Annotated in this window: 86 protein-coding genes, 1 tRNA gene and 2 rRNA genes (1 of these 89 only partly in view); 48 read left to right on the plus strand and 41 right to left on the minus strand. The window is 62.7% G+C overall.

Annotated features, from left to right (window positions below; all coding sequences use genetic code 11):
- The 3 genes from C793_RS0112055 to C793_RS0112065 form a co-directional block, all read right to left on the minus strand.
- Nucleotides 1-825 carry the 5' portion of a vWA domain-containing protein gene (locus C793_RS0112055; RefSeq protein WP_017431204.1) on the minus strand. It extends 447 nt beyond the left edge of the window, so only the first 825 of its 1272 coding nucleotides appear in the window; it begins with the start codon at nucleotides 823-825; its stop codon lies off the left edge, out of view.
- On the minus strand, nucleotides 818-1996 hold the full coding sequence (locus C793_RS13930) for an AAA family ATPase (RefSeq protein ID WP_017431205.1): 1179 nt from the start codon (nucleotides 1994-1996) through the stop codon (nucleotides 818-820). Before C793_RS13930 ends, C793_RS0112055 begins: the two co-directional genes overlap by 8 nt.
- Nucleotides 1997-2175: 179 nt before the next feature.
- Nucleotides 2176-3927: a hypothetical protein gene (locus C793_RS0112065; protein ID WP_017431206.1), complete on the minus strand. Its 1752-nt coding sequence runs from the start codon at nucleotides 3925-3927 to the stop codon at nucleotides 2176-2178.
- Nucleotides 3928-4037: 110 nt separating this feature from the next.
- Here C793_RS0112065 and C793_RS0112070 point away from each other — a divergent pair, with 110 nt between their 5' ends.
- Complete coding sequence (locus tag C793_RS0112070; RefSeq protein ID WP_017431207.1) at nucleotides 4038-6164, plus strand: AAA family ATPase; 2127 nt, start codon at nucleotides 4038-4040, stop codon at nucleotides 6162-6164.
- 10 nt (nucleotides 6165-6174) lie between these two features.
- On the opposite strand, the gene C793_RS14525 is transcribed toward C793_RS0112070, so the two are convergent.
- The 5 genes from C793_RS14525 to C793_RS14635 are packed head-to-tail and all read right to left on the minus strand — an operon-like array spanning nucleotide 6175 to nucleotide 8729.
- Nucleotides 6175-6324 (minus strand): hypothetical protein, encoded by a 150-nt coding sequence (locus C793_RS14525; protein WP_017431208.1) that lies wholly within the window; start codon nucleotides 6322-6324, stop codon nucleotides 6175-6177.
- A 24-nt stretch (nucleotides 6325-6348) separates the two neighbouring features.
- A complete protein-coding gene (locus C793_RS14620) occupies nucleotides 6349-7116 on the minus strand; it encodes a Fic family protein (RefSeq protein WP_217994475.1) in 768 nt (255 codons plus the stop codon).
- 31 nt (nucleotides 7117-7147) lie between these two features.
- Nucleotides 7148-7918 (minus strand): AlbA family DNA-binding domain-containing protein, encoded by a 771-nt coding sequence (locus C793_RS14625; RefSeq protein WP_217994476.1) that lies wholly within the window; start codon nucleotides 7916-7918, stop codon nucleotides 7148-7150.
- Nucleotides 7911-8276 carry a DEAD/DEAH box helicase family protein gene (locus C793_RS14630; protein WP_026106271.1) on the minus strand — a complete coding sequence of 122 codons (366 nt, stop codon included), beginning with the start codon at nucleotides 8274-8276 and terminating at the stop codon, nucleotides 7911-7913. Before C793_RS14630 ends, C793_RS14625 begins: the two co-directional genes overlap by 8 nt.
- 39 nt (nucleotides 8277-8315) lie before the next feature.
- Nucleotides 8316-8729 carry a type I restriction endonuclease gene (locus C793_RS14635; protein ID WP_017431210.1) on the minus strand — a complete coding sequence of 138 codons (414 nt, stop codon included), beginning with the start codon at nucleotides 8727-8729 and terminating at the stop codon, nucleotides 8316-8318.
- A 285-nt stretch (nucleotides 8730-9014) separates the two neighbouring features.
- On the opposite strand from C793_RS14635, the gene C793_RS14125 reads away from it, so the two are divergent.
- Genes C793_RS14125 through C793_RS0112120 form a run of 6 tightly spaced genes read left to right on the plus strand, consistent with a single transcriptional unit; the run spans nucleotide 9015 to nucleotide 14716 of the window.
- Complete coding sequence (locus C793_RS14125; protein ID WP_017431211.1) at nucleotides 9015-9461, plus strand: OmpA family protein; 447 nt, start codon at nucleotides 9015-9017, stop codon at nucleotides 9459-9461.
- Nucleotides 9462-9503: 42 nt separating this feature from the next.
- Complete coding sequence (locus tag C793_RS13945) at nucleotides 9504-11252, plus strand: OmpA family protein (protein ID WP_017431212.1); 1749 nt, start codon at nucleotides 9504-9506, stop codon at nucleotides 11250-11252.
- A 15-nt stretch (nucleotides 11253-11267) separates the two neighbouring features.
- Nucleotides 11268-12041 (plus strand): vWA domain-containing protein, encoded by a 774-nt coding sequence (locus C793_RS13950; RefSeq protein WP_017431213.1) that lies wholly within the window; start codon nucleotides 11268-11270, stop codon nucleotides 12039-12041.
- Entirely contained in the window at nucleotides 12031-12930 is a 900-nt protein-coding gene (locus C793_RS0112110) for a glycine betaine ABC transporter substrate-binding protein (protein ID WP_017431214.1), read from the plus strand. Before C793_RS13950 ends, C793_RS0112110 begins: the two co-directional genes overlap by 11 nt.
- On the plus strand, nucleotides 12927-13577 hold the full coding sequence (locus C793_RS0112115) for a 5-bromo-4-chloroindolyl phosphate hydrolysis family protein (RefSeq protein ID WP_017431215.1): 651 nt from the start codon (nucleotides 12927-12929) through the stop codon (nucleotides 13575-13577). Before C793_RS0112110 ends, C793_RS0112115 begins: the two co-directional genes overlap by 4 nt.
- Nucleotides 13574-14716, plus strand: coding sequence for a toxic anion resistance protein (locus tag C793_RS0112120; RefSeq protein ID WP_017431216.1), 1143 nt, complete (start codon nucleotides 13574-13576; stop codon nucleotides 14714-14716). The genes C793_RS0112115 and C793_RS0112120 overlap by 4 nt, the downstream gene beginning before the upstream one ends.
- Before the next feature lie 95 nt (nucleotides 14717-14811).
- On the opposite strand, the gene C793_RS0112125 is transcribed toward C793_RS0112120, so the two are convergent.
- Together C793_RS0112125 and C793_RS0112130 are read right to left on the minus strand one after the other, a co-directional pair.
- The gene (locus tag C793_RS0112125) at nucleotides 14812-15048 is read right to left on the minus strand and encodes a hypothetical protein (protein ID WP_017431217.1); all 237 of its coding nucleotides are present in this window, start codon (nucleotides 15046-15048) and stop codon (nucleotides 14812-14814) included.
- A 98-nt stretch (nucleotides 15049-15146) separates the two neighbouring features.
- Nucleotides 15147-16025: a hypothetical protein gene (locus C793_RS0112130; protein WP_017431218.1), complete on the minus strand. Its 879-nt coding sequence runs from the start codon at nucleotides 16023-16025 to the stop codon at nucleotides 15147-15149.
- Nucleotides 16026-16353: 328 nt separating this feature from the next.
- Between C793_RS0112130 and C793_RS0112135 the strand changes: the two genes are divergently transcribed.
- On the plus strand, nucleotides 16354-17373 hold the full coding sequence (locus C793_RS0112135) for a helix-turn-helix transcriptional regulator (protein WP_017431219.1): 1020 nt from the start codon (nucleotides 16354-16356) through the stop codon (nucleotides 17371-17373).
- Here C793_RS0112135 and C793_RS13955 read toward each other — a convergent pair.
- Nucleotides 17370-18710: an AMP-binding enzyme gene (locus C793_RS13955; RefSeq protein WP_156805060.1), complete on the minus strand. Its 1341-nt coding sequence runs from the start codon at nucleotides 18708-18710 to the stop codon at nucleotides 17370-17372. The genes C793_RS0112135 and C793_RS13955 overlap by 4 nt on opposite strands.
- Nucleotides 18710-19087 carry a photoactive yellow protein gene (gene pyp / locus C793_RS0112145; protein ID WP_017431221.1) on the minus strand — a complete coding sequence of 126 codons (378 nt, stop codon included), beginning with the start codon at nucleotides 19085-19087 and terminating at the stop codon, nucleotides 18710-18712. The genes C793_RS13955 and pyp overlap by 1 nt, the downstream gene beginning before the upstream one ends.
- 543 nt (nucleotides 19088-19630) lie before the next feature.
- On the opposite strand from pyp, the gene C793_RS14530 reads away from it, so the two are divergent.
- The 15 genes from C793_RS14530 (at nucleotide 19631) to C793_RS0112220 (ending at nucleotide 38591) form a co-directional block, all read left to right on the plus strand.
- Nucleotides 19631-21109, plus strand: a complete 1479-nt coding sequence (locus C793_RS14530; RefSeq protein ID WP_156805061.1) for an SrfA family protein — start codon at nucleotides 19631-19633, stop codon at nucleotides 21107-21109.
- A 19-nt stretch (nucleotides 21110-21128) separates the two neighbouring features.
- Nucleotides 21129-24179 (plus strand): virulence factor SrfB, encoded by a 3051-nt coding sequence (locus C793_RS0112155; RefSeq protein WP_017431223.1) that lies wholly within the window; start codon nucleotides 21129-21131, stop codon nucleotides 24177-24179.
- Nucleotides 24176-26875, plus strand: coding sequence for a putative virulence factor (locus C793_RS0112160; protein WP_017431224.1), 2700 nt, complete (start codon nucleotides 24176-24178; stop codon nucleotides 26873-26875). The genes C793_RS0112155 and C793_RS0112160 overlap by 4 nt, the downstream gene beginning before the upstream one ends.
- Complete coding sequence (locus C793_RS0112165; protein WP_017431225.1) at nucleotides 26868-27983, plus strand: hypothetical protein; 1116 nt, start codon at nucleotides 26868-26870, stop codon at nucleotides 27981-27983. The genes C793_RS0112160 and C793_RS0112165 overlap by 8 nt, the downstream gene beginning before the upstream one ends.
- Nucleotides 27980-30016 carry a vWA domain-containing protein gene (locus tag C793_RS0112170; protein WP_017431226.1) on the plus strand — a complete coding sequence of 679 codons (2037 nt, stop codon included), beginning with the start codon at nucleotides 27980-27982 and terminating at the stop codon, nucleotides 30014-30016. The genes C793_RS0112165 and C793_RS0112170 overlap by 4 nt, the downstream gene beginning before the upstream one ends.
- A gap of 5 nt (nucleotides 30017-30021) precedes the next feature.
- Entirely contained in the window at nucleotides 30022-30720 is a 699-nt protein-coding gene (locus C793_RS0112175; protein WP_017431227.1) for an ABC transporter ATP-binding protein, read from the plus strand.
- Nucleotides 30704-31927, plus strand: a complete 1224-nt coding sequence (locus C793_RS0112180) for an ABC transporter permease (protein ID WP_017431228.1) — start codon at nucleotides 30704-30706, stop codon at nucleotides 31925-31927. The genes C793_RS0112175 and C793_RS0112180 overlap by 17 nt, the downstream gene beginning before the upstream one ends.
- Nucleotides 31917-33521, plus strand: coding sequence for a formylglycine-generating enzyme family protein (locus C793_RS0112185; RefSeq protein WP_245550225.1), 1605 nt, complete (start codon nucleotides 31917-31919; stop codon nucleotides 33519-33521). The genes C793_RS0112180 and C793_RS0112185 overlap by 11 nt, the downstream gene beginning before the upstream one ends.
- Before the next feature lie 78 nt (nucleotides 33522-33599).
- Nucleotides 33600-34307: a hypothetical protein gene (locus C793_RS0112190; RefSeq protein ID WP_245550226.1), complete on the plus strand. Its 708-nt coding sequence runs from the start codon at nucleotides 33600-33602 to the stop codon at nucleotides 34305-34307.
- Nucleotides 34308-34316: 9 nt separating this feature from the next.
- The gene (locus tag C793_RS0112195) at nucleotides 34317-34793 is read left to right on the plus strand and encodes a hypothetical protein (RefSeq protein WP_017431231.1); all 477 of its coding nucleotides are present in this window, start codon (nucleotides 34317-34319) and stop codon (nucleotides 34791-34793) included.
- Between the two features lie 147 nt (nucleotides 34794-34940).
- Nucleotides 34941-35435, plus strand: a complete 495-nt coding sequence (locus C793_RS0112200) for a hypothetical protein (RefSeq protein WP_017431232.1) — start codon at nucleotides 34941-34943, stop codon at nucleotides 35433-35435.
- Nucleotides 35436-35557: 122 nt separating this feature from the next.
- A complete protein-coding gene (locus tag C793_RS14535) occupies nucleotides 35558-35719 on the plus strand; it encodes a hypothetical protein (protein ID WP_156805063.1) in 162 nt (53 codons plus the stop codon).
- A gap of 294 nt (nucleotides 35720-36013) precedes the next feature.
- Nucleotides 36014-37912: a methyl-accepting chemotaxis protein gene (locus C793_RS13960; RefSeq protein WP_017431234.1), complete on the plus strand. Its 1899-nt coding sequence runs from the start codon at nucleotides 36014-36016 to the stop codon at nucleotides 37910-37912.
- A gap of 12 nt (nucleotides 37913-37924) precedes the next feature.
- The gene (locus C793_RS0112215; RefSeq protein ID WP_017431235.1) at nucleotides 37925-38131 is read left to right on the plus strand and encodes a DUF3565 domain-containing protein; all 207 of its coding nucleotides are present in this window, start codon (nucleotides 37925-37927) and stop codon (nucleotides 38129-38131) included.
- A 172-nt stretch (nucleotides 38132-38303) separates the two neighbouring features.
- Complete coding sequence (locus C793_RS0112220) at nucleotides 38304-38591, plus strand: hypothetical protein (RefSeq protein WP_017431236.1); 288 nt, start codon at nucleotides 38304-38306, stop codon at nucleotides 38589-38591.
- A 144-nt stretch (nucleotides 38592-38735) separates the two neighbouring features.
- Here C793_RS0112220 and C793_RS0112225 read toward each other — a convergent pair whose 3' ends face one another.
- Nucleotides 38736-39761 (minus strand): zinc-binding alcohol dehydrogenase family protein, encoded by a 1026-nt coding sequence (locus C793_RS0112225; protein WP_017431237.1) that lies wholly within the window; start codon nucleotides 39759-39761, stop codon nucleotides 38736-38738.
- A 429-nt stretch (nucleotides 39762-40190) separates the two neighbouring features.
- On the opposite strand from C793_RS0112225, the gene C793_RS14805 reads away from it, so the two are divergent.
- The 4 genes from C793_RS14805 (at nucleotide 40191) to C793_RS0112245 (ending at nucleotide 41953) form a co-directional block, all read left to right on the plus strand.
- Nucleotides 40191-40325: a hypothetical protein gene (locus C793_RS14805; RefSeq protein WP_017431238.1), complete on the plus strand. Its 135-nt coding sequence runs from the start codon at nucleotides 40191-40193 to the stop codon at nucleotides 40323-40325.
- 216 nt (nucleotides 40326-40541) lie between these two features.
- On the plus strand, nucleotides 40542-41021 hold the full coding sequence (locus C793_RS0112235; protein ID WP_017431239.1) for a DUF4870 family protein: 480 nt from the start codon (nucleotides 40542-40544) through the stop codon (nucleotides 41019-41021).
- A complete protein-coding gene (locus C793_RS0112240) occupies nucleotides 41018-41608 on the plus strand; it encodes a cytochrome c oxidase subunit 3 family protein (protein WP_017431240.1) in 591 nt (196 codons plus the stop codon). The genes C793_RS0112235 and C793_RS0112240 overlap by 4 nt, the downstream gene beginning before the upstream one ends.
- Before the next feature lie 54 nt (nucleotides 41609-41662).
- Nucleotides 41663-41953 carry a cytochrome C oxidase subunit IV family protein gene (locus tag C793_RS0112245; protein ID WP_017431241.1) on the plus strand — a complete coding sequence of 97 codons (291 nt, stop codon included), beginning with the start codon at nucleotides 41663-41665 and terminating at the stop codon, nucleotides 41951-41953.
- Nucleotides 41954-42053: 100 nt separating this feature from the next.
- Here the strand turns inward: C793_RS0112245 and C793_RS0112250 are convergent, their stop codons facing one another.
- The 7 genes from C793_RS0112250 to C793_RS0112280 form a co-directional block, all read right to left on the minus strand.
- Nucleotides 42054-42278, minus strand: coding sequence for a hypothetical protein (locus C793_RS0112250; protein WP_017431242.1), 225 nt, complete (start codon nucleotides 42276-42278; stop codon nucleotides 42054-42056).
- 25 nt (nucleotides 42279-42303) lie between these two features.
- Nucleotides 42304-44247: a nitric oxide reductase activation protein NorD gene (locus C793_RS0112255; protein WP_017431243.1), complete on the minus strand. Its 1944-nt coding sequence runs from the start codon at nucleotides 44245-44247 to the stop codon at nucleotides 42304-42306.
- A 54-nt stretch (nucleotides 44248-44301) separates the two neighbouring features.
- Complete coding sequence (locus C793_RS0112260) at nucleotides 44302-45114, minus strand: CbbQ/NirQ/NorQ/GpvN family protein (RefSeq protein WP_017431244.1); 813 nt, start codon at nucleotides 45112-45114, stop codon at nucleotides 44302-44304.
- Nucleotides 45115-45235: 121 nt separating this feature from the next.
- The gene (locus C793_RS0112265; protein WP_017431245.1) at nucleotides 45236-46591 is read right to left on the minus strand and encodes a cbb3-type cytochrome c oxidase subunit I; all 1356 of its coding nucleotides are present in this window, start codon (nucleotides 46589-46591) and stop codon (nucleotides 45236-45238) included.
- Nucleotides 46592-46609: 18 nt separating this feature from the next.
- A complete protein-coding gene (locus tag C793_RS0112270) occupies nucleotides 46610-47062 on the minus strand; it encodes a c-type cytochrome (protein WP_017431246.1) in 453 nt (150 codons plus the stop codon).
- A 217-nt stretch (nucleotides 47063-47279) separates the two neighbouring features.
- Complete coding sequence (locus tag C793_RS0112275) at nucleotides 47280-48434, minus strand: cytochrome P450 (RefSeq protein ID WP_017431247.1); 1155 nt, start codon at nucleotides 48432-48434, stop codon at nucleotides 47280-47282.
- A 136-nt stretch (nucleotides 48435-48570) separates the two neighbouring features.
- Nucleotides 48571-48996, minus strand: a complete 426-nt coding sequence (locus C793_RS0112280) for a MarR family transcriptional regulator (RefSeq protein ID WP_017431248.1) — start codon at nucleotides 48994-48996, stop codon at nucleotides 48571-48573.
- A 235-nt stretch (nucleotides 48997-49231) separates the two neighbouring features.
- Here C793_RS0112280 and C793_RS0112285 point away from each other — a divergent pair, with 235 nt between their 5' ends.
- On the plus strand, nucleotides 49232-49798 hold the full coding sequence (locus tag C793_RS0112285; RefSeq protein ID WP_017431249.1) for a YIP1 family protein: 567 nt from the start codon (nucleotides 49232-49234) through the stop codon (nucleotides 49796-49798).
- 63 nt (nucleotides 49799-49861) lie between these two features.
- The gene (locus C793_RS14810; RefSeq protein WP_017431250.1) at nucleotides 49862-50992 is read left to right on the plus strand and encodes a methyl-accepting chemotaxis protein; all 1131 of its coding nucleotides are present in this window, start codon (nucleotides 49862-49864) and stop codon (nucleotides 50990-50992) included.
- Here the strand turns inward: C793_RS14810 and C793_RS0112295 are convergent.
- Nucleotides 50981-52102, minus strand: coding sequence for an NnrS family protein (locus C793_RS0112295; protein WP_245550227.1), 1122 nt, complete (start codon nucleotides 52100-52102; stop codon nucleotides 50981-50983). The genes C793_RS14810 and C793_RS0112295 overlap by 12 nt on opposite strands.
- Nucleotides 52103-52332: 230 nt before the next feature.
- On the opposite strand from C793_RS0112295, the gene modD reads away from it, so the two are divergent.
- The 6 genes from modD (at nucleotide 52333) to C793_RS0112325 (ending at nucleotide 56660) form a co-directional block, all read left to right on the plus strand.
- Entirely contained in the window at nucleotides 52333-53196 is an 864-nt protein-coding gene (modD, locus tag C793_RS0112300) for a ModD protein (RefSeq protein WP_017431252.1), read from the plus strand.
- 226 nt (nucleotides 53197-53422) lie between these two features.
- Complete coding sequence (locus C793_RS0112305; protein WP_017431253.1) at nucleotides 53423-54220, plus strand: class I SAM-dependent methyltransferase; 798 nt, start codon at nucleotides 53423-53425, stop codon at nucleotides 54218-54220.
- A gap of 59 nt (nucleotides 54221-54279) precedes the next feature.
- On the plus strand, nucleotides 54280-55023 hold the full coding sequence (gene modA, locus C793_RS13970; RefSeq protein WP_017431254.1) for a molybdate ABC transporter substrate-binding protein: 744 nt from the start codon (nucleotides 54280-54282) through the stop codon (nucleotides 55021-55023).
- 21 nt (nucleotides 55024-55044) lie between these two features.
- Nucleotides 55045-55728, plus strand: a complete 684-nt coding sequence (locus C793_RS0112315; protein ID WP_040475456.1) for a molybdate ABC transporter permease subunit — start codon at nucleotides 55045-55047, stop codon at nucleotides 55726-55728.
- An 87-nt stretch (nucleotides 55729-55815) separates the two neighbouring features.
- Nucleotides 55816-56196 (plus strand): DsrE family protein, encoded by a 381-nt coding sequence (locus tag C793_RS0112320; protein ID WP_017431256.1) that lies wholly within the window; start codon nucleotides 55816-55818, stop codon nucleotides 56194-56196.
- Nucleotides 56193-56660 (plus strand): glycine cleavage system protein H, encoded by a 468-nt coding sequence (locus tag C793_RS0112325; protein ID WP_017431257.1) that lies wholly within the window; start codon nucleotides 56193-56195, stop codon nucleotides 56658-56660. Before C793_RS0112320 ends, C793_RS0112325 begins: the two co-directional genes overlap by 4 nt.
- A gap of 97 nt (nucleotides 56661-56757) precedes the next feature.
- Here the strand turns inward: C793_RS0112325 and C793_RS0112330 are convergent.
- From C793_RS0112330 to C793_RS14910, 8 genes are all read right to left on the minus strand, one after another.
- A tRNA-Sec gene (locus tag C793_RS0112330) sits at nucleotides 56758-56853 on the minus strand.
- Between the two features lie 27 nt (nucleotides 56854-56880).
- A complete protein-coding gene (gene selB, locus C793_RS0112335) occupies nucleotides 56881-58806 on the minus strand; it encodes a selenocysteine-specific translation elongation factor (protein WP_017431258.1) in 1926 nt (641 codons plus the stop codon).
- Nucleotides 58803-60242 (minus strand): L-seryl-tRNA(Sec) selenium transferase, encoded by a 1440-nt coding sequence (gene selA / locus C793_RS0112340; protein WP_017431259.1) that lies wholly within the window; start codon nucleotides 60240-60242, stop codon nucleotides 58803-58805. The genes selB and selA overlap by 4 nt, the downstream gene beginning before the upstream one ends.
- 2 nt (nucleotides 60243-60244) lie before the next feature.
- Nucleotides 60245-61180: a formate dehydrogenase accessory protein FdhE gene (gene fdhE, locus C793_RS0112345; RefSeq protein WP_017431260.1), complete on the minus strand. Its 936-nt coding sequence runs from the start codon at nucleotides 61178-61180 to the stop codon at nucleotides 60245-60247.
- A 121-nt stretch (nucleotides 61181-61301) separates the two neighbouring features.
- Nucleotides 61302-61925, minus strand: coding sequence for a formate dehydrogenase subunit gamma (locus C793_RS0112350; RefSeq protein WP_017431261.1), 624 nt, complete (start codon nucleotides 61923-61925; stop codon nucleotides 61302-61304).
- 1 nt (nucleotide 61926) lies between these two features.
- The gene (gene fdxH, locus C793_RS0112355) at nucleotides 61927-62856 is read right to left on the minus strand and encodes a formate dehydrogenase subunit beta (RefSeq protein WP_017431262.1); all 930 of its coding nucleotides are present in this window, start codon (nucleotides 62854-62856) and stop codon (nucleotides 61927-61929) included.
- Between the two features lies 1 nt (nucleotide 62857).
- On the minus strand, nucleotides 62858-65293 hold the full coding sequence (fdnG, locus tag C793_RS0112360) for a formate dehydrogenase-N subunit alpha (protein WP_017431263.1): 2436 nt from the start codon (nucleotides 65291-65293) through the stop codon (nucleotides 62858-62860).
- A 48-nt stretch (nucleotides 65294-65341) separates the two neighbouring features.
- Entirely contained in the window at nucleotides 65342-65932 is a 591-nt protein-coding gene (locus tag C793_RS14910; protein ID WP_017431264.1) for a molybdopterin-binding domain-containing protein, read from the minus strand.
- Nucleotides 65933-66203: 271 nt separating this feature from the next.
- Here C793_RS14910 and modA (C793_RS0112370) point away from each other — a divergent pair, with 271 nt between their 5' ends.
- The 4 genes from modA (C793_RS0112370) to C793_RS0112385 are packed head-to-tail and all read left to right on the plus strand — an operon-like array spanning nucleotide 66204 to nucleotide 69694.
- Nucleotides 66204-67004: a molybdate ABC transporter substrate-binding protein gene (gene modA, locus C793_RS0112370; RefSeq protein ID WP_017431265.1), complete on the plus strand. Its 801-nt coding sequence runs from the start codon at nucleotides 66204-66206 to the stop codon at nucleotides 67002-67004.
- Between the two features lie 11 nt (nucleotides 67005-67015).
- Entirely contained in the window at nucleotides 67016-67711 is a 696-nt protein-coding gene (modB, locus tag C793_RS0112375; protein WP_017431266.1) for a molybdate ABC transporter permease subunit, read from the plus strand.
- A complete protein-coding gene (gene modC / locus C793_RS0112380; protein ID WP_017431267.1) occupies nucleotides 67704-68846 on the plus strand; it encodes a molybdenum ABC transporter ATP-binding protein in 1143 nt (380 codons plus the stop codon). Before modB ends, modC begins: the two co-directional genes overlap by 8 nt.
- A 35-nt stretch (nucleotides 68847-68881) precedes the next feature.
- Entirely contained in the window at nucleotides 68882-69694 is an 813-nt protein-coding gene (locus C793_RS0112385; RefSeq protein WP_017431268.1) for a TOBE domain-containing protein, read from the plus strand.
- A 28-nt stretch (nucleotides 69695-69722) separates the two neighbouring features.
- Here C793_RS0112385 and C793_RS0112390 read toward each other — a convergent pair whose 3' ends face one another.
- Nucleotides 69723-70592, minus strand: coding sequence for a LysR substrate-binding domain-containing protein (locus C793_RS0112390; protein WP_017431269.1), 870 nt, complete (start codon nucleotides 70590-70592; stop codon nucleotides 69723-69725).
- 141 nt (nucleotides 70593-70733) lie between these two features.
- Between C793_RS0112390 and C793_RS0112395 the strand changes: the two genes are divergently transcribed.
- Entirely contained in the window at nucleotides 70734-71609 is an 876-nt protein-coding gene (locus C793_RS0112395) for a DMT family transporter (protein ID WP_017431270.1), read from the plus strand.
- A 30-nt stretch (nucleotides 71610-71639) separates the two neighbouring features.
- Here the strand turns inward: C793_RS0112395 and C793_RS0112400 are convergent, their stop codons facing one another.
- Nucleotides 71640-72308, minus strand: coding sequence for a TVP38/TMEM64 family protein (locus tag C793_RS0112400; RefSeq protein WP_026106276.1), 669 nt, complete (start codon nucleotides 72306-72308; stop codon nucleotides 71640-71642).
- Nucleotides 72309-72559: 251 nt separating this feature from the next.
- Between C793_RS0112400 and C793_RS0112405 the strand changes: the two genes are divergently transcribed.
- A complete protein-coding gene (locus C793_RS0112405) occupies nucleotides 72560-74803 on the plus strand; it encodes a glycosyltransferase (RefSeq protein ID WP_017431272.1) in 2244 nt (747 codons plus the stop codon).
- A gap of 13 nt (nucleotides 74804-74816) precedes the next feature.
- Here the strand turns inward: C793_RS0112405 and C793_RS0112410 are convergent, their stop codons facing one another.
- The 3 genes from C793_RS0112410 to C793_RS0112420 all read right to left on the minus strand — a co-directional run bounded on the left by C793_RS0112410 (nucleotide 74817) and on the right by C793_RS0112420 (nucleotide 79974).
- The gene (locus tag C793_RS0112410) at nucleotides 74817-77867 is read right to left on the minus strand and encodes an efflux RND transporter permease subunit (protein ID WP_017431273.1); all 3051 of its coding nucleotides are present in this window, start codon (nucleotides 77865-77867) and stop codon (nucleotides 74817-74819) included.
- Nucleotides 77864-78967 (minus strand): efflux RND transporter periplasmic adaptor subunit, encoded by a 1104-nt coding sequence (locus C793_RS13975; protein WP_017431274.1) that lies wholly within the window; start codon nucleotides 78965-78967, stop codon nucleotides 77864-77866. Before C793_RS13975 ends, C793_RS0112410 begins: the two co-directional genes overlap by 4 nt.
- A gap of 83 nt (nucleotides 78968-79050) precedes the next feature.
- On the minus strand, nucleotides 79051-79974 hold the full coding sequence (locus C793_RS0112420) for a GNAT family N-acetyltransferase (RefSeq protein ID WP_017431275.1): 924 nt from the start codon (nucleotides 79972-79974) through the stop codon (nucleotides 79051-79053).
- 157 nt (nucleotides 79975-80131) lie between these two features.
- Between C793_RS0112420 and C793_RS0112425 the strand changes: the two genes are divergently transcribed.
- A complete protein-coding gene (locus tag C793_RS0112425) occupies nucleotides 80132-81115 on the plus strand; it encodes a tetratricopeptide repeat protein (RefSeq protein WP_017431276.1) in 984 nt (327 codons plus the stop codon).
- A gap of 25 nt (nucleotides 81116-81140) precedes the next feature.
- Here the strand turns inward: C793_RS0112425 and C793_RS0112430 are convergent, their stop codons facing one another.
- Complete coding sequence (locus C793_RS0112430) at nucleotides 81141-82304, minus strand: MalY/PatB family protein (RefSeq protein ID WP_026106277.1); 1164 nt, start codon at nucleotides 82302-82304, stop codon at nucleotides 81141-81143.
- Nucleotides 82305-82413: 109 nt separating this feature from the next.
- On the opposite strand from C793_RS0112430, the gene C793_RS0112435 reads away from it, so the two are divergent.
- The 4 genes from C793_RS0112435 to C793_RS0112450 are packed head-to-tail and all read left to right on the plus strand — an operon-like array spanning nucleotide 82414 to nucleotide 84875.
- A complete protein-coding gene (locus C793_RS0112435) occupies nucleotides 82414-82719 on the plus strand; it encodes a hypothetical protein (protein WP_017431278.1) in 306 nt (101 codons plus the stop codon).
- Nucleotides 82720-82765: 46 nt separating this feature from the next.
- On the plus strand, nucleotides 82766-83287 hold the full coding sequence (locus C793_RS0112440) for a DUF501 domain-containing protein (protein WP_017431279.1): 522 nt from the start codon (nucleotides 82766-82768) through the stop codon (nucleotides 83285-83287).
- A gap of 39 nt (nucleotides 83288-83326) precedes the next feature.
- Complete coding sequence (locus C793_RS0112445; protein ID WP_017431280.1) at nucleotides 83327-83875, plus strand: LOG family protein; 549 nt, start codon at nucleotides 83327-83329, stop codon at nucleotides 83873-83875.
- 28 nt (nucleotides 83876-83903) lie between these two features.
- Entirely contained in the window at nucleotides 83904-84875 is a 972-nt protein-coding gene (locus C793_RS0112450; protein WP_017431281.1) for an NAD(P)H-quinone oxidoreductase, read from the plus strand.
- On the opposite strand, the gene C793_RS0112455 is transcribed toward C793_RS0112450, so the two are convergent.
- Entirely contained in the window at nucleotides 84859-85365 is a 507-nt protein-coding gene (locus C793_RS0112455; RefSeq protein WP_017431282.1) for a hypothetical protein, read from the minus strand. The genes C793_RS0112450 and C793_RS0112455 overlap by 17 nt on opposite strands.
- 89 nt (nucleotides 85366-85454) lie before the next feature.
- Complete coding sequence (locus C793_RS0112460; RefSeq protein ID WP_017431283.1) at nucleotides 85455-85946, minus strand: tetratricopeptide repeat protein; 492 nt, start codon at nucleotides 85944-85946, stop codon at nucleotides 85455-85457.
- 241 nt (nucleotides 85947-86187) lie between these two features.
- Between C793_RS0112460 and C793_RS0112465 the strand changes: the two genes are divergently transcribed.
- Together C793_RS0112465 and yaaA are read left to right on the plus strand one after the other, a co-directional pair.
- Nucleotides 86188-87219, plus strand: coding sequence for an NADP(H)-dependent aldo-keto reductase (locus C793_RS0112465; protein WP_017431284.1), 1032 nt, complete (start codon nucleotides 86188-86190; stop codon nucleotides 87217-87219).
- 152 nt (nucleotides 87220-87371) lie between these two features.
- Entirely contained in the window at nucleotides 87372-88154 is a 783-nt protein-coding gene (gene yaaA, locus C793_RS0112470; protein WP_017431285.1) for a peroxide stress protein YaaA, read from the plus strand.
- Nucleotides 88155-88168: 14 nt separating this feature from the next.
- Here the strand turns inward: yaaA and C793_RS0112475 are convergent, their stop codons facing one another.
- From C793_RS0112475 to C793_RS0112490, 4 genes are all read right to left on the minus strand, one after another.
- Nucleotides 88169-88744, minus strand: a complete 576-nt coding sequence (locus C793_RS0112475; RefSeq protein ID WP_017431286.1) for an isochorismatase family protein — start codon at nucleotides 88742-88744, stop codon at nucleotides 88169-88171.
- 144 nt (nucleotides 88745-88888) lie between these two features.
- Entirely contained in the window at nucleotides 88889-89086 is a 198-nt protein-coding gene (locus C793_RS0112480) for a hypothetical protein (protein WP_017431287.1), read from the minus strand.
- A gap of 279 nt (nucleotides 89087-89365) precedes the next feature.
- Nucleotides 89366-89481 (minus strand): 5S ribosomal RNA (gene rrf / locus C793_RS0112485).
- 96 nt (nucleotides 89482-89577) lie between these two features.
- A 23S ribosomal RNA gene (locus C793_RS0112490) occupies nucleotides 89578-91923 on the minus strand; the annotation flags it as partial.

The following is a 91923-nucleotide window of genomic DNA, read 5'->3' on the forward strand; positions in this document are numbered from 1 at the left end:
CCACTGGCGGCTGCCGCTCAGCGTGGTTTGTATGAAAGTGGCCAGCACCTGCTGCCAGGCGACGACCGGCCGGCGCAGGCGTTCGATCAGGGTGCGAAGTTGTGCCGGCAGGCTGCCCTGCCCGTGCTGACGCTCGACCTGCTGGGCGGTGGCCACCAATCGCTGCTGCCAGCGCCGGGCGTTATCCGCCGTCACCGGGCGCGGACTGAAAACCGGATCGTTGACGCTGCCGCCGTCGCCCAGCACGCCGGTCAGGTCGTGCACGTCCAGCTGTCGGCGGCGTGACCCCGAGCGGGTGCGCCGTCGGGGCGGCGTGCGAGCCGCCAGCCGAGGATAAATCTGCTCGGCGGATTGCCCCACAAAGCCGGCTTTATACAGCGCCTCCGCGGGGCAGTGGCCCAGCATGCCTTTCAGCAGCGCGTTGACCTCGTAGTCGCAGGCGTGGTTCCAGCGCTCCGGCTCTCGGCTCAACTGGCGGCGATGGTGGCCCAATGCGCAGTGCCAGACCTCGTGGGCGAGGATAAAGCGCCGATCGGCGTCGCTGCGCAAGGCCATGAAGTCCGCGTTGAGAAAGACGGCATCGCCGTCGGTGCCCGCCGTGGGCAGGCGGTCGTCGACTACCGCCACCAGGTTGAGCTGCATCATCAGCCGGGCGGTAAACGGCTGGCGGGTCATCAGCCAGGCGCGGTCATCTTCGCAAAGCTGCTGCACGCGGCGCTTGCGCTGCTGTTCGTCGGCGTTGGGTGCTCGCGGTGATAACGCACCGCGAGACGCATCAGAGTCGGAAACGGAGCCGGAAGCGGAAAGCGGGGTCGGGTTAGCCATTCAACAAGCCCTCCTGGCGGCTAGCGGCGGGCACGGCATCGCCGGCCGCGCCCATCCGGGCGCTCAGGTGCTGGTAGAACACCTCGCCGTGCTGCTGACTCCAGGCGGTGAAGTCGGCATGCCCCAGCAACGCCAGGGTGCGCCGCTGGGTGGCGGCCTCGTCCGGGCCCTGCAACGCGTCCAGCAGGCAGAGAGTGGCGAAGTCGGCGGTCAGCTCGCGGCTGATGGCAAAAAAGCGTCCCAGCCGCTTTTGCGTCATGGCGTCTTCGGTCCGGGCATCGTCCAGGCCTTTCCACAGCGCATGGGCCAACCCGGCGCAGAAAGCGTAGCGCTGGTCGGCGCGCTCGGGGATGTCGACAGGCGCCTGACCGGCGAGCATGGCGGGAATATCCGGCAGCTGGCGCGCCCATTCACGAAACGCCAGAAACTCGGTGCCCGCACCCTCGCCCACCAGGCCGTGAACGATCAGCGCCTGCACCTCGGCGGGCAGCGCGGCGCCGTGCGCCAGCGATTGCGCCACCCGGGTCCAGCTGCGGGGGCTGGGCCAGCCCTGCTCGACCGTGCCTTCCATGTCGAAAAAGCACTCCGGGCGAAAACGCAAAAAGGCGATGACATCCGGATGCAGCCCTTGAGCGCTGGCCCAGCGCGTCCAGGCGTCCGCATCCGGAGCCAAATCGAGGTGGCAAAAACGGTTGGCGAGCGCGCTGGAAAACGTCTGAGCCACGGCGCGATCCGCCTGACGGTTGCCCGCGGCGACCACCAGCCAGCCCGGCGGCAGGCAGTACAGATCGCCCAGGCGGCGATCGAGAATCAGCTCGTAGGCGGCAACCTGAAGGCTGCGGTCGGCGGCAGTCAACTCGTCAAAGAGGATAATGCCGCGGCTGTCGGGGTCCCGGGGCCACTCGCCGGCAAGCAGCCAGTCGACGACGCCGCGTTCACGGTCCGGTACCGGCAGGCCGCGCAGGTCCACCGGCTCGCGCTGGGCCAGGCGAATGTCGATAAAGCCGATACCTTCCTGCTCGGCCACCTGGCGCACTATCGAGCTTTTACCCACCCCGGGCGCGCCCCAGAGCATCACCGGCGGCAGTTCGGCGGCGAGCTCGGGGTGGTCGTGAAGCTGGCGCAGCTGGTGGGTCAGCAGGGTGTTGACGTTATCCGGCGTGGCGTACATGGGCGGGCCTCCTGGCACAGGATTCGAGAAGCGAGCAGTTCAATGAACGCTCGAACAGCATGGGAGCAGGTTACGCGGCTACTGCGACATTTCGTGTCGCCAAGCGCCTGGTTGCCAAGTGTCTGGTTACAAAGTCCTAGTCACAAAGCTCCCGGTCGCACAGCAACGGGCAAACGGGTTCACGAAACGGGCATCAGCGCCATCTGCACCCATTGCTGCCGAGCGGCCTGGCGCTGCTCATCGGTGGGATATGTTTCCGGCAGGCGCCAGCTCAGCCAGTCATCCGGCTGGCGGGAAAGGCTCATCAGCAGCGCCCGGGTTTGGCCCGGTGCCAGCCGCAGCAGGGTCGTCAACTGGCGCTGCCACTGCGCCCAGGGGGTCAGCTCCGCAATGGCGCACAGCACCGCCTGATACTCCGCCACGGTGATGGGTGCAGCGGAAAGCAGGCGCGGCAGATACCCGGTCAGCCCCTGGTGGGCGCGGTCGAACGATGCCCGGGGCCAGGCATCGCTGCCGTAGAGCGAGCTCAACACCTCAAGTGTCAGGCGGATCAACACCGGCTGCGCCGCGTCGGCCGTGGCGGCACGCAGCACATACGCCAGGCGATCGTTCCGGCCACGCTGGCAGGTCGCGTCGCGCAGCGTGGCCGTGTAAGACTTGGCGGCGGCGCTGGACTCAACGCACAGCGCCCACAGCCGCAAATCAGCCAGCATGCCTTCGTCCTGGCGGTCAGCGGGCAGCTCCCACTGCCACCGGGTATCGGCGCGGTGGTAGTGGACATCCTGCAGTTCGGCCGGCTGGCGCTTGCGGCGGCTGCGGCAGTGCCAGGCGCTCAGCGTGCGGCGGCACTCCCAGAGATCCGCCGGTGCGATGCCGCTTTCGGCCAGGCGCACCAGCGCGGTCAGGCCATGAAACGCGGCCTGGGCGGTGTAGCGACGGGACAGCACCTTGAGCACGCCGCCCAGCAGATCGGTTTCGCCGGCCTCGATGCGGCTCAGGGTTTCGCTGAGGGTGGCTTCATCCATGAAAAAGCGCGCCTGATGCAATAGCGGCGCGGGCACGCTGCCGTAGCAGTCCACGGCCTGGCCATTGGGCAAGGCTACTTCGTCCAGATAGCGGCAGTGGTGCAGCACCAGCTGGCGCGCCCGGTCCAGTGCCAGGCGTCGTAGCTGCGGCGTATGCAGCTGAACGTCATCCCAGCCGCCGGTCAGCGTCAGCGAAGCCGTGTTGCCGCGCAGCGTCACCTGGTAGCCGGCCTCTTCATCCTCGGCGGCCGATGAGCCAACGCTGAACAGTGCGCCGGCTCCCTGGACGTCGACCGCGCTCGGCGCCTTCAGTGCCAGCGATGCCAGCGCGCCGGTGTTATCCAGCCGGACTCGTGGCGGGCCATGAACCACGCAGCGCTCAAGTGGGCCGGCATCGGCCAGCAGCCACTCTTCCGTCCCTGTCAGTTCCAGAGCGACGGGCAAAACGGTCGGATTCATCACCACCGCCAGGGAGCATTCGGCCTCTTGCCGCGACGCCAGGTCCGCCGTGTTGGCGTTCCGGCCCAGCAGTCGCGCACCGTGCCACGCTCGGTGGCGCGCCGCCAGGCGCAGCGTGCCCGCCTGCCAGTCGGCGTCCAGCTCGGCGATGGCGCCGTGAATCTTTAGCGTCGGCGGCAGCTCAAGGTGAAACAGATGAATCACGGCGCCCTCCGCCAGCTCGGGCAGATAAATCTCACGCAGGGCCGGCAGCTGGCTGAGCTGTAAATGCAGAGCGTCCTGCGGGCCGCAGTCGCGCAGGTCGAGCACTTCCAGCCGTGAGTCTTCGTGAACATCCAGCGCGTGCAGTCCGGGCTCGGCAAGCGTTAGCCGACGGCCCGCATCGGCATGGCCGCAGGGGCCAAAAAGTGCCGTGCCGCCGTTGCTGTCCAGGTTCAGTGTGCCCATATAGCCTCCCGTTGCTGATATCCTCGGCGTCCAGTCTGGGGCCGCTATGCGACACATTGCGTCGCACGATGGCGATATCATGGGCTTATACCGCAATACAGGAGACGGCCATGCAGTGGGGACAGATCATCGATATCAACACGGCGCCTGACAGCGAAGAGCCGCATAGTGCCGAGGAGCGCCTGTTTGCCCAGCTGACCTGTGTGCGCCTGGTGATATTTCTGGGCAGGAACAGCACGCTCGACGATGACGACTGGCACAACCTCCTGGCCTGGCTGGACATGCCCGTGCCCGAGGAAATCGCCGGCAGCCGCCGCCACGAGGACTACGCACCGCTGCTGAAACGCTGGTGGCGCGAGACGACCGCCGAGCTGTCGCCCGCCGAACCGATACGCTGCACCCTGGTCACTTTCTGCGAGCATCTGTCTGACCTGCTGCGGCTCGGCCCGCTGGAGCAATACCTGCTGACGCTGGCCTGGCTATGGCTGCGCCACCCGCAGATGAACCCGATTCTGGCCTGCGTGGAAGAAACCCGCGCCAAAAAACTCCTGGCGCAGATGACCGGCTACGGCAACGACGAGCTCGAACACTGCCTGCACGAACGCAGCCGCCTGAAGCTGCTCGGCCTGCTGCGTGGCCAGCGCAGCAACAACACCTTCACGCTGCTGGACATGGACGACGTGCTCTCCGCCGGCCCGCTGCTGCGCGGCCTGGCGCCGCTGATCAATCACGATGCCGCGACGCTGTCTTCCCGGGGGCTGCGCGAACACCTGGCCCGGCACCTGATGAGCCTCTGCCCCCGGGAGCCTGTTGCCCACTTTGGCCTGGCCGATTTTGATGCGGTCCCCCTGCGTCAGCTGGCGGTGGATTACCTGCAAAAGGCGCTGAACCACCGCCAGCAAGGCGCCAATGTGCTGATTCACGGCGCGCCCGGTGTGGGCAAGACCGAGCTGGTCAAGGCGCTGGCCGCCCAGCTGAACGTCCCGCTTTACGGCGTGCCGGTGGTGGACAAGGACAACGAGGTGCTGACCCCGAGCAAACGCCTGAGCCGCTTTCAGGTCGTCCAGCAACTCATCGACCACCAGGCCGCGCTGGTGCTGTTTGACGAGATCGAAGACGTCATGCACGACGAAGACGCCCTGCCCAAGGGCTGGATGAACCAGCTGCTGGAACAGAACACGGCGCCGGGCATCTGGGTCAGCAATAGCGTGGACTGGCTCGACCCGGCCTATCTGCGCCGCTTTGACCTGATTATTGAAGTGCAGGCCCAGACCGGCCAGCAGGCCCGGGCGCACTATCGCCACCTGCTGCAAACGCTGCCGGTGACGCCCGACGGACGCCGCCAGCTGGCCGCCCAGCCGTGGATGACCCCGGCGACGGCTCAGCAGCTGTGCCGCCTGGGCACGCTGTTCAATCCGCGCACGCCCCAGCGCAACGAACAGCACATCGATACCTTGATGAGCCACCGCCTGAATGCCCTGGGCGAAACCCACAGCGACGCCATCGCCGCGCCTTCCGCGCCCGGCGGGCCCGCCATGCCCGACTATCGGCTTGAATGGCTGCATACCCGCCCGGGGCTGGAGAGCATTGTCGCGCGGCTTACCCGCCGCCAGCGCGGGCGCCTCTGCCTACACGGTCTGCCCGGCAGCGGCAAGACGGCGCTGGCCCAACACCTGGCCGAACGCCTCGACCGCGAGCTGGTCACCGCCCACGCCAGCAGCCTGATGGATAAATACGTCGGCGGCACCGAGGAAAAACTGGCGGCGCTGTTCCAGCAGGCCCGCCAACAAAACGCCGTGCTTCTGCTCGACGAGGTGGATACGCTACTGATGCAGCGCGACAACGGCATGCAAAGCTGGGAAATTTCCCACACCAACGAGCTGCTAGTGCAGATCGAAAACTTCGACGGCATTCTGCTGGCCACCACCAACCGCGTGGATAGCCTCGACCGCGCGGTGATGCGCCGCTTTGACCTCAAGGTCGAGTTCCTGCCGCTGCCCCCGGCGCCGCTGCGCGACCTACTCAAGGCCGTGCTGCCCGAACGCGATCACTCTCGCCTGGCGGCCCTGCCGGATGCCCAACTGGACCGCCGCCGCGTCACCCCGGGCAACGTCCGCACCGCGCTGGACCAGCTCGACCTGCGCGGCCTGCCCGTGCGCCTGAGTTCCCTGCTCGACGCGCTCATCCACGAAGAACGCGAACAGCACGGCAACCAGCGGCCCATAGGGTTTGTTTAACCCTCATAACTCAAGCTTTTAACTGCTCGACCACCTGGCGGAAGCTGTTGAGCCCGGCCTCCAGGTTTTCGACGATATCGCTGGCCAGCTCATCCGGCTCCGGCAAATTGTCCAGATCGGTCAGGCTTTTGTCTTTCAGCCAAAAAATAGCTCCAGACACGGGAGATAATCGCGGAAGTGCTCATTAATCGGTTTCCTTGAGGGCAAGCAGCTGCCTGCCCAGCGGGGTTAAGCGGTATTTTTGCGTAGGGCTGCGGGGAGAGTCCGGCTGGGTCATGGCGACCAGCTCGAGCGCCTGCGCAGGCAAGAGATAATTGCGGGTAAACGTCGGCCGGTGGCTTAACCGCAGCGCGTTCATCAGCGCTTTAGCCCCGAGTTCTTCCGTCTGCAAGACACGCAACAGCCGCATTACTTGATCGGTTACTTGGTCGGTTACTTGATCGGTTACTGGATCGCCGGATTGTGGAACCGCAGCGGCAGCGCTTGATGGCTTCTCCATGAACCCCGCATGCAGCGGCAGCCGTACCAGCATATAGCTGTGCTCGTCGTCCGCCTCAAATACCGGTGCGGGCGAGCCGTTGGCGCGCATGGCCCTCAGTATTTTGGGAATGCCGGTGGAGCGGCCTTCGGTCAGCTCCAGCTCCTTGAGAAACTCGCCGATACGGCGGTTGCGATAGCGGCGGCTGACCGCCCGGCCCGCCTGCAAGTCCTGCAGCCGAATGGAGCGATCCGGCCCGGGGAAGCTCAGCACCACCAGCTCTTCCGGCGTAATGCGTACCTCAATGGGTTCGCGGATCTCGTAGGAACGGTGATACACCGCATTCACCACGGCCTCTTCAATCGCCGCCAGCGGATAATTCCAGAAGCGCTCGGCCTCCGGCCGGTCAGGATGTTTTACCACCGCTTCCTGCACATGATGGGCGGCAATGTAGCTGAGCGATTCCCGGGTCATCCGGCCCAGCGGGCCGCGAAAAATCTTCTCTTCAAAGCGGTCGCCGCCGGCCCCGTCGGGGAAATAGACTACGTCGATTTGGGTTACCGGAAAAAAACCGCTCGGGGTGTTCGTTGAAAAACAGCAGCCCGACGTTTTTGGGCAACGCCATCTCGGCGGGGCCGCCCACCACGTTCATGCGCCGCCCAAGGGCTTCTCTGTCCAGCTCCCGCGATTCGCTCGCCAGGCCGCTTTTGACCTGCTCGAGAAACTCACGCATCAGGTACGGCGAAAGATCCTCCAGGGTTGCCGTCTGCCGGTAGCGGTCGTCAAAGGGCACGGTGGCGGCCAGGCTCATCAGCTCGCGTTCGTTATCGCCTGCGGCCTTCACCGTGCTGGTGTGTTTGCGCAGGTAATAGGCCCATTCGGCCTTTTTATCGCTGAGGCTGGTTTTGGCCTTGTAGGGCCGGGTTTCACCGCCGGGGGCCCAAAGCACCAGAATCGTTTTGCCCTGAATATCGTAGGTGGCCGTCAAGGGGTGGAACGGCGGCGCAATGGCCGAGTGCCCCAGGTTCATCAGCTCTTTTTGTATGGCGTCGATCTGCTCGGGGGCAAGCCCTGCCGGCGGTAGCCGGGGCTGGCCATTTTGTTCCGCGACACCGATCACCACATAGCCGCCGCCAAGGTTATGAAAGTCGTTGGCGAAGGCGCAGAGCGTGCGCAAAATAGTCTCGGGGTTCCACCCGGCCTTGTACTCGATGCGCTCGTCTTCCACCGTGCGGCGGTGCAGCAGGTCATCAATGTTGATGGGCAGCTTAGGCATGGCGGGCGACACTCGTGCGCGACGCCTTGGCGCTGCATGTGGCGGCGGGCTTTTTATTCGCTGCTTTTTTGGCGGCTTGCTCTGCGGCCTGGCGTTCGGCCTTTTCCTGCTTGATGCGGGCCAGCAGCTCGCTAGCGGGCTTGTCGTTGGCATTTTTTGCCACAAGAAACAGGATATGCCGGGCACTTACCGGCTCCTTGAGCAGTCGATAGCTGGCGGTAATGGCGGTAAAAGTCTTGCCGGCGCCGGTGGCCATTTGCACCAAGGCACGGGGCCTGTCCTGCTTTAGCGATTCATCCAGGTGGGTAATGGCGTCGATCTGGCACTGGCGCAGGCCGTCGGTATTCAGCGGCGGCATGGCCTGCAAACGGCCGCGCAGGCTTTGCCTTTGCGCTCTTCATTTGGCAAGCGTTGCGGGCTGATGGAAATTGAACGCTTCGCGCGAGCGCGGGAAAGGGTCAAGCCCGTCGGTAAAGCGTGTGATTACCCCCGTGCTTTCATACACAAAGCGCAGTGGCTGACGGTTTGTTATCCACTTGAGAGCGGCATTGGCGTAACCCGACGATTGATCTTCCACGGTGGTGATTTTTTCACCCCAGGTGTCGGGCTTGGCCTCAATCACGCCAACGGGCTGCTTGTTAACAAAGAGAACGTAATCGGCCGGGCCAACTTCCGTCTGGTATTCGCGCACCGCCACGCCCAGACCGGCAGAAAAATCGATGCGTTTCTTGTCCTGCACCACCCAGCCTGCTTTTTCCAGCTGGGCATCGATGGCATCGCGGGATGTCTGCTCCGGCGTCTGGTTGGCCATGGTCATTCTTCCCTGAAGCAAAACGTGTACACGGTGCGACTATCGCGCAGGTTATCTTCCCCGCTTTATATACCAAAATAAAGCCACGGGCGGGATAAAAGCCGCTCCCACTTGCATACAGCCGTTTCGGTGCAGAATCAGGGTTGTGCCAGGCAGTTCTCCACCGGGTTGAACCCCTCTGGCGGATACGTCACCCTTTCTGCATCATGTCGGCGTTTTGTGTATGAATCGGCTGAATGGCCATCGCCGAGAAAACGCCATCCTTCATTCGACAAGAGCAGCGTAATGCAAAAACCGATGCGTGGCTGGGGCAAACGCCTGTCAGGGCTATTGATTCTGGCAGTGACCGCGGGCGCCTCACTGCTGTTCAACAGCATGGGGCAGGCGGAGCAACCAGCGGTTTATCACCTGGATTTTCGCCGTGGCGTCCAGCCGGGTGAGGGTGCCGACACCGAGCTGGCCCGGATCGTGCGCGACGCGGTAGCGCGTGACCAGGCGGCGATTATTGTCACCGGCCATACCGGCACTCTGGGCGATACCCAGGCCAACCAGGCGCTGTCGGCGCGGCGTGCCCAGGTGATCGAGCAGCGCCTGACCGACGAAGGCGTGGACGCCGACCGCATTACCACCGGGGGTGTGGCCGGCGCCGAGCCGCTGGAGCGCCGCGATGACGAGAGCGACCGGGCCTATCAGCGCCGGCTTGCGCGGGTAGACGTGACGGTTCGCCCCTGACCGATGCCCTTCCCCCAACGACCAACGACGAGGATGCGAGCCATGTTCGCCACACGACCCCTGACGGTGCTGGTCAACCTGCTGGTGGCAGGCACCGCCCTGGTTGCCGGCCCGGCGGCGGCAGCCGATGATGCCAAAGCCAACAACAAGCCTCTGGCGGACAGCCTGTCGCCGCGGGTGGAAGCCTGCCGCAGTGAAGACTCGCTTACCGTGCCGCTGCGGACATCGGGCGTTGATGTCGTGCCGCTGGCGGCAAACGGCTATGCCCTTGAGACTCAGGACGACAGTCCCTTTGCCGACGCGGGGCTGGACGTCACCCTGGTGCCGGAAAACGACATCGCCCGCCAGGTGCAGGATTACCTCTCATGCGACATGCCGATCATGCGCGGCACCCAGGGCATGATCAACGCCGTGGCCGATCTCACCGAGAACGACGAACGCACCCGGGTGGTGGGGCTTTACCAGCACGGCTTTTCCAACGGCGGCGATGCCCTGGTCGTGCGCCCCGGGATTGATAACCCGGCAGATCTGTCCGGCGCCACCCTCGTCACCCAGGCGCAGGGGCCGCATCTGTCGTACATGAACCGTATTCTGGCCGATGCCCGCAAAACGCTTGAAGACGACGGCGGCACCTGGCAGGCACCGGATATCCGCTACACCGAGGACCTTCGCGGGCTGGGCGGCGATACCCCGGCCAGCGCCTTTCTCGACGATGCCGATATCGACGCGGCCTTCGTCATCGCGCCCGATGCCCGGGTGCTGACCAGCGACGGCACCACCGGCACCGGCGCAGAGGGCTCGGTCAAGGGGGCGCAAACCCTGCTCTCCACCCGGTCAGCCAACCGCGTGATCTCCGAGGTCTACGTGGTGCGCGCGGACTACCTTGAAGCCAATCCCGACCAGGTGCGGCGTTTCGTCGATACTCTGTTCAGCACCGAGGAAAGCGTACGCGAGGACGTGGTCAAGCAAATCATCGACTGGGGCGCCGTGGGTCAATATCTGCTCGACGACGCCGGCGCGACCCAGGCCGCCGAGCAGATGTGGGGCGACGTGGAAACCGCCGGCCTCCAGGGCAACATCGACTGGGCCAACCCTGACAAGCCGCGTTCGTGGAAGTCGATCAACGACGAGATTCAGAGCGGTCTGGTACGCCGCAACCTGATGCAAAGCGCCTACTCGCTCAAGCTGGCCGACCTGGACTACGCCAGCCTCGGCGATGACCTTTTCGACCAGCGCCGTGCCAGCCTGCCCGGCTTTGACAGCGACAAGACCACCCAGGTGGTCGAGGATCTGAACGAGTCCGGCGATCTGGATCAAAAAGCATTGATCGACTTCGACATCCACTTCAAGCCCAACCAGACCGCCTTCCCGCCGGCTGAATACCGCCAGCAGTTCGAGCGCGTGGCCGAGCTGGCCTCAACCTACGGCGGCGCGGTAATCAGCGTGGAGGGGCACTCCGACCCGCTCAACTACCTGCGGCAAAAGCACGACGGCGCCAGCCAGAGCAAACTGCGCTCGATCCGCCAGGCCACGCGCAACCTGTCGATGAACCGCGCGATTGCCGTGCGCGATGCGGTCATGGCGTTTGCCGACGACCAGGGCGAGGCGATGGATGAAAGCCAGTTCGTGACCCTGGGGCACGGCATCTCCGAACCCAAAACCGGCATGTGCGGCGGCGATCCCTGCCCGCCGGACACCGAGGCGGAATGGCTGTCCAACATGCGCGTCACCTTCCGCATGGTGAACGTCGAAGCCGAGGCCTCGTCGTTCACGCCGGCCAATTCCTGGTAAGCGGGAGAGTCTGCAATGTATTACCTGATTGCCAGTGCGCTGATCGCGCTCCCGCTGGCGCTGGCCGGCTGTAGCGACAGCGACGACACCAACAATCCGACAACCGCCGAGCCGGCGACCGTGAGCGAGGCCGGCCAGGCCGTCTGGCCGCCCGACAACGGCGACGCGCCGGAAACGCTCGACACTCATCTCACCCGCACCAACTACATGGTGGTGCTGGACATGAGCGGCTCGATGTCCCGGGATAACTGCTCCGGGAGCTACCCCAACAAGGCCGTGGCCGCGCGTACCGCGCTGGGTGCCTGGCTCGACGGCGTTGGCCGGGAAGACAACCTGGGGCTGGTGGTGTTCGATAATCGCGGCGTCAACGTCACCGTGCCGCTGGGCCGCCACAACCGCGACCACTTCCGCCAGGCCGTTGACGAGGCCTACCCCAACGGCGGCACGCCGCTTTACGATGCCGTGGAGATGGCGCGCGGGCAGCTGGCCACCCAGGCCGAAGCCCAGCAGGGCTACGGCACCTACCGCCTGGTGGTGATTACCGACGGTCAGCACAGCGAAGGCCAGAACCCGACGCCACAGATCAACGCGATTCTGGAAAACCCGGCCAACCCGGTGGAGATCCACACCATCGGCTTCTGCATCGAACGCTCGGCGCTCAACCAGCCCGGCCGTACGGCGTATCAGAGCGCCAAAAACCCTGAAGAGCTGGCCGACGGGCTGAACAGTGTGCTGGCCGAATCACAAAGCTTTGACCCGATCAAGGAGTTCCAGGCCGATGACGACTGATACCCATCGCCGCCTCAACGGCGGCTGTAAAACGGCGCTGGGCACCGGCCTGCTGGCGCTGGCGCTGACTGCCCCCACCGCCGGTGCCCGTTCGGCCGATCCTGACCTGACCATCGGCTGGACCGCCTGGGACGATGCCGAAGTGGTGTCCAAACTTGCCACCCTCATCCTCGGCCAGGGCATGGGCTACGATGTCGAGCTCACCCTGGCGGATATCTCCGTGCAGTATCGCGGCGTCGCCGACGGCGATCTCGACGCCATGCTGATGTCCTGGCAGCCACTCACCCATGAATCGTATCTGGAGCGCTACGGCGACCGCACGGTGGATCTGGGGCCGATTTACGAAGGCGCCAACCTAGGGCTGGTGGTGCCGGATTACATTCCCGAGTCCGAGGTTTCCGAGATTGGCGACCTGGCCAACCCCGACGTGCGCGACAAACTGGACGGCAGGATTCAGGGCATCGAGCCCAACGCCGGCATCATGTCGCTTACCAACAAGGCCATGACGGCGTATGACCTGGACTACGAACTGCTGACCGGCACCGGGCCGAAAATGACGCAGCAGATCGGCCAGGCCACCGAGGACGACAGCTGGTTTGTGGCCACGGGCTGGCGCCCGCACTGGATGTTTGCCACCTATGGCCTGCGCTACCTGGATGATCCCGATAACGTCTACGGCGACGCCGAATCCGTGCACGCCGTGGTACGCCAGGGGCTGGAAGACGACTACCCCGATGCCGTGGCATTCCTGCGCCGCATGCAGTTTTCCATCGACGAGCTGGAGTCGCTGATGGCCCGGGCGCGCGAAACCTCCAACCGCCAGGCCGCCTATGAGTGGATCGAAGCTCACCACGACACCATTGCCCGGTGGATGGGGCAGGCGCAATGAGCCAGGCACGCTCGGCTTTGGGTATCAGCGAGACCGCACGCTCGCTGCTGGCCGGCGCCGTGGCGTCGGCCACCTACCTGGCGGCGCTCCATGGGCTGACCATGCCCGCCTGGCAGCCGGCGTACGCGCTGACGCTGGCGCTGGGCAGCTTTGTTGGCGTCAGCCTGCTGCTGCCGCGACGGGCATCGCTGACCGAACAGCTGTCGACCCTGAACGACGACTGGGATGGCGATGCCTCCGGCGCGGCCGACGTGATCGCTACCTGCCGGGCGCGTATCGAGCGCCTCAGAGCCGCCGGCGAGTCCCTCGATGGCACGCTGCGCGAACGCACCGACGGCGTGATCAGCGGGGCGGAGCGTATCGTTGATGGCTTTGTCGAGGACCCGCGCGACATCCGCCACTCCGCCACCTTCGAGCGCTACCTGGGCGCTGCCGCCGATATCGCCGAAAAATGCGCCGGTCTCGACGACAAGACCGACAGCGACGCCGTCCAGGCGGTGCTGACCCGCAGCGACAACGCCCTGAGCGATATCGAAACGGCCTTCGGGCGCCAGTACGAGCGCAACCTGAGCAACGACATTCTGGACCTGGACGTCGACCTGGACGTCCTGACCCAAACCATCAAAAGCGAGGAACCACGCCCATGAACGCAACAACACAGAACGTGGAAGATCCCGCCGGCACCGTGCTCAAGGACGTCAGCGAAGCGGGCGCCGGGGTGCTGGCCGAATCCGGTGACGGCAAGCAGCTGGCCGACCTCCCCGACGCCGAGCGCCAGCAGGTAGAAACGCTGATGGCCGAGATCGAAGTGGGCAACAGCCAGTCGATCATCGGCTTTGGTGCCGCCGCCCAGCGCGAGGTGACTCAGGTATCGGAAAACATGCTCGAAGGCGTGCGCAACAAGGACACCGGCAAGGCCGGCGAAGCACTCAACGACATGACCGCCGGACTCCGCGGGCTGGATACCCAGGAGCTCAAGGACGGCAAATCACCGGGCTGGTTCAAGCGACTGTTCGGCGCCGTGGCGCCCATCACCAAATTCATCCAGCAGTATGAAAGCGTCAAATCGCAGATCGAGTCCATCGTCCGCCAGCTGGAAGAGCACAAGCACGCGCTGCTCAAGGACGTCACCATGCTCGACCGGCTGTACAACACCACCCTGGACTACTTCCGCGATCTGGAGTTTTACATCGAGGCCGGCGAGCTGAAAATCGCTGATATCGACGCCCACGCGATTCCCGACGCCAGGGCTGAAGCCGAGCAAAGCGACGATGCCATCAAGGCCCAGCAGCTACGCGACATGCAGACCACGCGCGAAGACCTGGAGCGCCGGGTACACGACCTCAAGCTCACGCGGCAGGTCGTCATGCAGTCGCTGCCCTCCATCCGCATGACCCAGGAGCTGGACAAGAGCCTGGTCAACAAGATCCAGAGCGCCGTGATCAACACCGTGCCGCTGTGGAAAAACCAGCTCGCCCAGGCCATCACCGTCTACCGCACCCGGGAAGCCGCCTCGACGCTTAAAGACGTCTCCGACCTCAACAACGAGATGCTCGAAGCCAACGCCGAAAACCTCCAGAACGCCAACGCCGAAGTCCGCCAGGAAGTCGAACGCGGCGTCTTTGCCATTGAATCCATCGAAAAGGCCAACCAGAGCCTGATCGACACCATCAACGAATCCATCGACATCGCCGAACAGGGCCGCAGCAAACGCAGCGAAGCCGAAGGCCGCCTGACCGAATGCGAAAACCAGCTCAAGCAAACCCTCCGGCAGGCAGCGGAGTAAGACCCGGTTGCCGGCGGCGGGCACCAGGCCATGCCGGTACAGCACCTGTAACGCTCAAAAAAGGCCGGGGCAACTTACGTTACCTCGGCCTTTTTTTATTCTTCTATTTTTCGCAGACTGGCATATTCATCCTTCACCCATTTTCTGGGATCAACACCCCATATATATTTAAACCCCTTCAGGAACAGCATCAGGAAAACCAACGGCATAATCAGCGTCTTGAACATAAAGGCTGCCATCAGCCTCAAGAGCGATGGAATAATATCATCCAGGGTGCTGGTAACACGCTCCCATTTTGCCATATCCCGAAATTCGGATATCTTATTCTTCATCCCTGTTATCCACCCCTCATCTACATTCTTGCCTGCCAAAACATCATTGGTGTTCTCAATATCATTTTTTATTTCCTGACTCCTTTCTTCCAGATCGCCTATTTTTCTTTAAAACCATCAATTTTCGCCTGTGCCAGGTCCAGGTTTTCTTTTGCTTCATTATATTCATCCTTGCGCGAAAAAACGTTGAGCTTTTGTATCGTACCCATTTCGTCTTTCATGCTATCCACCCGGCTTCGGATCGGCTGAATCGCTTCTTTTGATGCCTCCAGCGATTGCTGGTTGTCTACTATATCCTCTTTTACCTGCATACGCTTTTCGGTGAGGTCATCGCGCATCTCGATCAACCCCTGCCTTTTATCCTCGCTCAGCTCATTATCTGACGCTGTTTCCTCGGATAATTCATCAGAAGCTGCCTTAACCTCTTCCATATGAGGTGTGATGGCCTTGTCCACAAAAGCCTGATCCACTACCCCATTCATCATTATGACCATGATCAGCAAAAAACGAATCAAGGCAAAAAAAGCAAAAAGGCGGAAAACAAAAAATGAATATGCGCCATCCTTGAAATAAATAGAGGCGACAAAAACAGCGCCCAAAACAGTCAGAATAACCTTGAAGAAAATAGTAGAAACCGCTTCCACTATTATTTTCTGGATTACCAGGGATGAGATAGCAACTTTCATTGCTGAGCTATAATCTTCCACCAGATCACTGATGGGCTCCAGGATCTTAAAGGGATGAACATCAAACCCAATGCCCAAGGATGCACTTATGTTAACGGATGATGCCAGTGAAACCGCTGCATTAAAAACTCGCGCGGTTCCATAAGCCGCAAATGCTTGCAGCGTTGAAGCGTCAACATACTCCCTGGAGAGTAAATCTATGATACCTGTCCACGACAAAAGTACAACAAAAGCTGCAGCAACGGAAATCGCCAGCCTTCTTTTGTGGCTCATCTCCTTGAGGTCCATCATACCCTTTTCTCCATTGATACATTGCCATCATTTTTTTCTCTTTCGAAATGCTTGAAGCATCTCTTTGTCAGCTTGAAAAAATATGAGTAAAGAAGCAAGTGATATCATACCAATAAAATGCGACAATTAGTGTCGCATTATGCTGTCAGATATTGAGTCTCATTCGATTGCCCAGCTTATCAATCCGCGGTTTTATAAGGGGTAGCATGGGTATCCGTTGCAGCGGAGACACTTCACGTTACAGCCCATGCCAAGCCAGGGTCGTCGTCTTTTACGCTTCGCGCTAGAGTGAGCACACGTCTACCTACCGGCCCAACAAGGTGCTTGCATGTCTGAACTGCGCGACACGCTTTTTCGCTATTTGACCCTGCTGCAGCTGATTCCACGCTATCCCGGGCGTATTGCCACGCCAGTATTAAAGGAGAAGCTTGCCGAGCGTGGTTTTCGGATTGACACCCGCTCGCTGCAGCGCGACCTGCGCGATCGCCTTTCGGTGCATTTTCCGCTGATCTGCGATGATAGCAGCCGGCCTTATCGCTGGTATTTTGACCGCGATTTTCACTGCAATCTGCCGGCGCTTGACGTACCCAGCGCGCTGACGCTGGTGTTGGCGGAAGAGTATCTGAAGGGGTTGCTGCCGCCGGTGGTGATCGACCAGCTGGCACCGCAATTCCGCGATGCCCGGGGGCTACTGGATGATCTCGCGCAGAACGGGCTGAGCCGCTGGGCGCGCAAAGTCCGCGCGATCCCCAACGGCAAGGCACTGCTGCCGGCACCGCTGAGCGAGGCGACCTGGCAGACGGTGTCCGAGGCGCTGCTGGCGCAAGAGGCTATCCGTGTAACGTACCTGTCGCGCAGTGCGGAGAAGCACAGACGTTATACGCTGCATCCGCAGGGGCTGGTCAGTCGCCATAGCGTGACCTACCTACTGGCAACGGTGAACGATTACAACGACATTCGTCAGTTTGCCATGCACCGCATTGTGGACGTTGAGGGCAGCGATGCCCCTTGGCGGGAGACCGTCGGATTTGACCTGGATGATTATATTGCTCGGGGTGCCTTTGGCTATCTGCAAAGCCGCGAGCCGGTTCATCTGGTGGCCAACATCTCGCCACAGACCGCCTGGCTGCTCAGCGAGACGCCGCTTTCCCGGCGGCAAACGCTGACGGCGCTCCCTGACAGCGACTGGCAGAGGCTGGAAGCCGACATCCCCGACGACCAGCAAACGCTGTGGTGGTTGATGGGCATGGGCGCCAACGTCGACGTACAGGCGCCGGCAAGCTGGCGCCGCGAAATTTACGCCGCTGCCAGCACTATTGTGGCGCGCGGGCAAGCACCGGACGGTTAGCTTGGGTCGTCCGGCGAGGCGGGCGCGAACGCTGGCCAGTCGGTATCCTTGCCCATGGCATTGACGGGTAACGCCGTGCCGAACGTCAATGCCGCCGGGGTTTGTGCCGCGCTGAGATGCTGGCGGCACCACTGCCAAAGCGACGCTTCCAGTGCCGAGCGATCGTTTTGCGCGTCGGACGCCGGCACGATAAATGCCTTGAGCCTGTCACCTTCGCGCGGGTGCATCAGCCGCACTTTGGCCTGAGCGACTTCCGCCAGGGCTTCCAGCTGCTCGGCAATGGCGGCGGGATAGACGTTGGTCCCGGCAACCGAGACGGCCTTGTCGTGACGACCGCCCGGATAAAACGTCCGCTCACTGACCCAGTCAAGACTGTCGGGCGCTTCCACGGTGTCGGTCGAATCGTCGGCTGGCCTCAGCGCCTCGGGGTGCTGACCGCGCTGCCAGCGAGGAAACAGGGTAAAAGGCGCGTCGTGATGATCGCGCCAGCCGATACCCGAGGTATCGCTTGACCCGTAAATCTCGATCAACCCCGCTATACCGCTCTGCTCGATGCGCCGAGCCGTTGCCGACGGCAGCGGCCCCGTGGAGGACAGCGCCACGCAGCCATCAGGCAAATTGACGCCGGCCTCGACCCAACGCTGCCAGAACCACGGGAATCCCACTACCACGTCACCGTGCTGAAGGCGGCCACTCTGGGCTCTCATCATCGCAGCGCTGCCGGACAGCGTTGGCACCTGGCAGAGCTGCGGCAACAGCACGCCGAACAAAAAGCCGTAAATATGATGCGAAGGCACGCAGGTGACCACACGCTGCACCGCTCCGCCCGTGCGCGTCTGACCCAGCCTGGCCTGACACAGATCGGCCACAAACCGGACTTCCTCGTATAGCGCTGACCATTCATGCCGGTGGATGACCGGCTGCCCGGTGCTTCCCGAGCTGGCAAAGGCCAGGGCCCGCGCGCCTTCCTGCCGCGACCCGGCAATCACCTCAACCCAGTCACCCAGCGTCCGCGCGCGCAGCAGGTAATCTTCCAGACCGCTATCGGGCACCTGGAAAAACCGGCTAATCGTCATGGATAGCTGCAGCGTTTCCAGCGAGTCAATATCCAGGCACACCCCGTCCATCGATGGACGGACAGCGGCAGCTGCATTGTCGGATACATTGTGGCCGCCCGACCGTAAGCGCGTATCAGGCCGCCAGGAGTCGGACGCCAGATCCTGCGGGTCGCAACCGCGCATCTGCGCCAGCTCGGCGCTTACCAGCGAGACCATGCAACGGAAAAGCGCTCCATGATCCAGCGGATCATGGAGCGTGCAGGAGTGGAAGTGAGTCATTACAAACGCTTGACGAAGATCCAGTAGGTATCGCCGGAGATGGCTTTCTTCATGTGGACGCGCACTTTGGTAGGGGTCATGCGGTAATCGAAGACGTATTCAAACATCGTGCTCAGGTTGTCCTGACGCACCCCTTCCTCGAAGCGACCCCGGAACTCCGGGCGATCCGTACAGGGAGCCACTTCGCGGAAGAAGTTTTTGCCGATCACGTCGCTGGAAGCGCGGCCGGTGATATCACTTTCGGCAGCGTTATAACGCAGGATCTTGCCCTGGGCATCCACCTCGATGGCACCGAAGGCCAAATCATCGAGCTGGTTTTCCGACATGCTGGACAGCGTGTTTTCAACGTCGTCCGAACCGAATTTTACCATTTCCATATCTTGTACCTTTTATTGGACATGCGTTGTACAAAATGACGGATCAATGCGCGCGATGCAACCCCCGCCAACGTTTGGTGGCTATCCGGCACAACGCCCGGCCTTCTACGCACGCATGCAGCAGATTCAGACCTGGCGAGAAACCGGTAGTTGTCAAGAAACCACGCCTTGCATGAATAGGTGCTAAATCGTGGATTGGAAAAATACCGGGTTGCAGGTTATAACTTTTACGTACTCCGGTATCGACACCGGGAGATACGCCAGTAACGACAGAATACAAAATCTCACTTCCGGATACTCGAATAGCAAATTGTTGTTGTTTATCGCCATGATTGATAAAATCAACTGCTAATATTTTCATAATTCCAAACAGTTTTGTAACGCCGCCTCCATTGGCTTTTTCCGGTTTGCCGATTCAGGGAAGATCGTTTTGCAAGGACACCCCAATACTTCGCCGGGGCAATCATTACCCGTGCTTCAGGCTCTGCATGCCCAAATGCCGACTCCCCTCTGCCGCACCTCCGGTATGTGCGGGGAGCTTTCATGAGCACACCATTACTTCGCAGTGGCAGAATCGAGGATTTTCGTGCCCTGGGTGATACCGGGCAGCCTGCCTATCAGTCGGCCGATCAGCTACGCATGGTTATTGCCCGCCGGCTGCGCGGAAAAGAGCGGCATCTGGCACGCCCCCAGCGTGACCAGCAAGGCACCCATATTGACTGGTACAGCCCGGTGGATGGCGATATTACGCCCTGGGAAGAAGCCACCGAGGAACAGCGTGACGCCGGCCGTTCTCAGCTAGCGGCGTTTCAGCAGGAACTGGCAACACTGGCGCCAGGCGATAACACGGCGTCCGGAGACCATGAAGTGTTTTCGCGTCTGGCCCAATGGGTCTGCCATTTTCCCGATGAAAACCACGTTTATCTGGTAGGCGATACGCCGGTACTGACGTTCTGGAGCTTTATTCATGCGGGAGCGAGCCGCCGGACCGACCCGCTTCGCTGCCTGTACCCCGCTGAAACACCCCGGCCCGAGCCGGTTTCGCCGCCGCCCACGCCTCCGTCGGCAGCCGCCAGCCCCGTTGCACAACAAACCTCATGGTGGCGACGCTGGTGGTGGCTTCCGCTACTTCTGCTGCTGGCTCTGCTTGCTCTGCTGTTCGGTCTACGCTCGTGCACGGGGCCCGGCGTGCCGTTGCCCGGCACAGATACTTCCAATACCGGCACCCCCGAGCATGATGCCGGTAGCAAGGACACATCCAACAACACTTCACCCGACACCGCTGGTTCGGGCGGGGGGCTGGACATACCCTCAACGGGCCAATGGGCGCTGCTTTCCGGTAGTGGGACTATCGGAGGGCTGGCCTGGCCGGCTATTGGCGGTTTGCCCGATATGGCGGGGATGGGCAAGGCGCCCTCATTGCCTGATATGCCCGGTGCGCCCGACATGAGTGGCGCAGGCGTTGGCATGGCCGATAGCGGAATGGATAGTGGCGGTGGAGGCGCCGGTGGCGGGGATGGTCCTGGTAGTGAAGCTAGTGGTGGTGGCGATGGCGGCGCCGGCAAGGGCGCGGCCCCTGCCGATAGTAACGCTACGGCTGCTCCCCCGGCGCCACCTGAAGGCCCGGCATTGCCTGAAATGGAGCCACTCACCATTCCGGAAGACGCCGAAGAAGGCAAGGCGACCTTTCTGAACGGTGACTGGGCTGCCGCCGGCATCATGGATACACGAGACAGCCGGCCGCTGAAAGTTTCCTATACCTTTGAAAAGGGCGATGGCGACATGCATATCCGGCGTGGCGGGAAGGACGGGGTTACTTGCAGTGGCCCGGTCCAGGCTGTCTTCGAGCAGGAGTCGCTGAACATTGATGCGCATCAACAGGCCAACTGCAGCGACGATAGCCACTATGAAATGCCCAGCGTGACGTGCCAACGCCAACAAGCCGACGAGGAAAAAATGGCCAACTGTACGGCACGCTACGACGATGCGCCCTTCCCCATGGAATTATGGCAGGTCAAATAAACAGGACGAGCGTTGTATTATGCTACCCGACATCACCCCGTTTGAAGACGTTGTCACTCTTGTCAGCCATTCCGGCGTTCAGTTTCTGGATTTTGGCCTGACGCTGGACCCGGCCAACGAAGCTGCCGGGGAGTTCGTGTATCTTGACGACGCCAAAAAGACGCTGGCCCGCCTCAAGGTGGACAGCAAGGACGATTCGCTGTTTTACGATACCGGTGATGGTGAGGTCGAATACGTCAAAACCCCCCGGTTCGAAATGGGTATGGATAAAAGCTTGAGCCAGCTGGACCGTACCTGGCTGCCCTTGCCGGTGTTTCGCTTTCGCCCGCCGCAGCGTTTTGATGAGGGGCCGGGTAACTGGGCGCGCATGCGCATTGCCGCTCTGGACAAGCCCGACCTGCACGGCCACACACACCGCCTGACGTTGGCTTTTGATACCCGCACCATGCCGCGCCACGGCAACACCGCGTACCTGGCGCCGGTCGACGAGGACGTACGTTCGGGAGCCAGTTTCCGTATCGCCAACCAGGCGCCTCAAACCGGCTGGTTTACCGATCAGGCCTGGGTACGGGCCTGGCTGACCGAGCTGTATCATGACGCCAACCCGCAGATGGATAGCCGGGACCGCGATGCGGCGCTGGATCAGAGCGAACACCTGGCCCACTACCTCAACCTGCTGAGCCTGATGCACACCGACACCACCGGTGACGCCGGTGCCTCGCGGGTCACCTTGCCCGAGTTCCGCGTTATCGCACAGTCGGATGCCCCCATTCCCGTCGACTTTGTGCTCGACGTGGGCAACTCGCGTACCTGCGGCATCATGATTGAGGACCACGGCAAGTCCGGCGCCGGACTGCAAAACAATTACACCCTTGAGCTGCGCGACATGCTCGACCCCGAGCGCCTCTACCGTCAGCCGTTCGAAAGCCGGATAGAGTTTTCACAAACCTTTTTCGGCAAGGATCACCTGTCGATCAAAAGCGGCCGCCACGATGCCTTTCTATGGCCAACCATAGCCCGCGTAGGCATTGAGGCCGGGCGCCTGGCAAGCCGCCGCAGCGGCACCGAGGGTTCCACCGGGCTGTCCAGTCCCAAACGCTATCTCTGGGATGAAACCCGCTATGATCATGGCTGGCGCTTCAATAGCGCTTACGTCCACACCGAAACCGAGCCGCTGGCAACGGCGGCGCCCTTCTCCAACCTGATCAACGAGCTGGGAAATGCGCTCTATACGTTGGAGGAAGACGACCAGATGCCGGTCTTCAAGCCCCACTATTCGCGCAGCTCGCTGATGACTTTCATGCTTTCCGAGGTGTTGGCCCAGACGTTGATGCAGATCAACAGCCCGGCACAGCGAGTGCTACAGGGCCACACGCACCGCCCGCGCCAATTGCGCTCGATTACGCTGACCGTCCCACCGGCCATGCCGCAGGCAGAACGCAGCCTGCTGGAATCGCGCATGCGCCAGGCTATCGCACTTATCTGGAAGAGCCTTGGCTGGCATGACGGCGAAGAAGAGGCCGACCCGTTCAGCGAAGCAGAGACCCACGCCCTGACGGTGCCTACTCCTCAACTGCGCATCGAGTGGGACGAGGCCTCTTGCGGGCAGCTGGTGTATCTGTATACGGAAGTGCAGGAAAAGTTTGCCAGTCATCCCGAGGAATTTTTTCGCACCCTGGCACGCCCCAACCGCTCATCCAGCGAGCTGGTTCGCCTGGCCACCGTGGATATCGGCGGCGGCACTACCGACCTGGTGATCAATGACTATTCGCTTGACCGCAGCAATGCCAGCAGCAGCGGCAGTAACGTCGTTATCGAGCCCAGCCAGCGCTTTCGCGACGGTTTTCGAGTGGCCGGCGACGATATTCTGCTTGATGTCATCCAGCAATTTATCCTGCCCAGCTTCAAGGCAGCGCTCAAGCAGGCGGGCGTGGCCAACCCCGATGCCATGATGTCACAGCTTTGCGGGCAGGACGGCGCAAATGCCCAGCAACGAGTGCTGCGACAACAGCTCAACCTCCAGGTATTCACCCCGCTGGGGCTTGCACTGCTGAGTGACTATGAAGACTTTGATCCCGAAGCGCCCACGCCTCCTGAAACGCTGACCTACGGCGAAAGGCTCGGCGACCATGCCGTCACCCATGCGGTAGTGCGCTATGTAGAAAATGCCGTGCGCAAGGAAGTCGGACATGGCGCCCATTTCGACTTACGTGATATTTCGCTGAGTATAAACCTGTGGAACATCCACCAGGCGCTGCTCAGTGGGCAGTTCAACATCTGCAAAACGCTGGATGCCCTCGCCGAAGTCACCTTTCAATACCATTGCGACATGCTACTGCTTACCGGGCGCCCTTCGCGCCTGCCCGGTATTCAGGCCTACATCCGCCAGTTGTTGCCGGTGCCGCCCGGACGCATCCTGTCCATGCACGGCTATCAGACCGGCAGCTGGTATCCTTTCCATCGCAACGGCAGGATTCAGGACCCCAAAAGCACGGCATCGGTGGGGGCCATGCTCTGTTTGATGGCTGCCAAAACCAGCCTGCCACGCTTTTTCTTCCGCGCCGGCCGGCTGCATCCCTACTCCACCATTCGCCATATCGGGCTGATTGACGGTAATAACACCATCCCCGCTGACGACGTGATTTATTGCAATATCCAGACCAACGAAGCCGGCGATGCGATTGAGCTTCCCGCCGTGAATGACGACGGCACGGTACCCAGCTTCAAAATGCCCGGCCCGCTTAACCTGGGCTTTCGCCAGCTGTCATCCGAGCGCTGGGCAGCCTCACCGCTGTATACCCTTGGATACAGCGAAAGCGGCCGCCGGAAACTGGCGGAGGAAGAAGCCAGGGGCCGCCATACGCCGGTGCTGACCGTTACCCTTGCGGTTGATACACGCGCGGGAAAAGGCAGCCTGATCAGCGACCAGCTGAAAGTTGACAAGGTCGAAAGCGACACCGAGAAATCATTCAGCCCTCGCGATCTGTTTTTACAGCTCAATACCCTTAACGACGCCGGGCTGGGCGATACCAGCTACTGGCTGGACAGCGGGAGTGTAAAACGCACATGAGTCAACTGACCCCTGAACAGACACACCTCCAGCAACGCTGGCTCGCCCTGCACCAGGGCGCAGGCGAAGCGATCAGCTGGATTGACGATGTTCGCCATCTTTCTCCGCGTATTGATAGCGAGGCGGACTCGCTCAAGATGGATCTGTACCGCAAGCGAAACCTGGCCACCAGCCTCTCGCATGTCGCGACAACACCGATGACGGTCGGCTTTTTTGGTTTGTCCCAGGCGGGCAAATCCTACCTGGTATCAGCATTGGCTGCCGGTGACAACGGCGCACTGGAAACCCGTTACAGCGGCCAACATCTGGATTTTCTTGAAGACATCAACCCGGTAGGCGGTGGCAAGGAAGCCACCGGCCTGGTAACGCGCTTCAGCCGTGCCGTGCCGTCCGGCGAGGGCGACTTCCCCGTGACGCTCAAGCTGTTCAGCGAGGTCGATATCGTCAAGGTACTGGCCAATGCCTGGTTTGAAGATTTTGACCATAAGCGCGGCACGCCAGCAGATATCAGGACTCAGGATATTGAGCAGCACCTGAACGCTTTCGCCCGGACTTCCGGCGAGCGTCAATCGGGCATGACGCCGGAAGATATCGTCGATCTTCAGGATTATCTGAACGATAGCTTTCCCAAACCGGTCGCCGCGCTGGCCGCGCATTACTGGCCGCGTGTTATCGAGTTGGCTCCCGGTCTCGACGTCCGGCAACGCGGTGAATTGCTGTCGATTCTCTGGGGCAAACAGCCCGAATTCACGCGGCTCTATGTCTCCCTCGCCAGCACGCTGGGCCAGCTGGGTCACACCACCGACGTACAGGCACCGCTCACCAGCCTGGTTGCCGGCGAGCATAGCCAACAGCCGCATCGCAGCATTATCAACGTCGATACCCTGGAACATCTGGAACAGCCGGACGATACATGCCTGACGGTCTGCCCGGTGCACCAACAGGGTCCGGGGGAGCCGGTGGAGATGATGCTCGCACAGCTAACGGCGCTAACCGCTGAACTGGTGGTGCCGCTGACCGAGGCCGCGCGCAATCACCAGGTCGAGGACATCGACTTTCTCGACTTCCCCGGCTATCGCGGCCGTTTGAACCTGACCGAAATTGGCGAGCCCGGCAGTCAAAACGGTATTGCTCAGCTGTTTTTACGCGGCAAGGTTGCCTACCTGTTCGAGCGCTACACTGATACCCAGCAAATGAACGGGCTGGTGGTATGTACCAGCTCGGAAAAACAAAGCGACGTGTCAAGCGTGGGGCCGGTGCTCAATCGCTGGATCAGGAAAACCCAGGGCGCCACGGCCGAAGAGCGCGGAGCCCGTACCCCCGGACTTATCTGGGCACTCACCATGCTCGACAAGCGCATCAGCACCTCGCTTGATCATACGCCGGCCCAGCTGGAAGAAGGCTTTGAAGGCATGATCAAGATGACGCTGCTGGAGCGCTTTGAGAGCTATGACTGGCTGCAACAGTGGGCACCCGACCAGGCGTTCAACAATACTTTCCTGGTACGCAAACCCCATATGAAAGCTCCCTTTCTGGATATTCGGGAAGGCCGCGAACACGCCTTTGCCTCCGAGGCTGCCGACTCGCTTGATGCAATGAAACGTGCCTTTATCGATAGTCCAGGCGTCGGTCGTCATGTCCATCGGCCCGCGGATGCCTGGGATGCCATGCTCACTCTGGGCGACGGCGGCATGGCACGTATCAGCGCGCACCTCGAACGTATTGCCGGCCTTGACTACAAGCTGGCGCGCATAAACGACCAGCTGGAACATAGCCTTGCCACCCTGGTCACTCACGGTCTGGGCCGTTGGTACCATGAAGACGGCGATGGTGAACAGGAAGCCAAACGCCGTCTTGCCGAAGACTTCATACAGCGCTTGCAAACCCCCGCGCTCAGCGAGCTTTTGCATTATATGGCGCTGCCCGAAACCACAGTGCGCGAACTGTATTTAAGCGATAACGAAAGCGCGGACCACAGCACTCCGGAAGAAGAGTCGGCACCTGCCACTCAAGCCCCGCAAAACCTGTACGGCTCTGGCATGTCAGGCGGTTTTTTCTCCGGTCAGCCGGGTGGTCAGAACAGCCGGCCTGCGCCAACACCCGGAGCGAAAACAGCAGTGCAGGAAGGCGCCGACCATCGCTTTGCCCGAGCGGTTTTCCATCGCTGGGTTGACCACATGCGCACACTGCCGCGTCGTGAGGCGCTGCTGGCCATGCTGGGGCTGGATCAGCATACGGTAGAAAACCTCTGCGACGAGCTCATTACCGGCGCAAACCGTCTGAAAATTGATGAAAAACTACAGCAGGCCCTGCTGCAACGGGTACAAAGTGGTGCCCGGCGTGAACGCCTGGTCGATCGCCAGGTCCTCACCGCTCAGCTGATCCTGAATGACTTTATCGCCTGGCTGGATCTTCAGGAGCGCTCCATGGACCAGCGGCCTCACAATACTGCCAACGGTGGCCAGCCCCTGTTTGGCTATGAGCAGGACGGCATTGCACCGGGAGCCGAACCCCAACTTCCCCAACACCCAACCAACCAGGCCATTCGATACCTGGGCGACTGGCTGCTGGGCATTTGCGACATGACGCGAGAAAACGCCGGTCATAGCGGCGGGCGCGAGCTGAGCGTGGCGCAAAACGCCCGCCTGGGGGGCATTCTCGATACGCTGACCGCCAAGGAGTTAATCAATGGCTAAAGTCACACTTCGCCCGCTGGATAATAACGCGCCCGGATTCGGCAATCTGACCCTTACCGGGGTCCGGGACGGCGCAACGGTGGCAAGCCTGGCCATTCAGCGCAATCAGGACGAGCTGTTTTTACAAAAGGATGGGCAATGGGAAAGCCAGCCATTCCCCTTCGGATTGCCGGCCACAACCCGCGATGACGACAGGACTCAAGCTGCCGAAATAGGCCCCGAGCTTGTTGACCCGCTGCTGGAAAATCCGCACACCACCTATCGTGCCGTGCTTTACAGCGCCGATGAGGCCGGATTGGGTGAAGCATCGCTGAAGATAAAGGACGGCCTCATGGCATCCAGCGCCAGCGGCCATACCCCAACCACAGCGGCGGAAGAAACGACGTTGTCGCCGGCGGCAATGCCACCCGACCCGGCGGAAGAGGAAATAGAAGAAAAGAAAGAAGAGCAGGAGCGTGAACCGGCGCAAGAACAGCCGGCAGCGCCCTCGGAAGACACCACGCCACCTGCCGACACTTCCTCCGAGCCGGGGCCGCGCAAAAAGCGTAAAGTCTGGCCTTTTGTTCTGGTGGGTATCCTGCTCTTGCTGGGCCTGCTTTTTGGCGGTGCCATGCTGCTGGGCTCGGGTGCATTGGACTCGTGGAAGCCCGGCTTTGGCGGCGATGACACCGCCCGTACGACATCCGATCAAAAGGACTCGGCATCCGAGCCCGGGACGGCAACCGAGATGCCGGAGGCTCCCTCCTCCAGTTCCCCGGCACAAACAGGCGCTCCCTGTTCGCTGAGCAGTATGGAAAGCGCCGACGAGCTGGCTTTTGTACAAAGCTGCACGTCAAGCGATAGCAACGACATGATGGCGGTCATCAACCAGGCCATGAAAAGCGAACACTGCAACATAGCCCGGCGCCTGTATGCCCACGAAGCGCTGGATGGCAATGCGTCAGTCGCCATGGCATACGCTCGCGAGTTTGATCCACAGACCCACACCGACAGCGCCTGCTTTCCCCAGGCCGATGCTGAAACCGCCGTGTTCTGGTACGAGACTGCTCTGGAAACCGACCCGGACCAGGCCGATGCCGGCAACCGTATAGAGGAGCTCAAGCCATGATAGGGACCATCACGCTGTGGCGCCATTCACGGGCAACGTGGATACCTTGCCTGGCCGCTGCCGGTATCGCCTGCGCCGGCCTTGCCCAGGCCAGCGATACCGCTCCGCTGACCATGGCCGGCAAGGAAAACCTCCAGCAGCGCGTGCTTACTACGCCTGGCTGCCGATTGACGCCTCAGCCGGGCGGAAAACCCGGTGAGGCACTGCCGGCTTTCAGCCGCTTTTATGTTTATCAGCGCAGCGAGCAGGACGGTGATAAATGGCTCAAGGTAGGGCCGGACAGCTACGGCAACGTGACCGGCTGGCTGCCCGAAGACTGCACGGTAGATTGGAAAATGCAGATGACGTTGGCCTTTACCAACCCGGCCAACCGTGACCGCCTGATGTTTTTTCGCCAGCGCGATGATCTCACCTCGATCCTGGACGAATTCGAACCGTCCAGCGAAGTGGCACCGCTACGCGGGCAGCTGGAAAAGGACGGCCAGGCCCCGAGCGTCGTCGCCAGGGAGCCGGAATATTACGTCGATCTGCAGGAGCAATTTTATCTTCTGCCTATCCTGGAAGGCGAAGAAATCATGACCGAAGCCGGCTTTCGCACGCGCCTGCTCAAGGTCGCCTCGGTCAGCGCCGATGAGGATGTACTCGACGAGGCCGAGGACGACGCCGACTCGTCGTCCAACGGCTCATCGCAGCTGCGCGAATTCAACGCCGGCGTCGTCTTCGTGGTTGATTCGACCATTTCCATGGGGCCCTATATCGAGCGCACTCGCGAAGCCGTCAGGCGCGTTTATGGCCGGCTCGAGGAAGAAAACCTGACCGACAAGGTGCGCTTTGGCATGGTGTCGTTTCGGGATAGTGTCGAGGCAGCACCCGACGTTGAATACACCACGCGTCTGTTTGCCGATCCCAACGAAACGCAAAACCGTGAAGACTTCATGTCAAAAGTCGCCTCGCTTGAAGAAGCCACGGCTTCCACCCAAGGCTGGGAAGAAGACGCCTACGCCGGAGTAATGCAGGCAGTTGATGACATCAACTGGGGCAACTTCGGCGCGCGCTATGTGGTGATGATTACCGATGCCAGCGCCGTAGAGGGCGATAACCCGCGCAGCGCAACCGGCTTTGATGCCGACCAGGTACGTCTGGAAGCTGCACGACAAGGCATCGCGGTTTACACCCTTTATCTGCAAACGCCGGAAGGCAAGGAACGCGGCGACAACGTGACCGCCGACACCCAATACGGCAACCTTTCCACCTTCACTGGCACCAACACGTCGCTTTATTATCCGGTCGATGCCAGCAACCTTGAAATGTTTGGCCAACGTGTCGACGCCCTGGCCAATGCCATTACCGGCCAGGTACACAGCGCCTACATGGGCGATGAAGCTATTGGCAGCACGCTGAATGCCGAACCGTCAGCAGATACCCAGGCCGGGAACACCGGTACGGAAGACAGCAAAGCGCAAAAAATGCGCGAAGACACCGAGCTTGTGGGTCATGCCATGCAGCTGGCCTATCTGGGCCAGCGCAACAAAACGCAGGCACCACCGGTATTCAACGCCTGGATCAGTGACCGCGATCTGATCAAGCAGAACGTGCCCACGACCGAGGTCCGTGTACTCCTGACCAAGGGACAACTCAGCGACTTGAGCGACGTGGTCAGTGAGATTCTGCACGCCGCCAACACGGGGCTGATTTCTCCTGCCGACATGTTCGAGCAGCTACGCTCCGTCGCCGCTGCTACGGGCACCGACCCCAACCAGGTCAGCGAAGACAGCGGCCGACAGCTGGGCGAGATGGGGTTGATGGGCGAATACCTCAAAGATCTGCCGTATCAAAGCGAGGTGCTCAACCTGGATGAAGCCACCTGGAGCAGCTGGAACGGGCTCCAGCAGGAGCGTTTCATTCGCGGCCTGACGACCAAGCTGCGCCATTACCAGCGCTATAACGAAGACGTTGACCGTTGGATTTCGCTGGCGCCGGACGCCGACGCGCGCGACAACGTCTATCCGGTACCGCTGGAAATGCTGCCCTGACGGCCATGCTCTCGCTTCGTGATCTGTACATCACACGCGGCCGGGGCCATGAGCGCTACGCGGTTCATTTACCCGAGCTCAGGCTTGACGCCGGTGAGGTGGTGGCCGTGGTGGGTCCCAGCGGCTGTGGCAAAAGCACACTGCTGGAAGCGATTGGCCTGCTGCTGGAGCCCGACAGGCCAGGGCATTTTACCCTGGGCCGGCAAAAGCAGGATTTGGCCAGACTTTGGCAACAGGATGACGCCGCTGCGCTTGCCACCGTTCGCTCCCGCGATATGGGCTTTATGCTGCAAAACGGCGGGCTACTGCCGTACCTTAGTGTGCGCGACAATATCGCCCTGCCCCGTCAGCTGCTGGGCCTTACGGCAAAAAGCGCCCGGGTAGATCACGCCTGCGAGACGCTGGGGCTAACGCCGCTGCTGGATAAGCGCCCGGCGGCCCTTTCCATTGGTGAGCGTCAGCGCAGTGCCTTTGTGCGCGCGATTGCCCATGAGCCCGCCCTGCTGCTGGCCGATGAACCTACCGCCGCCCTTGACCCACACGCCGGAGCCCGACTGTTTGGCGTGATGACGGCGCTGGTCCAGGAGCTGGAGATGGCCGCGCTCGTGGTATCTCACGACCGTGAACTGGTGGCAGAGTTTGCGCTACGCCGGATGGTGGCGTCATTGACCACGGAGGGATGCCGTTTTGACGCTGCTCCCTAAGCGCGCGGCGCTGATATTACGTCTGGCCGTACAGGACCTCTGGCACGAACGCAAAATGTCGCTTTGCATTACCGCCTCGCTGGTGGCCGTCATTGCACCATTATTGCTGTTGTTCGGGCTCAAGCACGGCGTCGTCACGCAACTGCAAAACGAGCTGCTCAACGATCCGCGCAACATGGAGGTACGTATGCTGACCACCGCCAGTTACGATGCCGACTGGATTCATGCTCTGCAAAATCGCCCCGACGTTGGCTTTGCGGTGGGTAAAACCCGCTCGCTGAACGCCCAGGCCGACCTGTACAACGATGAGCGCCGATTTCTCGACAACGCCGAGTTGATTCCGTCAGCGAGCGGTGATCCGCTGCTGCAGGATCTGACGGTTTTTCCTCAGGGCAATGGCGTGGTTCTGAGCGCTTCGGCGGCCAGGCAACTGAAAGCCGAAGCCGGAGATAGCCTCACACTGGCGGTTAACCGTCGACTGAACGGCGAACGCGAACGCGGCACGATGAAGGTTCAGGTGCTGCAGCGCCTGGCGCCTTCCCGCTTTCCGCGTCCCGCCGCATTGATTGACGTCGACACCCTGATCGAGCTTGAACGTTTCCGCGACGGCGATGCCAGCCGCCTGCTGGGTGTCACCACCGGCGCCGAGCGCGATGACCATCCGGTGCACTACTCACGCGCACGCCTCTACGCCAGCGATATGGATGCCGTTGAAGGGCTGGTCAAAGCGCTGGAAGCGCAGCACATCAATACCGACAGCCGCCTGGCCGATATTCAAAACGTCAAGGCAATCAGCCGCATGCTGGGGCTGATTTTTCGCCTTATTGCGCTGACCGCTCTTATCGGCTGCCTGGCCTCAATGGCGGGGGCCTTTCTGGCCAACATCGACCGTAAGCGCCAGCAATATGCCGTGCTTCGCCTGCTGGGACTGCACCGGGCCGGCATTGCCCTGCACGTGGTCGCTCAGGCGAGTCTGATGGCCATAACGGCGTTTATTGCGGCCCTCGGGCTTTATGCACTGAGTGCGACCCTGTTCAACCCGCTGCTGCGCGCCAGTGACATGACGACCCACATCGCCACCCACATGACGCCCCTTCAACTGCTGGTCGCGTTCGCTCTCACATTGAGCGTGGCCCTGCTGGTGGCCCTGCTGGGCGTGGCGCGTGCTTTCAGGATTCAACCCGCGGAGAGCCTACGTGAAATCTAGCCGCATCCCCGTTTATCCACGTCTTTTACCCAGGCGCTCAAACGCTGCCGCCTGCGTGCTGGCCACGCTGATGATACTGCCTCTGGTATCACAGGGTGGCGAAGCCGAAAGCGAGTGGCCCGAGCGTCTCTATAATCCAAAGCCGGCAGACGACGACATTATCATGCCGCTGCCCTGTGGCGGGGCCATGGCCTTTCAACGGGTCTACGTACCCGCGACCCAGCCACTGGACGACTACGCCATTCAGGTCGGCCAGGACGGCACCGGCTGGGAATACACCGAGCATAGCCGCCCGGCCTTTGTGGCAGGCAGCTTTGCCGCACCGGACAGCGACGCATCGCGCTATTACCTGATGGCCAAATACGAGCTGACCGAACTACAGTACGCCGCGCTGACCGATGACGAGTGCCCCGAGCTTTCCACCCGCAAGCGCCTGCCTCAAACCTCGGTGAGCTGGTTTGATGCCATGGATATCAGCAACACCTACAACCTCTGGCTCCGACAGGAGGCCCGGGGGACGCTGCCGGAAGAAGACGGAACGCCGGGCTTTATGCGCCTGCCCACCGAGGTGGAATGGGAATATGCCGCACGCGGCGGGCTGGAAGTCGACACCTCGGCGTATCGCGCGACCCGCTACCCGATGCCGGATGGCCTCAAGGACCACGAATGGTACGCCGGTGCTCAGTCATCCAACGGCAACCTGCAACTGACCGGCCTGTTGGCACCCAACCCGCTGGGCCTGCACGACATGCTGGGTAACGCCTCGGAAATGATGTTTGAGCCGTTCCGCCTTAACAAGCTCGACCGCCAGCATGGTCAGGCGGGTGGCCTTGTCGTCAGGGGCGGCAACTTTCTGAGCCCGGCCGGGGATATTCGCACCTCGTTACGTCGTGAGGCTTCCTACTACGCTGATACCGCCCCGCATACCGAACGGACAACCGGTATGCGCCTGGCCATGGTGGCGCCGTCGCTCACTTCGCGCGAGCGCGTCCAGCAGTTGGAAAAGGCATGGCAGGCACTGGGTCGTGACGACGCTCAGCCGCCGGACAACCAGGACGCGGATACCACCGTCGAGCTGGCCGACCTGGCATCAAAGGTCGACGACAGCGAGCTTGAGGACGAGCTTAATGACCTGGAACAGAAGCTTCGCGCCAGTAATCAGCGTCAGGAAGAAGCCCGCAACCAGGCCATTCGCTCCAGCCTTAATCTCGGCGCTTTTTTATGCACCAAAATGCAGGACGACGGGGTTTTCTTTGACTTTCTGCAAGAGAATTACCAGACCAACTGCGAAGGCGATTCTCCCGATGCCAGCTGCGGCATGCGCAAGAAAAAACTCCAGGCACAACGCCAGCGCCTGAATGGTTTGAGCAACTACTACGCCAGCAGCCTGATCAAGTCCGCTACGCTTTACGGCCAATCACGCATCGCCGATCAGGTCGATGTGTTCGCCGAAATGCTCTCGCATAACGATAAACTCAGCGAGCTGGAGCCCTATCTTCATACCTACTGGCAGCATCAGAGTCAGTATCTTGAAGACCAGCGCATCACTGCCGATGCCTGGCTGGAAAGCTGTAAAAAAATGGCAGACCAATAACAGAAAATCTCAAGCGATTATCACCGAAAAGGGAAGCAACCAATGTCTCAAATGGCGACTATCCGGAAAAACCTGTTCATGACTTCACTGGTGGCAGCCGCGCTGACACTGGCCGGCTGCGCCAGCACCGGAAGCAGCATGCTACCCGGCGGGAGCGGAGGCAATAACAACGCCGACACCCGCCTGACCCAGGGCAACGATGCCGAATTTTTCAGTAAAAGCGGCTTTCAGGCCTGTGCCGGCGGCGCCGCCACCGGGGTGCTGGGCTGTATGGTCAGCGGTTCGAGCAACAAGACGGCCTGCGCCGTGGCCGCCGGTATTGCCGCCTGCGGTGTAGCCATGGGCGCGAACTATTATCTGGACCAACGTCGCAGCGAATATGCCTCAACCGAGGAGCGCCTGACGGTCATGAGCGAGGATATTCAGGCAGACACCGCCAAGGTCATCGAGCGTACGCAAACCGCACGCCAGGTCATTGCCGACGACCGCGAAAGCATTCAGGCACTCCAGGACAAAATGCAGGCGCAATCGCTTGACCGGGAAAAAGCCAAGCGTCAGCTGGCCGGCATTGACAGCAATATCGAAATACTCAAGAAAGACGTTGCCAACATGCAGAAATCGGTCCACGAATACCGCGAAGTAGCCGACAAGGAACGTCAGCAGGCGTCGCCGCAGGAAATGCAACAGGTCGAAGAGAAAATCGACACCATGAACGAGCGCGTTGTTGCCCTTCAGGGTGAAGTGGATGACCTCTACGAAATGCGCTCTGCCGTGACGCTGGGCTAGGAGATGGCAATGCTTATCCGATTGATTGCCCTGGCCGCCAGCCTTGCGATTCTCGGCGGCTGTGCGACTACCGCCGAGCAGTGTAATGCCGCAAACAGCGATGCCAGCATGTTGACCAAGCTGTCCTGCGACGCCGGAGGTGGCTATCGCAAAAGCATCAACGAGGGTGAACAGCAGGTACGCCTTGACCGGCAGGAAAATGCCCTTTTCCGCGAGATTTATGCGCAAATCAAACAGCAGCAACGCGCAACGCGCAACCGGCTTGACGTCACACGCGATGAACAACAGCGGCTACAGCGTTCGGTCGATAAACTGGTAAGTCGGCTACAAAAGCACACCGACCAAAAGCTTGGCCTACAGCAAAAGCTGAACGCGCTGGAAGACGAAGCCGAGAAAAACGACAAGGCCACCATGGAAGACAAGCAGGAACACCTGGAGGAGTTGCAGGGCCAGGTTAAGCGCCTGCAGGAAAGCCTGGGATATTAACGCAGCCTTGATGGGATAAACGTGCAGCCGGCCAGGCCGCATACCACGACAGCCATACACGAAAACCTTTTATCCCGGCCGTATTGCCGGGTTTATCACCGCGTCTTACATCGGACGTGATTATTGACCTACGCCAGGGAGCGCACCATGTCGACAGACCAAACGCCGGACAACAACACGCCTCACACCGAAAATGATATTGGCCAGGCGATTGCACCTGCCATTATCAGCGCACTGCTTATTTGCGTCGTACGCTTTTTCACCATTCCGTGGTCAATCTGGAAAGGAGCGGCACTGCGCCTTGCTGATATGCGCCGCAAGAAACAGGAGACAGAGGATAACGCCATGCGCTCCGAATTTCCGGTACTCGACTGGTTCCGCGCCTCCTGGGATGGCCTGATCTTCCTTTCCTGGTTTTTCGGAGTGCTTGCCAGCGTCCTGGGCATGGCTTTCATGGCTTTCACCCTGGCCGGCAATCCCTACGGTCCGGGGGCGGGAAGCGCTATCTGGGTGCTGATTTCAGGCCTGATCTACACCTACTTTTCCGTGATTGCCATGTCACTCGCCAAGGAAGGCTTGATCCTCATCCTGTCCATTGCGCTGAACGTGGAAAAACTGGCCAACGCCAGGACCTCTCGCTAAGCACATATAATGTTCACCTACCCCTGGCCCCCGGCCTGAATCACCTGACAGCAGGTATCCAGACCGGGGCCCTTGCTTTGCTCACCGCCTTCGATCTTATTCCCCGGCTATCCCGTCGCATAATGCGGTTCTATACGTATCAACCAACATCAGGGAGATGCGCCGACTGGAGCAAAACCATCCGCGACGGCCATCTGCCCGAGGAGAATCTGGAAAATGTCCGCACGCTCAACGCCATCGCCGAGCGTCGCGGCCAGAGCCTGGCGCAAGCTACCCCGCTTTAATAGCTTTAGCCAATCACACCCTTTAATGGACCCGGGTACGTCGTCTGATACAATAAGCGCGCTTAATATATCCATTGCTGGATGTTATATACTTGGACACCTAATTCTCTCCCCGCGCCTGTCCGGGGATGATTTTATCCCTGCCAAGGGCAAGCGCCCTACCGCGTTGAAAAGCTACCATCCGGCACAGCGCTCGAGCTTTTTCATGCTCCGTGCGCCAGGGCGGCTTGTGCTGTGTTTCATCGCCAACCCGCGCTCTACCCTCCTCTGAACCCGACACAGATTTACCGGATCATGAAGCTAAAAAATTATTCGATTGGTTTTCGCGTAGCCTGCGGCTTTGCGCTTGTTATCGCCCTGGTGGTTGCCATCATTGTTCCGCTTTTGCTCAAGCGAATTAACCACGTTATTGCGGAAGCCGAACAGCGCGAGCTATCCGCCCTGCAAGGCAGCCTGATGGCAAAACTCGAGAGCGAAACCGACCTTGCCGGCACGCTCAGCCATCTTGTTGCCGGCCTGCCTCCGGTGCAAGAGGCGCTGGCAGAGCGTGACCGCGACACGCTGCAACGCTGGTTCCTGCCGGGTTTTGACAGCCTGCAGCAGGAATACGGCGTTAAACAGTTCCAGTTTCACCTGGCGCCCGCTACGTCGTTTTTACGCATTCACAAGCCGGAAAAGCATGGCGATGACCTGTCATCCCTGCGCCCGACCATTGTTGATACCAACCGCCGCCAAACGGCCATTTCCGGCGTGGATGTCGGGGTTGCCGGCCTGGGCATTCGCGGCCTTGAGCCGGTTTTCGCCCAGGGCCAGCACGTAGGCTCGCTGGAATTCGGCATGAGTTTTGGCGACAGCTTTTTCCAGCAGTTTCACGACGAATACGGTGCTGAAGCGGGTTTGGTGCTGGAAGATAATGGCAACGCCCAGCTGTTTGCCTCAACCACCGGTGAAACCCTGCTGCCCGATACCGCTCGGGAAAAAGTGCTTGCCGGTGAAACCGTTGTGCACCATACCCAACATGATGGCACGCCGTTGGCGGTAACAGGCCGCCCGCTGACCGACTATGCCGGCAAATCGATCGGCGTTATGGAAGTCGCGCTGGACAGCAGTAGCTACGAAAGCGCTATGGCATCGGCACGCAATACATCCCTGGTGGTGGCGGCACTGGCGATTGTGATCGGCATGGGCCTTGCGCTCTGGCTGGCACGCAGCATTACCCGCCCGTTACGCAACACCGCCACTGCAATGCAGGATATCGCCGCCGGCGAAGGCGATCTGACACGCCGCCTGGACGACAGCGGCAGGGACGAGCTCAGCGAGCTGGCCCGGCAGTTCAACGCCTTTGTGACCCGGATGCAGCAAACAATGCGTGACGTACGGCATAGTGCGCATAGCGTAGGAAATGCCGCCGGGGAACTTACCCGGAGCAGTCAGGAGCTGGCGACGCGTACCGACCAGGCCGCCGCCAACCTGCATGAAACATCATCTTCCATGGATGAAATTACGTCCACGGTCAGCGCCAGCGCCGATTCGGCCCGGGAAGCCCATTCGCTGGTAGCGTCCACATCCGACCTGGCGGGGCAGGGGCAATCCGCCATGGAGCAGGTTGCCGACGCCATGAAATCCATCAACACGTCCTCGGAAAAAATCACCGCCATTGTGACAACAATGGACGCCATCGCCTTTCAGACCAATCTGCTGGCGTTGAATGCCTCGGTCGAAGCGGCTCGCGCCGGCGAACACGGCCGTGGCTTTGCGGTAGTAGCCCAGGAAGTGCGCACCCTGGCCAGTCGCTCGAGCGATGCTTCCCACGAGATTCGTGACCTCGTCACAACGTCTTCCGCGCATACCCGCTCGGGCGTTGGTCTGGTGGAGGAAGCCGAGCAGCGCATGAGCGATATTACCCAGGGCATCGACACCATTCGCGGTGTGATTGACGACATCAGCGCCGGTGCCACCGAACAAAGCGCGGGTATTACGCAGGTCAACACGGCGGTTTCCCAGATGGACTCCGTGACCCAGCAGAACGCGACCATGGTGCAGAGCAGCGCGTCTTCGGCGTCAGCCATGCAGGAGCACGCCGAACGCCTCAACCATCTGATCGATTCCTTTATACTGGAAGGCCATCAGACAACCGGGAAAGAGCTGGCGACACCGTCGTCGTCATCGTTACCCGGCCCGGGCAAATCATGACGGGAGGCCGCAATGCAGCAACCGATCGTCGGCTATCACAAGGATGAGGAAGACCACTGGGTAGCCAAACTGGCGTGCGGGCACAATCAGCACGTACGCCATCAGCCGCCCTGGACCGAGCGGCCCTGGGTGACCACCGAAGCGGGTCGGCGTTCGCGGCTGGGCCTTGAGCTTGGCTGCGTGAAGTGCGACCGCGACGAGCCGCGCGACTGGCACTGATGCCGATCACTTACTCGCAGGGTTTATCGCCGGGGCAATATCTTTAGCAAACTAATTAGCGTGATAAACATTTTCAATTCGTCATGCCCTGAAGGCAGGCGCATCATGGTGTTGTTCTTTCGGGGCGGCAGCCGTCAAGGCCATGCCCCTATTATTGTCACGGAGTCACGCCATGAAAAAGTCACTGCTTGTTTCCTTTATTATTGCCGCCGTACTGCCCGCTGCCGCCAGCGCCAGCATGGCGATCCAGCAGGCCAACCAGAACATCCAGGAGCCGCTTGCAGACGCCACGCCGGCATCGCAAACGGTCAAGGCCGATGTCGATGCCGACAACGTCCTGGGTCACAGCGCGGCGATGACCGAAACCGCGTTCGCTCTAATGGCGCACAGCGAGCAGACAACCCGGCTGCCGTCCACCGAGCATCATCTGGATGACCTCGGAAAACCCTCGAGCTGGTAAATCGGCCGGCTGTATCGAAGCCGAGACAACAAGCCCCGTTCCTGCCTGGCAGGAACGGGGCTTTGTCATTACGCCTTCATACGATTAAGCCGTCTTCTGCGGTAGCACTATCTACCGTGTTAACCGGGCAGCTGCCATCAGCGCTTAGTCAAAGCCTTCGAGCACGACCTTGCCTCTGGCCGTTCCGGTCTCGATCAGAGCGTGGGCCTGGCGCATATTATCGGCGTTGATCGCCCCCATGACGGTATTGAGCGTGGTGCGAATGCGGCCGGCATCGACTTCGGCGGCCACATACGTCAGCAGCCGATGCTGCTCGATCATGTCGGGCGTATGAAACATCGGCCGGGCAAACATGAACTCCCAGTGGAAGCTGGCCGCCTTGTTTTTCATGCCGGCCATGGGCATGGGCTGGTCGGTGGCGTCGATGCTGACAATGCCGCCCTGGGGCCGGATCAGCTCGACGGCGGCGTCCCAGTGGCGCATGTCATTGAAGATGGCGATGTGGTCAACGTGCTCGAATCCCAGCGCGCGTACCTGATCTACCAGCGGTTCGCGGTGATTGACCACGTGCTGCGCGCCCAGCTCACGGACCCAGCGGGTCGTCTCATCCCGTGAGGCGGTGGCGATGACGTCCAGTCCGGCGGCCCGCGCCAGCTGGATGCCAATGGAGCCCACGCCGCCGGCTGCGCCGATAATCAGCAGGCTCTGCCCGGCATTCGCGCCGTCGCGATCAATGCCCAAACGCTCGAAAAAGGCCTCATAGGCAGTGATGGTGGTCAGCGGCAACGCGGCGGCCTGGGCAAAGCTCAGGCTGGCCGGCTTATGCCCGACAATGCGCTCGTCCACGCACTGATATTCAGCGTTCGAGCCGGAACGAGTGACATCGCCGGCGTAATACACCTCATCGCCCGGTTTGAACTGCGTCACCTCCGGGCCCACAGCCTCGACCACGCCGCTGGCATCAAACCCCAGGACCCGCGGTGCGCTTTCTTCCCGGTCAGTCTCGTCGCCTTTGGGCGCCCGCAGCTTGGTATCAATGGGATTGGCCGATACCGCCTTGACCGCTACCAGTAGATCACGCGCCAGCGGCTCGGGGTCGGGCAGCGCCAGGTCCTGCAGCGCTCGGGGGTCGTCCACGGGCAGATTTTGCGTTAACGCAACCGCTTTCATACGTTTCACTCCTTCCTGAATTCATGGAATAACCACAGCACGGCCATCGTTGAAACGACATCAGCACCGTCAACAATCGGTACCGTCAACGTGGCCACCGGCCTGAAGTTGGCGGCTGTTATAACCGGCCACCCTACCAATGGACCAGTGTGCCCATAACGCCTCGGAAAGTTAATCCCCGGGCCGAGTCCGGCCTTTTAATACCGCCCGCCGAAGGCGCCACGACGGGGTTTTCAGGGTGTTGCCGCCGCGCATTTGCGTTCCCTTTGCAAAGTTGGTAGATTCACGCGCGAAACACGCTAGATGGCTTTTCTCAAGGCGGTCGTTTTATACCAACGCCCACTCCGCACAAGCAAAGCCACTCCCAAATAGCTACGTCTCAAAGCTACGTTTTCATTGATTTTATACGTCGACGTCAGGAGCCATCTCATGCTACGTACTGCCCTTCTCACACTGTTTTTTGCTGCCGCCCTTGCCTTTGCCGGGTTTGCCCAGGCGCATACGCCATCCACGGCCATGCAGCAGGCGCAATCGATGCAGCCAGTGTTGATCGCGGTACGTTAACCCTGCCGTTCCGACGCTTTCACGTCACTATTGATCTTTTCTCAACTTTATCGCTTCTCCTTTCCTCTTCGGCCGGCGCTTCAGCGTCGGCCTTTCTTTTGGCCGGATGCCGCCGGGTTCGCGAACCGCTTCCCCGATATAGTAGTATTCAGGATAGTAGCATTCGGAATACATCATTATACCGGCGGTGCCGGCTGCTGACTCCCGAGGTGACTCATGTCCGCCGCTGACGATACTCATGACGCTTCTACCGCGCCTGGCGCGCCCCCACCCTCCGATGACCACCCTACACTGGACAAGCAAGCTCCCGGCCGCGCGGCAGCCGTGGTGGTCTACTGGCTGCTGCTGGGGAGCATCATGATCGTATTCACCGCGCCTGTCGGGGCGCTGGTGGCGCACCTGCGGCTGCGCCGCGCCGCGCCCTGGGTACAAAGCCACCTGCAGTTTCAGCTGCGCACCTTCTGGCTGGGCATAATCGCCGGCCTGGTGTTTACGCTGGTCTGGCAACTGCTGGGTCTGACGGGCATCTCGCCCATGGCGCCCTGGGCGCTGGGCTATGTGTTTTTTACCGTTTGCATGATCTGGCTGGTCGGCCGCTGCGGCATCGGCGTAGCCCGGCTGATGGCCAATCGCCCGATCCCCCGCCCACGAAGCCTGGCGTTTGGCGGTACACGCGCTCGGCGGGCCGAACCATGACCCGGCACGACCCGGCGCCGGCGGCCCGCCCGCTGCCCAACCCCGGCTGGGGGCCGCTGTCGGCGCTGCCCGGCAACCCGCTGATGTGGGTGCTGATCCTCAGCGAGCTGGCCGTTTTCATGGCGTTTTTCGTGCTCTATATCACCGAGCGCGCCGCCCAACAGGCTCTGTTTGATACCTCTCAGCAGCAGCTGGACCCGCTCATGGGCGGGCTCAATACCATGGTGCTGCTGACCAGCGGGCTGCTGGTCGCGTTCGCCGTGGAAGCCGTGGCAGCGAGGCGGATTCGCCGCACCCGCCAATGGCTGGCCGGCGCGGCGGGACTCGGGGTGGTCTTCGGTGCGATCAAGGGGGTGGAATACGCCGGCAAGTTTGCCGCGGGTATTACGCCGGAAACCAATACCTTCTTCGGTTTTTATTTCGGGCTCACGGCCTTTCACTTTGCCCATGTCCTTTTCGGGCTGGTGCTGCTGGCGCTGGTGAGCTGGCGCACCAACCGGGAGAACGTCGAGACCGCCGCCGCCTTCTGGCACATGGTGGATCTGATCTGGATTCTGCTCTACCCGCTGCTGTATCTGCTGCGCTAAGCCCTGCTACTCGACACGCCTGCTACACGACAGACGACAGGAGAGAATCAACCCATGACGATCATGCCCGGCACACGCCGCTTGCTGACCACCTGGGCGACGCTGATGGCGCTGACGATCGTGTCGATGGTGTCGGCGCGGCTGGATCAGGACGGCTGGCAGGCGCTGCCGCTGTGGTCGGCGGCACTGGTAGTGCTGGTCACCGGGTTCAAGGCCCGGCAGATTCTGCTGGTGTATTTGAATCTGCGCCAGTCTACCGGCGCCTGGCGAGGCGCTTTTATCGGCATGATTACGCTGACGCTGTTGCTCATCAGCGCGGGCTATCTCTACGCCCGCCTGATGTAGCGCCACCGGCCGGCGTGCCGACTCTCTTGACCAGCGTTCTCAAGAGCGCTTTCACCGACCTTCTTCAAGAGCGCTTTCAAGCCCTTCCCTGACATCTTTTTCACGTCTTGCCTGACGCCCTTTTTGCCCAGCTTTCGAGCCTGCGGGCCAGGCGCATCAGGGCGTACACCACCACGGGCATGATGAGCATCAGCGCCACGCCCCAGTCGCGGTTGTTGATCAGCCACACCAGCGGCAGCACGATGGCGACGGCGCAGGCCAGCCAGGCGACCAGCGCCAGGCACAAACGCACGCGGTTGAAGCGTTGCAGCGAGGAAGCCGACATGGCGAGTCTCCTTGGGCTCCGGCGTTCAGGTGGCGATAATCTGGCGATAAATGCCCGGCAGCGCCACCGCCAGATGCTCGGGGCGCTGGACGATGGCATAGCCGCCGCGCCCGAACAGGCGCGGAATATACTGCCCGGCCTGGCGGTCGATGGTCACGCCAAACACGCGCACCTCATCCCGGCGGGCTTCGAGTACCGCCTTGCGGGTATCTTCAATGCCGTAGCGGCCTTCGTAGTAGTCGTTGTCGTTGGGCTTGCCGTCGGTGATCATCAATAGCAGCCGGTGACGCTGAGGGCGTTTGGCCAGCCCGGCGGCCAGGTGGCGAATCGCCGGCCCCATGCGGGTATAGCTGCCGGGTTTGAGCGCCGCGATGCGCCGGGTTACCCGATCGTTCATGGGCTCATCAAAGTCCTTGAGCGTATTGACGAAGACCTTATGCCGGCGCTGGGAGGTAAAGCTGTGGATGGAATAGTCGTCGCCGCAGCCGTCCAGGCCGTGACCCAGCACCAGCAGCGCCTCCTTGGCCACGTCCAGCACCCGGCGATCATCCAGCCAGGCCTCGGTCGACAGCGAAACGTCGACCAGAATCGATACCGCCAGATCCCGCGCCTGGGTGCGGCTGTCGAGATACAGCCGGTCGCTGGACTCGCCGGTAGCGGCCAGATCGCAGCGCGCGCGGATCACCGCGTCCATATCCAGTTCGCTGCCGTCGAGTTGACCGCGCAACAGCTCGCGCCGGGGGCGTAGCGCCTCGAACTCGCGGCGCACCCGGCGAATACGCCGGCGGGTGAGCTCGTCAGGCGTCCAGTCCTCGCCCTCCTCGCTGTGCTCTTCGCTGAACACCAGGCAGTGATCGGGCAGGTAGCGCTGCTTGCGGTGGTTCCATTCGGGGTAGACATGGCGGCCGCTCAGCCGCCCGCCGCTGGCCTCGTCGGGCGCCAGATCGAGGTCGAGCTTGAGCTTCGACGCCGCCTTCTTGCGGTTGGGCGAGAGCACGATTTCATCCATCTGGTCGGCCGCCTGGCGGGCATCCTCGTCGTCGTCATCCACATCGCGGTTGAGGTTGACCATCTCCGCCCAGGAGAGCATTTTTTCCGAGGCGTTGAGCATAAACGGATCGTCGCGGTCGGCCTGGTCCTGCTCGCGGCGATCGGCCTGGCGCTTGCCCTGGTCGTCTTCGTCCTCGTCGCGGGTCTTGAGCTCGGCGCCGTCGTCGTCTGCCATGCTGTCCTCGAGCGGCTCCCGGGTCCCCACGTAAACCGCGCTGCCCCAGAGCGGCACCGGCAGCGGCGGACGATAGCCTCGGGGGGCGTCAAACGCCTCCAGCGAGGCATGGCTATCGCGTACCGCGCGCTGCAGCGCCAGCGCCGTTTCGTCAGCCGGCGCCGGCCCGCCCAGCTCGGCACGCAGCACGGTTTCCAGCGCGGCCTCTACCGGCGGCAGGCGCCGGCGGTACGGGCGAATGGCCAGCAGAGCATCGCAAAGCGCGGTATAGCGCGCTTGCAGACCGGGAAAGCGTGTCAGCGCCGCCCGGCATCGGCGTCGTGCTTCCTGAAGCCGGCGGATATCCGCCTGCAGCGGGTCGTCGGGCAGCGAGATCGGCTGCACCTCGGCCAGGTAGGCCGTCAACCAGAGATACAGATCACGGTTGAGACGCGCATCGTCAAACAGCGCCAGCCGGGGCGGCAGCAGCAGATGGTCCTCGTCCCGGCGAGCCTGGTCCAGCGCTTCTTCGTCCAGCCCCAGCCGCTGACGCAGGCTGAGCCGGTGGCGGGACGCCCGGCGCTGGATCGGCGCGACTTCGACCCCGGCATCGCCGCCGGCAGCGCGGAAAAATACGCCGAGCACCGGCAGCACGTCGTCGAGCATCACCGCTGCCTCGGGGTAGTCCGGGTAGCTTTCCGCGCGAGACGCCCAGCGGTGCCAGTGGCGGCCGACAAACTCCTCGACCTCAAGAAAATCCAGCATGGCGGCCTCCTGCAAGCCCATGAAAGCGTGAATGAAACCGAATCAGCCAGGCGTTCAGTCGAAGGTCGCGCGAACCGCCTCCATCAGCCCCTCCTGCACATCGGCGTCGTCGGAAAGCGGCTCGACCAGCGTGGCCCGGGCCGCCTCGACGATGGGCATGCCGGCGCGGATCAGCGTGGCGCAGTAGACCAGCAGGCGGGTGGAAATCCCTTCTTCCAGATCCTGTCCTTTCATCCCCCGCAGGCTGGCCGCCAGGTTGACCAGCGCGGCACAGCGCTCGGCGGACAGGCCGCTTTCCCGGGCGACGATGTCGCGCTCCACCGACGGCGGCGGGAAGTCGAACGACATGGCGACAAAGCGCTGGCGGGTGCTGGGTTTGAGCGACTTGAGGATATGCTGATAGCCCGGGTTGTACGAGGCCACCAGCATGAAGTCGTCCGGCGCTTCGAGCAGCTCGCCGGTACGTTCCAGCGGCAGCACCCGGCGGTCATCGGTGAGCGGGTGCAGCACCACGGTAACGTCCTTGCGCGCTTCCACCACTTCGTCGAGGTAGCAGATGCCGCCTTCGCGCACGGCGCGGGTCAGCGGACCGTCGACCCAGCGGGTTTCGCCGCCTTGCAACAGGTAGCGCCCGGTAAGGTCGGCCGCGGTCAGGTCATCGTGGCAGGACACGGTATATAGCGGCTTGCCCAGCCGAGCCGCCATGTGGCTGATAAAACGCGTCTTGCCGCAGCCCGTAGGGCCCTTGAGCAATAGCGGAAGATGCTGGTCAAAGGCCTGCTCGAACAGGCGGCATTCGTGCCCCACGCTCTGGTAGTAGGGCACTTCCATCTCGTCAGGCACGCAGGACGGGGTCGTTTCAGGCATGGAAAACTCCCGGCTTTGAAAAAAGCGATTGTCGATACACAGGGCGGTTACCCGGCGGTTTGCCGGCAACCGCCACAATCACAGGAAGGCAAAAGGGCCCCGTGCGGGGCCCTTGTCAAAATCAGGCGCTGTTTTGGCCTGCTGTCATTTGGGTACCGCCATCGGGCAGCTGTACTCGCCGCGGCCCGAAGAACGAATAGATCAGCAGCCCGGCGCCAAGCGCGACGGCGACACCGGTCCCCAGACGCATGGCGTAGAACAGCCCCAGCTGGTCCTGCACCTCCATGTAGTTCATGCCCAGCACGCGCTGCAGGTGGGTTTGCACCACGCCGGCAAAGGTCAGGGTAAAGGTCATGAAGCACATGGCGCCGGTCATGATCCAGAAGCCCCACATATTGACCACCTGATTATACGGCTGGCTGCGGCGCAGCGCCGGCATGGCGAAGGTGATCACGCCGAGGATGATCATCACGTAGGCGCCGTAGAACGCCAGATGGCCGTGGGCGGCGGTGACCTGGGTGCCGTGGCTGTAGTAGTTGACCCAGTGCAGGGTGTGCATGAAGCCCCAGACGCCGGCACCAAAGAACGCCACCGTGGGGCAGCCCAGCGTCCACAGCATGGCGGCCTTGTTGGGGTGGTTGCGCGTGCCTTTCCAGAACATGGTGAACGCAAACATCACCATGGTGAAAAACGGCGCCACTTCCAGGGTCGAGAAGATACTGCCGATGGGTTGCCAGTAGCTCGGTGCACCGATCCAGTAATAGTGGTGGCCGGTGCCCAGCAGGCCGGAAAACAACGCCAGCCCGACGATGACATAGAGCCACTTTTCGATCACCTCGCGGTCCACGCCGGTCATCTTGATCACCAGATAGCCCAGCAGCGCGGCCAGAATCAGCTCCCAGACGCCTTCGACCCAGAGGTGGACAACCCACCACCAGTAGAGCTTGTCCACCGACAGGTTGGTCGGGTTGTAAAAGGCAAACAGCCAGAAAATCGCCGCGAGCCACAGCCCCAGCATCAGCACCATGTTGATCGCCGTTTTACGCCCTTTTGCCAGGGTAGCGCTGGTGTTGAACAGAAAGATCAAAAACGAAATGGTGATCAGCACCTTGACCCAGAACGGCTGCTCGAGAAACTCGCGGCCTTCGTGAATGCCCATCTGGTAGCCCACCAGCGCCGCCGCGCCGGCAAAGGCAAAAATGCCCAGCTGCAGATAGGCCAGCCAGGGACTGGCAATCTCGTGCTCGGCCTCTTCGGGCATCAGGTAGTAGGTGCAACCCATGAAGCCGATCAGCAGCCAAACGATCAGCAGGTTGGTATGGCTGACGCGCATGATGTTGAACGGCATGGCGCTGGACATGAAATCCGGCCAGACATACACCGTGGCGGCCAGCATGCCGAACACGATCTGCAGGGCAAACAGCGCCATGGCGACCATGAAGAACGGCAGCGCCACCTTTTGCGTTTCATATTTCATTGGTGTGGTCTCCTTGCGTTACCCGGCAGCGTTCGGCGGCCAGTCCTGGGCATCAATGCCGTCGGTCCATTCGAAGAAATCAATCAGCGACTGCATTTCCTCTTCGCTCAGGTCGAAATGCGGCATTTTGCGGCGCCCGGGCACCTGCAGCGGCTGGGCGCGAATCCAGGCGGCAATGCCGTTACGCGCCGACTCGGGCTTCTCACGCCCGCCGTAGCGCGACCAGACGTTGGACAGCTCCGGGGCAAAGTAGGCGCCCTCTCCCATGATGGTGTGGCAGTTGATGCACATGTTTTCTTCCCACACTTCCTTGCCGTGCTTGACCGACTCGGTCAACTCGGCACTGTCGGTGGATTCCGTCACCATGTACCAGTGGCTGTGTGCGGTCAGCGCCGCAAACAGCAGAAAGAAGAACAGCGACCCGCCGTAGAAGATATTGCGGGCCGCTGACCTGGTGAGACCTTCGGCCATGAGTCATTCCCCCTTTTTCCCATTTTTTACTTGCCCGTTTTTTACTTGCCGGTTTTGTTGCTGGCCCGTCTGCCTGCCCGGTCGGCGGACAACGGAAACGGATACAGCGAATAAAGGTGCTAATGCTATGCATCTTTAAGGATAAAGCATATTCCATGATAAAAGGTTGATAAAGGTCAAAAAGCCCTGTTGAAAACGCTCGGGCCGCGTCTGCGACTTATCGGCGCACGTACAGCGGAACGCGGTCATAGCCGCCGGCGGGATAGCGCGCCCGCACTGCCGGATCCTCCTCGATCAGGGCAAGGTCCTGTGTCGCAGCCATCAACGCCTGCATGAAGGATAAAAGCTCCATACGCGCCAGCGGCGCCCCGGGGCAAACGTGCACGCCCGCGCCGTAAAGCAGATTGCGGCCGGACGTCCGGTCCAGGCGTACGTGATCGGGATCGGGAAAGACAGCCGGGTCGCGGTTGACCGCGCCCCACAGAATCGTCAGGCGTTCGCCCTGCTCCATCTGCCGGTCGCCAACGCTCACCGGGCAGGTGGCGATCCGCCGGTTGGACATCAGCGGCGCGTCCAGCCGCAGCACTTCATCAATAACGTCGGGAAGGATCTCCGGCTCGTCGCGCAGGCGCTGCTGCCAGTCGGGGTGGGCCGCCACAAAGCGCATGAGTATGCCGATGCTCGCGGAAATGGTCCCCAGCTCGCCTACCGTCCAGTTGCGCATCAGGCTGACCAGCTCTGCGTCGGTCAGCGGCCGGCCGTCCACGGTTTCGTGCATCAACCGGGTGGTGACGTCGTCCGGCGGCGTATCCATACCGCGACGCACGGCCAGACGCTCGCGGATCACGCCGTCAAACTCCAGCGCCAGCTTGCCCAGCGCCTCGCGGTCACCGGCCAGAGTGGCCGCCTGCTGGCGCTTGACCCAATCGCGCAGCGGCTCGTGCAGGCTGGCCGGCCAGCCCATGAAGGCACACTGAATCTCCAGCGCGAAGTCCTGCCCCATGGCCGCCATGGCTTCCACTTCACCGTCGCGCGGTAGCCGGTCGACCACGCCTTCGGCAATCGCCCGGCAGCGAGGGGCAAACTCGGCCATCGCGGCATCGTTGAAGTACGGCTCGATAATCCGGCGAAAACGGGTGTGATCGGGCGGATCCATGGCGTTGGGCACGGACAGATGACGGCTGGCGGCGTTGCTGAAGGTAGTGTGGTCCTCGAGCACGCGCATCACGTCATCGTGGCGCATGAGCGACCATTGCAGATAGTCGCTGAACGCGACGGGACAGCGTTCGCGCATCGCGTCATAGGCTTCAATCTGGTCGCTCTGCACCGCATCGCTGCGCGGGTCCCAGTCGTTGTGGCGGGTTGTCTTCATAGATGGCCCCCCGAGCCGATAAAAAAGCAGATGGGAAAGCGGGTTAACAGGCCAGGCCAGCGCCTGAAGCGTCTGCCTGCCAACCTCAGGGAAGCATGCGCCAGCCGGTTCGCGTATTGACGCACATCAGCCTTTATCAGCCGAACGTCGACAGCAGACCGGACTTGTCGATCCGCGAAAACCGGTCCTTGAACTGACGCAGCTCGGGCTGGTGTTCGGTGGCAATCAGGCGCGCCAGCTCGGCACCGCGCGGCAGCAGATGCACTTCGCTGCGGCGGCGGTCTTCACGCCCCGGGGCGCGCTTGACCAGACCCGACTGCTCGCAGCGGTCCACCAGCATGACGGTGCCGTGGTGTTTGGCCTGCAGCCGTTCGGCCAGCTCGCCAATGCTGGCCCACTGACGCTCCCTGCCCCCCAGCAGGTGTAACAACAGCTGATACTGCAGCGGCGTTACGCCGTGCTGACGGCAAACATCCTCGCTGTGACGCAGAAAACAGCGCAGCTGGTAACGAAACGACGACAGTTGCTGAAAGTCCTGGAGGGAAAGAGAGTCGTCACACATCGGCATTTTCCACTATTGAGGGTTATTCACGATAACCGCCAGAGATCTCGACGATCCACCTGGCGGGCTACGGCTTGACCAGCACGGTTTGACAAACACAGTTTGAAAAACACGTCTTGACAAACCACCGGGTCGAGCCTAAAGGTTGAACATAATACATCATAGTATGATATTTTTATCCAACTGACGAATAGCGGGCCCTACCGGCCCGTTGCGACCCCGAGAGGTGACCGCCATGAATCCCGCCAACGTCATCCAGCTCCCCTTCACCCGCCAGGCGGGCTGGAAAGAGCTGCAACGCCGCCGGCCCTCCATCGCCCGGCTGGCCTTTTCCCTGGTGCTGCCCATGTCGCTGATCCCGCCGGTGCTGCTGTATTACGCCGGCACCCACTACGGCGATGCCCTGACGGCCGGTTTCGGCGACCGCCAATGGCGCTTTATCACGACCATCCTGTTTCTCTCCGAACTGCTGACGTTTTTCGTCATGGGCTGGCTGATCCATACCGTGGTCAACATCGCCGACGAGCTGAGTATCGACTACCCGGATGCCTACCTGCTGGCCGCGCTTGCTCCGCTGCCGCTGTGGTCATCGGCCATCGCGCTGCTGGTTCCCAGCCTGGTGTTCAACGTGCTGGTCGTGCTGGTGGCGTTGGGGGTGTCGTGCAGTCTGGTCTACCAGGGATTGGGCGCGCTCTGCGAACGCCGTGGCCAGGACATGACCACGATGTCGGCCACCTACACGGTAATGGCCGCCGGCGTGCTGGCCTGGGGGCTGCTGATGGCCATTGTCTGGTCGTATTGACGCCGGGCAACACCGACTTTCTCGAGCCAGGACTCGAGCCAAGACGCAAGAAAAGGACGTATCATGCCTTTCTGGAAACGATCACGCCGGCTTCCGGCGTCTTCCCGCACTGATGACACCGACGCCCTGCGCGCCGAGCGCGACCGCCTGCAGGCGCGTGTGACCGAGCTGGAATCCGAGCAGCGCCTGCATCAGCACCTGTTTACCAACCTGACCGGCTTCGGCGACTCGGTCATCGCGCTGCGCGAATCCTTTACCGACCTCTCGTCGCTGCTGCTCGGCAACCGCCAGGCCACCGCACATACCACCCACGAATCGCAGCAGAGCCAGCAGGCGCTGAACGCCATGCTGGAAGATCTTCAGGCGCTGAATCAGCGTATCGGCCACGCGGCCGAGCAGGTCTCGGTGCTGCGCGGCGATGCCGACCACATCAACAATTTCGTTCAGGCCATCGACCAGATTTCCCTGCAGTCAACGCTGCTGGCCTTCAATGCGAGTATCGAAGCGGCGCGCGCCGGGGAGGCCGGACGCGGGTTTGCGGTGGTGGCCACCGAAGTGCGCCAGCTGGCCACCCGAACCCATAGCGCCACCGGCGAAATCAGCGAGCTCAACGGCAGCATTCTGCGCCAGTCGGACCAGGTCGACGGCGCCATGGACGACAACGCGCAAAAGGCCGAAGCCCTGAGCCACGAAGCCAACCGCGTCATGCAGCGCACCGGGCAGCTGCTCGACCTCACCCGGGAAAGCAGCAGAGCGCTGTCGTTTTCCGCCATGCTCAGCGAAGTCGAACTGGCCAATCTGGAAGAGCTGGAAATCAAGCTGGACGTCTACCGCATCTTCATGGGGGTGTCCGACAAGACCGCCGCCGACCTGCCCGACGAGACCCAGTGCGCGCTGGGCCAGTGGTATTATCAGGGCACCGGCAGCCAGCAGTTTTACGATGACCAGGATTTTCGCGCCCTAGAAGCGCCCCACCGCGACGTCCACCAGGAAGCCATCGCCGCCGTCAGCCACCGCCAGGCCGGCGATGTCGACGCCGCCATGGCGGCGCTGGCGCGCATGGAATCGGCCAACCTCAATGTCATGGAGCGGCTGCGCTACATCATGCGCAAATATCGCCCCGATATCCGCTCGGCGCCGGAAACGCCGGAGGCCCCGACCTCCAACGACGCCACCGCCGCGCTACCGGCCTGACGCCCGCTTCCGCGCCGCGATAATCCAGTACCTCAGCCGCCAGGCCACCCCGAGCCAGGCGGCACTCCAGCACAGCGCCGCGGCCCAGAGCGCGGCCGAGCTACCGGGGCTCCAGACCATCAGCCGCAGCACAGTGGCCCCGGCAAACAGCAGCACCAGCGGCAAAAACACGCGCTCGCTGTCAGGCCGTACCTTCGCCCGGGATACCGCCTGGCGCAGCATCACCGAACTGGACAGCGTTCCCAGGGCGCCAACGGTCACCCCGTGCAGCGCCGTGCTGACCGGCATGGGCCCAACCACCGCGACGGCGTACAGCCAAAGCCCTGCGGCCAGCCAGGCGTAGCCCGCCATCGGCGCCAGCAGGTCGGGGCGCTTGCGACACTGCCAGGGCGCAAAACCACGTATGCGGTAGGCCACCAGCACGCCCGCCACCAGCGCCAGCAGCGCGGCGATAAAGCGCCCATACGGCAGCCACAGCGTCAGCGGCAGAACGCCCAGCAGAAAGATCAGCGCCGCTTCCAGCCGGGGCTGCACCCCCGCACCGCTTTTGTGGAAGTAGCGCTTGAAATAGCCGTTGACCGCCGGCGCAATCAGCCGCCCGCCCATGAACGTCATCAACAGCACCAGCCAGAACACGCCCTGCTGCAGAAGCGAAAACGTCGGCCAGCCGGCTATGTAACGCATGCCCAGAGTCACCACCGCCACCAGGCAAATCACGCCGATCAGCGGCCCCAGAACGCGATTTCGCCACTTCTTCGCGGCAGCAAAGCGCGGCACAATCCACCACGCCACGATCGCCGCAAACAGCGCATCGGCCAGGCTGGCGATTCCCAGCCAGCCGCCCCCGGCCATGCCCAATCGGCCCAGGGCCCAAAGCGCCACCAGCCCCCACAGCTGCCGGCGACCGAGCGGGCCCAACAGGTAGCCGGCGATCACCGCCAGCGCAAAACCGGACAGCAGCTCGCGCGCATGTCCCGCGGGCGTCACCAACGGCGTAAGCCAGGGCAACATCCCATACATCGCCCCCAGCGATAGCGGCACCGCAACAGCGGCATGCAAGGCCGCCAGCGGAAACAACACCTGCCAGGCCGGAATACGTTCAGCTTTCAACCCATTAAACATATAGACAAATTACGCCTTTACAGGCTCCGATGCGATAGCGCTTCCGCCTGACTGCCGTCATTGCCTTTCCCGCTCGTCCAGGATAGCGTTATATATTTTAATATACACCGAAAAATGTAACGCAACATGGAAGCACAGTGGACTCAGGGGAACAGGCGCTGTTCTCCACTCTTTCAGACGGCGCCATTCCACTAGGAGTCGATTATAAGGAACCGCTCATGACACCATCCGTGTTTTTTTCCACAGCGGACATTGACGCCTGGATCGCGGAAGATGCTCCGCTGCTTGATCTGACCAGCCATGCTCTGGAACTTGATACCCAGCCAACACGGCTCAGCATCACCTGCCGCGATGACGTTACCGCCGCCTGCACCGAAGAAGCAGCCAGAATTCTGACGCATTGTGGTGGTCACACACTGAATTTTGTGGCCAGCGGTACAGCCATAACTGCAGATCACTGCCTGATACGTGCTGAAGGCCCCGCTCATGCCCTGCTACGCGCCTGGAAAGTCATGCAAAACCTGCTGGAATATGCCTGCGGCGTCGCCACTGCTACTGCCACCATGGTGACAAGCGTGCACCAGGCAGCGCCGGACTGTGCCGTGCTGACAACGCGTAAACACCCGCCCGGGATCAAGCGTATTGCACTCAAGTCGGCGTTATCGGGCGGTGCCCTTCCGCATCGTCTGGGGCTGGGGGAAACACTGCTGGTATTTCCCCAGCACCAGGCTCTGATCTGCGAGCAGACTACATTGCGGGAACGCCTGGCCGCACAGGGCAACCGCCTTTGCGAGAAAAAGCTCATCATCGAAGCGGAAACGCTGGACACGGCCCGTACCGCCATTGCAGCCGGAGCCGACGGTATCCAGTTTGACAAGGTAGCACCCGAAAAGCTTGATAGCTGGTGTCAACGGCTGCGCGATGATTATCCCGGCCTGACGCTTCTTGCCGCCGGCGGCATTCACTCGGGCAACGCTGCCCGTTACGCCCGCTGTGGCGTCGATGCGCTGGTGACCAGCAGCCTGTATCAGACACCGCCAGCGGATCTTTCGGTGCAGCTCACACCTGCGGCCGAGAGCTGACATGGCGCGACCTGATGGAATTTTCGGATGGATTCGGCAGGAGACGATCCGATGGGGCTGACCACCTGATACTGTTCAAACATGGTCGGGGCAGATTAGGAGCCGACATCCCTCTCGGCCAACTTGCCGAGCTTTGTGATCTCAGTGAAGACCATTTGCTGACGCACATGACCATAACCCTTTCAGCGGCTTCGGCCGCGCAGGCTACCCGTCCGGAGAATACGCCGTGACCCTTGATGATATCGACATCGCCGAGCTCTACCGCCAGCACCTGGCCCAATGCGGGCGCCCACCCAAAACGCCTGCCGACTGGGACAAACGTGCGCAGAGGATGAGCAGCAAGCAACCTGGTGGCTACTACGCCAATACCCTGGCCTCGCGCATGAATCTTGAAGACTGCCACAGCGTACTCGACGTTGGCTGCGGCCCCGGCAGCATCGGGCTATTGCTGGCGCCCCGCCTGCAGCATGTCACCGGGTTGGACTACAGCCCCAAAATGCTGGAACAGATGATGGCCAGTGCGCATCGGCTGGGCCTGAATAATGTCACCCCGCTGCTGCGCGCCTGGGAAGACGACTGGCATGACGTGCCGGTGTGCGACATCGCCGTGGCCTCGCGCTCCGGTATGGTGCCCGACCTTGCCGATGCGCTGGATAGGCTTAACGCCCACGCCCGCCAGCGGGTGTACATGACACAGCTCGTCGGCGGCCACTTTATTGACCCCGAGCTGGTCACCGCTCTGGGACGCACACCGCGTTCGCTGCCCGACCACCTGTACACCCTGGCGCTGCTTCATCAGCAGGGTATTGATGCCGAGCTGAGCTACATCGATGTCCCCGGCCGTCTGGCGGGGAGTGAGGATTTTGACGATTTCGCCCGGCGAGTGGCCGGGTCACTCGGTGAGCTTGACGCCGATGAAACCGAGCGGCTGCGCCGCTGGTACAACGCCGACCACGAACGCGCCACCCGAGGTGGCGCTCCCATGCGCTGGGCGGTGGTCAGCTGGGTACCACCGTCTTCCTGACACCCATTGATCTCTACGGGAGCTCCACCATGTGTTGTAAAACCACGTGCTGCAAAGCCATGCGCCGCAAAGCAGTCTATCGCAAAACGATCTGCAGCTTCATTTTCACCGGCATCCTGTTCAGCATGCCGGCCTTTGCCGACGACCTGCTGATTGCTGCCGGCGCAGGATACCGCCAGTTTGTCGAAGCGCTGACAAAAGACTTCAAGGACCAAAACGACGTCAACGTCGAACGCACTTACGGCAACATGGGCCAGGTCGCGGCTCAGGTGAAGATGGGGACCGGCATTCAGCTTGTGGTCGGTGATCATCGCTATCTAAGCACCTCCGGCGTCAACTATATGGACTACCATACCGTGGGCGAAGGCAAGCTGGTGTTGGCATGGCGCGAAGGGTTGAAGCTGGCGTCACCCGACGCACTGCGCGACGCCGAGCGATTTGCCCGGATTGCCCTGCCGGATACCGAAAAGGCCGTTTATGGCCGTGCCGGAAGCGAGTATCTACAGCGCAGTGGTCTCGATACGGCAATCGACGATGAGCGTTTATTGAAAGTCGGCACGGTGCCCCAGGCCACCACCTATGTGGCATCCGGCGATGTCGATGCCGGATTTATCAACCTCACCGACGCCAAAGCCAACGCCGAACGCCTGGGCGGCTATATGGTGCTGGACGATCACCATGAACCGATCCGCATTGTCGCTGCCACCACAGCCACACATAGCGAGGATAATGTGGTCAGGCGCTTTATTACCTATACGAAAAGCGACAAGGCACACGACATCGCGACAGCCCATGGCTTGTAACAGCCCGAGAGTGCCAACACCATGAGCGAGCTTTTGTTGTCATCGGATGTTCTCTTCACACTTGGCCTGACGCTACGTACCTCCGCCATCGCCGTTGTATTACATCTGACGCTGGGCAGCGCCATTGCCTTCTATCTAGCGCGCCCGGGATGCCGGATGCGCTGGCTGGCCGACACATTGGTAACGCTGCCATTGATTTTCCCGCCTATCGCCACCGGCTTTTTACTGCTGTTGTTGTTGGGTCGGTTTTCCCCCATTGGCCATCAGCTGTCCGAGATGCTGGGTTTACACCTGGTATTCAGCGAAACGGGCATTGTGCTGGCCGCTTTTGTGGCTGGCCTGCCATTGATGGTCAAGCCTCTTCAATCGGCGCTTTCCAGCCAGCGCCTGGCCGAGCTAAAAGCGGCTTCCGCCACTCTGGGCGTAGGCCCGGGCATGACGCTGATACGTATAACCCTGCCGCTGGTCAAGGGGCCGCTACTGGTTGGAACCATGCTGGCCCTGGGGCGCAGTTTGGGTGAAGTCGGCATTACGCTGATGCTGGGCGGCAATATTACAGGGCGTACCAATACACTGTCGCTGGAAATCTACAATGCCGTTTTCAACAGCGATTATCAGCGCGCCATGTTGCTCTGTGCGGTGTTGGCTGTCATTTCACTGACACTTTTTACCGGCGTGCGTCGCTTTGGAGGTGCGACGCTATAGCTTTTCTCGAGCTTGCCCGGCTCTCTCGAGTCGTCGACAATGTGTTCGGTCCATCATTCAGATGCCGACCCCGTGGGAGGGCCAAGCATGACCACCGCAAGGCAAGTGTTAATCCTGGTCGTCAGCGGACCGTCCACTCCGGCCCGCTGCGCCGCCCCCTTTCACATCGCTACGCTGCTGGCCTGCATGGATGCGGAGGTGACGCTCTATCTGACCGGCGAAGCTACCCGGCTGGCCCACCCCGGCGTAGCCGAGACGCTTTACGCAGAGCCCGACGGGGCGCCGGTCATCCATTTCATGCGCCAGGCCAAACAGGCCGGTGCCGGGCTATACCTATGCCGCAAGCCGCCGGCGCCTGGCAAAGCACCAGCGACGCCCGAGGCGCTGATCGGCGAAGTTGACGACTACGGCAGCGGCGGCGAGCTGGCGGCCATGATTCTGGAATACGATAAGGTGCTTTCCCTGTGAAACTGGATGGTTTGACGTTTCCCGACGATCGCCTTTACGCCCCCGAGCATAAACTTTGGCTGCGCGAAGAGCCCGACGGCCTGATCACCCTGGGCCTGAGCGCCTACGGCGTGGCGCTTTACGGCGATATTTTTGCCTTTACACCCAAGCGAATAGGCCTGCGCATTGAGGCCGACCGAAGCTTTGGCGTGGTGGAATTTGCCAAGGCAGCGGCGGCGGCCAAAAGCCCACTGGCGGGCACCGTGAGCGCGCACAATCCGCTGCTGGAGCAGCGCCCGGCGCTGATTCACCTCGATCCCTACGGCGAGGGCTGGATGATCCGCCTGACGCCGGAAGACTGGCCCGCCGCCCGCGCTCAACTGCTGCGCAGCGACCCCGCCATATCCGCCTTCGAGCGGGAAGCCGAGCTCGACGGCTTTGATCCCGACGACACCAGCGTGCAGGCATTCCGACGCCGGAACTGAGGTACTGCGACATACCGCTAGCGCTCACGCCGGGCGGCCGGTCCACCTAACGGGCAAACACAGGGACAAGAAAGGAAAAAATAGAACACACGGGAAGTGGCGGAAGGCAGTGGGAGTCGAACCCACCCGGGAGCGGCTGCCGCCCCCAACCGGATTTGAAGTCCGGCCGCACCACCGGATGCGATTGCCTTCCACAAAAGGTTGGATATCAAAGGATATTTTAACGCGTCCCGAGACGATGCACCATGCTGCTTTCCTCGCGAACGCGCCGCAGGTTACCAAACCGGCGTGTCACGCCGACATGATCGAGGTATTCCAGCAGCTGCACGCAGCGTTTACGGCCCAACCCGAGCTGATCGCGGAACGCCACTACGCTCAAGCCCGCCTCGCTATCGGCCAGTGCCAAGGCTTCAGATGCCAGCGTTTCGACGGCAGCGGCGGGATAAAACAGGTCACGCACTACCTGGTGCAGCTCGCCCATACGCGCCAGCTTGCACAACAGCGCGCGCACCCAAGCTTCGTCGATGTTCTCATCGCGCGCCAGATCGCGCACCCAGGGCGGATTGCTGCCGCCCGCCTCGAGCCGTGGCCACAGCCGCGCCTTGAGCGCTTCCTCTTCGGCGCTCAAGCGTATCCGATGGCCTGGCAGGTGCAGCCAGGGGCCGGACGCTTGAATCGTGCCGCCCGCCAGCGCTTCCTCCACCAGCGCGGTGTACACCGCTGGCTCCAGATAGGCCAGACCAAAGCGGCGTAGCCGCGCCCGGTCCGCCCCCGGCTCGTCAGGCTGCTGCTGATGAAACGCTGCCAGCGCCTCGATCAACGCCACGCCCAGCGCCAGCCAGCACGCCTCGGAAAATAGCCGTTCGCCACGGCGAGTCGCCACCGAGCGGACTTCGTCGGGCAGCTCCCGGAGGGCTCCGGGGCGGTTGTACTGGCGCACCAGCGCATCAGGGTCAAGGCCGTTGCGGGCGGTTTTCAGCCGCTCAAGCAGCGTTCCTTCCAGACCGCCACTGGCCAACAGTTCAAGCTCGGTCAGCCGGGCCGAGGTGCGGCGACCTCGAGCGGGCGCCTGGGGGTCAAGCACGCGCCCGCCGCCCAGGGTAAACCAGGCCGACTGGTCGCGCAGCACCACGGCGTCGCCGTGCACCGCGTGGGTATGGCCTTCCAGCACCAGCTGAGCCGGCCCCTCCTCGCCCGGCGCCAGCGCCTTTCCCGCCAGCAGCGCCACCCGCCCCATCAGCCGCTGGGCGCCGAGGTGAACGTGCACCGGCGTCCAATGGGTAAGCGCTCGGGGCGCGTCGTCGAGCACGCGCAGCTGGATATCCAGCCGTTGGCTGGGGCCCTTCAACGCCTCGCCCACCAGCCAGCTGCCCCGGGGCACGTGTTCGGGCCGCAGGCGTTCGCCGGCAAGGTTGAGCGCGACGCGCTGTCCCGCCGTGGCCGTTTCCGCCGGGCGGTTCTGGGCGTGCAGGCCGCGCACTCGGAGCCTGCGTGCGCGGCCGTTTTCGTCTTCGCTCCAGAGGCTATCGCCGACGCTGGCGCGCCCGGCCAGCGCCGTGCCGGTAACGACCACGCCGGCGCCGGCTACGCTGAAAGAACGGTCCACGGAAAGCCGGAACTCGCCTTCATCACTGCGCGCGGCAATCTCTCGGGCCTGCCGGGAAAGCGCCTCGCGCAGCGCGTCAACGCCGTCGCCGGTATGGCTCGACAAGGCAAAGCACGGCGCTTCGGGGTGGCCGGTGGCGGCCAGCAGCCGGCGAACGTCGGTTTCGACGGCCTCGCTGCGGTCGGCGTCGACGCGATCGGTCTTGGTTAGCACGACCCACAGCCGCGCAATGCCCAGCAGCCCGAGAATGGCCAGGTGCTCGCGGGTTTGCGGCATCACGCCGTCGTCGGCGGCTATCACCAGCAGGGCGATATCCACACCTCCGGCGCCGGCCAGCATGTTGTGGACAAACTTTTCGTGCCCCGGCACGTCGATGAAGCCAAGCGTCGTGTCGGCGTCCAGGGTGGCGTAGCGGTAGCCGAGATCAATAGTCATGCCGCGCTCGCGCTCTTCCCGGCGGTGGTCGCCGTCGGCTCCGGTCAGCGCGGCAAGCAGCGCCGTCTTGCCGTGGTCAATGTGTCCGGCGGTGGCCACGATCATGAAGGTTCGACTCCCTGCCCGGCGGATTCACTGGTCGGCGGCGCGTCCAGCTGGCGAATCAACGCAGCTTCGTCATCCAGCTGGCGCAGATCCAGCCACAGCGCCCCGCTTTCGATGCGGCCGATGACCGGAATCGGCAGGCCGCGCAGCGACGTTGCCAGCGTCGCCAGCTTCCCGCCGACGTCGCGCCGAGGGCAGACAGGGGTCAGGCACAGCGCGGCGCCGGACAGCCGGGCTACCGGCTGAGCGCCGCTGCCGATCATGCCCCTGGCGTCGGTGACGTCGACCCGCCAGGCTTCCCCCAGCCAGCCAGCCAGCCGGGGCGCCAGGCGTTCGGCCTGGGCGCGGATCGTTTCCGCCGGTCGGGCGAGCAGCGCCAGCGTTGTCAGACGCTCGGCCAGCCGGTCGGGGTCGCGGTAAAGCCCGAGCACGGCTTCCAGAGCGGCGAGGGTCAGCTTGTCCACCCGCAGCGCGCGCTTGAGCGGGTGGCGTTTGAGGCGTTCGATCAAGTCGCGCCGTCCCACAATCACCCCGGCCTGGGGGCCGCCGAGCAACTTGTCGCCGCTGAAGGTCACCACGTCAGCGCCGGCAGTCAACGACTCCTGCACCAGCGGCTCCCGTGGCAGACCGTAATGCGACAGGTCGACCAGGCTGCCGCTGCCCAGATCTTCCACCAGCGGCACGCCGTGGGTCTGAGCCAGCTGCGCCAGCTCCTCGGTGGGGACGCTGCGAGTAAAGCCTTCGATGCGGTAGTTGCTGGGATGAACCCGGGCGATCAGCCCGGTCTGCTCACTCAGAGCATCGGCATAGTCCCGGGGATGGGTACGGTTGGTGGTGCCCACCTCGCACAGCGTGACGCCGGCCTGCGCCATGATATCGGGAATGCGGAAAGAGCCGCCGATTTCGACCAGCTCACCCCGGGAAATCACGCCTTCACGCCCGGCACCCAGCGCGCTGAGCGCGAGCAGCACCGCTGCGGCGTTGTTATTGACGACAGTGGCCGCTTCGGCGCCGGTAAGCTCGCATAAGAGCGGCTCGACCAGGCTGTCGCGGTCGCCGCGTTCACCGTCGGCGAGATCAAATTCGAGATTGGTCGGGTAACGTGCCGCCTGCACCACCGCCTCGACGGCGGCGTCGGGAAGCAGCGCGCGACCCAGGTTGGTATGCAACACGGTACCGGTCAAATTGAACAGACGCTGTACCCGAGGCCGATGCTCCGCCTCAAGACGTGCCGCCAGGGCAGTCAACAGGGCCTCCGGCTCAACGGCCGACGCCTCAAGCCGCGCCCGGCGATACGTTTCGCTCAGCGCGGCAAGTTCGGCGCGTACGGCGGCGAGAAGAGCCCGCCGCCCATAGCACGCCTCCAGCGCGTCGGCCCCCGGCATGCTCAATACGCGCTCGACCGAAGGCGGGCGCATGGCGGAGTCATCGCCCATGCCTACGCCTCCTGACCATCGCCGCCCGGGGCCAGCTGCAGGTTGGGCGCGATGCGATGATACCCCTGCGCATCCAGACGCATATCCAGATCCAGGGTGGCCAAATCGGCGGTAAACGCCTCGCCAGCGGGCTCCTGTTCGAGATACAGCTGCTTGAGATAGGTCTCACACTCCGGGCAGGCTTCGGCCCTGACGCCTTGCGGGGTATCTTCAAAGTGCAGGTAGTCAAGCTCGCGGGTGCTCAGGCAATGGCTGCATTTCAGACGCACATAGTGCCACTCCGTCGAACACAGCGAGCACAGCAGATAGCGCACGCCGTCGATGGGCTGGCGGTGGCGGATAACCCCGGCCACCGGCAGCGAACCACAGCAGGGGCACAGCGTCTGATCTTCGCGCTCGCGGATACCACTGGCATCCACCTGGTCGAGCCAGACACGCCAGGCCAGCTGCAGCGCTGCGCCCAGAAATGGCGCCACTGCCGCCGGCAAATGATCAAAATGCCCACCCAAAAGTGCCCGGGCCCAATGCTGACGCGTCTCGCCGTCGGCATCGCACAGCGCAGCAAGCGCCTCGCTTACCGCACCGGTGGGTGCCGACAGCTCGGCATCAAAGGCATCGAGCCAGGCATCCAGCAGTCTTTGCCAACCGTCCTGTTGTAACAGGCTATCTACCGCCAGCGGCGGCATGTCATGGCGGTACGCGGCGTTCAGGTCGCCCGCCGCGAGTGCTGGCATGTCAGGCGGGTTGTCCAGCACGCGCTGCTGGGCCCGGGCACTTATGGCCATCAGCGTTAAATAGCTGCCCATAACGTGGCCCTCGGCCAGGGCATCAAGACGTTCAGCGCGTTGGCGAAACAGGTCCGCCGGAGGCAGTTGAACAAACGGCGGCGTCGTCGCCGAGGCTTCAATCTGCCCCGGCTCCAGAATGGGGGAAGACACGGACGCACTCCTCCTTCAGTCAGGAACGGAAAAGGCGCCAAGGGCCCTGAAAACGGGCCACTGGCGCCTGTGTTGGATGCCGGAATGCGCGCACAGGACGCTCGATGCCGGCATTGATGGCTCAGTGCTCCTTTTCGCGTACTTCGTCATGCCAAAGCGGATGATGCTTGCGCGCCCAGGCGTGGCTGACCTTACCGTAAAGCATTGCCCCGACCGAGCCCTTGACCCAGATCGCCGCGTAGATATGCACGATAATACTGGAGATCAGCACAAAGGCAGCAAAAGCGTGCAGCAGGCTGGCAAAACGGATAATGCCCACGGCAAAGGCACCGCTGAAGTATTCGCGCCAGATCACCAGACCGGTCAGCAGCAGTACCGCCATGCTGACTATCAGCGTCCAGAACAGAAGCTTCTGGCCGGCGTTGTATTTACCCACACGGGGCAGGTTGTCTTCCTGGTTGGTAACCACATCGCGCCATTGCGACAGCCACTGTCGGTCGTGCGTCTTGATTCGGTTACGCCCGGCAAAGCGCCAAGCCATCAGGGCAAACAGCACACCCATCGCCACACCGATAAAGGGGTGGAGAATCCGCGTCCAGGGCCCTCCGCCAAAAAGGTGGGAAAGCCAGAACAGCGCCGGGTGAAACAGCGCCAGCCCGGACAGCGCGGCAAGCACGAAAAGCAGGGCCACTGCCCAGTGATTCGAGCGCTCGCTGGCATTGTACCGCTGAATATCACCTTTCATCTCAGAGCCCTCCTCGGTCGGCGTCGTGACGCTCGGAAGCCGGCGGCATATCTCCGGCATCCGGGTTCACTTCACCGTCATCTTCTTCCGCCGTGCGGTTGGGCCCCACACGCACATAGTGGAAGAATCCGGCCAATGCCGTCGCGCCCATGGCCAGCATGGCCAGCGGCTTGGTCAGCCCCTTCCAGGCACCCACCATCGGGCTGATACTCGGATCCTCGGGCAGACCGCTATACATCCCCGGCTTATCGGCGTGGTGCAGCACGTACATCACGTGGGTGCCGCCCACGCCGGCCGGATCATACAGGCCGGCGTTGTCGAACCCACGCGACTGCAGGTCGGTAATGCGACCGTCGGCATGCTCCTTCATGTCGTCCTTGGTACCAAAGACGATGGCACCAGTCGGACAGGTTTTTACACAGGCGGGCTCCAGCCCCACGCTTACCCGGTCGGAACAGAGGGTACATTTGTACGCCTTGTTATCCTTCTCGGAAATGCGCGGCACGTCGAACGGGCAGCCGGTGATGCAGTAACCGCAGCCGATGCAGTTATCCTGGTTGAAATCGACAATGCCGTTGGCGTACTGGATGATCGCGCCGGGGCTCGGGCATGCCTCCAGGCAACCCGGCTCGGCGCAGTGCATGCAGCCGTCCTTGCGGATCAGCCACTCCAGATCGCCCTCGTCGGTTTCATGCTCGGCAAAGCGCATCACCGTCCATGAGTTGGCCGACAGGTCGTCGGGGTTGTCGTACACCCCGACGGTGCTGCCGATCTCGTCGCGGACTTCGTTCCACTCCATACACGCGACCTGGCAAGCCTTGCAGCCGATGCACAGCGAGGTATCGATGAGCTTGGCAACATCCTGCTGGTCGCGTACCGAGGGGCTGGGCGTGGTCGTGGCCGAGCGTGCGATTACGTCTTGAGTCGCCATATCAAACCCTCTCCACGTTCACCAGGAACGATTTGAACTCCGGCGTCTGGGTATTCCCGTCACCCACGAAGGGCGTCAGCGTATTGGTGACATAGCCGTTTTTGGCCAGCCCCACATACCCCCAGTGCAGCGGAATGCCCACGTGATGAACAGTCTTGCCGTCCACGTCCAGCGGCTTGATGCGCTTGGTCACCACAGCTACCGCTTCAATATAGCCACGGTTGGACGACACCCGAACCCGATCGCCGGCCTTGATACCCAGCTCGTTGCCCATGGCCTCGCCAATTTCCACAAACTGCTGGGGCTGCAGAACAGCGTTGATCCGGCAGTGCTTGGTCCAGAAGTGAAAGTGCTCGGTCAGCCGGTAGGTTGTGGCCGCATGGGGAAACTCCTCGGCATTGCCGAACAGCTCCATGTCGTTGCGGAATACCCGGGCCGCCGGGTTGCTGGTGACGTCCGGATTGTCCGGATTCAGCGGGTTGCGGCCGATAGGCGTTTCGAACGGCTCATAGTGCTCGGGAAAAGGACCTTCAGCCATGTTGTCCCGGGCAAAGAAACGCGCCACGCCTTCGGGGTTCATGATGAACGGGCTCATGCCCTCTTCCGGCGCCGAGTCGGCGGCGAAATCAGGCACGTCGGTGCCGGTCCACTGGTTGCCGTCCCACCAGACAAGGCGCTTGTCCTTGCTGTCCCAGGGCTTTCCGTGGGTATCGGCCGAGGCGCGGTTATAGAGGATCCGGCGGTTGGCCGGCCACGACCAGGCCCAGCCCAGCGTCTGCCCCATGTTGTAGGGGTCGGCATTGTCGCGCCGGGCCATCTGGTTGCCGTCTTCGGTCCAGGAGCCACAGAACAGCCAGCAGCCGCTGGCCGTTGAGCCATCCGCGCGCAGCTGTCCGAAGCCCGAGAGCTGCTCGCCGGCGCGTACTCGAACCTCGCCGGTGGACTCATCATGCAGGTCCTTCATCGCGCGGCCGTTGGCCTCTTTGGCCACTTCGTCCGGCGTGGGCTCATCCGGGCGCTGATACGACCAGTCCAGATTCAGGATGGGATCGGGGAAGGCCCCGCCCTCGCGCTGGTACAGATCGCGCAGATGGTGGAACAGTCCACCCATGATGGCGATATCCGGACGAGCTTCACCCGGCGGTTCACCGCCTTTCCAGTGCCACTGCAGCCAACGACCGCTATTGACCAGCGAGCCGTCCTCTTCGGCAAAGCAGGTGGTGGGCAGGCGAAACACCGTGGTATCGATGCTGGCAGTGTCGACATCGTTATACTCGTCGACGTTCTTCCAGAACTCGGAAGTTTCGGTCATCAGCGGATCCATCACCACCAGGTAGTTCAACCGCGACAGTGCCGCGCTGATCTTGGCCTTGTTGGGGAAGGAACCGATAGGGTTGAAGCCCTGGCAGAAATAGCCGTTGACCTTGCCCTCGTACATCATGTCGAAGAACTTGAGCACGTCGTAAAGCGGCACATCAAGCTTGGGCAGCCAGTCATAGCCCCAGTTGTTGTCCTCATTGACGGCGTCGCCATACCAGGACTTCATCAGGCTGACGTGGAAGCTCTCATAATTTTGCCAGTACGACATCTGCCCCGGGCGTAACGCTTCAGGAGCGCGCTCGGCGATGTAGTCGCTGTAGCTCTGCTCTTCATCCCGGGGTAGCGTCAGATAGCCGGGCAGCAGATTCGACAGCAGCCCCAGGTCGGTCAGCCCCTGTATGTTGGAGTGACCGCGTAGCGCGTTGACCCCGCCACCGGGCATACCGATATTGCCCAGCAACAGCTGGAGCATGGCACCGGCACGAATCATCTGCGATCCCACCGAGTGCTGCGTCCAGCCCAGCGCATAGAGAATGGTCATGGACTGCCCGGGCGCCGAGGTTTCGGCAATCGTGTCCCAGACTTCCTTCATCCGCTTTTCGGGCGTACCACAGATGCGGCTGACCATCTCCGGCGTGTAGCGGCTGTAGTGCTCTTTCATCAGCTGATACACGCAGCGCGGGTGCTCGAGGGACATGTCCACCCGGGCGTAACCATCCTCGCCGAGCTCGTAGTCCCAGGCACTTTTATCCGGATAGCCGCGCTCGTCGGCGTCGTAGCCGTTGAACAGACCGTCTTCAAAGGCATAGCCGCTTTTCACGATAAACGGCATATCGGTGTAGTTCCGCACATATTCGTGCTGGATTCGATCGTTTTCCAGCAAATAGCGGATCAAACCGCCGATAAAGGCAATGTCCGTTCCAGTGCGAATCGGGGCGTAGGTATCCGCCACCGAGGCAGTCCGAGTAAAACGCGGATCCACCACCAGCAATTTAGCCTGGTTGTGCGCCTTGGCTTCGGTTACCCACTTGAATCCGCAGGGGTGCGCTTCAGCGGCATTGCCGCCCATTACCAACACCAGGTTGGCGTTCTTGATATCGCACCAGTGGTTTGTCATGGCACCACGGCCAAACGTCGGGGCAAGACCTGCCACCGTCGGGCCGTGTCAAACGCGCGCCTGGTTGTCGAAACCGAGAATCCCCAGCGACCGGACCACCTTGTGGGTCATGTAGCCGGCCTCGTTGGACGAGGCGGAAGCTGCCAGAAAGCCGGTGGAAAGCCAGCGATTGACGGTGTCGCCGCTATCATTCCTTTCGATGAAGTTGGCGTCGCGGTCGTCCTTGACCAGCCGCGCGATGCGCTTGAAGGCGTCATCCCAGCTGATGCGCTTCCACTCATTGCTACCCGGCTCGCGTACCTGTGGGTACTGAAGTCTGCTGGGGCTCTGAATGAAATCCACCAATCCTGCGCCCTTGGGGCAAAGCGTGCCGCGGTTGACCGGGTGGTCGGCATCGCCTTCGATGTGAAAGATATTCTGGCTGACGTTCTTGCCGCCGCTGCCGCGGCTGTACAGAATCACGCCACAGCCGACCGAACAATACGGGCAGGTATTGCGCGCCTCCCGGGTATTGGCCAGCTTGAAATGGCGGATGGAATCGGCATAAGCCGGCTCCGGCGCCACTCCCAGCGCGGCAAGGCTTGAGGCCCCGATACCCGCGCCGCAAATCTTGAAAAACTGCCGACGGTTGACTTCCATCTGGCTTCTCCTCTCGCGGCTTGCACCTGTTCATGTGCAGCCGTCTTGTCGTTTACTTGCCTTACACGACTACTTTAGCACGCGTTAACACTTCCAGGCGCCTTATATAAGATAGACAACCTACCACCTTGGTCGACAAGCCATGTCGACTTCGATCCCTTGCTTGCCCGCCACCCGCGGGAAAACCACCTGATGTGGCGGTCGTTTGCATCCCCGGGGCCAGCGATATAGGATCGCTATATACATTCATATATAACGACATCGGTGCCCCATGCATTACGTTTCTTCAGCCACCTCTTTCTTCAAACCGCTGCGTCTGGCCGTGGCGCTGACGGCGCTTGGTACCGCGGGCCTCGCCCAGGCGGGCACGCTCAACGTCGCCGCCGCCGCTTCCATGACCGACGCCATGAACGAAGCCGTGGAAACCTACATGGCCGAACACGACGATGTGGAGATCGTGCCCGTCTACGCGTCTTCCTCGACGCTGGCTCGCCAGATCGCCAACGGCTCCCCGGCGCAGGTATACGTCTCCGCCAACCAGAAATGGATGGACTGGCTGGAAGACGAAGGCGTGGCCGTGCAGCAGCGCATTGACCTGCTGCAAAATCGCCTGGCGCTGGTGGCTCCCGCGGATGAAGCCGGCGACGACTTCACTCCGGGCGACACCGGCAAGTTGGCAAGCCTGCTGGCGGAAGGCGAACGCCTGGCCGTGGGCGATCCGGATCACGTTCCCGCGGGCATTTACGCCAAGCAGGCGCTGAAGTCGCTGGACGAGTGGGATGCGCTGGCGCCGCGCCTGGCCCGCGCCAGCGACGTGCGCAGTGCGCTGGCACTGGTCGAGCGCGGCGAAACCCCGGCCGGCGTGGTTTATCAGACCGATGCCGAGGCCAGCGACGGCGTGGCGACGCTGGGGCTTTTCCCCCTCGCCACCCACGAGGCCATTGTCTACCCGGCGGCCATTATTGACGACGAGGACAACGACGATGCCGCGGCCTTCCGCGCCTGGCTGGAAGGCGACGAGGCGATTGGCATCTTCGAGGACTACGGTTTTGCCTCGGCCCTTGACCAGTAAGGACCAACGGCATGCTTTCAGCGGCGGAATGGGAGGCCATCCAGCTCAGCCTGCGCATTGCCTTGAGCGCGGTCGGCTGGATTCTGGTACCGGGCATTGCCATGGCCTGGCTGCTGGCGCGGCGGGAGTTTCGCGGCAAGGCGCTGCTTGACGGCCTGGTGCATCTGCCGCTGGTCCTGCCGCCGGTGGTTATCGGCTACCTGCTGCTGGTGTCCATGGGCCGGCGCGGCGTTATCGGCCAGTGGCTCCACGAACTGGCCGGCATTTCGCTGCCGTTTACCTGGCAGGGCGCAGCGGTCGCCAGCGGCGTGATGGCCTTCCCGCTGTTTGTTCGCGCCGTGCGCCTGTCTCTCGAAGCGGTGGATCCCAAGCTGGAAGCCGCCGCCCACACCCTGGGCGCGGGGCACTGGCGGATCTTCTGCACCGTTACCCTGCCGCTGGCGCTTCCCGGGCTGGTCACCGGCACCATGCTGGCCTTTGCCCGGGCGCTGTCCGAGTTCGGCGCCACCATTACCTTTGCCTCGAACATTCCGGGCGAAACCCGCACTCTGCCGCTGGCGCTGTACAGCCTGATTCAGACGCCCGGGCAGGAAGCCGCGGCCGCCAGGCTGTGCGTGATTGCGGTGGTGATTGCGATGATTTCGCTGGTGGCGTCCGAATGGCTGGCGCGCAACGCCCGTCAACGAATGAGCGAACGCGATGGCTGACTTTCCCGACACTGCCATGAAACCCGACGCCGTCAGCCGTAAGGCGGCGGATACCGGCCTGCGACTCGCCGTCACCCGGCAGCAGGGACATTTTTCCCTGAACGCCGACCTCACCCTGCCGGCCCGGGGCGTCAGCGCGCTGTTCGGCGCCTCGGGCAGCGGCAAGACCAGCTTGCTGCGCCTGATTGCCGGTCTCGACAAACCCGACGACGGCCACGTCTATCTGGGCGAGCGAGCCCTTGTGGATACCCGGCGCGGGGTTTGCCTGCCCCCCAACCGCCGACGCATCGGCGTGGTGTTTCAGGAACCGCGGCTGTTTCCGCATTACCGGGTGCGCGGCAACCTGACCTACGGCATGCCGGCATCGGCGCGGCCACGCTTTGACGCCGTCGTCGAGCTACTCGGCATCGGCCACCTGCTGGAGCGCATGCCGGGCACGCTTTCCGGCGGCGAAGCCCAGCGCGTGTCCATCGGCCGAGCCCTGCTGACCGACCCCGAGCTGCTGCTGATGGACGAGCCGCTCTCGGGGCTTGACGGGGCGCGCAAGCAGGAGCTGCTGAACTTCATCCTCACCCTGGTACAGGACGTCAATATCCCCGTGGTGTACATCAGCCACGACCCCCAGGAACTCACCGCCATTGCCGATCAGATGGTCGTGCTCGAAAACGGCAGCGTACTGGCAAGCGACAGCCTGGAAAACGTGCTGCTGCGCGTGGATCTCACCCGCCAGCTGGGCGGCTTTGATGCGGCTTCCTCGCTCAATGCCCGGGTGGCCGGCCACGATCACCACTATGGCCTGACCCATCTGGCGCTGGACGAAACCCGGCAGCTGACCGTGCCCTACCACGACGCCCCGGTGGGAACCGCGCTGCGCCTGCGCCTTCCCGCTCGGGACGTCGCACTGGCGCAGTCCGCGCCGACCGGCATCAGCTATCGCAACCGGCTGGCCGCTCGAGTGGAAACGATCACCCCGCTGCCCGATGACGCCACGGCCGTCGAAGTGGTCCTGCGCCTCGGCCAGCAGCGCCTGCGCGCGCGGCTGACCCGCAAGTCCCGGGACGAAATGGCGCTGGCGGCGGGCCAGACGATCATCGCCTTGATCCGCAGCGTGGCCTTTGACATGCGCCAGCGATAAACTATAAAGCGTTTGCTTGCCGCCCGGAGACGCTCATGCCCGCTAACGACTCGCCCATCACCCTCGACGGCCAGCTGTGGTTCAACGCCGGCGAGCGCCGCTTCGGCGGCCACGGCCGCATGCGCCTTTTGGCCAGTATCGCCGAGACCGGCTCGATATCCGCCGCCGCCCGGGCCATTAAAATGAGCTACAAGGCCGCCTGGGACGCCGTGGACCAGATGAACAACCTCGCCGGCGAGCCGCTGGTCGAACGCAGCGTCGGCGGCAAGGGCGGTGGGGCCACCCGTCTAACGCCGGCCGGCAGCAGGCTGATTGAACATTTCAACACCCTGGAAACGCTGCACCAGGATTTCGTCAAACGGCTTAACCAGCAGGCTGATGACCTGACGGAAAGCCTGCCACTATTAAGGAAACTCAGCATGAAAAGCAGCGCACGCAACCAGTTCAGCGGCACCGTCTCTGCCATCCGCCAGGGCGCGGTCAACGACGAAGTCGAGCTGACCCTGGGCGGCGGGCAGCGGCTTGCCGCCGTGATCACCCGGGAAAGCGCCGAGTCTCTTGAGCTTGCCGAGGGCAGCGAAGCGTTCGCGCTGATCAAGGCCTCATCGGTGATCATTGCGGTGGATACCGACGGCGCCAAAACCTCGGCGCGCAACTGCCTGGCCGGCACTGTGGAGCGCCTGGTGCCCGGCGCGGTCAACAGCGAAGTCGTGCTGAAACTCGCCGGCGGCGAGCGCCTGGCGGCGATTATCACCAACGCCAGCGCCGAGCACCTGGGCCTGGCCAAAGGCGCCTCGGCCAGCGCGCTGTTCAAGGCTTCGAGCGTCATTGTCGGCACCGCCGATTAACGTCCCCGGCGAGCATCAACGGCACTGATCAGTCCGGAGCCGGCGCGGCCAGCTGCTGGCGAATCAAGTCTCCCAGCCTGCGCGCCGGCTCCGACGGCCGGTGCGGCGCCCAGTGCAGCGCCAGCTCGATACTCGGCAGCGCCGGCAGGCCGCTGGCCTCATCCAGCGGCTTGAGCATCGGCGAGAGCATGCTCCGGGTAATCACCACAATCGCCAGCCCCGCAATCACCACCGGCGTCAGCCCGCTCATGGACTGGCTGGTATACGCCACCTGCCACTGCCGACCGGCGGCTTCCAGCGCCTGCTCGGCTACCTCCCTGAAAACGTCGGCCCCCCGCGAATACAGCGCCAGCGGCAGCGGGTCGCGCAACAGCGGCTGATGCTGCAACCCCACCGCCCATAGCAGCGGCTCGCGGCGGATCACCTCGCCGCCCGGCGAGCGCCGCTGGCGGGTCACCAGCGCCAGATCGAGCTCGTCGGTCTTGACCCGCTCGGCCAGGTCCGCGCTGGTGCCGCAGATCACCTCCAGCGCCACGGCGGGATACAGCTGATGAAAGTAGGTGAACACCGCCGGCAGCAGCAGCGCATAGTCTTCGGGAATGCCCAGCCGCAGATCCCCGCTGACCTGGCGGGCCTGCATGTCCTGCCAGGCCTCATCGTTCACCGCCAGCAGACGCCGCGCATGCGTCAGCAGACGGTCGCCGTCGGCGGTGACCTTGAGCCGGCGCCCAATGCGCTCGTGCAGTTCGACATCCAGCTGCTCTTCGAGACGCTTCAACTGCATGCTGACCGTGGACTGGGTATATGCCAGCCGCCTGGCGGCCGCCGTTACGCTGCCGGTATCGGCTACCGCCACCAGAGTACGCAACAGGGTGAGATCAAATGTCGGGGCGCGCATGGAACTCCTTGTGCCTTTCGGGCACCGGCAGTTGGGCTAAACATCACAAACCATGATACATACTATCAAAAACCATCGTTTTTATGATGAATGGCATCTGGTTATGCTTCGACAGTCACATTCAAGGCAAGGAGCTATCGTATGCATCGGATTCATCTTCTATCCCCCGGCCGTTTCAGCATTGCCGCTGCGTTAGTTGCCGTTGTGCTCTGGAGCGCTGCGCCGCTCCTTGCCGAACAGGCGCGCGGCCTTGCGCCCCTGCCGCTGGCCGCCCTGACCCTGCTGGCCGGCTCGTTGGCCACCATGCCGCTGAGCCGGCGTCAGCCTACCGGTGGCCTGGCGCTGCGCTGGCAGCTGGCCATCTGGGTGGGGCTGCCGCTGTTAACCATGGGGGCAGTCAGCAGCTACTTCATCGGCATGCGCCTGGCGCCGGCGTCGGACGCCGCATTGATCACTTATACCTGGCCTGTGCTGTTCATCCTGCTCAGCCAGTGGCTGACCTTTGGCCGGGTGCGTTTCTCCAGCGTGCTGGGCGCTATGATCGCCTTTGCCGGCGCAGCGCTACTGATGGCGCCCGAAGGCGGCAACAGCAGCCAGGGATCGCTCGCCGGCTATGGCTTTGCCATGCTGGCCGCGGTGTGCTGGGCGCTGTATTCGTGGCTCTGCCAGGCCACGCCGGTAACGCTGACGCCGCTGATGCCCCGCATCCTGCTGATCGCCAGCGCTCTTACTGCAGCCATCTTTCTGCCCTTTGCCCAGGGCGGTATCACCCTGCCCGATACCGGCACGCTGCTGGCCGGGCTGGCGATTGGCCTGGGGCCGTTCGGCATTGCCATGGTGGCCTGGGACAAGGCCCTGCGGTTCGGCAAGGCCAGCCTGATCGGCAGCCTCGCCTACGGCGTGCCGGTTCTCGCCGCGGCGTTTCTGGTGCTGGCCGGCATGAGCGTACTCGACTGGCGTCTGCCGATTGCCGGCGCGCTGGTAGTCGGCGGCTGCCTGCAGGCCGGTCGCCGCTGATCCCGCAGCCCGGCGCCGCTCGCTCCTTGCTCAGCGGCGCCGGGAATGGCGGCGGAGTGCATAAAGCAGGACCAGCCCCGCCGCCAGACCGGCCAGCGCCCACAGCACTTCCTTGTGGCCGCTGGCGGTCGCCAGCGCTCCCAGCTGGCTACCCAGCAGCGTTACCCCTGCCAGCCCGGGCACGATGCCCAGCGTCGACCCCAGCATGTAGTCGCGAAAGCGCAGACGAAACGCACCGGCCAGCATATTGGTGAGCGTAAACGGCGCCAGCGGTAAAAGGTTGACAATAACCATGGCGCGAACGGCGCGTCCGGAGAGATAACCCGCCAGGCCGTTCAGCCGCCGGCCGCCGTACTCCATCAGCGCCTCGCGCCCCAGGCGCCTGCCGATGGCATACGACACCATCGACGAGCAGAGCGTGCCCAGGGTCGCGTAGACAAAGCCCCAGACCGGGCCGAATATCAGCCCGGTGACGGCCACCAGAAGGCTCAGCGGAAACATCACCAGCAGCGCTATGACATACGCCACTGCTACCGCCGCAAACGCCCAGCGCGCCTCCCGCCATTGCGGCCAGCGGGCAACCCAGCCGCGCACATGCTCGACGGTGATAACATCGTGCACCGTCAGCCACTGCCAGAGCCCGCCCAGCGCCAGCAGGAGCACCAACGCGCCCAGTCCCATCGCCAGCGATCGTGTCATCTGCCTGTTTTGCATATATCCGTGGCCTCCATGTTTTAGCCTCCATCACCCGGGCGAGCCGTCAACAGGTCGGCGAGGGGCGCTATCAATCCCTCCCCGGACGCTATCCACGCCGGCCCTGGCGTAGAACTACTCTTCGACCTGCCCCGGCTCTTCGAACACAGGTCCGCGATACCGGAAGCGAAACGGCCGCGTTTCATGCTATGTTCAGCGGCGCGATTCCCTGACCCCGCCCGAGGAGATTCAAGCGCGTGCCACGCCGGCGACTCATCACCTGGATTTTTTATCTGACCCTGGCGCTGATCGCGGCGCTGCTGGGCTACAAGGTTTACCTGAACTTTTTCGAGCAGGATTTTGCCGCTACCCATGCCGTTCAGGTCAAACGGATCGAAACCCTGCTGGATAACCGGGAGCACTATCGCTTTGCGGTGTTGGGCAACATCAATAACTCGGTAGGTATCTTTGAACGCAAGATTATCCCGCGGCTTAACCAGGGCGACTACGACTTTGTTATCTCGGCGGGCAATGCCGTGTCCAGCGGCGGCGAAGACAAGTACCGCGCGCTGTTCGGTACGCTGTCGCACCTGGCGATTCCCTATCTGCTGACCTTCGGCACCCACGAGGAAAGCCGCATCGGCGGGTTTCGTTTTTACGATCACTTCGGCCCCTACCATTTCAGCTTCAAGGCCGGGGATACCCGCTTCACGTTCCTCGACAGCACCGGCACCACCGACTACGGCTGGCAGCGCCGCTGGCTGGGGGAGCTATTGACCCCCTCCTCGCCCCGCAACCACTTTGTGTTCAGCGCTGCGCCGCTGTATCCGGTCGACGATACCGGCCCCGGGCAGCTGGACAGCGATGCGCGCCTGCCCGACGAGCTGCGCCGGTCCCTGACCCGACTGCTGGAAGACGCCGGGGTGGACGCGGTGTTTTCCAGCGAGCTGTCGCTGTTTGATCGTCAGACTCACGGCGATACCGACTACGTGGTCACCGGCGGTGCCGGCGGTCTGGTACTGGGTCGCGGGCGCAGCCGCTACCACTTTGTTGCCGTGGACGTCGACGGCGATAGCGTAACCATCGAAGAAAAGCCGCTGGATATCGGCCAGCACCCGTTCTGGCGCACCGCCGAGAGCCTGTGGTTTTTTATCTATTCGCTGTTTTACGTGGGCTATCTCAACTTCATTCTGCTGGTGGCCATCCTGGTGGCGCTGGCGATCTGGCTGAAGCGCAAGTTGTTCACCGAGCCGGACTACTACCCGGACTTTGATATCGACCCCGACGCCGACGACGGGACACCGCTGCGCACGGCGCTGTTCACCAACAACTACCTGCCGTTTATCGGCGGCGTGCCGATTTCCATCGAGCGGCTCAAGCGCGGACTCCAGCAGCTCGGGCATCCACTGTTGATTGTTGCCCCGCGTTACGGCCAGCCCTCCGCGGCGGATGAAGCCGACGTACTGCGCCTGCGCTCGCTGCTGCCGCTGGGCAAGCATCAGGAGTTCCGCCTGGCGAATGTCTTCAGCCGGCGGCTGGTGACCCGGGTGCGCCGCTTTGCCCCGGATATCATCCACGTTCATCACCCCTTCTGGATCGGCCGCGCCGGTCAGCTGCTGGGGCGCCTGCTGCGCGTGCCGGTGGTGTATACCTACCATACCCGCCTGGAACACTACGCCCATTATGTACCGCTGCCGGGGCCGCTGTTCCGCAACTTTATTTCCCACGCCCTGGTCAAGCGTTTTGCCAACGGCTGCGATGCGGTCATCGTCCCGACCAGCTCGGTAGAGGAATACCTGCGTATTATCGGGGTGAAAAAACCGATTTTCGTCCAACCCACGGGCATCGAATACGAACGCTTCGCCCGGGTTGACCGCGACGCCGTTCAGGCGCTGAAAACGCGCCTCGGGCTGGACGACAAGCGCGTGCTGGTGTCGATCTCGCGGCTGAGCCGGGAAAAGAATATCGGCTTCATGCTCGACGGCCTGCGCCGGCTGCACAATGCCGGCGAGCACGATGCCCACCTGCTGCTGGTAGGCGAAGGCCAGGACCGCAAGCGCCTGGAAGCGCGCATCCGCACGCTCGGCCTTGAGCGGCACGTCACCCTGGCCGGCGCCGTAGCGCCGGAGGATATTCCGCTGTACTGCCACACCGCCGAGCTGTTCGTGTTTGCCTCACGTTCGGAAACCCAGGGCATGGTCGTGCTCGAAGCCATGGCGACGGGGCTGCCGGTGGTGGTCATCCGTTCCAGCGGCATCGAGGATATCGTCCGCCAGGGCAGCAACGGCTACAAGACCGCCCCGGACACTCAGGCCTGGAGCCAGGCGGTGGCCGAGCTGCTCGATGACGCCGCCAGGCGCCGGCGCATGGGCCAGCAAGCAGCGGCCTTTGCCGCCGACCACCGTATCGAGCGCTTTGCCCACAACGTGCTGCGCGCCTATCGCTATGCGCTGGCGGCCCGGCGCAAGCGCGCCGCGAAAGGCTCGCGCCGGCAGCGCTGATACCCGGCGCCGGTCAGTCGTCTTCCGCCACGGCAATACGGAACCAGAGCGCGTAGAGCGCGGGCACAAACAGCAGCGTAATCAGCGTGCCCGCCGCAACACCGCCAATGAGGACAAAGGCCAGCGGCCCCCAGAAGCTGTCCAGGGTCAGCGGAATAAACGCAAAAATCGCCGCCAGCGCGGTAAGCACCACCGGCCGGGCGCGTTGCACGCCGGCTTCGACCACCGCCTCGCGCAGCGACAGACCCTGGTAACGATTGTCGTCGACCTGCTGGGTCAGAATCAGGGTATTGCGCATCAGAATCCCCGCCAGCCCGATCAGCCCCAGCATGGCCACAAAGCCGAACGGCTGGCCGAACAGCAACAGCGCGCCCACCGCGCCGATCAGGCCCAGCGGCGCCGTTGCCACCACCATGAAGGTGCCGGCAAACGAGCGCATCTGCAGCATGATGAACGTCAGCATGAGGATGACCATCAGCGGTTGCAGCGCCTTGATCGACGCCTCGGCCTTCGACGACTGTTCCACCGAGCCGCCGATTTCCAGGCGGTAATCTTCGGGCAGGTCGCGGCGTAGCGACGCCAGCGAGTCCCAGACATCAAAGCTGACGTCCTTGGCCTGGGCGCCTTCCACCTCGGCGTTGACGGCAACAAAGGGTTCGCGGTTGTAGCGCTTGATCACCGGCTGCTCAAAGGTCACGTCCAGTTCGCCCAGCTGGGTCAGCGGTACGCGCTTGCCGTCTGCGGTCTGCACTTCGAGACTTTCCAAAGTGGCCACGTCGTCCGCCTCGGCACGCCCCACGGCGGGCACCAGACGGATGCCGTCGCGCAGCCGGGTAATGGTTACACCGTCAAGCTGAAACTGCAGCTGACGCGCCACGTCGTCGGGCGACAGTCCCAGCAGGCGCAGCCGGTGGCTATCCATGTCCAGGTGCACCGCGGGCACTCGGCCGTCCCAGGCCAGGTGCGGGTCACGCGTTGCCGGGTGCTCGGCGAATATCCGGCGCACATCGTGGGCAATATCGCGCAGCCGATCGGTATCGGGGCCCATGACGCGCACGCTCACCGGCCATTCCACCGGCGGGCCGTACAGCAGCGTTTCCACCCGCACCCGAGCTTCGGGAAATTCGCCGTTATCCACGTGCCGGTTGAGCGTTTTGATCAGCGCATCCCGGGCGTCGATATCGTCGGCCACGGCAATCAGCTTGGCGAAGGCGGGATTGGGCTGTTCAGGGCTCGCCGAGATGAAAAACCGTGGCGCGCCGCGGCCGATATACGCCGACATCGACGCCACGCCGTCGGCCGCGTCGATAAGCTGTTCCAGCCGCCGCGCGGTGGCGTCGGTCGCTTCGATGGCGGTGCCTTCGGGATGGTCGATGCTGACCAGCACTTCAAGGCGGTCCGACGCGGGGAAAAACTGCTTTTCCACCGGCCCGGCCATACCGGCTACCGCGAGCAGGAGCAGGGCAAGCGTCGTGCCCACCACGGTTTTGCGATAGCGCACGCAGGCGCTGACACCCCGGCGCAGCCGCCGATAATGGGCAGACTGATAGGCGTTCTCTTCGGTTGTGGCCCGCTTGTGGCGCGCCGGCATCAGCTTGACGCCCAGGTAGGGGGTAAACACCACCGCCACCAGCCAGGACAGCGGCAGCGCGATCGCCAGCACCCAGAAAATGTTGCCGGCGTATTCGCCCACGTTGGAACGCGCAAAGCCGATGGGCACAAAGCCGGCCACCGTGACCAGGGTGCCGAACAGCATCGGCGCGGCGGTGACTTTCCAGGCGTGGGAGGCCGCGCTCACTCGATCCCAGCCCTGCTCCATCTTCACCATCATCATCTCGATGGCGATGATGGCATCGTCCACCAGCAGCCCCAGGGCGATAATCAGCGCACCCAGCGTTACCCGGTCGAGATTGATGCCCATGGCTTTCATGACCACAAACGTCATGGCCAGCGTCACCGGAATGGCGATCCCCACCACCACGCCGGCGCGCAGCCCGACCGCCACCATGGTGACCAGCATGACCACCACCACGGCGACCAGGAACTTCACCTGAAACAGATTCACCGCGCCGGCAATGGCGTCGGCCTGGTTGGTCATCACATCCAGGGAGATACCCAGCGGCAGCCGCTCGCTTTCCTGTTCCCAGAAGTCGTCCAGGCGCTCGCCGAAGGCCAGGCCGTTTTCGCCGTCGCGCATGACCACGCCCAGCAGCAGCGCGTCCTTTTCAAAGGCGCGCACCATGAAATCGGGCGGGTCTTCATAGCCCCGCGTTACGCTGGCGAGATCCCCCAGCCGTATCAGCTGCCCGTCAATACGAATCGGCACATCGGCCAGCGCCTCGGGATTGGAAAGGTCGCTGCCCAGGCGCAGATAGACGCGGGGCCCGCCGGTTTCCAGGTAGCCGGCGGGCAAGAGTTTGTTGTGCGCTTCAATGGCGTCAAAGACGTCCCCGGGGGCAATGCCCAGGCTTTGTAAGCGCGGCATGTCAAAGTCGATCTGCACCCGCTCATCGCGTTCGCCCAGCACCTCGGCGCGGTTGACGCCGTCCACGCGCTGCAATCGGTCGCGTATCCCCTCGGCTTCGCGGAGCATCTCGCGCATGGACAGATCCGGGGCGGTCAGCGCCACCAGCGAGAAGTACACGTCGCCGAAGTCTTCGTTGATAATCGGCCCGATCACGCCGTCGGGCAGCTCATCGGTGGCGTCCTGCATGCGCCGGCGCACCTGATAAAAGCGCTGGGGCACCGCCTCGCCGGGCGTGGACTCCTCGAACTCGATCTGCATATCGGCGCGCCCGGGGCGAATGGTGGTCTCGACCCGATCGAGGTTGTCGACCGCCTGTATCTGCTTTTCCAGCGGATCGGCGACGTGGTTCTGAATCTCTTCCGGCGTGGCCCCTGGCCAGACCGCCGACACCATCATCACGCGCATGGTGAAGTCGGGGTCCTCCGCGCGTCCCATGGAGACAAAGGCATATAGCCCGGCGAGCAGCGCCACCAGCAGAAAGAACAGCGTAACCGAGCGCTCGCGCACCGCCAGCGCCGAGAGGTTGGGAAAACTCACGATGCCGACTCCTCATTGGCGTCTGCGGCCTCGGTCTCAAGCGCCTCCACCGGCATGTCCAGCGTCAGCAGATGGGTGCCCAGGGCAATCACGTCCATCCCGGCATCCAGCGCTTCGCCGCTGACCAACGCCCGATCGCGCTGCATGCGAGCCACGTCTACCGCCAGGGTTTGCGCTTTGCCGTCCACGATATGCCACACCTGCGCGCCCTCACCGCGTTCATCGACGGCGGCCGCCGGCACGCGGTAAAGCACCGGCGTATCGGCGGACCCGGCCAACTGGGCAGGGGCGGTAGCAAAGCGGGTCCTGACGACTTCGCCCAGCCCCGGCGCATCCGGCAGCGACTCGGCCAGCCGGTAACGCGCCTGCCAGGTGCGGCTGGCCGGATCCACCGAGCCGGCAACTTCCCGACGCTCCAGGCCGATGCGTTTGCCCTCCAGCAGCAGTTCACCCGACGCCGGCGGGCGCACATCCGACGGAAAGGCCACCTCGACTTCCCGGGCGCCGGCGCGGGCCAGCTGCGCAACCGGCTGGCCGGTATCCACTATCTGCCCCGGTTCGCCGCTGACCCGAGTCAACAGGCCGTCATCCTCGGCGCGCAATGTGGCGTAGTCCAAGGCGTTTTGCGCCTGCTCCACGCGCGTGCGGGCCGCCTCCTGCTCGGCATCGGCCTGCCGGGCCGAGAGTTTGGCGCGGTCAAACGCCTGTTGGCTGAGATAGTCACGCTGAAACATCTTGCGGTCGCGCTCGAGATCGGCCTGAGCCACGGCCGCCGACGCGCTGGCAGACGCCAGCTCGGCCTGAGCGCCGGTGAGAGACTCGCGCAGATCGCTGTCGTCCAGGGTAAACAGCACGTCGCCACTGGTCACTTTTTCGCCCGAATCGACCTCGCGGGTGGCGATTCGGCCGCTGACCTGAAAGGCCTGGGGCGTTTCGTAGCGGGCGCGGATCACCCCGGTCAAGCGGATGGTGGGGGCTTTTACGGTGTCTACCGGGGCGGTTTTCACCCGCCGCGGACCGGCGGTGTCATCGCGGCTGGACGAATCGCCGCAGCCCGTCAGCAGAAGTGCGATACACAGGAAGGCAGCTGGTTTACGCATGGGACGTCTCTTGGGCCGGCTTGGGTCGAAAATACCAGAATAAATCAAACGGTCGTTTATTAACACGCCATCGGTTAATACGCTTACGACAGCCAGGCATACACCTGCTGACGCGAATAGCAGACAAAGCCGGCCGCCTGATACAGCCGGCGGGCGGGCGTATTGGTCATGTCCACCGAGAGCAGCAGCCGTTGCGCGCCGGCGTTGCGAGCCTCGGCAAAGGCGGCATTGAGCACCGCCTGGCCCAGCCCCTGACCACGAGCCGCCGGCACCAGCCCCATCAGCAACAGCTCCATGCCTTGCACCTCCGGACGCGGCGCCAGCAGCAACACGCCGGCCGGCGCGGCATCACCGCTCGCTGATGTTTGTATAACCCGCCAGTGGGCCGGCGCCTGCTCATCCTGCTGAAGGAAGCCGGCCAGCAGCGCTTCGGCATCCAGGACGTCGCATAGCGCCACGCAGTCCAGCGAGTCCTGCTGCACCGCGTCCAGCAGTGCCAGCTGCCGCGCGCTGTCCAGGCTATCCCAGGGCCGCTGGCGGATCGCCGGGGCCTCGGGCAGCGTGCCGGCATCGGGCACCGGGGCGGTGAGATATTCCAGCGGTGCCACCAGCGTCATACCGGCGCTTTCCAGCGCCCGGGCGGCGTCGCTCTGGTCGGGGGTGAGCACCGTCTGACAGAGCCTGAAGCCCTGTTCCGCGACCCAGCGGCGCGCATCGGCCAGCAGCGCGGCCGCCCGCTGCCCCGTGGCGTCGGACTGCCACAGCTGGGCCATGTTGCCGGGCAGCGGCTGCACCCAGAGCGCGGCCTCGAGCTCACCGTCCTGCAGCACAACCCTGAGTCCGTCCCAGTCGTGATCCGGCGCTTCAAGATGGGCATCAATGGCCTGCGCCAGCTCGCGGCGGCCGGCGGTGTGGCTGGCGGCCGCCAGCTGCATGACAGCCTGACGGCGTAACATCAGCGGGCAGGGCTCAACCGTCTCGGGGGCGTCATCGGGGGCTGGGGTCACGCGGGCATCTCCTGACTCTCAAGGGCATACAAAGCATCAAGGCATACGCAAAATAAACCGCACGAGCGGGTATCCGCGCCTTGAATCCGGGGGGTATCGCCTGCACATAGTAGCTAAATCTACCGTCTTATCAGAACCGCTTTTTCAGAGATATATCATGCCGATTATTGATCCGCGTACCGGCGAAGCGCTGACCGGCCCGCTCGACTCGTCCAGCCCATCCGCTGATACGGCCGCACCGCAGCCCGGCGCTCCGGGTGGCGAAGGCGCTGCCGCCTCGGGAGAGCTGCGCCGCGAAGACGTCATTATCGACGCCGACGCCGGCAACATTCAGCAGGTGCTGGAGGCCTCGATGCAGGTGCCGGTGCTGCTGGACTGCCGGGCCCCCGGGAATGAGTCGTGCCAGACGCTGACCCCGGTGCTGGAAAAGCTCGCCGTGGAATACCGCGGGGCGTTCATTCTGGCCAAACTCGACGTCGAGACTCATGCGGAAATCGGCGGCCAGCTGGGGGTGCAATCGGTGCCCGACGTCAAACTCGTCAGCCAGGGCGGCCTGGTGGACAGCTTTAACGGCGCGCTGCCGGAAAAGGACATCCGTGAATGGCTGGGCCGCTACTTCCAGCCGCCGGAAGACGCCCCGGCCAGCCCCGAGGAGCAGGCCGACGCCGCGCTCGAGGCCGGCGATGCCGCCGGTGCCCGTGAGATCTACCAGACGCTGATGGAGCAGTATCCCGAGCACTATGCCTACCAGGTCAGCCTGGCGCGCGCCCTGGTCGCCGAAGGCCGCGCCGAGGATGCCCGGGGCGTGCTGGAAAACCTGCCGCCGGAAGAACGCGACGCCGCGCCGGCGCGAGGCGTACGCGCCAGCATCGAGTTCGGTGAGCGCGCCCTGCCCCACGCCGAGATCGAGGCGCTGGGCGAGCGTGACGACAGCGAAGCGCGCTTCCAGCGTGCCCTGCGCCAGCTCGCCGACGGCCAGTACGAGGCCGGGCTGGAAGGCCTGCTGCGGCTGATGCAAAGCGACCGGAGCTACGGCGACGACGCCGCGCGCAAAACGCTGCTGCAGGTATTCGATGCCCTGGGCGCCGATCATCCGCTGACCGTGGCCTATCGGCGCCGGCTGTTCGCGCTGCTGTACTAGCCGCGACGATGGACGGGCCGGCGGCTCAGCCGCCGAGCAGGGCGTCCATGCGTGCGAGCGCGGCGTCGAGCTGGGTCGCCGTGGTGCCGAAATTGAGCCGCACAAAGCCGGGATGACCAAAGTCCGCGCCGTCCGATAGCGCCACCCCGGCGCGTTCCAGCAGCGCCTGCTGGGGCGAATCTCCCAGGCCCGCGTCGCGCATGTCGAGCCAGGCCAGATAGGTAGACTCGGGGGCGCTCATGCGCACCCCCGGCCACCGTGCGACGTAGCCGGCAATCCGGGTGCGATGGCCGCGTAGCGTCTCCAGCAGCGCCTGACGCCAGGGCTCGCCGTCGGTGTAGGCGGCTTCGGCCGCGACCAGCCCCAGGACGTTGCAGTCGGGAATCAGCCCGCTGGCGGCATGCTGAAAGCGCTGGCGCAGCGCCGGGTCGGGAATCACCGCGCAGGCGGTGCTCAGGCCGGCCAGGTTGAACGTCTTGGACGGCGCCCAGAGCGTCACGGTGCGCGCAGCGAGTTCGGGGAAAGCGACCGCCAGCGGCCGGTGGCTTGCACCTTCATCCAGCAGCAGGTCACAGTGCAGCTCATCGGAGACCACGTAGAGGTCATGGCGCACCACCAGCTCGGCCAGCCCGGCCAGCTCGTCTTCGCGCCACACCCGCCCGGTGGGGTTGTGCGGCTGGCACCAGAGCAGCAGCCGGGTTTTCGGGGTGATGGCGGCTTCCAGCGCGGCGAGGTCCAGCCGCCAGTCGCCGTCGGGAGTGTCCGGCGGCGTCAGCGCGGCCTGCTGCGTCAGCCGCTCGGTGTGCGGCGCCACGCTCAAAAATGGCGGGTAGATCGGGGTCACGGTCAAAATGCCGTCGCCGGGTTCGGTCAACGCCAGGCTGGCCAGGTGCAGCGCGGGCACCACGCCGGGCAGCCACTGCTGCCATTCGGGCTCGATAGCCCAGCCGTAGTGCTCCCGGCTCCAGTCGCACAGCGCGGTTTTGAGGCTGACGGGCACCTGGCCATAGCCGTAAATACCGTGGTCAACGCGACGCTGCAGCGCGTCGATCACCTCGGGCGGCGAACGAAAGTCCATGTCCGCTACCCAAAGCGGCAGGACATCGTCAGCGTAGCGGTGCCATTTCTTGGATGGCCAGCCACCCTCGGGGTCGCGCCGTTCAACCGGCGTGGCAAAATCAAACGCCATGATCATCCTCTCTGTTACGCAAAAGCCGATAGTCAACGGTGTCACAAAGGCACCGCCACGGCCATTATTCCCCAACCCGTTGCCGTCGGGAACCGTCAGGAGCCACTTTATGGCGATTCGCTACACCCTCTGGCTCGACCCGGACAATACGCCCCTGCACCGCGCCGTTGAGGCCGAGCTGGAACGCTATTTCATGGCGCGCTTTGCCGACTATCCGCACATCAGCCTGGCGGATGAAGACCCCTACGATTATGATGCGCCGTTCAACCGGCTTTACGACGTGCTGATGGCGCGCGCCGCCGAGTACTGCGAAGACCACTGGGGCTATGTGGCCACGCCCGGCCAGCTGAATCGCTGCTTTTTTCGCGCCGTGGGCCGTTCCAGCAAAATTGTGCCGAACGCGCCCGGCCAGTAGCGCGGCTTCTACTCACAAGCCGCCGACGCCTACAAGAGATACCGCCATGCTGATCCGTACCGAGCACCCGCCGTCAGTGTCCGAGCTTGAAATGATTACCCGCCAGCTGGGCCGTGCCCCCCGCGGCACCGAGTCCGTCGCGGCCGTGGACGGCGACGGCACGCCGCTGGTGCTGCGCATGGCGCCCATTGTGGGCGAGGCGCCGTTTCCCACCCTCTACTGGCTGTGCAGCGAGCGTCTGAAAGTGGCCATTTCGCACCTGGAGGCCGCCGGCGTGATCAAACAGCTGGAACAGCAACTCGCCGAAGACGCCGACTTTCTGGCCGCCTACCACCAGAGCCACCGCGACTACGTGACCGCTCGCTGGGCCTGGATGAGCGAGGCGCAGCGGGCCGATGTGGCGCGCCGCGGCTATACCCATGTTCTCACCGAGCGCGGTATCGGCGGCATTACCAACTGGAACCGGGTACGCTGCCTGCACACGCAGTACGCCCATCACCTGGGCAGCCACAACGCCATCGGCCAGTGGCTGGACGATGTTCACCAGCTGCACGACTGCCTGCCCTGAGTTGCTCGGCTTTTCCCCTTCGCCAACAAGGATTCCTTCATGGCCCATTTTTGCGTTTATCTCGGCTCACGACCGGGCAATCATCCCGATTTTCGCCAGGCTGCCGTCGCCCTGGGCCAGGCGCTAGCCCGGCGCGGCCATACGCTGGTTTACGGCGGCGCGCGCATCGGGCTGATGGGCGAGCTGGCCAACGCCGCGCTGGACGCCGGCGGTGAGGTCATCGGCGTCATGCCCGATCATCTGGTGGAGCGCGAGCAGGCGCACTTCGGGCTGAGCGAGCTGATCCGCGTGCGCGATATGCACGAGCGCAAGGCCCGCATGGCCGCCAACGCCGATGCCTTCATGGCGCTGCCCGGCGGGATCGGCACGCTGGAAGAGCTGTTTGAAATCTGGACCTGGGGGTATCTCGACCTGCACCAGAAACCCCTGGGCGTGCTTAACGTCCAGAGGTTCTATACCCCGCTGATGACCTTTATCGATTCCGCCGTCGGCCACGGTTTTCTCAACGCCCCGACTCGGGACATGCTGCTTGACGCCGAGACGCCCGACGCACTGCTGGATGCCCTGGAAGCCCGGCTGCCGGACTGACCCCGCCACTGATGACAAGGAGCCGATCATGCATGCCATTATCTACAATCAGCAACACGCCGAATGGCAGGAGACGCCCGATCCCGGCCACCCCGATGAAGGGGAGATACAGATCCAGGTGGCCTTTGCCGGCGTCAATCGCGCCGATCTGATGCAGCGCGCCGGGCACTACCCGCCGCCGCCCGGCGTGACCGAGGTGCCGGGGCTGGAAGTCAGCGGTATCGTATCCGCCGTGGGAGAAGGTGTCAGCCGGCCGGCCGTCGGCGACCGGGTCTGTGCGCTGCTGGCCGGCGGCGGCTACGCCGAAGCGGTCAACGTGGATGCCCGGCAGGCGCTGCCGCTGCCCGACGGTCTGGATCTGCGCCAGGGGGCGGCGCTGCCCGAGGTCTTTGCCACCGCCTGGCTCAACCTCTTCATGGAAGGCGGCCTGCAACCCGGCGAGCGTGCCCTGATTCACGCCGGCGCCAGCGGCGTAGGTAGCGCGGCCATTCAGCTGTGCCGGGCCTTTGGCCACCCCTGTCTGGTCACTGCCGGCAGCCAGGCCAAACTCGACGCCTGCGCCGCTCTGGGGGCCGACGCCGGCTTTAACCGCCACGACGGCAGCTTTGCCGATGCGGTAAAAGCCCGGGGCGGCGCCGATGTGATTCTCGACCCGGTGGGCGCCAGCTATCTGCCCGATAACCAGCGCGTGCTTAACACCGAAGGGCGGCTGGTACTTATCGGCATCATGGGCGGACGCCACGCCGAGCTGGATATGGGCCGGATGCTTTTGAAACGTCAGCGCCTGCTGGGCTCGACCCTGCGCGGCAAGTCATCGGCGGCCAAGGGGAGCATCATGCAGGCGCTGCACGAGCACGTCTGGCCGCTGCTGGAAAAGGGAGATATCCACGCGCTGCTGGACCACAGCTGGCCCATCGAGCAGATGGATGAGGCGCACGACCGGGTCGAGAGCAACGCCAATACCGGCAAGGTGCTGCTCGACGTCAATCCGCCGTCGTAAGCGCCAGGGTGTGGGCATAGGTGAGCTGCAGCAGGCGGGCGTCATCGCCGGCGCGATGACGCTGGATGCCGCGCTCGACAATCAGCGCCTCCCGGGTATCGCTCCACAGCGCCTGCTGGGCTTCGCTGAGCAGCAGGCGCAATGCCTCCAGACGGAAACCGGGGAGCATACCGGCATGATGAAACAGCAGCGACAGCCAGGTGTTGTCAAATCCCCAACTGTCGCTGTACGCCTTCCCCAGGCTACCCAGCTCATCGTTGAGCCAGCGGGCCACCTGTATTACCGGGCGCCCTTCGCGGTGCAGACGCTCGCGCGAGATGCCGTGGAGACGCTCCGCCCCGGGATCCCAGTGGGTCCACTCGTCCAGCGGCTGAATCAGGCACGCACAGCGGCTACCGTCGCTGCGGGCAATCCCCACTTCGATCGGATAGCTGCCACGCCCGAACCCGGACGCCTCGATATCCAGCAATGTCGGTAGCGTCTCGGTCACGGGCGTTCCTGTCCTGTGAAGCTCGTGGTGCGGGTAATCGCCGGCCGCAGGGCCCCGGCAAGAGGGAAGGGCTCGCGGCCGGTGAGCGCTCACGCGGCATTGCTCCCGGTGAGCGTATCGTCGGCCATCTGCTGCCAGTATTGCGCCTGGTCACCGTCAACCGCAAGCCCCAGTTCGCCCTGTTGGTAGGCGCGCACCAGGCGCTCGGCGGCGAGGTAGTGGCCGGCCTTGGCGGCTCGGGCATACCAGGTCACGGCGTACTCGTCGCGGCGCGGATACTGCGCGCAGCCGTACTCGTAAATCCTCGCGACCTGGTACTGGGCCTTGAGGCCGCCCGCGTGGGCCGCTTCCACCACGTAGCGCGCTCCGCGTGCCCTGTCCTGGGGCGAGGCGCTGCGATGAAACAGCATGTGCCCGTAAACCGACAGCGCGTCGGGATGCCCCGCGTCCGCGCAGCGCTTGAAGAGTCTCAACGTCAATCGCTGGGTGCGCTTTGATCGCGGCAGCAGCCAGCGGGTATGAAACAGCCTTTCGGCCAGACGATATTCAAGACGCGTAAACAAAGATGATGCCTGCAGCATGGCAAACCACCTTGCCTATCAAGTTGATACGGAAAGACCCTGAGCCAACGCCAGCGGTCACCCTGCCCCTGCTCAAACCGGCGCTGAGCCGGTGAAGGGTGGGCAAGCATACGCCCGGCGTGACGGGGACTCAACCCCCTCGATTTGCCGCCCGTGAACACCCTCGCTACCATGCCTTTCACGCGCAAGATAACGGCCGTTTGTGGCCACGAGTTTCCCGCTTTTCCGCAAGGAGATCACGATGCGTACGCGCCCCCTGGGTAATACCGGCATGGAGGTCAGCCGGCTGTGTCTGGGTACCATGACCTTCGGCGAGCAGAACACCGAGGCGCAGGCCCACGAACAGCTGGATCGTGCCGTGGCCTTTGGTATCAATTTTATCGATACCGCCGAGATGTATCCGGTGCCGCCGCGCGCCGACAGCCAGGGACTCACCGAGCGCCACGTCGGCTCCTGGCTTGCCCGGCGCGGCTCACGGGACGACGTCATTCTGGCCACCAAGGCTGCCGGCCCGGGGCTGAATCACGTCCGCGGCGGGCCACGGCTGACCCGGGAACACTTGCATCAGGCCATCGATAGCAGCCTGACACGGCTGCAAACCGATTACATCGACCTTTACCAGCTGCACTGGCCCGACCGGCAAGCCAACTTCTTCGGTCAGCTGGGCTATGAACACGACGAGGAAGAGGATGCCACGCCGCTGGAAGAAAGCCTTTCGGCGCTCAAGGAACTGGTCGACGCCGGCAAGGTACGCGCCATCGGCCTTTCCAACGAGACGCCCTGGGGTGTGATGAAAGCGCTCGAACTGGCCGACCGCCTGGACCTGCCCCGGGTTGCTTCGGTGCAGAACCCGTATAACCTGCTCAATCGCAGCTTCGAGGTAGGCCTGGCCGAAATCGCCCACCGTGAAAACGTGGGGCTGCTGGCCTATTCACCGCTGGCGTTTGGCGCGCTTTCGGGCAAGTACCTCAACGGTGCCCGTCCGGCCGGCGGACGACTGACGCTTTATGAGCGCTTTCAACGCTATACCACGCCGCAGGCGGAAAAAGCCGTCGAAAGTTACGTCTCGCTGGCCCGGGACAGCGGGCTGGACCCCGCGCAGATGGCGCTGGCCTATGTCAATTCGCGGCGTTTCCTCACCAGCAACATCATCGGGGCCACCACGATGGAGCAGTTGGAAAGCAATCTGGCGAGTGAAGCCCTGCGACTTGACGATGACGTCATCGACGCCATCGATGCTATTCACCGGCAGATGCCCAACCCCTGCCCGTAAGGCTCGGCGAAACGCTATCGGCGCCATAGCCCCGGTTTCGACCGGGGCCTGATAGTATGGCCCTCAGTATCGAAATCCTGCTAATCCGCATCGGCTTTGCCGATATCCGTTACCGGACCAGGGATCTTTTACCCAAGTTTCATGGAGCGTTGATGTTAAGCATTGTTTCTCCCGCCAAGAAGCTGGGGTTTGATACGCCGGCCACTACGTCCGACTACAGTCTTCCCGGCTTTTTGCCGCAAAGCCGTGAGCTGGTCGATATTCTGCGCGATTATTCCCCGCAGCAGCTCAGCGAGCTCATGAGCATCAGCGATAAACTGGCCGGCCTGAATGCTGCACGCTTCGGCGAATGGCAAACGCCTTTTACCCTGGACAATGCCAAACAGGCGGCTCAGGCGTTTCAGGGCGATGTGTATGCCGGGCTGGATGCGGCATCATTCAGCGACGCCGACAACCGCTTTGCCCAGACGCACCTGCGCATTCTGTCCGGCCTGTACGGCCTGTTGCGCCCGCTGGACCTGATTCAGCCCTATCGCCTGGAAATGGGGACTCGGCTGGCCAATCCGGCAGGCAAGGACCTTTATGCCTACTGGAAGCCCACACTGACACGGGCAGTGGATGAAGCCATTGCCCAGAGCGGATCCCGAGTGCTGGTCAACCTGGCCTCCGGAGAATACGCCAGGGCAGTGAACACCCGGGCGCTCGATGCCCGCGTTATCACGCCGGTATTCAAGGACGAGAAAAACGGCCGCGAAAAGATAATCAGCTTTTATGCCAAAAAGGCGCGCGGGCTAATGAGCGCCTGGATGATTCGCGAGCGGCTGGATGACGCCGACGGCTTGAAGGACTTCAACGTCGCCGGCTATCGCTTCAACGCTGCGGCATCGGAGGGAGATACCCTGGTATTCAGCCGGCGCGAGGAGGATCGCCCCTGAACCGGCTGCCCGCATCAGAAAAACGTCAGGGGACGCGCTGAACGCTGCTTGAAAAAAGCCTTGTGCGCCTGCCTGAAGGTATCGGTGTCACAGCGCTCCACCCATTCATAGGCCACCATGTCGGCCGACACCGCGACGGCACCGTCGGCACAGGCTCGCTCCCGGGCCAGCGCGGCATCTCCCTGACGCCGGCTGACGGTGGCCTCGCTGACCCAGTAAACGCGATAGCCTGCCGCCTGCAGGTCCAGCGCCGTCTGCAACACGCAAATGTGCGCTTCGGCCCCGCAAAGGACAATCTGCGATTTGCCCGTTGCTTCCAGCGCCTGGCGGAAATCCGGCTCGCCCATGGCACTGAAGTGCTGCTTTTGCCAGCACTGGTACTCGCCAAGCGTATCGAGAAGCTCGGGCGCACTGGCGCCTATCTTTTCCGGCGACTGCTCGGTGACCCAGACAGGGACGTCGACCAGCTCCGCCATACCCGATAGCCAGCCCGCTTCGTTGACGGCCTGGGTGCCACCATCCACTACCGGCAGCAAGCCGGCCTGTAGGTCCACGATCAGCAACAGACTCTTTTCACGATCCAGACGCATACCTTTTCCTTCTTGTAGGGTTATCACAAGGAGATACCGGCACAGGATAGGCTTTTTATTAGCTAAGCCTCAATGCCGGTACGTGGAAAAGACGGAATCTTTCGTTGTAGTCCCGCGCCTTGCAGGAGTTAACACATACGGCGGTTAATCCGCTGCGTCGTTGGCCGACTCCTGGATCTCGTCGCCCATCTCTTCAAGGCTGTCACCGGCCTCTTCCATGCTTTCATCAATGCTTTCACCGGCTTTTTCTGCCGGGCCCTTGTCGTCTTCACAGGCCGCCAGACCGCCTGCCAGCATCAGAATACCCAGCACGGCCATCAGCTTTTTCAGATTTGCATTCATGATTTTTGCTCCTGTTAACGTCATGTCGGTGCTTTAAGTCAGTGTTCTATATCAGCGCTTTATGTCAGTGCTTTATCGGCGGGTATACCCGGTAGTACCCCGTTTCGATATCGACTGAATGTAACAGAGCGCCTGCGGGAGGTCATGGTCAGCGGCGACAATGTCTTATTACCTGCACACAGCTGACCGGTTTTTAAAACACGCCCGCTCTTCCTGCTTTACATAAAACCCGCGCACACAAAAAACCCGGCACTGGGCCGGGTTCTCTGCACTGTACGTGCCTGACGATGACCTACTCTCGCATGGGGAGACCCCACACTACCATCGGCGCTGGGCGGTTTCACGGCTGAGTTCGGCATGGGTTCAGGTGGTTCCCGCCCGCTATGGTCGTCAGGCATGACCGGTCGTATATCAAGCTGCTGTGACACGTCTCGCGTATCCGACGGTGTTGCGTCTCTCGTTGTCCTGCGACCCGACCCCTTGGGTGTTATAGGGGCAAGCCTCACGGGCCATTAGTACCGGTTAGCTCAACGCCTTGCAGCGCGTCCACACCCGGCCTATCAACCAGCTCGTCTTGCTGGGCCCTTCAGGAGGCTCACGGCCTCGGGGATGTCTCATCTTGAAGGGGGCTTCCCGCTTAGATGCTTTCAGCGGTTATCCCGTCCGCACTTAGCTACCCGGCAATGCCACTGGCGTGACAACCGGAACACCAGAGGTGCGTCCACTCCGGTCCTCTCGTACTAGGAGCAGCCCTTCGCAAACATCCTGCGCCCACGGCAGATAGGGACCGAACTGTCTCACGACGTTCTAAACCCAGCTCGCGTACCACTTTAAATGGCGAACAGCCATACCCTTGGGACCGACTTCAGCCCCAGGATGTGATGAGCCGACATCGAGGTGCCAAACACCGCCGTCGATGTGAACTCTTGGGCGGTATCAGCCTGTTATCCCCGGAGTACCTTTTATCCGTTGAGCGATGGCCCTTCCATGCAGAACCACCGGATCACTAGAACCTGCTTTCGCACCTGCTCGACGTGTCTGTCTCGCAGTCAAGCACCCTTGTGCTCTTGCACTCACTGCACGATGTCCAACCGTGCTGAGGGTACCTTCGTGCTCCTCCGTTACACTTTGGGAGGAGACCGCCCCAGTCAAACTACCCACCACACACGGTCCTCGATCCGGATCACGGATCGGAGTGAGAACGCCCATGATGCCGGGCTGGTATTTCAAGGGTGGCTCCCCCCGGTCTGGCGACCGGGGTTCCATGCCTCCCAGCTATCCTACACAGGCATCATCAGCGTCCAGTGTGAAGCTATAGTAAAGGTTCACGGGGTCTTTCCGTCTGGCCGCGGGTACACCGCATCTTCACGGCGATTTCAATTTCACTGAGTCTCGGGTGGAGACAGCGTGGCCGTCATTGCGCCGTTCGTGCAGGTCGGAACTTACCCGACAAGGAATTTCGCTACCTTAGGACCGTTATAGTTACGGCCGCCGTTTACCGGGGCTTCGATCAAGCGCGTCGCCGGAGCTAACGCCATCACTTAACCTTCCGGCACCGGGCAGGCGTCACACCCTATACGTCCGCTTGCGCGTTGGCAGAGTGCTGTGTTTTTAGTAAACAGTTGCAGCCACCTGGTATCTTCGACCGCCTTCCGCTCGACCCGCGAGGGGCGTCACGGCGTGGCGGCGTGCCTTCTCCCGAAGTTACGGCACCATTTTGCCTAGTTCCTTCACCCGAGTTGTCTCAAGCGCCTGGGGATTCTCACCCTGACCACCTGTGTTGGTTTGGGGTACGGTCGCACTGTATGTAGAGCTTAGAGGCTTTTCCCGGAAGCGTGGCATCAATGACTTCAACACCGGAGTGTCTTCGTCTCGTGTCTCGGCCCGGGAGAACCGGATTTGCCTGATTCTCCAGCCTACGCACTTTCACCGGGACAACCGTCGCCCGGCTCACCTAGCCTTCTTCGTTCCCCCATCGCCATACAGTCCGGTACGGGAATATTGACCCGTTTCCCATCGACTACGCCTTTCGGCCTCGCCTTAGGGGCCGACTCACTCTGCTCCGATTAGCGTCGAACAGAAACCCTGGGTCTTCCGGCGAGGGCGTTTTTCACGCCCTTTATCGTTACTCATGTCAGCATTCGCACTCGTGATACCTCCAGCGGACTTCTCAATCCACCTTCGTCGGCGTACACGACGCTCCTCTACCACGCATCCGACGGATGCGTCCGTAGCTTCGGTAACCGGTTTAGCCCCGTTACATCTTCCGCGCAGGCCGATTCGACCAGTGAGCTATTACGCTTTCTTTAAAGGATGGCTGCTTCTAAGCCAACCTCCTGGCTGTCTGAACCTTCCCACTTCGTTTCCCACTGAACCGGTATTTGGGGACCTTAGCTGACGGTTTGGGTTGTTGCCCTTTCCACAGTGGACGTTAGCACCCACTGTGTGTCTCCCACGCTCGCACTCACCGGTATTCGGAGTTTGCCTCGGGTTGGTAAGTCGGGATGACCCCCTAGCCGAAACAGTGCTCTACCCCCGGCGGTGATACGTGAGGCGCTACCTAAATAGCTTTCGAGGAGAACCAGCTATCTCCGGGCTTGATTAGCCTTTCACTCCGACCCACAGCTCATCCCCTCATTTTTCAACATAAGTGGGTTCGAGCCTCCAGTTGCTGTTACGCAACCTTCACTCTGGCCATGGGTAGATCGCCCGGTTTCGGGTCTATTGCCGGCAACTGTGCGCCCTGTTAAGACTCGCTTTCGCTACGCCTCCCCTCGTCGGTTAAGCTCGCTACAGACAATAAGTCGCTGACCCATTATACAAAAGGTACGCGGTCA

The sequence above is a fragment of the Vreelandella jeotgali Hwa genome (assembly GCF_000334215.1).
In the GTDB taxonomy this organism is placed as follows: domain Bacteria; phylum Pseudomonadota; class Gammaproteobacteria; order Pseudomonadales; family Halomonadaceae; genus Vreelandella; species Vreelandella jeotgali.

Excerpts from the sequence above, each read along its gene's own strand:
- C793_RS0112155 (WP_017431223.1), top strand. The coding sequence starts at position 21,129 with ATGCTACCCGACATCACCCCGTTTGAAGACGTTGTCACTCTTGTCAGC.
- C793_RS0112115 (WP_017431215.1), top strand. The coding sequence starts at position 12,927 with ATGAGCCAGGCACGCTCGGCTTTGGGTATCAGCGAGACCGCACGCTCG.
- C793_RS0112270 (WP_017431246.1), bottom strand. The coding sequence starts at position 47,062 with ATGGCCGAAGGTCTCACCAGGTCAGCGGCCCGCAATATCTTCTACGGC.
- C793_RS0112255 (WP_017431243.1), bottom strand. The coding sequence starts at position 44,247 with ATGCTGGATTTTCTTGAGGTCGAGGAGTTTGTCGGCCGCCACTGGCAC.
- C793_RS0112265 (WP_017431245.1), bottom strand. The coding sequence starts at position 46,591 with ATGAAATATGAAACGCAAAAGGTGGCGCTGCCGTTCTTCATGGTCGCC.
- C793_RS13955 (WP_156805060.1), bottom strand. The coding sequence starts at position 18,710 with ATGACTCACTTCCACTCCTGCACGCTCCATGATCCGCTGGATCATGGA.
- C793_RS14810 (WP_017431250.1), top strand. The coding sequence starts at position 49,862 with ATGCCTTTCTGGAAACGATCACGCCGGCTTCCGGCGTCTTCCCGCACT.
- C793_RS0112400 (WP_026106276.1), bottom strand. The coding sequence starts at position 72,308 with ATGACACGATCGCTGGCGATGGGACTGGGCGCGTTGGTGCTCCTGCTG.
- C793_RS13950 (WP_017431213.1), top strand. The coding sequence starts at position 11,268 with ATGTATTACCTGATTGCCAGTGCGCTGATCGCGCTCCCGCTGGCGCTG.
- C793_RS0112165 (WP_017431225.1), top strand. The coding sequence starts at position 26,868 with ATGGCTAAAGTCACACTTCGCCCGCTGGATAATAACGCGCCCGGATTC.
- C793_RS0112430 (WP_026106277.1), bottom strand. The coding sequence starts at position 82,304 with ATGGCGTTTGATTTTGCCACGCCGGTTGAACGGCGCGACCCCGAGGGT.
- C793_RS14910 (WP_017431264.1), bottom strand. The coding sequence starts at position 65,932 with ATGGAAGTCAACCGTCGGCAGTTTTTCAAGATTTGCGGCGCGGGTATC.
- C793_RS0112480 (WP_017431287.1), bottom strand. The coding sequence starts at position 89,086 with ATGAATGCAAATCTGAAAAAGCTGATGGCCGTGCTGGGTATTCTGATG.
- pyp (WP_017431221.1), bottom strand. The coding sequence starts at position 19,087 with ATGGAAATGGTAAAATTCGGTTCGGACGACGTTGAAAACACGCTGTCC.
- C793_RS0112175 (WP_017431227.1), top strand. The coding sequence starts at position 30,022 with ATGCTCTCGCTTCGTGATCTGTACATCACACGCGGCCGGGGCCATGAG.
- modB (WP_017431266.1), top strand. The coding sequence starts at position 67,016 with ATGCTTTCAGCGGCGGAATGGGAGGCCATCCAGCTCAGCCTGCGCATT.
- selB (WP_017431258.1), bottom strand. The coding sequence starts at position 58,806 with ATGATCGTGGCCACCGCCGGACACATTGACCACGGCAAGACGGCGCTG.
- C793_RS0112110 (WP_017431214.1), top strand. The coding sequence starts at position 12,031 with ATGACGACTGATACCCATCGCCGCCTCAACGGCGGCTGTAAAACGGCG.
- C793_RS0112125 (WP_017431217.1), bottom strand. The coding sequence starts at position 15,048 with ATGAAGAATAAGATATCCGAATTTCGGGATATGGCAAAATGGGAGCGT.
- C793_RS0112170 (WP_017431226.1), top strand. The coding sequence starts at position 27,980 with ATGATAGGGACCATCACGCTGTGGCGCCATTCACGGGCAACGTGGATA.
- C793_RS0112260 (WP_017431244.1), bottom strand. The coding sequence starts at position 45,114 with ATGCCTGAAACGACCCCGTCCTGCGTGCCTGACGAGATGGAAGTGCCC.
- C793_RS13975 (WP_017431274.1), bottom strand. The coding sequence starts at position 78,967 with ATGCGTAAACCAGCTGCCTTCCTGTGTATCGCACTTCTGCTGACGGGC.
- fdnG (WP_017431263.1), bottom strand. The coding sequence starts at position 65,293 with ATGACAAACCACTGGTGCGATATCAAGAACGCCAACCTGGTGTTGGTA.
- C793_RS0112395 (WP_017431270.1), top strand. The coding sequence starts at position 70,734 with ATGCATCGGATTCATCTTCTATCCCCCGGCCGTTTCAGCATTGCCGCT.
- C793_RS0112440 (WP_017431279.1), top strand. The coding sequence starts at position 82,766 with ATGCTGATCCGTACCGAGCACCCGCCGTCAGTGTCCGAGCTTGAAATG.
- C793_RS0112160 (WP_017431224.1), top strand. The coding sequence starts at position 24,176 with ATGAGTCAACTGACCCCTGAACAGACACACCTCCAGCAACGCTGGCTC.
- C793_RS0112460 (WP_017431283.1), bottom strand. The coding sequence starts at position 85,946 with ATGCTGCAGGCATCATCTTTGTTTACGCGTCTTGAATATCGTCTGGCC.
- C793_RS0112225 (WP_017431237.1), bottom strand. The coding sequence starts at position 39,761 with ATGAAAGCGGTTGCGTTAACGCAAAATCTGCCCGTGGACGACCCCCGA.
- modD (WP_017431252.1), top strand. The coding sequence starts at position 52,333 with ATGACACCATCCGTGTTTTTTTCCACAGCGGACATTGACGCCTGGATC.
- C793_RS0112385 (WP_017431268.1), top strand. The coding sequence starts at position 68,882 with ATGCCCGCTAACGACTCGCCCATCACCCTCGACGGCCAGCTGTGGTTC.
- C793_RS0112315 (WP_040475456.1), top strand. The coding sequence starts at position 55,045 with ATGAGCGAGCTTTTGTTGTCATCGGATGTTCTCTTCACACTTGGCCTG.
- C793_RS0112220 (WP_017431236.1), top strand. The coding sequence starts at position 38,304 with ATGAAAAAGTCACTGCTTGTTTCCTTTATTATTGCCGCCGTACTGCCC.
- C793_RS0112200 (WP_017431232.1), top strand. The coding sequence starts at position 34,941 with ATGTCGACAGACCAAACGCCGGACAACAACACGCCTCACACCGAAAAT.
- yaaA (WP_017431285.1), top strand. The coding sequence starts at position 87,372 with ATGTTAAGCATTGTTTCTCCCGCCAAGAAGCTGGGGTTTGATACGCCG.
- C793_RS0112130 (WP_017431218.1), bottom strand. The coding sequence starts at position 16,025 with ATGATGGACCTCAAGGAGATGAGCCACAAAAGAAGGCTGGCGATTTCC.
- C793_RS0112390 (WP_017431269.1), bottom strand. The coding sequence starts at position 70,592 with ATGCGCGCCCCGACATTTGATCTCACCCTGTTGCGTACTCTGGTGGCG.
- C793_RS0112070 (WP_017431207.1), top strand. The coding sequence starts at position 4,038 with ATGCAGTGGGGACAGATCATCGATATCAACACGGCGCCTGACAGCGAA.
- modA (WP_017431254.1), top strand. The coding sequence starts at position 54,280 with ATGCGCCGCAAAGCAGTCTATCGCAAAACGATCTGCAGCTTCATTTTC.
- C793_RS0112235 (WP_017431239.1), top strand. The coding sequence starts at position 40,542 with ATGTCCGCCGCTGACGATACTCATGACGCTTCTACCGCGCCTGGCGCG.
- C793_RS0112450 (WP_017431281.1), top strand. The coding sequence starts at position 83,904 with ATGCATGCCATTATCTACAATCAGCAACACGCCGAATGGCAGGAGACG.
- C793_RS0112065 (WP_017431206.1), bottom strand. The coding sequence starts at position 3,927 with ATGGGCACACTGAACCTGGACAGCAACGGCGGCACGGCACTTTTTGGC.
- C793_RS0112195 (WP_017431231.1), top strand. The coding sequence starts at position 34,317 with ATGCTTATCCGATTGATTGCCCTGGCCGCCAGCCTTGCGATTCTCGGC.
- C793_RS13930 (WP_017431205.1), bottom strand. The coding sequence starts at position 1,996 with ATGTACGCCACGCCGGATAACGTCAACACCCTGCTGACCCACCAGCTG.
- C793_RS14125 (WP_017431211.1), top strand. The coding sequence starts at position 9,015 with ATGCAAAAACCGATGCGTGGCTGGGGCAAACGCCTGTCAGGGCTATTG.
- C793_RS0112275 (WP_017431247.1), bottom strand. The coding sequence starts at position 48,434 with ATGAAGACAACCCGCCACAACGACTGGGACCCGCGCAGCGATGCGGTG.
- C793_RS0112190 (WP_245550226.1), top strand. The coding sequence starts at position 33,600 with ATGACTTCACTGGTGGCAGCCGCGCTGACACTGGCCGGCTGCGCCAGC.
- C793_RS0112245 (WP_017431241.1), top strand. The coding sequence starts at position 41,663 with ATGACGATCATGCCCGGCACACGCCGCTTGCTGACCACCTGGGCGACG.
- C793_RS0112475 (WP_017431286.1), bottom strand. The coding sequence starts at position 88,744 with ATGCGTCTGGATCGTGAAAAGAGTCTGTTGCTGATCGTGGACCTACAG.
- C793_RS0112445 (WP_017431280.1), top strand. The coding sequence starts at position 83,327 with ATGGCCCATTTTTGCGTTTATCTCGGCTCACGACCGGGCAATCATCCC.
- modA (WP_017431265.1), top strand. The coding sequence starts at position 66,204 with ATGCATTACGTTTCTTCAGCCACCTCTTTCTTCAAACCGCTGCGTCTG.
- C793_RS0112240 (WP_017431240.1), top strand. The coding sequence starts at position 41,018 with ATGACCCGGCACGACCCGGCGCCGGCGGCCCGCCCGCTGCCCAACCCC.
- C793_RS0112135 (WP_017431219.1), top strand. The coding sequence starts at position 16,354 with ATGTCTGAACTGCGCGACACGCTTTTTCGCTATTTGACCCTGCTGCAG.
- C793_RS0112215 (WP_017431235.1), top strand. The coding sequence starts at position 37,925 with ATGCAGCAACCGATCGTCGGCTATCACAAGGATGAGGAAGACCACTGG.
- C793_RS0112425 (WP_017431276.1), top strand. The coding sequence starts at position 80,132 with ATGCCGATTATTGATCCGCGTACCGGCGAAGCGCTGACCGGCCCGCTC.
- C793_RS0112320 (WP_017431256.1), top strand. The coding sequence starts at position 55,816 with ATGACCACCGCAAGGCAAGTGTTAATCCTGGTCGTCAGCGGACCGTCC.
- C793_RS0112465 (WP_017431284.1), top strand. The coding sequence starts at position 86,188 with ATGCGTACGCGCCCCCTGGGTAATACCGGCATGGAGGTCAGCCGGCTG.
- C793_RS0112120 (WP_017431216.1), top strand. The coding sequence starts at position 13,574 with ATGAACGCAACAACACAGAACGTGGAAGATCCCGCCGGCACCGTGCTC.
- C793_RS14530 (WP_156805061.1), top strand. The coding sequence starts at position 19,631 with ATGAGCACACCATTACTTCGCAGTGGCAGAATCGAGGATTTTCGTGCC.
- C793_RS13945 (WP_017431212.1), top strand. The coding sequence starts at position 9,504 with ATGTTCGCCACACGACCCCTGACGGTGCTGGTCAACCTGCTGGTGGCA.
- C793_RS13960 (WP_017431234.1), top strand. The coding sequence starts at position 36,014 with ATGAAGCTAAAAAATTATTCGATTGGTTTTCGCGTAGCCTGCGGCTTT.
- C793_RS0112285 (WP_017431249.1), top strand. The coding sequence starts at position 49,232 with ATGAATCCCGCCAACGTCATCCAGCTCCCCTTCACCCGCCAGGCGGGC.
- fdxH (WP_017431262.1), bottom strand. The coding sequence starts at position 62,856 with ATGGCGACTCAAGACGTAATCGCACGCTCGGCCACGACCACGCCCAGC.
- C793_RS0112435 (WP_017431278.1), top strand. The coding sequence starts at position 82,414 with ATGGCGATTCGCTACACCCTCTGGCTCGACCCGGACAATACGCCCCTG.
- C793_RS14805 (WP_017431238.1), top strand. The coding sequence starts at position 40,191 with ATGCTACGTACTGCCCTTCTCACACTGTTTTTTGCTGCCGCCCTTGCC.
- C793_RS14625 (WP_217994476.1), bottom strand. The coding sequence starts at position 7,918 with ATGCCTAAGCTGCCCATCAACATTGATGACCTGCTGCACCGCCGCACG.
- C793_RS14635 (WP_017431210.1), bottom strand. The coding sequence starts at position 8,729 with ATGGCCAACCAGACGCCGGAGCAGACATCCCGCGATGCCATCGATGCC.
- C793_RS0112250 (WP_017431242.1), bottom strand. The coding sequence starts at position 42,278 with ATGTCGGCTTCCTCGCTGCAACGCTTCAACCGCGTGCGTTTGTGCCTG.
- C793_RS14630 (WP_026106271.1), bottom strand. The coding sequence starts at position 8,276 with ATGCCGCCGCTGAATACCGACGGCCTGCGCCAGTGCCAGATCGACGCC.
- selA (WP_017431259.1), bottom strand. The coding sequence starts at position 60,242 with ATGGGCGATGACTCCGCCATGCGCCCGCCTTCGGTCGAGCGCGTATTG.
- C793_RS14535 (WP_156805063.1), top strand. The coding sequence starts at position 35,558 with ATGCGGTTCTATACGTATCAACCAACATCAGGGAGATGCGCCGACTGG.
- C793_RS0112280 (WP_017431248.1), bottom strand. The coding sequence starts at position 48,996 with ATGTGTGACGACTCTCTTTCCCTCCAGGACTTTCAGCAACTGTCGTCG.
- modC (WP_017431267.1), top strand. The coding sequence starts at position 67,704 with ATGGCTGACTTTCCCGACACTGCCATGAAACCCGACGCCGTCAGCCGT.
- C793_RS0112350 (WP_017431261.1), bottom strand. The coding sequence starts at position 61,925 with ATGAAAGGTGATATTCAGCGGTACAATGCCAGCGAGCGCTCGAATCAC.
- C793_RS14620 (WP_217994475.1), bottom strand. The coding sequence starts at position 7,116 with ATGACCCGGGAATCGCTCAGCTACATTGCCGCCCATCATGTGCAGGAA.